Source organism: Pseudarthrobacter sp. CC4 (assembly GCF_048957775.1).
Classification (GTDB): Bacteria; Actinomycetota; Actinomycetes; order Actinomycetales; family Micrococcaceae; genus Arthrobacter.
Genome location: NZ_JARCCZ010000008.1, coordinates 1 through 98,492, shown reverse-complemented (window position 1 = coordinate 98,492; position 98,492 = coordinate 1). Strand labels below are relative to the sequence as shown.

Here is a 98,492-nt window from a genome sequence, read left to right as displayed (position 1 = left end):
GCCCTGGCCGCAGGCCTGAACATCGCCGCCGGCCACGTGGCACACCACTCCGTCTCCGAGGCACACAACCTGCCGCTCGTCGCCGACTGGCACGAACTGGTTTCGGCTTAAGTAGTCCATCGGTTGCTCCGTACGCGTCGTTTTGAACCCCCTAAACGACACTTACGGAGCAATCGATGCTTAATGCGCAAGTTTCCGTGCTTCTTCTATTAGTTTGAGGGCCTCGACGGCGTCTTCCGGCTTCACCGGAAGCGGCAGGGCTGATGCCGTGCCGCCGTCGAGGATTTTGTCCGCGAGGATCCGGTAGAACTCGGGGTAGGCGCCGCGTTCGGTGGGCAGGGGGTCGAGGTGGCCATCGCGGCCCAGCAGTCCTGCCCACTCCGGCGCCTCCTCGCCGTACTCGGCGTCCAACGGGCTGCCGCCCGCGGCAATGTACGGCTCCTGCGGGTCCACGCCTTTCTTGGTGAATCCGCCAACGGAACCCAGCACCCGGAACCTCGGTCCCTGCTGGGCGCACATCATGTTCATGGTCAGGTGGCTCAAAACACCGCATTCGTGCCGAAGTACCAGGAACACGTCGTCGTCCGCCCGCTCGTCCGACCTGCGTGCCTTCAACTCTGCGTGGACCACGGAGGCCGGGCCAAAGAGCTGGAGTGCCTGGTCGATCAGGTGGCTGCCTAGATCGAACAAGGTACCGCCGCCCTCCGCCGCCGTGGCGCGCGCCTTCCAAGCCTTCGCGATGGCCGGGGACCACCGCTCGAAGCGGGACTCGAACCGCGTGACCTTGCCCAGCGCGTCAGCGGACAGGAGTTTTTGCACCGTCAGGAAGTCGCCGTCCCACCGCCGGTTCTGGAACACCGTCAAGACCCGCCCCAGCTCCCCTGCCAGCGTGATCAACTCCTGGCCTTGTCCACTGGTCACGGCGAACGGCTTGTCCACCACAACATCCAGGCCTGCCTCCAAGGCAGCCTTGGCCAACGGGTAGTGGGTGGCAGGCGGCGTTCCCAGGACCACGAGGTCCACTTCGTCCGCGCGGGCAAGGACCGCATGGCCGTCCGGCACTGTCCTCACCCCCGGATACCGGGCGGTTGCCGCGGCGTCCCTTCCGGCGTTGGAGGTGGCAATGAGGTCCAGCGAAAAACGGGGGTCCGCCGCTATCAGGGGAGCGTGGAACACACTTCCCGAAAGCCCGAAACCCACGACGGCGGTACGGATGGTGCGCTGCGAAGCTGGGTCCCCGGTCATATTCCTACGCTACTCCCGCAGGCCTGGATGCGAGACGCCGAAATGGGGGCCTTAGGTGAGAGAGCATCCCAAGGAAACCCACGTTAAGTGAGAGAGCATCCCAAGGAAACCCACGTTAAGTGAGAGAGCGTTGAGGGTTCGGGCAGACGGCGAAGGCCGGCACCCCCTGTCCCCAGGGAGTGCCGGCCTTCGCTACAGAGCGGGTGGGGTCTACTTCTTTTCCCAGCCGATGGCGGTCCAGTCCGGAACCTGGGACAGGCTGCGGAACAGGGACGGGCCGTAGTTGGCCAGGCCGGTACGGACGAAGGAGATCTGCGGGCCGTTCATGACCACGCCCATGGAGAAGTACTTCGCCATGTGCTCCTTCTCCACCTCCATGGCCGCCTTGTTGCGCTCGGCGTTGTCCTCGATGGAAGCCAGGTCGGCAATCTTCTTGTCCAGTTCGGCGTCGCCCAACTGGTTCTCGTTGGTCTTGGAGTCGTAGTACTGCTTGACGGCTTCAGTGGCGTCCGCGCTGACGGTGTAGCCGGAAACGCTCATATCGAACTCCCGGGAACCCAGCACCTTGCCGAAATCGGCAGAAGCCCGCTGGTCGATTCCAACATCCATGCCGCCGGCCTGCAGCTGCTTCTGCAGGGTCTGGGTGAAGGCAAGGGTGGTGGGGTCGTCACCGAAGTTGCTGATCTTGAAGGCGGCAGGCTTTCCGTCCTTTTCCATGATGCCGTTTGCATTCGCGGTGTAGCCGGCGTCGGTCAGTACCTTCTTGGCGGCGTCCGGACCGGTTTCCTTCACGGGGTAGTTGTCCTGGTAGTACTCGGAGAAGGGCAGCAGCATCATGGAGCCGGAGCTGGGCTCTTCCCAGTTAAGGCCGTTGAAGCGGACCTTCCGGAGGGCTTCGCGGTCAACGGCGGCGAATATCGCCTCGCGGACAGCCACGTCGGTGATGCGCTGGGCGTTGAGGTTCATGCCACCGGCGAACAGGCGCTGGCCGCGGCGGACCTCGGAGTCCTTGGTGCCGTCAAGCTGCTTGTAGAGGGAGATGGTGTTGGCAGACATGGCGTCGATCTCGCCGTTCTTGAAGGCTGCGATCTGGGCGCTGGTTTCCAGCTGTCGGAACACGACACTCTCCAACACCGGCTTGTTGCCCCACCACTTCTCGTTGGGAACCAGGGATACCGTCTTTGCGGCGGCGTCGTACTGGTCCACCTTGAAGGGCCCTGCCATCCATTCAGGGTGCAGTTCGCCGTTGAAGCCCTCGTTGAAGATTTCAGGGCTGTTCACGGCCGGATGGATCAGTCCGGTGAAGAGGGAGTCCAGCGGGTAGACCGGCCGGCTCGTCTTGACGATGACTTCCTTGTCATTGCTGCCGGCCTCCACGGATTCAACGAACTCGTAGTTTCCTGAGCTGACAATGTCGTAACCGGCGTCCGGGCTCTTGAGGATGTTCCAGGTGTTCTGGAAGGCCTTGACGTCAATCGGCGTGCCGTCGTTGTACGCGGCCTTCTCATTGACCGTGATGGTAATGGTCTGCTTGCCGTCTTCTACCTTGTTTTCCACGGACTCGCAGAAGTCCTTGTTCGGAGTCACTTTTCCGTCGAAGGCAATGTCCCAGCATCCCCAGGTTCCCGCCTGGTCGATGGGACGGTGCAGCGCGGTGTTGTCCGCGCTGTTGCCGTTGTTGGAGAACCCATTGAAGTCCGGGCCGATGTTGCCCAGCGGAAGGGTGACCTTGCCGCCCTGTTTAAGATCGGCTGCAGGCTTCTCATTGATGCTGATGAGCTTGGACAGGTCGCTGCCTGCCTCCTGGCCCTTGGCCGTTTCCGGCCCGGTGGACCCGCCACCGCCGCCGCAGGCAGTCAGCGCCAGAGCTGCGGCAATTGCCGCCGCTCCGCCGATCCTGTTCAGATTCCTCATGGTGTTCCCTTCGTTGGTGCGAGTGGTGGTGCTGGTGATGGGCCGGTAAAACCTAGGATGCATGGCGGTCCGCCGCGTCATGGACCACCAGCATGTCCTCGTCCAGCTCCCCGTCGGGGAAGAAGCAGGCGAAGCGTTGGTCCACGGCGGGCAGCGGGTGCGCCGCCAAGGCCTGGGCCGCCGGCGACGGCGGTACGGGCTCCAGTGGTGGTTCGAGAGTCAGGCATTTTTCCTGCTTCGCCGCCGGCAGCGCTGCGAAAACGGGGCAGCGTGTGGCGAAGTTGCAGCCCTTGGGGGCGTCCAGCGGCGAGGGCAGCTCCCCCCGGAGAATGATGCGTTCCCGCGTGCGTTCCAGCTGCGGGTCCGGAACCGGGATGGCCGAGAGCAGGGCGCGGGTGTAGGGGTGGCGGGGGTTGTCGAACACGCGGTCCACCTCGCCGATCTCCACGATCTTCCCCAGGTACATCACGGCTACCCGGTTGGAGATGTGCCGGACCACGGAGAGGTCGTGGGCCACCAGAAGGTAGCTGAGGCCCAGTTCAGCGCGGAGCTTGTCGAGGAGGTTGATGACGCCGGCCTGGACGGAGACATCCAGGGCGGAGACAGGCTCGTCCAGGACAACGAGCTTCGGGTTCACGGCCAGGGCGCGGGCTATTCCGATGCGCTGGCGCTGGCCGCCGGAGAACTGGTTGGGGAAGCGGTTGACGTGGTCCGGCTGCAGGCCCACCAGCTTCATGAGCTCCATGATGCGCTTCTTGATGGCCTGCCGGTCCATGCCCGCGTTCTGGAGCGGCTCGGCGAGCACTTCATAGACCGTGAATCGCGGATCCAGTGCGCCGGTGGGGTCCTGGAACACCATCTGGAGTTCACGGCGCATGGCGCTCTTGGTCCGGGCATCGGCGGCCTGCTTGTTGCTGATGCCGCCAATCACCACTTCGCCATCCTGGTCCTTGTGGAATTCCATGATTTCCAGCAGCGTGGTGGTCTTGCCTGAGCCGGACTCCCCCACGATGGAGAAGCACTCCCCTTCGCGGATATCGAAGGTCAGTCCGTCCACTGCCTTGATGGTGCCGATCCGCTTCTTGAGCAGCGCGCCCCGGGTCAGCGGGAAGTGTTTGCGCACGTCCTTGAGCTGCAGGACTGTTGAGCGCTCCTCCCGCGGGATGGCGTCGAAACGTGAGACGGGCACGGGCGGGGCGGCGAAGACATCGTGGGCATCAACGTCACCGCCCAGGGACTCCGATTTGATGCAGGCCGCGCTGTGGTACGCGCTGCCCGGTACCGGGAGGAGCGCCGGTTCGCCATCGAGGCACGCGTCCTCCGCGAGCGGGCAGCGGGGGGCGAACGAGCAGCCGGTGGGTGTGTGGACCAGGTTGGGCGGCATTCCCTCAATGGGGACCAGCGATGCCTTTTCCGCGACATCAACGCGGGGTACGGCGCCGAGCAGGCCCATGGTGTAGGGCATCCGCGGGTTGTAGTAGAGGTCATCCACTGCACCCGTCTCCACCGGCCTGCCGGCATACATCACCATGATGTCGTCAGCCATGCCGGCCACCACGCCGAGGTCGTGCGTGATCATGACGACGGCGGCGCCGGTCTCCTCCTGCGCGGTATGCAGCACCTCCAGCACCTGGGCCTGGATGGTCACGTCCAGGGCCGTCGTCGGCTCATCCGCGATGAGGACCCGCGGGTTGTTGGCGATGGCGATGGCGATCATCACCCGCTGGCGCATGCCGCCGGAGAACTCGTGCGGGAAGGCCCTGAGCCGCTCCTTGGGGCTGGGGATGCCCACCATGGCAAGAAGTTCGACGGCGCGCGCCTCCTTCGCCTGCTTGCTCATGGTGGGGTTGTGGATGGTCAGCGCCTCGATGATCTGCGTGCCCACCGTGTAGACGGGCGTCAGGGAAGACAGCGGATCCTGGAAGACCATGGCCAGCTCATTGCCGCGGTACCCGCACATGGCTTTGTCGCTGAGCCCCAGCAGTTCCTTGCCCTTGAGCCGGACCGAGCCGGTGACCTCGGCTGTGGCGGGGAGCAGGCCCATGATGGCGAGGGACGTCACCGACTTGCCGGAGCCCGACTCACCCACGATGCCCAGCGTCCTTCCTGGCATCAGGTCGAAGTCCACTCCCCGGACGGCGTGCACCACGCCGTTCTCGGTGTTGAAGCGGACGTTCAGGTCCCGGACGGACAGGACTGCGTCCGTGGGCGCGTGCAGGCCCGCGACGTGCAGCCGCTCCACCGCTGACTGGGGCTGCCCAACCGGACCGGCGGCAGTTTCGCTGCTCATGAGGCGTTCCCCTTTACGCGGGTTTTCAGGGCGGTGCGTTTCCTGGCGCTGCCGGATGAACTTGAGCTGGGGTCGAAGGCGTCCCGCAGGCCGTCGTTCATCATGGCCAGGGACCCGGTGAGGAGGAACATGACGGTCAGCGGCACCCAGAACATCCAGGGGAAGGTCTGCACCTGGGACGTGGCGCCGCCGATCAGCACGCCGAGGCTCACATCCGGAACCTTGATGCCGATGCCGATGAAGGAGAAGGCCACTTCCGCGAGGATGGCACCGGTAACGCCGCGGGTGATGTCCAGGACCAGCAGCGATCCGATGTTGGGGACCAGGTGCCGCCACACGATCCTGCGCGCCGGGACGCCCATGTACTGGGCTGCCTTGACGAAGTCCCGCTGCATCAGTGACATGGACATGGACCGGATCAGCCGTGCCGTGCCCATCCAGCTGAAGACGAGCAGCACGATGATGAGCAGCAGCCACGACGGCAGGTTCCGCCTGAGCCCCTCACCTCCGCCGCTGGTGGCCACCGCCACTACCAGGAGGGCCGGCATCATGATGAGCGCTTCCAGGATGAAGAGCATCACCTTGTCCACCTTGCCGCCGAAGTAGGCCATGGTGCAGCCGTAGACGGCGGCGACGAGGACAGAAACGAGACCGACAATCAGGCCGATCAGGATGGAGATCCGCGTGCCTTCCACCGTCATCGCGTAGAGGTCTATGCCCGCCTGGGAGGTCCCCAGGAAGTGCTCGGCCGACGGCGGCATGCCGATGTTGAACGGGTCGATGGTTTCCTTGTCCCATTGGGTGAAGTATCCGCCCACAAAGGAAAAGAGGGTCAGGGCAAGGAAGATGCCAAGGCCCGCCACGGCCGTCTTGTTCCGCATGAAGCGGCGGAAGATGATGGTGTTCTTGCCAATGACGACGTCGGCGTTCTCCAGGTGCGCGTCCTGCGCGACGGCGGCCGGATCCACTGCATTGAGGTTGGTCACGGCTACTGCACCCGCACTCTCGGGTCAACAAGGGTGGTGGCGAAATCCGCCAGGATGGCGCCCAGGGCGAAGATGACCGAACCATACGCCAGGGTGGCGGTGGCGGCATTCACGTCCTGGAGCGAGATGGCGTCGATGCTCCACGAACCCACGCCCGGCCACGCGAAGATCTTCTCGGCGAAGAAGCCGCCGGCAAAGATGGCCGGGATGGTGAAGGCGATGCTTTGGGCCACCGGGATGAAGGAGACGCGCAGTGCATGCCGGGAGATGGCCTGGTTGCGGGTGAGCCCCTTGGCGCGGGCCGTCCGGACGAAGTCCGCGTTAACGTTGTCCAGGAGGTACTGGCGCTGGGCGATCTGGTAGGACCCCCAGCCCACCAGTGTGATGGCCACCGTGGGAACGGCGTAGTGCGCGAGCATGTCGATGAACTGGGCCCAGCCCGGCTCTATGCCGGGTGTGGAGATGCCGGTGACGAAGAAGATGCGCTCGCCCACGGTTTCGTTGATGTTAATGGCACCCAGCTGCACCAGGAAGTAGGCAATCGGGGCGGGAACGATGTAGGCAAGGTAGCTGTACGAAGTGATGGCCCGGTCCTGGAACTTGTACTGGCGTGCGGCCGAGTAGACCCCCAGGGCCACGCCGATCACCAGCGTCAGGATGATGGAGGCCAGGAAGAGCCGCGTGGAGATCCAGACACGGTCTCCGAACTCGGCGTTGATGAAGGCGCCGTTGGGGCTCCGGCCCCAGTCCCAGCGAGTCACGATCCCGGTCAGCCATTCGACGTACCGTTCCCACGGGCTGAGGTCTGGATCGAGGCCCTTCAGCCGCATGGAGTTTGCCACCTGCTCGGGGGTGGGGCGGGGAATCCGTTCCTGCTCAAGCAGCGCGGGCTTCAGGGAACTGACCGCCAGGAAATACCCGGCCGAGGTAGTCAGGAAGATCATGAAGATGTACGTGATGCCGCGCTTGGCGAGGTACCTGAGCATGGGGCGCTATTTCCGTTTCGCCGCCACGGGCCGGGGGAAGGAGCACAGCGGTATCCACTGGTGCGCCGGGTTCTTGGCCCTGTCAACAATCACGTGCTGGATCCTTCCGTCATCCCCGGTTCAGCGGGGGTTGTGCCGCGTCATCGGGTCCTCCACCAGCGGGTAGCTGGCCTCCCGCAGCCTTGGCAGGCCAGGTCCTGATGGACTATGTCGCGGGTCACATTCCAGAGGAAACTATCACAAGCCCCGAGCGAAAATGCGGGCGGACGCCCGGAAAGCTACCCGCCCGTATCAGATCGTTATGAATAAGTTTGTGAAGTTCGTGTGACTGGACGGCCGGCACAAAACTGGCGTAATCTACGCGCCGCGGACCACCCGTGTGACAAGCTCCCGCCACGAAGCCGCCAACCGTTCGGGGGTAACTCCGTGCACCCTCACCAGGGTCAGCAGCCGCTCCGGATCAAGGGTTGCGCTCAAGGATCCCGCCATCAGCCAGGGGTCGGGCTCGAATCCCTCTTCCCGGAGCAGCACCTCGATATGGCGGTGCCAGAGCGCCGCGGGAGGCGCTTCGAAGCGGCCCCGGGCTGCGTTCTCCGCCGCGAGCACAAGCTCGCCGAATTCCATCACGTAGGCGATTCTTTCGGCACCGAACGCGATGAGCCGTTCCAGCCCGGGAGCGCCCGGCCCTAGCGGCGGCGGTCCAAACATGAAGCGCGCCTGGAAGGCAGCCTCCGATTCACTCAGGAGGGTAAGCATCAGCCCGGCCCGGCTGCCAAACCGGCGGAAAACGGTGCCTTTGCCCACACCGGCGTGTTCAGCGAGCCGGTCCATGGTCAGGCCCTGGGCGCCGCACTCCTCAATAAGTTCCTGCGCAGCCTTCAGCAGTCGTTCCCGGTTCCGCGCGGCGTCGCTACGTTCGGGGGAGGGCTCCGGGGTCAGGCCGGGCCGCAGTGGGATGAAGCTCACATCAGCTATTCTAAGGCCCGGGAATAATAAACGGACTACGGTCCGTTTACTCTGGGTGAAGGCAGTAACTGCCCCAGCTTTCCAACGGCAGCGGCCCTCCCGCAGCCCTGATCCAGGAGTTCCCATGACCAAGAGCACCGTCCTCACCCTCGTCGGCAGCCTCCGCGCCGACTCCACCAACCAGAAACTTGCCGAGGCAATCCAGCTGAACGCACCGGAGCAGGTGGACGTGGTGATCCACGAGAGCCTGGGCAACATTCCGTTCTACAACGAGGACATCGACGTCGAGGGCCAGGTGCCCGAGGCGGCTGCCGCGCTGCGCGCCGCCGCCAACGGGGCGGACACGCTGCTGCTCGTCACTCCGGAGCACAACGGCACGGTGCCGGCCGCCCTGAAGAACGCCATCGACTGGCTGTCCCGCCCCTTCGGCGCCGGCGCCCTCGCCGGCAAGCCCACCGCCGTCGTCGGAACTGCCTTTGGCCAGTACGGCGGGGTCTGGGCCCAGGACGAGGCCCGCAAGGCTGCAGGCATCGCCGGCGCCCGGGTTCTCGAGGACGTCAAGCTCGCCGTGCCCGGCTCCATGGTGCGCTTCGCTGAGATCCACCCGAAGGACGACGCTGAGGTGGTGGAGCAGATCAAGGGTGTGTTCGACGCCCTCGCGGCCGCCCGGCCGGCAGCCTAGCCAGCTGGCCGTCCGCGGTGCCCGGTGCAGAGATCTGCGCCGGGCACTTCGGTTTAACGCGGCGGCCGCTCCCGCTCTGGCTGCCGCATCCGATCGTTGCTAGCGTGACGGAATGAGCCCGTCGAAGACCCCGGCCGAGACCCTTTCCATTGCCGGGACAGAAGTCCGCATCTCAAGCCCCGACAAGATGGTGTTCCCGGAACCGGGGCTGACGAAGCTGGACCTGGTGCGGTACTACCTTTCCGTCGCGGAGGGCGCACTGCGCGGTGCAGGCGGGCGGCCGATGGTCCTCAAGCGCTTCCCCAAGGGCATCGGCGCAGAGCCGTTTTTCCAGAAGCGCGTGCCGGAAAACCACCCGGACTTCATTGACACCGCAACACTGCACTACGCGTCCGGGACATCGGCCGAAGAGGCGGTCATCCGGGACGCCGCCGGCCTGGCCTGGGTGGTGAATCTCGGGTGCCTGGACCTTAACCCGCATCCCGTGCGCGCCGAGGACCTGGAGCACCCCGATGAGCTCCGCGTGGACCTTGACCCGATGCCGGGCGTGGACTGGTCGCAGATCGTCGACGTCGCCTATGTGGCGCGGGAGGTGCTCGACGACGTCGGCCTGGCGGGGTGGCCAAAAACCAGCGGCTCGCGCGGGCTCCACATCCTGGTGCGGATCGCGCCGCAGTGGTCCTACCGTGACGTCCGGCTCGCCGCAGAGACCCTCGCCCGTGAGGTTGAGAACCGCGCTCCGGGCCTGGCCACCGCGCGGTGGTGGAAGGAGGAGCGCGGTGAGAGTGTGTTTGTGGACTTCAACCAGAACGCCAAGGACCGCACCGTGGCATCGGCCTACTCGATCCGACCCCTGCCCGACGCCCGGGTCTCCACGCCGTTGACGTGGGATGAAGTCCGCTCCGCCCGGCCCGAACAGTTTACGGTCCTAACAGTGCCCGGGCGCTTCGCTGATATGGGCGACCCCCACGCGCGGATCGACGACGCCGTGGGCACCCTGGATGCACTCCTGGCCCTGGCTGCCGAGCTGGGACCCGCCGAGAAGGCGCCGCGTGCCGGGGACGGCTCCGGCCGCCGGCAATCGGTGATGCCGCTCATCGAAGTGGCCCGGACCAGGACCAAGCCCGAGGCGCTGGCCGCCCTTGGGGAGTGGAAGTCCCGGCATGCCGGCCTTGTCCAAGACCTCCATCCAGCAGACGTCATGGTGGACGGGATGCGCGGATCGAGCTCGCTCTGGTACCGGGTGCGGGTGAACCTGCAGCACGTCCCGGAGGCGGAGCGCCCGGAGCAGGAGGAACTCATTGCGGACTACGATCCATGGGAGGGCAGGGTATGGCCGGGCCAGCCGACGTCCTGACTGCGGCGCTGCCTGCCGCGCTCCCGTGACCAACTCTTATCCCAACCGGTACCTTCCCGGCATTCCCGCTCCAAAACCCCGGCCGTAACGTTAATCCACCGGACCGGACAAGGAATGCGGTGCAGGCATGCCAGCAGGGTGGAATGCAGGAGAACGCAGGGCCAGGCTGCGGGCAGCAGCAGTGGCCAGCCTCACGCTTCCATTGTGGCTCGGCGCCTGCGTAGTCCAGGCCCCCCAGGAGCCCAGGCAGGCACCTTCCGCCCCGCTGGCAGTCAACAGGGGCGCGACGGCAGAAGCCCCGCAGTCCCTTACCCCCGCACCGCAGCCCCGGGACGCCGCGCCGCCGGAGGCTCCCGCCGTGCCGCCGGACTCATCCGGCCCCGCTGCCGGACCGGACGCGCCGGCTACATCCGTTCCGGCAACCGGCAGCTCCGAAGCCGGGGCGGCGCAAGCTGGGCTCCCGGACGGCACCATCCATGGCGAATCCGAGGCCGGCACGGTCACCGCGTACTACGTGCTCGTGGACGACGGCGGCAGGAACGGAGTGCGCTTTGGCTGCAATGACAGCCTGGTGGGCATAGCCCACGCCGGCCCTGCCGCGGAGGCGCTTCCTGCTGCCATCGGCGCGCTGCTGGACCCGCCCGGGGAGGCGCTGTCCGAGCATGAACCGAAGGCCTACAACGCCCTGTCCGGGTCGCGGCTGAAGTTCCTTTCCGGCAGCTTCGACGGCACCACCGTCACGGTGTACCTCACCGGCGTCCTTAGGCCCGGAGGGACCTGCGATGTGCCCCGCATGGAAGCACAGCTCACGCAAACAGCCGTAGCGGCCGCCGGCGCCATCAGGGCAGAGATCTACGTGAACGGACGCAGCCTGGCGGAGGCGCTGGAGCTCGACTAGGGCTGCCCTGCTTCCAAGGGCCGGGCACACAACCCGGGTGACTCATTGATATACAGGTGTTGCTTTTTAGGCAACACTCCGCGGTATCCTGATGATGTGACCCACGAAACACTTGACGCCGCAGCAGGGACGCTGCCGGCCGAAGCCATTGATGCCATCGAGCGGGCGGCAACCTCCGCCCACCGCCATGAAGAACTGTTTTCAGCACGCGCCGCGAACATCCGACAGTCAGCGGTGAGGGATGTCTTTGACATTTCCATGCGTCCAGGGCTTGTCTCGCTTGCCGGCGGAAGCCCCTACCTGCAGTCCCTCCCGCTGGACCGGCTCGCCGCGACGGCCGCGAAAATCATCGCCGACGACGGGCTGACCGCACTGCAGTACGGCAGCGGGCAAGGATCCGAGGAGCTCCGCGCCCAGATCTGCGAGGTGATGGCGGCAGAAGGCATTCTCGACGCCCTTCCGCAGAACGTGGTGATCACCGCCGGTTCGCAGTCTGCGCAGGACGTGGCCACCAAGGTCTTCTGCAATCCGGGCGACGTGGTCCTCGTGGAGGAGCCCACCTACGTGGGCGCACTCAACACCTTCGAGGCGTACCAGGTGCAGGTGGAAACCATAGGGATGGACCAGTCCGGCCTGGTGCCGGAACTGCTGGAGGCGCGGATTGCCGCCCTCCAGACGGCCGGAAAGAACGTCAAGTTCCTGTACACCATCCCCAACTTCAACAACCCCTCAGGGATAACGCTGGCCAAGGAGCGCCGCCAGCAGGTGGTGGACATATGCCGCAAAGCGAATATCCTGGTGATCGAGGACAACCCCTACGGCCTGCTCCGCTTCGGCGGTGAGCCACTTAAGCCGCTCCGCGCAGAAAACCCGGACGACGTCATCTACATGGGTTCCTTCTCCAAGATTTTCGCCCCCGGCCTGCGGATCGGCTGGGCCCTGGTTCCCGAACACCTGCAGCGCCGGTATTACCTGGCAGCCGAGGCCGTGACGCTCTGCCCGCCGGCCTTCAACCAGATGCTGGTCTCGGCGTACCTCCGCGACTACGACTGGAGGGGCCAGATCCAGACCTACCGCGAGCTGTACGCCGAACGCTGCAGCGCCATGCTCGCCGCCCTGGCCGAGCACATGCCGGCCGGAACCACCTGGACCAGCCCCGAGGGCGGCTTCTTCGTATGGGTGACCCTCCCGGAGGGGGTGGACACTTATCCCCTGTTGCAGAAGGCGATCGACGCCGGAGTGGTGTTCATCCCCGGGGCCGCCTTCACGCCGTCGGACGAACCGTCCAACAAGCTGCGCCTGGCGTTCAGCGCCGTGCCCCCGGAAGCCATCACCGAAGGCGTGCGCCGCCTGGCGCCGGTGCTGCAGGAAGCCATCGCCGCGCTGTAGCCTTGGCCTGACCAAGCGCCACCGAAACCAAGCAAAGGAGCACACATGAGCGGAATCATCGTTGTAGGGGTGGACGGCAGCGGGACGGCAAAGAAAGCAGCCGAAGCGGCGCGGGACCTCGCCGCGGCCCTCGGCGCCTCCCTCCATGTGGTGTCCGCCTTCGACAGCGACAAGACCGAGGTGTTCGGCAGCGGCAGCGACCGGTGGATCGTGTCCGACGCGGATGCCGCCGAGCACGTGGCACGGACAGTCGCAGAATCGCTGGGGAGGGACATCAAGGTGACGTACTCCGCCGCCCGCGGCCGGCCGGCCGATGCACTCATCAAGGAGGCCCTGCGGATGGAAGCCCGGATCATCGTGGTGGGAAACCGCAGGATGCACGGTATTGGCCGCGTGCTTGGCAGCGTAGCCAACAGCGTTGCCCACAATGCCCCCTGCGACGTTTACATCGCAAACACGTACGACGCCGAGTAGCGGCTTTACGGACACCATGCGGGAGCCAGGCCCCTGCATGGTGTCCGTTCTCACGCCCGAAAGCGCCTTTCCGGTGCTGCCCCGACGATAAAATTGGATAAGCCCCCAACGGTGCGGACACCCACTACCACCACCATCAAGGGGCCCCAATGATTACCCTCCAGCGCCGCCATCTGGCAGGCCACGACATCCTCCTTGCCCGCCACGGCAACCACATCTGCTCCATGCGGGTTGACCGCAGCAATGACCGGGTGGTCGCCTTGCTGGACGACGGCAGCGTGGACAGCGCGCCGAACCTCATCGCCCCAGGCCTGAGGCTTCCCGAGACCGTGGGCAGCGTGTTGCGGGAGGATTGGAAGCTCCTGACGGCCTGGGCCGGCATGGCAGCGGCCATGGCTGTACTCATGACGGGTGCCGCAGTGGTCCTGGGTACCACCGCAGACCCGGCAACCCTCGAGATGCTGGCCGCGCATACCTCCTACTAGGGAGCGGACACCCGTCCTGCCGGGTGCTTGGCTAAGGAACCATCCAGCCTTCGAGGGCCCACCAGATCCCGCCCATCACCACGCCGCCAAAGAGCGCGCCGGCGATCACCTGTGCCCGTGAATGCGCGCGCAGCACCACGCGGGACCAGCCCACGGCGGGTACCAGAAGCAGCAGCGGAAGCCAGACCGGCCCAAGCATGAGCACGGCGATCACGGCTGAAGAGGACACCGCAGCCGCATGCCCGCTGATCTTCCAGAACGGGCTCACGGCCGCCAGCACCACGACCCCCGCCACCACCGCAAGGACCATTGCCACCACGCTTTGCGGCGCCCCCACCGCTTCCAGCACCAGGAGCCCGGCCAGGATGCAGGCCAACGCCATCAGCAGCACAGGCGCACGCTGCCGGCGGTCGCTGACGTGGTGGTCCGTCACCTTCCCCATCCGTACCAGCAGGAGGAGCAGGAACAGCGGTAGCACGCAGACGAACAGGGCGGCCAGCGCTCCGTAGCCGATGGTTCCGGGGAACCCCGGCTGCGTCATGGGGCTGATCAGCAACTGGATGCTCACCACCACGGGCGGCTGGAACACCTCCGTCAGCCATCGTGCGGCACGGTTTTTCAGCCGGATGGTGCTGCTGCTGTCGGCGGCCACAGTGGTGCCCTAGTCCAGGAGGAGCGCCGGCTCCTCAAGGATGGCAGCGACGTCGGCCATAAAGCGGGCGGAGAGGTCGCCGTCCACCACGCGGTGGTCGAATGATCCGCCAAGGGTGGTGATCCAGCGCGGGATCACTTCCCCGTCCAGGACCCAGGGCTTCTGCTTGATGGTTCCGAAGGCCACGATGGCAACCTCGCCCGGATTGATGATGGGCGTGCCGGTATCAATCCCGAGGGCACCGATGTTGGTGATGGTGAGCGTGCCGCCCTGCATCTCGGCGGGCTGGGTTTTGCCGGCCCTGGCGGTGACGGCCAGGTTGTTGAGCGCCAGCGCCAGTTCCTTCAGGGACAGGTCCTGGGCGTTCTTGATGTTGGGCACCATCAGCCCGCGGGGTGTGGCTGCCGCGATGCCCAGGTTCATGTAATGCTTCACGTGGATCTCGGCGCCGCCGGTTCCGTCCGCGTTGTCCACCCACGTGGCATTGACGCTGGGGTTCCGTGCGGCCGCCCAGATCACGGCCTTGGCAAGGATAAGCAGCGGCGAGACTTTGATGCCCTCAAAATCCCTGGACACCTTGAGCCGCTTGACGAATTCCATGGTGCGGCTGGCATCAACGTCGACGAAAATACTGACGTGCGGCGCCGCGAATGCGGAATCCACCATGGCCTTCGCCGTGGCTTTCCGGACGCCCTTGACGGGAATCCGTTCGATCCTCTGGTCCTGCGGCTTGCCGGCCTTCCCCCAGAACCCGTCCGCCTTGTCCAGTTCCGCGTCCCGCTGGGCCTGGTAGCTGACCAGGTCCTCCCGGGTGACCTCGCCGCGTGATCCGGTTGCCACCACGTCCGCCAGGTCAATGCCCAGGTCCCGGGCGATCTTGCGGACCGGGGGCTTCGCCAGGACCTTGTTGACCAGGCCGGTGATGGTGCCGCCCAGCGTAGGGCGGTTGTCCACGGCGTCGACGGCGGTTTCGCCTGGCACCCGGGTGGCAGTGCCTGCCGGTGTCCCCGGCCTTGCGGACACCTCGGCCGGCGTGCGGGGCTGGACCGGCTCCACCTCCGGGGCGTTGACGGACAGTGCACCCGCCGGGCCCCTGGTGGTGGAGCTGGTCGAAATCCTTGGCCGCCGCTTGACGGCGTCCGCCTTTGGCCCGGAGCCAACCAGGGGCCCTCCGGCCAACGCACTGTCGGCGGCGGGGGCACTTCCCGTTGAGTCGGCGTCGGACGCCGGAAGCTTTCCGTAGAGCGGCTGGACAGGCATCTCAGGCGCAGGGACGTCCGCGGGTGTCGGGTCCCCGGCGACGTCATCGCTGACGCTGATGATCGCGGTGCCGACGTCGATGGTCACGCCTTCGGGGACCAGCAGTTCAGTGACGGTTCCCGCGAACGGAGACGGCAGTTCCACGAGGGACTTGGCCGTTTCGATTTCGCAGAGGACGTCGTTAATGGCGACGGCGTCGCCCGGCTTGACCTTCCAGGAGACGATTTCGGCCTCGGTGAGTCCCTCGCCGACGTCGGGCAGGTTGAACTTGTTGAGAGTCATGGTGTCCTTGGTTGGAAAGCCTCAGTAGGAGAGGGCGCGGTCCAGCGCCTCCAGGATGCGGTCAATGTCCGGAAGGTAGTCTTCCTCCACCTTGGCAACCGGATAGGGCATGTGGAATCCGCCAACGCGGATCACCGGAGCCTCCAGTGAATGGAAGGCACGCTCGCTGATCCGGGCCGCGATTTCACCGCCGATACCGCCGAACGTGGGTGCCTCATGGGCAACGACCAACCGTCCGGTCTTCTGAACGGAGGCCGTGACGGTATCGAAGTCCAGCGGCGAGATGGACCGGAGGTCGATCACCTCCACGCTGTGGCCGTCCTCCTCGGCTGCGTTGGCGGCGGCCAGCGCAACCGGAACCAGCGGGCCGTAGGCAACCAGGGTCGCATCCGTGCCGCTGCGGAGGACGTGGGCCTTGAAGGGGTCCCCCGCCCGGCCCGGCGCCTGCACGTCCACCTCGCCCTTGAGCCAGTACCGGCGCTTGGGTTCGAAAATGATGACAGGATCCTGGCACTCCACGGCCTGCTGGACCATCCAGTACGCGTCATGCGCATTGGACGGCGTGATGATACGCAGGCCTGCGGTGTGCGCGAACAGCGCCTCCGGGGACTCCGAGTGGTGCTCAACCGAACCGATGCCTCCGCCGTACGGGATCCGGATGACCACCGGGACCGTGAGGTTGCCGTTGCTGCGGGCGTGCATCTTGGCCAACTGGGTGGTGATCTGGTTGAAGCCGGGGAAGACAAAACCGTCGAACTGGATTTCGCAGACCGGCCGGTAGCCGCGCAGCGCGAGGCCAATCGCGGTTCCGATGATCCCGGATTCGGCCAGTGGTGTATCCACCACGCGGTCCGGGCCGAACTCGCCGATCAGTCCGTCGGTCACCCTGTACACCCCGCCCAGGGGCCCGATGTCTTCACCCATCAGCAGTGATTTAGGGTTTTGCGTGAGCGTCGCGCGGAGGCCTTCGTTGATGGCCTTGGCGATAGTCATTGTGGTCATCAGTGGCCTGCCTTTGCTGCTGCCTGCGCCGATTCTTCGCCATGCTCACCGGCTGCGAACCCTGCACTGTACTCCTCGAACCATGCAAGCTCCTCCGCCACCAGGGGGTGGGCTTCGGCGTAGGTGTTGGCGAAAGCAGAGCGGATGTCAGGAGTCTCGAGGTCGTGGGTGGTGCGCCGGACGTAGGCGGCGAGCTCATCGCCGTCGGCCTTCACCTTCGCGAAGAAGGCGTCGTCGGCCAGGCCCTCGGAGCGGAGGTATTTCTCCACGCGGGCCAGCGGGTCCTTTGCCCGCCAGGCGTCTTCTTCTGACGACTGGCGGTACTTGGTGGGGTCATCGGCAGTGGTGTGGGCGCCCACACGGTAGGTGAAGGCCTCGATCAGGACCGGGCCCTTGCCTTGGCGCGCGTGCTCCAGAGCCCACTCGGTGACGGCATGGACGGCGATCACGTCGTTTCCGTCCACGCGGATGCCCGGGAAGCCGTACCCCTTGGCGCGGTTGGACAGCGGCACACGGGTCTGAACGTTGGTGGGCACGGAAATGGCCCAGTGGTTGTTCTGGCAGAAGAACACCACCGGGGCGTTGTAGGAGGAAGCGAAAACCATGGACTCGTGGACATCGCCCTCGGAGCTGGCGCCGTCACCGAAATAGGCGATGACGGCAGCGTCCTCCCCTGAACCGGAGGCTCCCGTAGCTGCCGCCAGCTTCTGGTCGCGCTGGATTCCCATGGCGTAGCCCACGGCGTGGAGCGTCTGGGCGGCAAGGACCAGCGTGTAGAGGTGGAAGTTGGTGTCCTTCGGGTTCCAGCCGCCGTTCGACACTCCGCGGAACTGCCGGAGGAGTTCGGCGAGGTCCACGTCGCGGGTCAGTGCCACGCCGTGTTCGCGGTAGGTGGGGAAGATGTAGTCCTGCGGCCGGCTGGCCCTGCCGGAACCGATCTGCGCGGCTTCCTGGCCGGTCAGCGGGACCCAGAGTGCAAGCTGTCCCTGGCGCTGCAGGGCCGTTGCCTCGACGTCGAACCGGCGGATGGCCGCCATGTCCGCATAAAGGCCGCGCAGGGCTTCAGGAGTGATCTTCTCCGCGTACTCGGTGAAGACGGGATCGAACCCAAGCTTTCCGTCCGGGCCCAGGAGCTGGACCATCTGCGCCGGGGGTTCCCCCATGACCGCCTCGGCATCAGCCTCGCGCTGGTCGTCTACCGCTGTTTCGTCGAACTCGGTGGAAGGCAGATGTGTGCCCATACCGTCTCCTCGCTTGCCGCATGCGGATGCAGTGCAATGTCGCTGGGATATATGCCTCATAAGGAATAGATTCCCTGCGGGGCATATATATTGCTGTACTGATCCTAACTTTATCTTCAGTAGGTAGCCGCAGAGCTACTTGTTAAGCGCTAGGAACCCCGTGGCGCCTTTGTATAGTTCGCACACAGCCGAAGGAACCGGGAGTTCGCCTCGACCTCGCCGATGCTCACCCTCACGCCTTCGCCCGGGAATGCGCGGACGGACAGCGCCTGTGCCCCGGCCGCCTCGGCGAACTCGGCACTGTGCTCGCCCAGGTCCAGCCAGACGAAGTTCCCTTGGGCGTCGGGAACAGCCCACCCCAGGCTTCGCAGGCCTGCCGTGACCCGCTCCCGCTCATCAACCAGGCTTTGTACCCTTTCTACAACCTGGGGGAAGTTCTGCAGCGACACAATCGCGGCCTTTTCGGCAATCTGCGACACGGCGAAGGGGGTTGCGGCCACCCTAAGGTGCTGCGTCAGCGCAGGGTTGGACACGCTGTAACCAACCCGCAGCCCGGCCAGTCCGTGCGCCTTGGAGAAGGTCCGGAGCACCACCACGTTGGGGTACCTGCGGTACATGTCGAGTCCATCCACCGCTTCGTCGTCCCGCACGAACTCCTGGTAGGCCTCGTCAATCACTACCACCACGTGAGGGGGGACGAGCCGGATGAATTCCTCGGTTTCCGCTGCGCGAAGGGCCGGGCCGGTGGGATTGTTGGGTGTGCAGAGGAGGACCATTTTGGTCCGGGGCGTCACGGCGGCGGCCATCGCGGGAAGGTCGTGCCGGCCCTCGGCAGTGACGGGGATGCGCACGCCTTCACCCCCGGAGAGGCCCACACTGATGGGGTACACCTCAAAGGAGCGCCACGCGTAGACCACCTCATCCGGCGTACCGTCGTCGTTCCGTCCCACGAAAGTTGCCAGGAGCTGGTTCAGGGCGCCGAGGCTGCCGGCGCCCGTGACGATGTCCTCCGCGGGGACACCCAGGAATGCGGACAGCTCACCGCGGAGCCTGCTGCTCAGCGGGTCCGGGTACCGGTTGAAGTCGGTCTGGTGCGCAATGGCATCCAGGACCGCGGGGAGCGGGGGCAGCGGGTTCTCATTGGAAGACAGCTTGTAACTGGCCAGCCCGTCAACGGCGGCGGGGGGTTTTCCGGCGGCGTAGCGGGGTAACCGGGCCACCACGGGACGGGGCTGGACGCCGCCCGTCACTGTCTCAGATGACGTCATGCAGACCAGCCTACTTCGCTGGATGCAGGAGGGAAGCGCAGGCTGCCCCCTCCCTCAAGCAGCTGACAGGGAGGTATGGAAACATAGGACCATGCGTTCATTCATCGGCCGGGTCCTCATCAACGCGCTGGCCTTGTGGATTGCCAGCTGGGTTCTTCCCGGCCTGGATATCACCACATCGGCTACAACAGACGCGGTAGCCAAGACCGGCGTGGCAGAGGGAACGGACGTGGCAGGAACTGTCCTGGCGTACTTGTTCATCGGCCTGATCTTCGGATTGGTCAATGCGTTCATCCGCCCTTTAGTGAGCTTCCTGTCCCTCCCAATCACCATCCTGACGCTGGGTCTCTTCACCATCGTCATCAGCGCCGCGATGCTGTACGTGACGTCCTGGATCAGCAGTTTCACGCCGGTCCACTTCACCATTGATTCGTTCTTCTGGACTGCAGTGCTCGGAGCCATCATCATCACCCTGATCTCGCTGGTGGCCGGCCGGCTCGTCGGCGTCCGCCGGTAAGCCTGCACTTCCCCGCCCGGCCTTGCCCGGGCCTAGCGTCCCGCAAAACCACGTGCCGGTTTGTGGGAATCCGCCGACGCCGCAGCAGGTGCCGGGGCCCTTGTCCTCGACAGGGAAAACCGCGTGGCCGTGGCGGCGCCTCCCGTCCCGAGTATGGCGCCCAGCGCCGCGGTGGACTCCACCAGCGAAGGGTCGCGGCTTTGTGACACCAGCCGGGCACCGTCCTGGTAGCTGCTGAGCTGATGGCCCGGACCTATGCCTACGTCCTCTCCCGTCTGAACGTACAAGTCATTGGTCATGGTGACCGTGACCTGGTTTCTGGCGTCCGGGTTTGGTGCACCGTCGGCCCCGGGGACCCAGTCCGTCCGGTGCTCAAGGTGGAGGCTGCTGACGTCCGGCTTTGATGCAATGTGGGCTACGGGCGATCCCGCGGTCAGGACGTACCTGAGGTCGTATTCCTCCAGGAAGGCGTCGCTTGCTGCCAGGTTCATCGCGTGGATGCCCCCTTGGCTGTAACCGACGCCCACTATAGGGTCACCCTTCCTGGCGCCGGCTGCTTCAAGGGCTTCCCGCACAGCCTTGTTGACACTTTCCGAGCTGTCTCCCACGCCTTCGACTATGCCGTCCAGGTCAAAGGGATTTGCGCCCCCCGCAGCGTCACGCAGCTGGGTCCCCGGGATCACCACCACATAGGCTCTACGTCCGCCGCCATCAACTTCGATGACCTCGATATAGCCGGCTCCGCGTTCATCAATTACCCGGACGCGTTCCAGCAGGCCGGACGGAGAAGGATCCAGGACAATCGGAATACTTTCCTCCCTGGTGACTGCCAACGGACGAGGCTTTAGTGCTGGAATTACGACCTCCGCCAGCGCCTTGAGGAAGGGGGAGACAAAGGCGGCATTGCCGATGATGTTTTCGGTGGCGCTTCGGCTGAGAAACCCTGTCCGCCAGAAGTCCGTGTGGCGTTGCAGCTCTCCTTCGACGTTTGGAACTCCAAGACCACGGGCAGCGCCTGCCAGCCGCTCCGCCATTTCGTACTCGTGCTTGCAGGCCCGGACCTTGCTGCTGATGTGCTGCAACTCGGTCCGCACCACCTGGACGCTCCGCCCAGCCTCACCCACCGCATTCAGGGCCATGGTTCCCGTCCACCGGGGCAGATCCTGGAAAGGAGTGAGGTCCTCCCAGATGCGGCGGACCTCAACCTCGATCGCGGCCAACCTGCCTGCAAGATCGTCCAGTTTTTCGGCGCCTCCCGCGAGCTCCTCCAGTTGGAAGCGGATACCGCCCACGCCGCCCCGGATCGCCAGGGGCCCATCGTCCGCCGGGCCGGAAACCCGGATGGGCCCGCCGCTGCCGGAAGGGGTGGCCTCGGCCATCAGGGCCTGCCGCTGTAGGAGCAGGCAGCCACCAAGGTCTCCTGGCTGTGCCTGGCCACAGCTGCCCTTGCCTCAATCAACGATTCAAGGGAACGGCGCAGGGCAACGGCCTGCAGTGACACAGAGTCCCGGTAGGCCCTGCCGGCCGGTGACTCCCACTGCAGCAACTGGATATCCCTGAATCCTGCCAGGACTTCCTCTGCCCGGACCAGGCAGGCCCCAATGCGATCGGCCAACTGGTCCACCTGGGCAGCACGGAGCATGTCGGCCTGCAGGTCAGGGCCCGCCAGTTCTCTGCCCATTGCCCCTCCACCACACCTTTGCCGTTGCATCCGAAACTCCCCGCCCTATCCGGGAGCTGCCTTTCCATTCCCGACGCTACGGAGCGGCCGCTCCGGACTGAAGATCCCTCGTGGTGTATGTGGACAAGTAACGTGGACAGCCGCCGCTTAAGGGGGTGCCGGACTTCATGAAAGAATCAGCACATGCCTGAAACTGCCGCCACAGCTGACACCCGTACGCCCTCAGGACGCCTGGCCCTTGCCGCGTCCCCGGAAAGAATTGCGCTCGGCCCGCTGGACGGCCGGTACCAGTCGGCTGTCGCACCCCTGGTGGACTACCTTTCGGAGGCGGCCCTCAACCGGGACCGCGTGGCGGTGGAAGTTGAATGGCTCATCCACCTGACCAGCAACAACGTCCTTCCCGGGGCCGGCCCGCTCACCCCGGAACAGCAGGAGCAGCTGCGTGCGATCGTCACTGAATTCGACGCGGCGTCCGTGGCAGAACTTGCTGACATCGAGGCCGTCACCGTCCACGACGTCAAGGCCGTGGAGTATTACATCGGCCGGCGACTGCCCGCCATCGGGATCGAAAACCTGACGGCGATGGTCCACTTCGGCTGCACGTCCGAGGACATCAACAACCTCTCCTACGCGCTGGGCATCAAGGGCGCTGTGGAGGACGTGTGGCTGCCCGCCGCGCGGGCCCTGGTGGCCCAGATCAGCAAGATGGCCCAGGAAAACCGGGCGGTTCCCATGCTGTCCCGGACCCACGGCCAGCCGGCCACCCCCACCACCCTGGGCAAGGAACTGGCCGTCATCGCGCACCGCCTCACGCGCCAGCTGGACCGGATCGCGAAAACCGAATACCTGGGCAAGATCAACGGCGCCACCGGCACGTACGCGGCGCACGTGGCGTCGGTCCCCGGCGCCGACTGGCAGCAGGTGTCCAAGTCTTTCGTGGAGGCCCTGGGGCTGACCTGGAACCCGCTGACCACGCAGATCGAGAGCCACGACTGGCAGGCAGAGCTGTACGCGGACGTTGCACGCTTCAACCGCATCCTCCACAACGTCTGCACGGACATCTGGAGCTACATCTCCATCGGCTATTTCGCGCAGATCCCGGTGGCCGGTGCCACGGGTTCCTCCACCATGCCGCACAAGGTGAACCCGATCCGCTTCGAGAACGCCGAGGCCAACCTGGAGATCTCCTCGGGCCTGCTGGACGTCCTGGGGTCCACCCTTGTGACGTCCCGCTGGCAGCGCGACCTCACCGACTCCTCGAGCCAGCGCAACATCGGTGTGGCATTCGGCCACTCCCTCCTGGCCATCTCCAACGTGGCCAAGGGCCTGGAGCGCCTGGACGTGGCCGAGGACGTCCTGGCCGGCGACCTGGACACCAACTGGGAAGTGCTGGGGGAAGCCATCCAGATGGTCATGCGCGCTGAGGCGATCGCCGGCGTCGAAGGCATGGAGAACCCCTACGAGCGGCTCAAGGACCTCACCCGGGGCCAGCGGGTGGACGCGGCCCGCATGCAGGAATTCGTGCAAAGCCTTGGCTTGACACCGGAAGCTGAGGCCCGGCTGCTCGCCCTGACCCCCGGAAAGTACACCGGCATCGCGGACCAGCTGGTGGACCACCTTAAGTAAAAGTACGACGACGGCGCCGGGCTCCCAGGGCCCGGCGCCTTTCTTCCGGGTCATCCCGGCTTGCCGGGAGTGCGAAACTGGAAGCATGAAGCTGCTGCTCATCCGCCACGGACAGACTCCCGGTAACGTGCTTGGCCAACTCGATACGGCGCATCCCGGCCCCGGGCTGACGGAACTTGGCGAACGGCAGGCCGAGGCCATGGCCCGCTCGCTGGCGAACGAGCCCATCGGCGCCCTGTACGCGTCCACGCTGATCAGGACCCAGATCACCGCCGCGCCGCTGGGCCGGCTGCACGGCCTGGATATCGAGGTGCTGGACGGCCTGCACGAAATCGAAGCCGGTTCCCTCGAGAAACTGACGGACCATGAAGCCCACAAGCGCTACATGGGGACCGTCTTCTCCTGGGCCGCCGGGGACCTGGACCGGCGGATGCCGGCGGGTCCGGACGGGCACACGTTCTTTGACCGCTTCGACGCTGCCATCCGCCGGGTCGTGGACCGGGCACTCGACCAGCAGCATGAGGCCGCTGCGGTGGTCAGCCACGGTGCGGCGATCCGCACCTGGGCTGGACGCCGGGCGGAAGACGCGGACCACGAATTCGCCGCGCGCCATGTGCTGGCAAATACCGGAATCGTGGCGCTGGAAGGGGATCCGGACCGCGGGTGGAAGCTCATCCACTGGGACGGAAGCCCCGTGGGCGGACTTGCCCTCGCCGACCCAACCGCGGAGGACCCCACCGGCCGGGACCTGGCCTAGGCGAGCTGGCGGATCCGCCGGGCAGGGAAAACCGCCCTCCCGCGGCAGGGGCTGACCATTTCGCCGGCGGGTACGGGGACGAGCCGCGCGGCCATGCCCGCTGCCTCCCCCGCCGTCGGACGTTCTGCGCTGTCCATGGCCGTCAGGGACCGGAGGAAGGAACGCCAGCCGGAACCCAGGGAGTCCGGCACTTGCGGACTGCGAAGGGTCCTGGCCACGAGGGACTCGATGGCAGTGCCGGGGAACGCCTTGGCTCCGGTAAGCAGCTCCAGCAGGACCAGCCCCGTGGCGTAGACATCCCAGGAGGCGCGCGCCGGTCCTCCCGATGCCTGCTCAGGGCTCATGTAGTGCACGGTTCCGGATGACATGCCGGGTTCCGGGGCCGAGCCGGCGGGCGCCACGATGCCGAAATCGATGATGCGGACAGGGCTACGCCGCAGGCCGCTCAGCATCAGGTTGGCGGGCTTGATGTCGCGGTGCACCATCCCCTGCCCGTGGAGGTGGGCCAGGGCCTCGAAGAGTCCCCGGGCCCAGCCGGCAACGACGTCGGGGTGGTACTGGCTGGTGCGGCCAGCCTCCGCGAGGCTGGGGCCCAATGCAAGTTCCTCCACAAGGAAAGGGCGGCCAGCGAGTGCAGAGTTCCCGGATACGACGCCCTGGCCGATGAATTTGACGATCGATGGGTGCTGCAGGCCCGACAGGACGGCGGCTTCGTTGCTGATCCGCTCAAAGTGTTTGGCCGAAACGTCCACGGCCACCTTCACTGCCACATCGGCCCCGCCTTCCAGGTCCGCCGCGCGGAAGACCTGCGCGAGCGCGCCGCGGCCCAGAAGGTCCTTGAGCAGGTAGCGCCCCGCCACTGTAGGTGCGGCGGCTTTGAGGGCCGCGGTTGATCGAAGGTGCGCGGGCGCGGTCATGCGGAGAGCGCCACAGGATCCGGAACCGGTACAACTGCCCCGCGCTGGGACACGCGGCCATAAGGGGACTGGATCCAGGCGTCCAGCTGGAAACCGCACCCGCACCGCCACACGGGCGGCAGGTGCACGGGACCGCCGTCCTCCGGTTCGAAGGTATAGCCGACGGCGGCAGGCCCCACGGCGGGGGTGACGAGTTCCATGGCGGAGCCGCAGTGGACGGCGGGACTGACGGCAGCCCCGCCCTGCTGGGGCGAAGCGTTGAAGGGCGCGCTGCACGCAAGGGATTCCAAGGGCAAAAGCTCAGTAAAGGTAACCAAGACGCTCACGACTCCGGCTGTAAGGATTACGGGAATAATCGTAAGCATACATATTGCTAGCCAATCTAGCTAGCTAGGCTAGTTACTTCTCGTCGTGTTGCGCCTGCTGCAGTGCCTCGGTCATCCGCTCCAGGAACTTGACTACCACCCGGGCCTCCTCTGCGGTCAGCCCTTCGGCCACCGACATCATCTGCCGGTGCATGGCGCCGAGCGTTACGCGGACTTCCTTGTCCGATTCGACGGTGGGAACCACAACCACGGAGCGCCTGTCCGTGGGATGGGCCTCGCGGCGCACATGCCCGCTCGCCACAAGCCTGTCAATGAGGGAGGTGGTCGAGGCGCTGGTGATGCCCAGGAACTGGCTGATGTCCTTGGGTACCACCGTTTTGCCGGATGCCTGGACGCGCAGCAGGTAGCGCAGGGCAAGAATGTCCGTTTCACCCATTCCCATGGAGTCGCGGGTGGACCGGCGTACCGCCGTTTCAGCGGTCCGGTAGTCCCGCAACGACTTCAGCACCGCCGCGCCGTAGTCCAGTTGACCGTCCGGCCCGTACCAATACCCGGAGCCTTCATTACCCGTAGAACGCATGGAATCATACTAGACCAGCTGATAACTAGACAGCCAAGTGAGTTGGCCACGGCATGAACGGCACGTTATCCCGGAGCTAACCGGAAAGAAACACCGGCGTAACGGCCGCCTCCTACTCTGGGTTTGCATAACCCTTCGGCGAATCGAGGCACAATGCAGACCAATCCGCGCCTTAACATCAGGCAGGTCCCCTGGTCCAACCCCGTGGGCGCCGCTCTGCGCCACGCCCAGCAGGCCGAACTGGACGCCCGCTTTGGCACCCCGGACCACGAACCCGGGCCGCCGCCGTCGGGCGCCGACTGCGCAGTCTTCCTTGTTGCCTATGACAAGGGCTCGGGGCAGCCCGTGGGCTGCGGCGGCCTGCGCATGCTCGATGCGGAAACGGCGGAGATCAAACGGCTGTACGTCGTTCCGTACACCCGGGGTTCCGGTGTGGCCAGTTCCATCCTCGCAGCCCTCGAGGCGGAAGCCTTCAAGCAGGGAATCACGCGGATCAAGGCGGAAGCAGGATCGGCTCAGCCGGACGGGCGGAACTTCTACGAAAACTCGGGTTTTGAAGCCGTTCCCAACTTTGGACCCTACATAGGTGTTGCGCACTCCTACTGCTACGCGAAGAGCATCAACGCCCGCAGCGCGGCCCATACCGCCATGGCCTAGGCCCGCCGGCGCCCGGCAGTCCGCCCCCGCCAGGGGCGCGGAGGCGTCACATGGGTGCGCCGGCGCCGCTCTCAGCTAACCTCGCCCTATGGAAACAGCAGACATCACTTTCCGCACCCGCAAGTGGGTCCGGCCCGAGGACCTCAACGCGAACGGGACGCTGTTCGGCGGCAGCCTGCTGAAGTGGATCGATGAGGAAGCTGCCATCTATGCCATCCTCCAGCTCGGCAACGGCCGTGCCGTCACCAAGTACATTTCGGAAATCAACTTCGTCAGCTCGGCGGTGCAGGGCGACCTCATCGAGATGGGGCTGACCGCCACGCGCTTCGGCAGGACTTCGCTGACCATGCGCGCCGAGGTCCGCAACATGATCACCCGCCAAAGCATCCTCACCATCGAGGAAATCGTCTTCGTGAACCTCAACCCATCCGGCAAGCCGGAGCCGCACGGCTATACCGAGATCACGTACGACCGGGACAGGATCCCCACGCACCACCTCACGGAGACGTTGAGCGGAGACGCACAGTAAGGACTGACGACGGCGGCGCGTCCGTTCCGCCGCCGGGCCGCCGTTGCAGGTGCCCGCTGCGGCCCCCTGGGCAGCTTTTGCCGCCCGTTCACCCGCCCGCCTCCGACCGTTCTCCTGCCTGGACCAGAGTGGACAGCCGGGCTGTTTATCGAATCGATAGCCATAACAGCCGTGAATTCCGCATGCCCGGCGTTAGGCTTGCCGGACATGCTTCGATTCCAGTCCAGAAATGAGTCCAGATCGTGCGTAAATTGAAGACCCTGGTTGCCGCCGCCGTCACCGTCACCCTTCTTGCCGGATGCGGCGGTGGGGCCGCCACCCCCGCCGCGTCAGGGGAGTCCTCCCCAGCTCCGGCAGGCGGCTCGGGAGAAACCCTGGTTGTCTACACCAACTCCAACGGCGAGGGCCGCGGGGACTGGCTGACCGCCAAGGCCGCTGAAGCGGGCTTCAAAATCGAGATCGTCGGTGCCGGCGGCGCAGATGCCACCAACAAACTGATTGCCGAGAAGAACAACCCGATTGCCGACGTCGCGTTCGGGCTGAACAACATGTACTTCTCGCAGATCAAGGCCGCAGACGCCCTGGAGCCCTACGAGCCGGCCTGGGCCGGCGAAGTGGACAAGGGACTGGGTGACGGCGAGGCCTACTGGCCCTTGGTAAAGCAGGCAATCCTCCTTGGCTACAACTCGGACAAGATCTCGAAGGACAAGGCCCCGCAGGACTGGACCGACCTGTGGGCCAAGGACGAGTTCAAGGACCGCTACGAGCGCGTGACAGGCCTGGGCACCGCCACCGCCCAGCTCGTTTTCGCGGGAATCCTCAGCCGCTACCGTGACGATTCGGGCGACCTTGGCATCTCCGACGAGGGCTGGAAGCAGGTGGAGCAGTACTTCCAGAACGGCAGCCCGGCGGTAGCAAAGACCGACCTCTTTGCCCGTATCGCGTCCGGCGAAGTGGACATGGGCCAGATGCCGTCCTCGATCATCGCCGAGCGCGAGAAATCCTTCAAGGTGAATGTCGAGACAGTGGTCCCCTCCGTGGGTGTCCCGCTCGCCGTGGAACAGATCGCCCTGGTGAAGGGCACCAAGAAGGAGGAGCAGGCCAGGAAATTCATCGACTGGTTCGGCAGCTCCGAGGTCCAGGGCGAGTTCGCAAAGCAGTTCAATTCCATGCCGGTCAACAAGGAAGCCGAAGCCCAGGCCAACCCCGAGGTGGTGGACTTCTTCGCTGACCTCAAGCAGCAGGACATCGACTGGGAGTTCGTGCAGGAGAACATGGGCGCCTGGGTGGAGAAGATCGAGCTCGAGTACATGACGTAACCGGTCCGCTGCCGGCCCCGTCAACCCGAACTTCGCTTCATCAGACAGGTTTGCCATGATCCGCTTGGACAACATCGAAGTTTCCTTTGGTGAATTCACCGCCATCCCCAACCTTGAACTGCACGTGCGTCCGGGGGAGTTTTTCACCCTCCTGGGGCCGTCCGGCTGCGGGAAAACGACGGCCCTGCGGACGTTGGCGGGCTTCATCCAGCCTTCCACCGGCACGGTGCACGTTGACGGCAAGGACGTTACCCGGCTTCCCAGCGACAAGAGGCAGGTGGGGATGGTGTTCCAAAACTACGCCCTCTTCCCAAGCATGAGCGTGTGGGAAAACATCGCCTTCGGCCTCCGGGTCCGGAAGGAGAAACCGGCGGACAGTGACCGCCTGGTCCGGGACATCGCGCGGCGGGTGGAGCTCAGCGATGAACAGTTGTCCAAGAATGTGGCGGAACTGTCCGGCGGCCAGCAGCAGAGGGTTGCCGTGGCACGGGCGCTCGTGCTGCGGCCCAAAATCCTCCTGCTGGACGAACCGCTGTCCAACCTGGATGCCAAACTGCGCCACCAGCTCCGGCAGCAGCTCAAGGACCTGCAGAGCGAGTTCGGCATCACCACTGTGTACGTCACCCACGACCAGGACGAGGCCCTGGCCATGAGCGACCGCGTGGCGGTGTTCAACAAGGGCGTGGTGGAACAGGTGGGGACGCCGCAGGAGATCTACGACCACTCTGCGTCCGAGTTTGTCTGCAACTTCATCGGCGACAGCTCCGCACTGACCCCGGAGTTCGTGGCGGAACTGAACCGGCTTGCGGGGGCAGCGCTCAGCACGGACGCCAAATCCTACCTTCGGGTGGAAAAGGCGTCCCTGGCCCGCGGGGCTGAAGGAGGCGGCGCCGTCGGACTTTCCGGCACGGTGGTGTCCCGCACCTACCACGGCCTGCACAGCCGCTATGTGGTGCGCAGCCACGGAGCGGACATCCGGTTGCTCGTGAAGGAGGACGGCGGCGCCCACCCGGAACGGGGCACGGAAACCACGGTCTACCTCCAGCCCGGGCACGTCCTGCAGTACCACCCCGTGACGGGGGCTGCCCTTCGGCAGCAGGACCCGGCAGCAGTCCTGCCATGAGCAGCACTGCGGTCCGCGGCATGGCCCGCTCCCCCTTCGTGCTGGTGGTTGGCGTGGTCCTGACCTGGTTCATTGCGGCGTTCCTGGTGTGGCCCAACATCAACGTCCTGATCGCCACGTTCTTCCCGGACGGCAGCTTCTCCGGGAGGGCGGCCGAAAAGCTCTTCACGTCGCAGCGGGCCATGAAGGCGCTCGGCAACAGTTTCCTGCTGGCGGTGGCCCTGTCCATCACGGTGAACCTGGTAGGCGTGTTCATTGTCCTGGTGACGCACTACTTCCGGATCCGCGGCTCCAGGATCCTGTTCCTCGGCTATGCATCCACCTTCATCTACGGCGGCATTGTCCTGGCCGCCGGGTACAAGTTCATTTACGGGGACAAGGGAATCGTCACCTCGCTGCTGGTGAAGGTGTTCCCCGGCATGGACCCCGGCTGGTTCTCGGGCTTCTTCGCGGTCCTGGTGGTGATGACGTTCGCCACCACCACCAACCACATGCTGTTCGTGGCCAACGCGCTGAAGGGCATTGACTACCAGACCATTGAAGCGGCCCGGAACCTGGGGGCATCAACCTGGACCATCCTGCGGCGGATCGTGCTGCCCATGCTCAAGCCCACCCTGTTCGCCGTCACCATCCTGTCCTTCCTCACCGGGCTGGGCGCCCTGAGCGCTCCTCAGGTGCTGGGCGGGCGTGACTTCCAAACCATCACCCCCATGATCCTGACCTTCACCAACAGCCCCACCTCCAGGGACCTGGCGGCGCTGCTGGCGGTGATCCTTGGGCTGGCCACGATCCTGATGCTCGCCGTGATGTCGCGGCTGGAAAAAGGCGGCACCTACTTCTCGGTGTCCAAGGTGTCCTCGGCCCTGCAGAAGCAGGACATCACCCATCCGGTGGCCAATGCGGCTGTCCATGCTGTTGCCTACCTGCTGTTTGCCGTCTACACGCTGCCGGTGGTGCTGATTGTCCTGTACTCGTTCGCCGACGGCGCTGCCATCCAGACCGGCCAGCTTTCGCTCGGCAGCCTGACGCTCGAGAACTACCAGCGGGTCCTCACCCAGCCGTCGGGGCTGCGGCCGTTCATCGTCAGCGTGCTGTACAGCGCCCTGGCCGCCGTGATTGCCGTGGGCGGGCTGCTGTTTGTGGCCAGGCTGCTGCAGAAGTACAAAAACTGGGTGGCGTCGGTCTTCGAATACCTGCTCCACATCCCCTGGATCCTGCCGTCCGCACTGCTGGCCCTTGGCCTCATCATCAGCTACGACCACCCCAATCCCCTGGTGGGCGGGGCAGTGCTCACCGGCACCACCGTGATCCTGCTGATCGCTTTCGTGACGGTCAAAATCCCGTTCACGCTGCGCATGCTCAAAGCGTCCTTTGCTTCCGTGAATTCCTCCCTGGAGGAAGCGGCGGCCATCATGGGCGCAAAGACCCTGTATGTCTTCCGGCGGATCCTCCTGCCGCTGGTGCTCCCGGCTGCCGCCGCCATTACGGCGTTGAACTTCAACAGCCTGCTCGACGACTACGACACCGCGATCTTCCTGGCCCACCCCCTGGTCCAGCCGCTGGGCCTGGTCATCAAGGCGAACACGGATGGCGCGGAGGGTGTGGACGGCGTCGCCAACACCTTTGTGTATACCGTGCTCCTGATGATCATCACCGGGGTGACCATGTACCTGGTGTACGGCCGCTCCAGCCGGGGCGGGTCGCGGAAAAAGCGGCTGCCGGCCCTTCCGCCCGCATCTGCCGCCCCTGGCCCCGGGGTCCCCGGGGCCGCCGGGTTCGGGGCGGACGCGCCGCAGCCGGCCGCTACCGTCCGGTGATCACCCGGCAGAACCGCTGACGACGGCGGTGCGTCCGTTCCGCCGTCGGGCAAGCCTGAGGAGGCCGTCACGCAGCGGCTGGGCACCGTCCGCAAAGGCGACGCGTCCCAGCGCGGCGGATGCCAGGCTCAGAGCCCGCGTGCGAAGCCACCGCTGGCGGTTGTAGGCATGCAGTGCCTGGCCTTCTGGCAGCGTGTTGAGGAGGCCAGCCAGTGTTACGGCATCCACCAACGACTCGCAGGCGCCACGCCCCAAGGTGGGCATCATGGCGTGTGCGGCATCGCCGATGAGCACGGCACGTCCACGGACGTAGGAGCCAAGATGCGGAACTGTCCAGAGCCGCTGGACCAGGCATGCTTCGGGCGTGGCTGCGGCCAGCGTGCGGCGGATGGCGGGCGCGTGCCTGGAATAGCGCTCCCGGGCGTATTCCAGGGCTGATGCTGCGTCAATTCCGTACGGGCCCATCGCGGACCGGTAGCTGGCCCACCAGAAGGACCCTCCCCGGGCGGCAGCCATGCCGAACAGGTCGCCGCGGCCCCAGTATTCGCCCACCTCGTCGTGGCTGACCGGAGCAGGCAGGGTCCCGCGGAGGGCAAGGTACGGGGTGAGGCGGGCCTCCTTTCCGGCGCCCCAGACCTCCCGCCGGACTGCGCTGTGCACGCCGTCGGCCCCGACCACCAGGCTGCCGTCGTCGGGAAGTGACCTGACGGTGCTGGTGATCCGGCGGACGGTTCCCGGGACGGCACCGTCCAGCAACCGCAGCAGGTCAGCCCGGGAAATGCCGAACATCTCCCCCGCGTTGACGGTGATCCAGGGCTCTCCCTGGGCGTCACGGACCGATCCGCTGCCGAGCACCGGGCTGACCGCCCGCGCCTCTTCAAGGATTCCCAGACGCGCAAGGGCACGTTGGGCGTTGGGCCACATCCCCAGCGTGTTGCCCACGGCCGGCAGCCCGGGCCGTTTCTCGTACACCGTCACCTGGAACCGGCTGTGGTCCAGGCCCGCGGCCAGCGCCAGGCCGGCAATGCCGCCGCCAACAATCGCAATTGTCTCCATGCTGGCGACTTTACTACTTTTGTAGTATTTGCGAAACGGTCAATTAGACTGGGCGCATGCCTGACCGCCGCACGGAACTGATGGACGCCGCCCTCCGGGTGGTGGCGGACAAAGGCATGAAGGGCCTCACGCACCGGGCCGTTGACGCGGCGGCGCAGCTCGCGGAAGGCACAACGTCCAACTACTACCGGACCCGCGCGGCGCTCGTGGAGGCCGCGCTGGGCCGCATGGAGCAGCTCGACGGCCAGCTGCTCCAGGACCTCGCCCCGTCGGGCCCGCCGGGAACCGTTGCGGAACTGGCAGACCAGCTGGCCGGGCTGGTGCTGTCACTCACCGGGAAGCATGCGGCCCTCACCCGCGCCCGCCTTGCCCTGTCCCTGGACCAGCCGGACGCGGTTAAGGCAGGGCACTTCCGGCTGGTGGGCGGCATGGAAAATACCCTCGCGGCGCTTGGGGTAACCGATGCGGCCGCCCGGGCCCGGGACGTGGCCGACTACGGCGACGGCGTGATACTCCACCTGCTCACGGTCCGGCGGGACGGGCAGCCTGATGCTGCAGCCATCGCCGCAGCAGTTCGGCGGCTGCTTGCGCCCTGAGGCCCTTCCGCTGCCGTGCACGACGCCGGCCTGCCGCCTGAGGCGGCGCCAGCCCCGCCGTCGTACCTCCACACGGGTACCTCCGCGCGCGTACTTCTAAGGCGTGCCCGGCCAGCCCGTGTAGGCCTCGGCGAGGTAGGCCATGCCGTGCCTGGACGACACCACTGAATTGAGTTCCCCTAGCTGGCGGGCGCGGGAGAAGTCATCCGCATCGGCAGGGGTGTGCAGCATGGTGGTCATCCAGTAGGAGAACTGCTGGGCCTTCCACACCCGCTCCAGGGCACGGTCGCTGTACGTCTCCAGCAGGTGCTCCGAGCCGGAGTTGTAGTGGCTGTCCAGCCCTTCGAAGAGCATCTTGACGTCGTGGATGGCCAGGTTCAGGCCCTTGGCGCCGGTGGGCGGGACCGTGTGGGCGGCATCTCCCGCGAGGAACAGGTTCCCGTAGCGCATGGGCGTGTGGACGAAGCTCCTGAAGGGCAGGACCATCTTGTCGATGACGGGGCCTTCCTTGAGCACGAAGCCGTTGCCGTTGACCCGGCTGCGGAACTCGGCCCAAATCCGTTCGTCATCCCACTCGGCCACGTTCTCCTTGGGGTCGCACTGGAAGTACATCCGCTGGACTGTCTCGGTGCGCTGGCTGATCAGGGCGAAGCCGTTGGCGGAGTTGGCATAGATGAGCTCGTCGGCGCTGCGGGGGGCTTCGGCCAGGATGCCGAACCAGGCGAAGGGGTACTCATGGAAGTACCACTTGCGGTGCGCCTCCGGGATCTGGAACCGGCAGTGGCTGCGGGACCCGTCCGCCCCCACCAGGAAGTCGGCCCGGACTTCGTACTCCACGCCCTCGGAGTCCGTGAACCAGACTTTCGGCGTGCCCTCAAGGTCATGCACCGTGGTGTCCGTGACGCTGTAGCGGACGTCGCCGCCGTCGGCTTTCCTGCGGGCGGCGAGGTCCAGGAAAACGTCAGTCTGCGGGTACAGCCACACTGATTCCCCCACCAGATCCTTGAAGTCCACCCGGTGGCTTTCGCCGTTGAAGCGCAGTTCAATGCCGTCGTGCCGGTCGCCGTCGCGCAGGACCCGGTCCGAGACGCCGCTTTCCACCAGCAGGTTGACGGTGCCGTGCTCCAGGATGCCGGCGCGGACGGTCTCGGAGATCTCCTTGTGGCTGCGGACTTCAATTACGGTGGAGTCGATCCCGGCCTTGGCCAGCAGGTGGGACAGCATCAGGCCGGCCGGGCCTGCGCCCATGATGGCCACCTGGGTGGTGATGATTGTTCGTGCCATGGCATTCTCGCTTCGTTGCGGGGCCGGCTGCCGGCCGATGGGTGCTTCTGCCTCCAGTGTGCGCGCCGGCCGGTGCACCCTGATATTCCAATTCCGTTGAACGGAAGGCAGATCTTTCCGGTTACGGTTCCGCAAGCCTCCGCGCAATACCCCGTGCGGCTGTCTGCAGGGCGGGCACCAGGGCCTGCAGGCGCATCTCCTGCAAGGGAACCACGACGCCGAGCGAGGCCACCGCGCGCTGGCGCAGGTCCAGCACGGGGACGGCGATGCCCCAGGTGTCCGGATCCACAACGCCCTTCAGCTGCGCATAGCCCTGGTGGAACGTTTCGCTGAGCAGCACCCGGACAGCGTCCGTGCCGATCTTCCCGTCGGGGTCCTCAAACTGCTCGAGGTACCGGCTTTGGAGCAGCTTGTCCTGGTGCGCCATCAGCGCCAGGCCCGCGGACGAGGTATGCACGGGCATCCGGCCGGCCACCCGGGCCCGGTTGGCCACCGAGCCGCGGCGGGACAGCCGCTCGACGAAGAGGGCTTCCCAGCCGTCCAGCACCGCCAGGTTCACGTTTTGGTTGAGGACCTGCTGGATGTCTTCCATGAACGGCATGGCCGCCTGGCGCAGGGCAAGGGTTGGGGCGGTGCGGTTGACGAGTTCCCAGAGCCTGAGCCCGGGGCGCACCATGCCTCCAGGAGCGGCCTCCAGCAGGCCGTGGCCGGCGAGCTGCCGGACCAGCCGGTGGGTGGTGGTGAGCGGCAAACCCGCGCGTTCAGCGAGTTCCGCCAGCTGCAGGGCGCTGACGTCCTCCGGAAAGGCAGAGATCAGCCGGACGATCCGGTCAACCACCGAGTCACCCGAGGCAGAATTGGCCATCGCACACCCGCGCTTCCGTTGAATGGATGGGTCAAGCCTACCCATGCGGAATCTCAGGCGGGCGGCGCACCCTTGGCAGGCGCCGTCGTCGTCCGTTCCCGGAAGCGGCGCCCGGCTCCGGGGGCAAGCACCACGGCAATGCCGACGACGGCTCCGATCACCGTCTCGATAATGCGGTCGCGGAGGAGGATCCCGGGCGAGGACGGGACCACCAGCAGGGTGGACACCAATGCCAGCGGCGTGACGAATACCTGGGCCAGCAGGTACTGGCGGATGATGAACATTTCGGCGCCGAACTGGCACAGCGCCATGACCAGCACGGTCTGCCACGGCTGAAGCCCCAGCACCAGGATCCCCGCCATCACCACCAGCCCGAGCACGGTGCCGATGATCCTCTGCACGCCGCGGCGGACACGGTGCCGCGTGGTGTGGCCCACCAGCGGAACGACGGCCGCCACCATGGCCCAGTAGTTGTGGCCGAACCCGAGGCTGTTGCCGGCCCAGGTGGCCAGCGCACCGGCCAGCCCGGCAGCCACCAGGTAACCGAGGCCCTCAAGCCAGGCGGCGCGCTTTTCTTCCGGGGTGCGGCGGATGGGCCGCGGCCGGACCCATGCCGTGCGGTGGCTGGGCAGCACCCGTGAGGAGAAGCCCACCAGCAGGGAAAAGGCCGTGGTGGCGGCGGCAACCAGCATGCCCTCCCACAGCGGCGGCTGGTTGGGGATCGAGGCGATGGCAGCGAAGGCGAAGATGTGGAAGAGGGACCCCGCAGGCCGCAGCCGAAACCAGGAAATGGCCACCGAACAGCCGCCTGCCACAAGCGTGGTGGCCAGGACCAGGAGCCAGGTGGCACCGGCGTCATCCAGTCCCCAGGCCGCACCCGCGCGGGCGGCGAGCGCTGCGAGGAGGATAACCAGCAGCATGAGCGACCCCGCCCGCAGCTGCAGGGCAAAACGGGTGCCGTGGGGTTCGCCGCGGCCGTAAATCCCGGTGAAGGCACCGAAGGACGCGAAGATGGCCAAATCCAGCCGGCCCAGCAGCACCAGGGAGAAGAGCGGAACGAAGACGCCCACCGCGCACCTCAGGGCCGGGTGGTGGTCCTTGTTGCCGGGAGCGATGCTGAACATTTCAGCGAGCAGCTTCACGTGGAATAGCGCCTTTCCTGCGGGACAGGGTGCCTGGGAGGCCCGGTTTCCGGTTTGACGGGGCGGCTGCGCTGACGTTCCTCCAGAATCCTACGCCCGGCGCGCGTCGCGAGATCGGAACAGCCGGGCAACACCCGCGAAACAGCGCCGCGCAATCCTTGGACCATGAAGCCCAGCGCAAGGACCACTCCCGAGGCTGAACTGAGCTGCGAGGTCTGCGGCCTAATGCCGGAACCCACCCGGACGCGCCTGACCTTGGCCAACGTGGCCGTGATGCTTCCGATCGAACTCCTGGTCCACGCCCTGGTGGTGGGCACCGAGCTCCCCTACCTGGCCAAGGTCCTCGTGTTGACCGTCACCGCCACCGTCCTGGTCATCTGGGTGGCGGAACCCTCCGCGGCGCGGGTGCTCCGCGGCTGGCTGCATGCTCCGGCCCTGCGGCAGCGGCGGCGGCTGGCTGTGGCGCCGGCGTTGTGGCGGGCCCGCACCGTCCTGCGGGACGAGCCGGGATCGCTGCAGAAGGTGACCAAGGCCCTGGCCCGCCTGGACACGAACATCCTGAGCATCCACGTGCACCCCGTGGCCGGCGGCGTGCTGGACGAGTTCGTACTGTCGACGCCCGGTGATGTGGACGAACACCAGCTGCTCGAGGCGCTGCAGCAGGCCGGCGGCACCCGGTCCCGCGCCTGGCCCACCACAGCCCTGGCCATGGCGGACGGCCAGACGAAGGCGCTCAGCCTCGCGGCGCGGATCGCCGACGCGCCGGATGAACTGCCGCTTGCCGTGGCCGAACTGCTGCGGGCACGGATTCTTTCCCCGGCCGAGGCGCGCCTGGAAAGGCACGACGCCGGAACGCGGCTCAAGATTCCCACGGCCTGGCACGGCCCCATCACCTTTGTGCGTCCCGGGGAGCCGTTCACCCCGGCGGAATCGGCCCGTGCCCACCGGCTTGCCGAGCTGGCCGAAATCCTGGCCCACCGTCCGGCCCCGGGCCTCCCCAACTAGGTAGCGCTAAGTGTCGTTATGACCCTCCAAAACGACACTTAGCGCTACTCAGTTGGGGTTCGGGCAGTCACAAAGCGGTTTTTCGAGCTGCAACGGTCCCGCACGGAAAAAAGCCTTGACAGTGGTCCCGGTCACTTCTACCTTTGATTTTGGGATCCCAAATTGGGATCCCAAAAATGGCAAAGAGCAGGTATGCGCTCCGGATCCCCCACCCTCTCGTTTGTCCTCCACCCGCAGGCCGGGCCCCTCGAATGCCGGCCGCGCCCGCCCGTTCGTTCCTCCCCTATCCGCAAACTTCCCCGTGAAGGAGAAGCCGTGTCTTTCCCGAATACTGAAACAGCCGCCGCTGACGGCAGCCTGGATTCCGCCACCGCAGGTGAACCACAGAAGGACGGGGTGCAACGACGCACCGCTGTCCGCTGGAAGCTCTTCCTGCTGCTGCTGGTCCTGGTCGCAGTCAACTACATCGACCGCGGTTCCATTTCCGTTGCGCTCCCGATCATCCAGAAAGAATTCAACCTTGCCCCGGAGCTCGTGGGCCTCCTGCTTTCCGCCTTCTTCTGGACATACGCCCTGATGCAGATTCCCGTTGGCTGGCTCATCGACAAATTCGGACCCCGCAAGGTCATGACGGCGTCCTGCGTCGGCTGGGGTGCGGCCACTGCTGCCTCCGGCATGGCCGGCGGTTTCCTCAGCATGTTCATTGCCCGCATGGGCATCGGGGTCACCGAGGCCGGGGTCATGCCTGCCGGCGGCAAACTGAACGCCATCTGGATGCACAAATCCGAGCGTGGCCGCGGCGCAACCATCCTCGACGCGGGCGCACCCCTGGGCGCCGGCCTCGGCGGCATCATCATCGCGGGGCTGATCGCGTCAACGGGCAGCTGGCGCCTGGCCTTCGTCATCGCCGGTGCTGCAACTGTCCTCATGGGCCTCGCCGTCTGGTGGTACGTCCGCGACAACCCCCGTGACCACCGCGGCGTCAACGAGGCAGAAGCGGCGTACATCGAGGCTTCCCACGCAGCAGAGGACGCCGAGGCAAAGCTGGACGGCAGCCAGGGCAAGCGCGCCCTGCTCCCCTACCTGCGGTTCCGTTCCTTCTGGGCCATGTGCTTCGGCTGGCTGGGCTTCAACGGCGTGTTCTACGGCCTGCTGACCTGGGGACCGCTCTACCTCGCCCAGGCCAAGGGGTTTGACCTCAAGACCATCGGCTGGTCCACTTTCGTGATCTTCGGAGCAGGGTTCGTGGGCGAAATCATTGGCGGCACCATCGCCGACAAGTGGCGTGCCTCCGGCGCCTCAGCCAACCGTGTGATGCGCACCCTGCTGGGCATCTCCAGCGCCGTGGTTATCGGCGGCCTCATCGGTGTCACGGTGGTCCCGGATTCCACAACCGCTGTAGTGCTGCTGTCGATGGTGATGTTCTTCCTCCGGTGGGTGGGCCTCTTCTGGAGCATCCCCTCCATCCTGGGCGGGCGTACCAATGCCGGCGTGCTGGGCGGTGCCATGAACTTCAGCGGCAACATCTCCGGCTTCGTCACTCCCATCGCCGTAGGCCTGATCGTCGGGGCCACCGGTTCCTACACCTGGGCACTGCTCTACTTCGTAGGCTCCGCGATCGTGATGGGCGCCTCCGTCCTGACCCTGAACTACAACAAGCGGCTTCCTGTCTAAGCTAGCCATCCAAGGCAACATTCCATCCACGCCCCCGCTGCCGGGAGCAAACGCCACACGAAGAATCCGAATGGAGCACCATGCTTACCGCAGAAGATACCCAGGACAAGGAACGCCCGCTGCGCGAGGCCGTCCGGGATACCCTCCGCACCCGGATTTTCGAAGGACACTACGCTCCCGGCACGCGGCTGGTGGAACGGGACCTGGCGGCGGAATTCGCCGTCTCCAGGCTGCCCGTGCGGGAAGCACTCCGCATGCTCCGCCAGGAGGGCCTCATCAGCGACCGCGGTGCACGGGGCGCAGAAGTCAGCACCCTGAGCCCCAAGGACGTAGAGGACCTCTTTGACGTCCGGCAGTCCCTTGAAGTGCTGGCATGCCGGCTTGCCGCCGTGCGGGCAACCCAGGAGGACCTGGCATATTTGAAGGGCCTGCTCGACGACGCCGAGGGTTTCCTCGCGAAGGGCGCCGTCCGCGAAGCCCACCGTGCCAACAGCGAATTCCACGACGCCATCACCCGCATTGCGGACAACAACTTCCTCAAGTCCGCGCTTGAACCGCTCCAGGGGCGCATGCACTGGCTGTTCCGGCACGTCAGCGACCTGCCCGAACTCATCCAGGAACACCGCGCCCTGTATGCCGCGATCGCCAGCGGAGACCCGGACACGGCCGCGGCCCAGTCCGCCTCACACATCGGCAAGTACCGCGAGCAGTTCCCGGAGGACTTCCAGAAAACAGAACCCCAACTTCACCGGAAGAAAAAATGAGACTCCTCGTCATCAACCCCAACATCAGCGACGATGTCACTGCCCTGATCGAATCCGAAGCCCTGCGGTCTGCTGCACCGGGCACCGAACTGGTGGTCCGCACCGCCAGCCATGGCGTGGAATACATCGAGACCCGCTTCGAATCCCTCATCGCCGCCGGCGCCGTCGCCGAAATCATCGCCGAACATACCCGGCCCGGCGCCGATCCCGTGGACGGAGTGGTGGTGGCTGCGTTCGGCGATCCCGGCATGCCTGCCCTCAAGGAACTGGCCGGCGTGCCGGTGATCGGCATCACCGAAGCCGCGCTCTGCGCCGCCGCCCTGCAGGGGCACCGGTTTTCCATCATTGCCATCTCGGACCGGATCAAGCCCTGGTACCGCGACTGCGTGGAACGGTTCGGCCTCCTCGGAAGGCTCGCTTCCATCCGATCCATCAACGAAACACTCAACAGCATCGGCTCAGTCCAACAGGACTTCAAGGAGACCCTCCTGGCACTGAGCCGGCAGGCCGTCGCGGAGGACGGAGCCGACGTCGTTATCCTGGCCGGGGCTCCCCTCGCAGGACTGGCCCGGGAACTCGAGGGGGAGATTCCCGTGCCTGTTGTTGACGGCATTTCCGCCGGAATCCGGATGGCGGAGGCCGTGGTGGGGCTCCAGTCCGGTCCGCACCGCGCAGGCGCCTTCGCCCCGCCACCGCCAAAGGACCGCAGGGGGCTCAGTGAAAACCTCGACGCCGCCCTCTCCGCAGCCCGGAACAGCGCCGCTCCGGCGGTACCAGCCACTTAGACCGCTTTCATCAGAAGAAGGACACCGATGTCCCCCCAGCCAGACCTTGTCATTGCCAACGCCACCGTCGTCAACAGTTTCGGACGCCGGATCGCCCATATCGTTGTCCGGGACGGTGTGATCACGCAACTCCTCGACGCCACTGAACCCGCGCCCGGGGCCGTGCGGACCATCGACGCCACCGGGATGCTGGTCATCCCCGGGGGCGTGGACGGACACTGCCACGTGGCCCAGGTGACCGGGCGCTTCCGCACCCTGGACGACTACCGCACCACGTCCACCGCGGCCCTCTGGGGCGGCACCACCACCATCATCGACTTCGGCATTCCCCGGGACGCCCAGGAAACGCCGCTCGCAGCCGTGCTTCACAAGAAGGAGCTGGCCACCGAGTCCCGGTGCGACGTCGCCCTCCACGGCGCTGTCATCACCTGGGATGAAACCGTGCCGTGGCAGCTCGAACAGCTCGCCGCGGAGGGTGTGCGCTCCGTGAAGATGTACACCACGAACCGCGGCACCACCATGGCGGACGGGGACACTATCCTCAAGGTCATGCGTGAGATGGTCCGGTTGGACGGACTCACGTATATCCATGCCGAACATGATCCGATCATCAGCGACTGCACGGAACAACACGCACAGGACGGCAGGATCGGCATAGGGCACCTGCACCGGACCCGGCCCGGACTTGCCGAGGAAGTGTCTGTCAAGGAAACGCTCGCCATGGCGGAATACACCTCCGCTCCCGTGTACTTTGTCCACCAGTCAACGCCGGGGGCGGTGGACCTGGTAACCGAAGCACGCGCACGCGGACTGGCGGCCTTCTCCGAGACCTGCCCCCACTACGTCACCCTCGATGACTCCGTATACGCCTCAAGGTTTCCGGAGTGGTACGCGTGTTGCCCGCCCATGCGCGATGCCGAAACAGTGGCCGCGCTGAAGGAGCGGCTGACCTCAGGGGCGATCCACGCCATGTCCTCGGACCACTCCTGCTACGACCTGTCCCAGAAACGCGAGCGCACCGACGACGTCCGGGCCATGCCGCACGGCCTGCCGGGCGTGGAGACGCGCATGCCTGTCACCTTCACCGCCATGACCTCCGCCGGCGCCAGCGTGGAGGACTTCGTGGAGGTATTTTCCGCCGGTCCTGCCCGGATTAACGCCGTTCCCGGCAAGGGCCGCATCGAGGAAGGGTTTGACGCCGACCTGGTGGTTTTCGACCCGGCCGAGGAGCGTTCCGTCGACGGCGGCGCCCTGCACATGGGGACGGACTTCTCCCCCTTCCACGGGATGGCACTGACCGGCTGGCCCGCCGTCGTTGTGTCCCACGGCCGCGTGGTGCTGGATTCCGATGGATTCCATGATCCCGGCGCTGCCGGACGCTTCGTCGCCCGCAACGGCTTCCGCCACCACCATCCCGCCATCCCCGCCGGCGTTGCCGCCGCAGCCCTCTAGGAGCCCCCCATGCCTTCAACCACGCGCCCGCACAGGATCGGCATGATCGTGCCGTCCTCCAACACCTGCCTGGAACCGCAGACCTACCGTATCCTCGGTGACCGGACTGACGTCACCGTCCATTTCACGCGCATCCCCGTCACCAGGATCGCACTGGACGACTCCTCGGACCGGCAGTTTGATCCCGCCGTGATGCGGGAGGCTGCCAGGCTGCTTGCGACGGCGGACGTGGACGTTATCGCCTGGAACGGCACCTCCGGCTCCTGGCTGGGCTCGGCCCACGACCAGGAACTCGTGCACGAAATCACCGACGCCACCGGCATCCCTGCCACCACGTCCACCCTGGCCTACCTCGAGGCCTTCCGGAGCTTCGGTACGGAACGGATAGCGCTGTTCACGCCCTATACGGAGGACGTGAACCACCAGGTGATCGCCTCCTACGAGCGGGAAGGCATCAAGACGGTGGACCACCGCACCCTGGGCCTGAGCGACAATGAGTCCTTCGCCCGGGTAACCGATGACGAAATGCGGCCCGGTTCCCTGGAACTCGCTTCGACCGCGCCGGACGCCCTTGTCTACCTGTGCACCAACCTCTACGGTGCCAACATCACGGCCGGGATCGAGGAAGGCACCGGCGTGCCCGTGCTGGATTCCGTGGCAGTGACCCTCTGGCACGCCCTCAGGCTCGCCGGCGCACCGCTGCTTGACCCGCGGTGGGGGAAACTCCTGGCCTAGCGACGGCTACATCCGGACGGTCAAAGCCGACGGGTCCATGGTCATCAGGACGTGCTTGCCCTGGCCTTCGTGGTCGCCGTCCAGCTGGTAGTCGTCGTTGTGCTCCAGGGTGATCTCAACGGTCTTGCCCTGGTAGTACTCCACCGCGGTGTCCTTGCCCCGGCCCTTGCCGATCATCCCCGCAACCACGGACAGCCAGCCCAGCTTTCCGTGGTGCGGGGCCAGCACGGCAACGTCCAGCAGGCCATCGTCCATCTTGGCTTCCGGGAAGATCTCCAGGCCGCCCTGGACCTTGCCGCAGTTGCCCACCATGACGCTGCGGACCCCGCGGTGCACGGCAGTCTTGCCGTCAATCACGATGGTGGCCTTCACCGGTTTGCCCGGGAGGTTGCGGATGCCGGCGTCCACGTAGGCCAGCCAGCCCACCTTGTCCTTCAGGTCCTCGTTGGTGTCGGCCATGATGGTGGCGTCGTATCCCACCCCGGCCATGACCAGGAACAGCTGCTCCTTGTCCGGATCGCTCCGGCGGGCGCGGACGACGTCGATCTTCCGCTCGGTTCCGATCAGGGCACCGGCCATGGCGCCGTCGTAGTCCGTGACATCCATTCCCAGGTTGCGGGCCAGGAGGTTCCCCGTGCCGAGCGGGAGCAGGCCCATCGGGACGTCGCCCCCGGAGAGGACCTCGGCGACGCACCGCACGGTTCCGTCGCCGCCTGCCGCGATGACAATGTCCGCGCCCTGGGCAAGTGCGTCCTTGGCCTGCCCGACGCCGGGATCCTCCTTGGTGGTTTCGAACCACAGCGGCTCGCCCCAGCCGTTTTCCACACAGTGCTTGGCCACCAGGCCGCGCACGTCGATGTCCACGGGCTTGGCTGGATTGACGATGATTGCAGCGCGCTGGAGTGAAGTGGAGCTGTTGGCAGTCATGGCGTCCTTTGGTGGCGAATGGAAAGGCTACTTCTGAAAGAAGACTAGCCTGCCCCGCGAGGGGTTCGAAGCGGGCAGGCAGCAGGCAGGAAGCTACAGCGCCTTGACCGCCCCGAGCACCTGCGCCAGTGAATCCTTTGCGTCGCCGAACAGCAGGGAGGTCTGGGGCTCGTAGAGGAGGTCATTCTCGATCCCGGCGAAACCCGGCCGCATGGACCGCTTGAGGAAGATCACCTGCCGGGCGTCGGCCACTTCCAGGATGGGCATGCCGTAGATGGGCGAGCCCTGGGACGTCTTGGCCGCGGGGTTCACGACGTCGTTCGCTCCCACCACCAGGGCAACATCCGCGGTTTTGAACTGCGGGTTGATCTCGCCCATTTCCTTCAGCGACTCGTACGGCACGTTCGCCTCTGCCAGGAGCACGTTCATGTGACCGGGCATCCGGCCTGCCACGGGATGGATGGCGAAGTCCACCTCGATGCCCCGCCCTTCAAGGGCCAGCGCCAGTTCGGCGGCCGTGTGCTGGCCCTGCGCCACCGCCAGGCCATAGCCCGGAACAATGATCACCCGCTGCGCGTAGCCCAGGAGCACCGCCACGTCCTCCGCGCTGGAGGACCGCACCGGACGCTCGCTCACGGCGGTGGATCCCGCCGTCGAACCTCCCCGGAAGGCACCGAACAGGATGCCGGCCACGCTCCGTCCCATGGCAGCCGCCATGGCCCGGGTAAGGATGGTGCCCGAGGCGCCCACCAGCGTGCCGGCCACCACCAGGAGCACGTTCCCCAGCACCACGCCGGACGCCGCCACGGCCAGGCCCGTAAAGGCGTTCAGCAGCGAGATGACGATCGGGACGTCGGCCCCGCCCACGGGCAGCACCAGCAGGATGCCCGCCGCCAGGCCGAGGACCAGCAGCAGCGCCGCGAGCGGGAGGGAACCGCTGAAAACGACGGCGGCCGCGGCCGCGACGGCGGCGAGCAGCACCGCGGCCATCACCACGGGGAGGCCCGGGAACAGCACCGGCCGCGTTGTCATGAGTTCCTGCAGCTTCGCGAACGTGACCCCCGAGCCCGCGAAGGACACGGCGCCCACCATGAGGGTGAAGACAATCGCCAGCCGCATCCAGGGGTCGCCGGCATGGCTGAGTTCCAGGAGCGCCACCAGCGCCGCCGCCCCGCCGCCCACGCCGTTGAAAAGCGCCACGAGCTGCGGCATCTGCGTCATTTTGACCCGGCGCGCCACAGGGGCCGCCACCGCTGAGCCCACGGCTATGGCCGCCAGGATCCAGGGGATGTTCTCCAGCCTGGCGGACAGGAACACCGTGACGACGGCGATCAGGGCGCCGGCAGCACCGACCAGGTTGCCGCGGCGGGCCGTCCGCGGGGAGCTGAGCCCGCGCAGCGCCAGGATGAAGAACACAGCGGCAATGAGGTACAGGAGCGAGGTCCACACGGGATCGAGGATGCTCATCTGCCGTCCACCTTCCCCGCCGCCCCTTTTGTGCCCGCCGGTTTCTTTGCATGGAACATGTGCAGCATCCGGTCGGTCACCACGAAACCGCCCACCAGGTTGGCGGTGGCAAGGACGACGGCGAGGAGGGCCACCGCGAGCACCCACGGGTCCGCTGCCTGGCCGGCCACAATGATGGCGCCCACCAGGATGATCCCGTGGATGGCGTTGGCGCCGGACATCAGGGGCGTGTGCAGGGTGCTGGAGACCTTCGAAACCACCTCGAAGCCGACGAACACCGCCAGCACCGTGATGGTCAGCAGGCTGATCCCGTCCATCAGAGCACCCCTTCCCGCCGGCTGCCGGCCCGCTCCGCCAGGAGTTGCGCCGTCGGCTGGTGCTGCACTTCCCCGTCATGGGTCAGGCAGGCGCCCGCCAGCACTTCGTCCTTGAAGTCGTGGACCAGGGCGCCGTCCCGGACCATGAGCGCAATCAGGTTGGCAACGTTCTTCGCGTAGAGGCGGGAAGCATCCGAAGCCATGGCCGAGGGGGCATCCTTCAGGCCCACCAGCGTGACGAAGCCGGAGCCGTCCGCCGTGGGCACCGGGATGTCCTGGCCGGGTACCACGCCTTCGACGTTGCCGCCGGACTCTGCGGCGAGGTCGACGACGACGGATCCGGCCCGCATGCCCTGCACCATTTCGGTGGTGACCAGGAGCGGGGCACGCCTGCCCGGGACGGCCGCCGTCGTAATCAGCACGTCCGCCTGGGCCACATGCGGGGCGAGCAGCTGGCGCTGCCGGGTGCCGGCGTCGGAACTGAGCTGGCGGGCGTAACCCCCCGCCGCCTCGCCTGCTTCCAGGTCCAGCCGGACGAAGGTGCCGCCCATGGATGCCACCTCGTCCGCGGAGGCCGGGCGGATGTCGTTGGCGAAGACGCGCGCACCCAGGCGTTTTGCGGTGCCGATGGCCTGGAGGCCCGCCACGCCGGCGCCGAGCACCAGGACACGGGCGGGCGGAACGGTCCCGGCGGCGGTCATGTATAGCGGAAAAAACCTGGGCAGCCGGATGGCCGCTTCCAGGACGCACCGGTAGCCGGCCACCAGGGCCTGGGAGCTGAGGGCGTCCATGGACTGGGCCCGGGAGATGCGGGGCACCAGTTCCAGGGCAAAGGCGGTCACCCCGGCCTCGGCGAGCGCTTCAACCGTTGGGAGTTCGGACGACGGCGATGCGAGCCCCACCGTAACGGCTCCCCTTTTCAGGGAGCGGGCGGTTTCCGGGTCCAGGGGCCGGACGTGGGCCAGGACATCCAGTTGGGCCAGGTCGAGTTCACGGACGAGGTGCACACCGGCCTGGGTGTATGCCAGGTCCGGATACCCTGCCGCCGCACCGGCATCTTCCTCCAGGAGTACCTCGACGCCGAGCGCCGCCAGTTGCTTCACCGTTTCCGGTGTGGCCGCCACACGCCGTTCACCCTCCCGGCGTTCCCGCGGTATGCCCAGTTTCACCCGCCAACTCCCCTCGCTGCAGTAGCTCGCGGCAGGGCCTCACGGGTGGCGCCCTGCCGGCTGACCGGCGGGAACGTCGCGGAGCGGCTCTGCTGCACGTAGTTGGCTAGAGTCTATGGCTCAAGCCGCGGCGGCGGGAGTGGCCTGCCGGGCGTTGCGGTAACGATTCGCCTGTCAGGCCGCCCAGGGCCTGGGTGCGGGGACTCGTGCGCCGTGCCGGGCCCGCCAAAGTCGAGGGCAATCCGCCGAGCCGTCTCCATGAGTCGGGGGACGACGGTCTTTTCGACTTCGGCGGCGGAGGCCCGGTGGGTCTGCAGCGACACGTTGGCTGCGGCAACAATGTCGTTGCCGCGCCAGACAGGTACGGCCACGCCCCGCAGGCCCTCCTCCAGCTCCTCGGACACCATGGACCATCCCCTGTCCCGGGCTGCCTCAACTTCGGCACGGAGGTGCTCCACGGTGGCGACCGAACGGTGGGTATAGCGGTGCAGCTGGACCGCTTCGAGGTACCGATGGAACTCAGGCTCCGGCAGTCCGCCAAGGAGGACCCTGCCCATGGAGGTTGCCCAGGCCGGGAACCGGGTGCCCACGGTGATGGTGACGCTCAGCAGCCGAGGCGACGGCACGCAGGCAACGTAGACGACGTCGGCACCCTCCAGGATGCACAAAGCCGTTGTTTCGTTCAGGTCGGCGGCCAGATTCTTGAGGTGGGGCTCAGCCACACCGGGGAGCGTCAGGCCGGCCAGGTAGGACCTGCCAACATCCAGCGAGCGGGCGGTCAGCTCATAGGCGGGACCGTCGGCGCGGAGGTAACCGAGGTCAGCCAGGGTCATGAGGAAGCGCCGCGCGGAGGCCCGTGTCATGTCGGTGCGGGCTGCAACCTGGGAGACGGTGAGCCGCGGATGGTCCGGCGTGAAGGCGAGCAGGACGTCAAAGGCCTTCTCAACCGACTTCACAAAGTAGGCTGCCTGCTCTTCCATGACCTGCGCGTTCCTTCCTCGCCGCCCTGGCTCGCCCCTGTGGCCCTGTGGCCCGGGCCAAGCCTGTTAGATCATATCCTTCAGTGGGCGTCCCTCAGCTGCTCCAGCGTTTCCGCAAGCAGGGGATTGGCCCGCCCGCCCAGGCCCAGGAGGGGAACCATCGCGACGGCCTGCTCACGCAGGTGGTCCCAGCCGTCCACCACCCGTGCGCCGAGTTCACGGGCGCGGGCAATAGTTCCCGTGACGTGGCCGGCGTAGACGAAGTCGTAGACCAGGGCATCGGCAGCGAGCGGTCCCTCGCCCCATACGGGCCGGTCGGACCTGCCTTTACCGATGGGCGTGGCGTTGACAATGAGGGAGGCTTCCGCGGCCAGGCCCGGCGCCTGCTCCCAGCCGACGCTGCGGGCATCCATCCCGAACTCCCCGGCAAGGCTGGACAGTTCCTCCGTGGCACGGGGATCCCGGTCGGTAATGGTCACCGTGCCGGCCTGCCCCCGGAGTGCGATCAAAGCCGCCCTGGCCGCTCCTCCGGCCCCCAACAGGAGGGCATGCCGCTGGGGCCCGCTGCCCAGAAGAGCCCGCACCGCCGTGACGTCGGTGTTGTGGCCGAACAGCGCAGTCCCCTTCCGCAGCAGCATGTTGCAGGCACCGCTTAGTCGGACTTCTTCCGTGGCCTCGTCGGCGGCTTCAGCTGCCCAGTGCTTGTGGGGCATGGTCACGTTCGCGGCGATGATGTCCGGTTCCCGCAGACGGTTCCGCACTCGGTCCATGCCGCCCTGCGGTGGCACGTCCCAGGCTTCGTACGCCCAGGGGATGCCGAGCCGGCGGAGCACGGGATTCCATACCCGGGGCGACATTGCCTCTGAGGCAGCGGAGCCGATCAGGAACAACCGGGCCGGTGGCGTGGGGTCTTCCATGTGATGCCTTTCGTGTCCGTGTCATCGCGCTGCCGGGAGGGGCTGCGGGCGGAGCCGTTGTGATCGGCCTCACCACCTAGTATGCTCTTATAAAACGCATTGCGCACATATGTTCGATATGCGTACAAATCCACGATAAACCCAACGCCTTCAGCGTGGAAGGATCACCGGAATGACGAACATCGCAGCAGGCACCGAGGCCCAGACACCTGCCGAGGCCGAACGGCAGCTCAAGCGCGCCAGGAAAGCGGCCCTGGCCGCGTTCCTTGGCGGGGCACTCGAGTATTACGACTTCTTTATCTACGCGACCGCAGCGTCGCTGATCTTCTCCAAGATCTTCTTTCCCACTGGAGACCCCACGGTGGCGCTCATCGCGTCGTTTGCCACCTTCGGCGTCGCCTATGTCGCCCGGCCCTTCGGTGCTGTCGTCTTCGGCCATCTGGGCGACAAAATCGGCCGCAAGAACACACTGGTCCTGACCCTCGTGCTCATGGGCGCTGCCACCTTCCTCATTGGGATCCTGCCGGACTTCAATAGCGCCGGCTACTGGGCACCCGCGCTGCTGGTTCTGCTCCGGCTGATGCAAGGACTCTCAGCAGGAGCGGAAACCGCCGGCGCATCTGCCCTCTCCACCGAGGAAGCTCCCGAAGGCCGTCGCGGATTCTTCGCCAGCTTCGCCATGAGCGGCATCTCCGCCGGCATCGTCCTGGCATCCCTGGCCTTCCTTCCCGTGGCCGCCATGAGCGAGGCCGACCGCCTCGCCTGGGGCTGGCGAATCCCCTTCTGGGGATCCATCATCGTGCTGATCGTCGCGTACCTGGTCCGCCGCTCGCTGGAGGAACCTGAAGTCTTTGAGGAAAAGCACGAACACGGCGAACTGGTGAAGCTCCCTTTCGCCAAGATGTTCAAGACCCACCCGGCCCAGTTCTTCCAAGTGGCCCTGATGTCCTTCGAAACCGTCACGAACACGTTCATGCAGTCCTTCGGCCTCGCCTACGCCGTCACCGTGGGCGTCCCGGCATCCACCATGCTCTGGGTCAGCATCCTCGGAAACGTCCTGGCCATCGGCACGCAGCCGCTCATGGCCCATTTCTCGGACCGGTTCGGCCGGCGTCCGGTGTTCATCGCCGGCGTCCTGGGCTCCGGAGCCATGATCTTCGTCTACTTCTCGGTGATTTCCACCGGAAACATCCCGATGATCTTCCTGACCAGCACGCTGATCACGGCCGGCACGTACGCCATGTCCAACGCGATCTACCCTGCTTGGTTCTCCGAGCTCTTCAATGTCAAGGTCCGGTATTCCGGCATGGCCATCGGGCTGCAGATCGGTATTCTGTGCGCCGGCTTCACCCCGCTGCTGGGCACGGCCCTGGTGGGCGCGGACAAGGCCAACTGGGGTCCCGCCGCGTGGATCGTGGCAGGCTCCTCCGTCCTCGCGGTAGCCGGTGCCCTGTGGGCCCGCGAGACGAGCAAAACCCCGCTGCGGCAGCTGGGCAACCACGTACGGTAAGTGCCGGGCAACAAAAAGGAAGAGGCCGACGGCGGGAAGCACCCGCCGTCGGCCTCTTCCAGTTTGAGGACGGAAGGGGCGTGGTCAGCCCCGGGCCGTGAGGTCGGCCGAGATCAGCTTTGCGGTGGCGACGATTTCCTCGGCAACCGATGAAAGGTAGGCGTCAGGGTCCGGCTTGGCAGCCACGGACTGGGCCTGCAGGGACACGTTCACTGCCGCCACCACCTTGGATCCGTCGTAGACCGGCGCGGCCACGGACATCAGGCCAAGTTCGAGTTCCTGGTCCAGCAGGCACCAGCCCTGGGACCGGACCGTGTCCAGGACAGCCAGGAGCTCTTTGACGCTCCCCAACGCGCGTGGGGTCAGCGGCTTGATGTCGGCGGCGGAAAGGTACGCCTTGAGGTCGGCAGGGGACAGCGCGGCCAGCAGCACCCTCCCCATGGAGGTGGCATAGGCGGGGAAACGGGTGCCCACGGTGATGCCTATGGTCATGATGCGACGCGTCGTCACGCGGGCGACGTACGCGATGTCGGTGCCGTCCAGCACGGCGGCGGAGGTGGACTCACCAAGCTTCAGCGACAATTCCTCAAGGTGCGGCTGGGCCAGCTGCGGCAGTGACAATCCGGACAGGTACGCGTACCCCAGCTGGAGCACCTTGGCCGTGAGCGCGAACGTCTTGCCGTCGGTCCTGACATAGCCCAGCTCCACCAGGGTGTGCAGGAACCGCCGCGCAGTGGCGCGGGTGAGGCCGGTCCGGGCAGCCACCGCGGTGAGGGTCATGACCGGATGCTCCGTATCAAACGCGCGGATCACCGCGAGCCCGCGGGCCAGGGACTGGACATACTGGTCACTGGCCTGCGGGGCCCCCGCTGCTGCGTCGGTCATGGTAACCAATCCTAGGGGCCTTTTACGCTGCCGCGGCGGCCCTCAGCGGGACGGGGACCAGCTCCTGCAGCTCCTCGAGGGTGCAGCCGAAGGTTTCCCGGACGGTGACCCCGTCGGGGCCGGTGAGGAAGACGGCTTTATCTGTGTAGACGCGGGTGACGCAGCCGACGCCGGTGAGCGGGTAGGTGCAGGATTCCACGATCTTGGAGGCACCTTCGCGGGTCAGCAGGGTCATCATCACGAACACGTCTTTGGCGCCGGTGGCGAGGTCCATGGCGCCGCCGACGGCGGGGATCGCACCGGGCGCCCCGGTGTGCCAGTTGGCGAGGTCACCGGTGGCGGAGACCTGGAACGCGCCCAGGACACAGATGTCCAGGTGTCCGCCGCGCATGATCGCGAACGAGTCCGCGTGGTGGAAGTACGAGGCGCCCGGGAGTTCGGTGACCGGGATCTTGCCGGCGTTGATGAGGTCCTCGTCGATCTCGTCGCCCTTGGCAACGGGGCCCATGCCGAGCATCCCGTTCTCCGTGTGGAGCGTGATGTTCTGTTCCTCGGTGAGGTAGTTGGATACCAGGGTGGGCTGGCCGATGCCCAGGTTCACGAACGATCCCGGGGCGATGTCCCTGGCCACGAGCCGGGCGAGGTCGTCCCGGCCCAGGGGTGTGGCGGAGGTCTGGAGGGTTGTTGCGGTGCTCATCTCAAGCGACCTTTCCTGCAGGGGAGGCGGTACTGACCGCGGGCACGCGGACCACAGTATTGACGTAAATGCCGGGGGTCACCACGTTTTCCGGGTCCAGTCCCCCGACGGGGACGATCTCGGAGACCTGGACGATGGTCTGCCTGGCCGCGGCGGCCATGATCGGACCGAAGTTCCGGGCCGTCTTGCGGTACACAAGGTTGCCCTTGCCGTCGGCCTTCAGTGCCTTGATCAGGGCGACGTCGGCGTGGATAGGTGTTTCGAACACCTGGCCGCGGCCGTCGATGATCCGGGTTTCCTTGCCCTCGGCCAGCATCGTGCCGTACCCGGTGGGGGTGAAGAACCCGCCGATCCCGGCCCCGGCGGCCCGGATCCGCTCGGCCAGGTTGCCCTGCGGCACGAGTTCGAGTTCGATCTCGCCGGCCTTGTACTTGGCGTCAAAGTGCCAGGAATCGGACTGCCGCGGGAAGGAACAGATCATCTTCTTCACCCGGCCCTCCTTGATCAGCAGCGCCAAGCCCTGATCGCCCTGGCCGGCGTTGTTGTTGACCACGGTCAGGTCCGTGGCGCCGCAGTCCAGCAACGCGTCAATAAGTTCGAACGGCTGGCCGGCGTTGCCGAACCCGCCGATCATTACGGTGGAACCGTCCTTGATGCCGGACACGGCCTCGCGGACAGAATCTACAAAAGTCAGCATGCGCTTATGCCTTTCCTGTGCTGGTGCCTGCGGAGGCGGTGACGTTTTCGAGGACCACGGCCAGGCCCTGGCCCACGCCGATGCAGATCGCGGCCACGCCCCAGCGTTCCCCGGAGGCCTGCAGGCTCCGGGCGAGGGTGCCCAGGATCCGGGTTCCGGACGCACCCAGCGGGTGGCCCATCGCGATCGCGCCGCCGTGCCGGTTCACGATTTCGTGGTCGATCCCCCAGGCGTTGATGCACGCCAAGGACTGCGCGGCGAACGCTTCGTTAAGTTCGACGGCGCCCACCTGGTCCCAGCCGATCCCCGCCTTCGCGAGGGCCTTGTTCGCCGCCTCCACCGGGGCGTACCCGAAGTACTGCGGATCGTTCGCGTGCGCGCCGCGGCCCGCGATCCGGGCCAAAGGGTCCAGCCCCAGCAGCCCGGCCGCGGCCTCGCTCCCCACCCAGGCCGCGGAGGCGCCGTCGGACAACGGCGAAGCATTCCCCGCGGTGACCGTGCCGTCCTCGGTCCGGAACACCGTCTTCAACCCGGCCAGCTTCTCCGCCGACGAGCCGGGGCGGATGCCCTCATCCCGCACCAGGTCCGTGCCCGGAACCGGGGCCACCAGGTTGTCGTAGAACCCCTCGTCCCAGGCAGCGGCGGAGAGGTTGTGCGAGTTCGCGGCGAACTCGTCCTGCGCTTCGCGGGTCACCCCGTACTTCTCGCGCAGCCGTTCCGTGGCCTCGCCCAGGGAGATGGTCCACTCCCTGGGCATGGCCTTGTTCACCAGCCGCCAGCCCAGGGTGGTGGAGGCCAGGGTCATGTCCCCGGCCGGGTAGGGCTTCTCCGTCTTGGGCAGCACCCACGGCGCCCGGGACATCGATTCGGCGCCGCCCACCAGCATCAGGTCGGCATCACCGGCGTTGACCTGGCGGGAGGCGATAATGGCGGCATCCAGCGAGGACCCGCAGAGCCGGTTGACCGTGGTGCCCGGGATGGACACCGGCAGCCCCGCGAGCAGGGTGCCCATCCGGGCGATGTTCCGGTTCTCCTCGCCGGCGCCGTTCGCGTTGCCGAACACCACCTCATCAATCCGCTCCGGATCAAGCCCCGGGGCCCGCTTCACGGATTCCTTAATGACGTGCGCGGCAAGGTCATCCGGGCGGACGGCGGCAAGGCCGGACCCGAATTTTCCGAACGGGGTGCGCACGGCGTCGTACACAAAAGCCTGGTTCATAACTCGTTCCTCTGGTTTGCGTCTGGGTTCCCCAACTGGGTAGCGCTAAGTGTCGTTTTCGGGGGTCAAAACGACACTTCGCGCTACCTAGTTGGGTTGGGGTTCGTCGGTGTGTGTGTTGTCCATTGCGGCGTTGTCCAGTGCAGTGCTGTCCAGTGCAGTGCTGTCCATTGCATGGAAGACCTCTTGGGCTGTCTTGAAGGCCGTGTTCGCCGAGGGGACGCCACAGTAAATGGCCGTCTGGAGCAGGATTTCCTTGATTTCGTCCCTGCTGAGGCCGTTCCGGACGGCGGCCCGAATGTGCATGGCCAGCTCTTCCCAGTGCCCGTGCGCCACCATCGCGGTGATGGTGACGGCGGAGCGCATCTGGCGGGAAAGGCCGGGCCGGGTCCAGATGCCGCCCCACGCGATCCGCGTGATCATGTCCTGGAAGTCCTCGGTGAACTCGTCCTTGTTGGCGTTGGCCCGGTCCACGTGCGCATCGCCCAGGACCTCGCGGCGGACAACCATGCCGCCGTCGTAAATGTCCCGGCTGGTGGCGTCCGGCTGGACCACGCCGTGACGCTCCGCGCCCGCCTGTTCGAAGCCGCTCATGCGCCTGCTCCCCGCGATTCTGCCCAGGAGATGAGGCTGCGCATCAGGTCTGCCACGTGGGCAGGCGCCTCGGCGGGGGCCAGGTGCGCCACGCCCTCCAGCGTGACAGCCGTGGCAGTGCCGCCGCCGGCGGTGATGCCTGCGGCCACGTCCTCCGCGAATGACGGCGGGGCCACCCCGTCCAGCGCGCCGGCTATGACCTGGGTTGGCACCCGGATGCTGCCCAGTTCGTCACGCACGTCAAAAGCCGCGAGCGCCTCGCAGCAGAACGCATAGCTGAAGCGGTCGGCGTCGCGCAGGGCGTGCAGGAGCCGGCTGCTGAGCTCGGGATCGCGCTCCATGAAGCCCGGCGCGAACCAGCGCTCGGCCGAGCCCTGGATCATCACCGGCGTGCCCTGGCTGCGCACGGTTTCGGCGCGCTCGAGCCACCCCTCCGGGGTGCCCAGCTTCGCGCCGCTGCACTGCACGGACAGGCTCTTGAGCCGTTCCCCGTGCTTGATGCCCAGCTGCAGGCCGGTGGCGCCGCCCAGCGAGACGCCGGCGTAGTGAAAGGATGCGCCGGGGGCGATGGAATCAACGAGGTCCACCACGGCGTCAGCCAGCGCGCCGACGTCGAACGTTTCGGTGGCGGCGGGCGAGACGCCGTGGCCGGGCAGGTCCCAGGCCACCACGTCATAGTCGTTCCCCAGCAAGGAAGCGGTGCGGTTCCAAAGAATGGTGGACGTGCCCAGTGACGGACCGGCCACCACCAACGGATGGTCTCCGAGGGGTCGCTGGGGGGACAGCAGCGCTGCCTTCAGGGCTGGCTTAGCCACGGGAAGCTCCATTCGGTTCGGTGTCTGCAGGTGGATTGGCGGCAAAGTCCGGATACGCGGCCAGGATCCGCCGCGCGATTTCCGGGGCCTCGCCGAGATAGCTGGCAGGGTTGAGGATTTCCTCCAGCCGAAGGTCGCTCAGGACCCCGGCGGGGACCGCCTCGCGGAGCAGCTTGCGGTACGTGGCGGCCTGCTCCGCGGGCGGGGCCTGGAGCGTCTGGTCCACCACGGCCTGGAGCTGCTGCTTTCCGCTGAGCCCGCCCTTGTCCGGAAGCAGCGGGGCAACAGCCGCACCCACGCCTTCAGCCAAAAGCAGCGGCCCGGCGAGATCCAGGTTCCGGCGCATGGCGTCCGGGAACACCTGGAGGCCCTCGGCCAGCTCGCGGACGTGGCCGGCCGCCCCGAGGGACAGGGCCAGGAGCTGCCGAAGCGCAGGCCACTCGGTGTGCCACGCGGCGTCCGGGCGTTCGTCGTTGAAGTTGGCGGCGGCCAGGTGCAGCTGGGCGGCCAGGGCCGGGGCCTGCAGCGCGGCGCTGCGGACCAGCACGGACAACACGGGGTTCTGTTTCTGCGGCATGGCGGAAGAGACCCCCCGGCCGGCGGCCCGCGGCTCAGCCAGCTCGCCGACCTCGGGACGGCTCAGGAACAGGACATCCGCCGCGATCTTGCCGAAGGCGTCCAGCACTGCGGCCAGGGCGTTGCCCAGCGACGTCACGGCCATCCGGTTGGTGTGCCACGGTGCAGGGGCCGCGGCCAGGCCGAGCTGGGAGGCCAGGGCATCGGCGAGCCCGAAGGGGGTGGCAGCTGAACCGCGGGTCAGTACAGTGGCAGCCGCGAGGGTGCCCGCCGCGCCGCCGAACTGGACCGGGAAGTCCAGGCCCGCCAGCTGCCGGCCTGCGGCAGCCGTGCCCTGGAACCACTGTGCGGCCCGCAGTCCGAACGTGAAGGGCAGGGAATGCTGCGTCAGGCTCCTGCCCACGCACAACGTATCCGCATGCCGTTCCGCCACGGCCGCGAGCGCCGCCGTCGTGCGTTTCAGGTCACCCAGCAGCGCCTCCACGGTGTTGCGGGCCACCAGCATCAGCGCCGTGTCCAGGACGTCCTGGCTGGTCAGCGATGTATGCACCGCTTTCCCCGCCCCAAGATTGGCGGCATCCAGCGCGGCAACCTGCTTCCGCAAGTCGGCAAGCAGCGGGATGACCGGGTTGCCGCCGCCCTGGGCACGCCGGGCGATGGCGGCCACGCTGTACCGGCCGGGTTCCGCGGCAGCGGACACGACGGCGGCGGCACCGGCAGGTGCCAGGCCCTCCTTCTCCAGCACGGCGGCCCAGCCGGACTCGACGGCGAGGATCGCTGCCAGGACTGCGCGGTCCCCGGTCAGCGCCGCCACCAGGGGCGACGCCGAGACGGGGCTCAGCAGTCCGGCGTCGCCCTCTCCTCCGAAGGCGGCCGTATCTCCCAGGCCGGCGGCTCCGGTCACTGGAAGTCCAGGAAGACGGTCTCGCCCTCACCCTGCAGGCGGATGTCCCAGGTGAGGCCGCCGTCAGGGTCGCGGCGGGCGATGAGTGTCTTGCGGCGCTCCGGATCCAGGGAGCTGAGCAGGGGGTCGTTGGCCAGCGCCCCGGTGTCTTCCGGCAGGTAGATGCGGGTGAACAGCCGGTTGGTCAGGCCGCGGGCGAAGAGCGCCACGGAGATGAACGGTGCCGCGCCCGGCTTGGTGGGGCCGGGGTTGACCGTGGTGAAGGTGAAGACGCCGGAGTTGCCCACGGCGCCGCGGCCCCACCCGGTGAAGGTGTAGCCGTCGCGGACCAGGGAGCCGGTCTTCTGGACCACGTTGCCCTGGGCGTCGGGCTGCCAGATTTCCAGGATGGCGTCGGGGATGGTGTGTCCGGCGCCGTCGTACACCGTGCCCTGGAGCCGGATGGAGCCGGGTGAACCCGGGGCCAGCAGCTCGTTGTCCTTCTCGAAGGGCAGGGCGTAGCCGTAGAAGGGACCGACGGTCTGGCCGGGGGTCGGGACAAGTTTGGTCTGGTTGCTCATATGCCTATTCCCCTGCCTCTTCGTTGCTGTCGCCTGCGGTACCGAACGCCTCGTTTTCGGTCCAGGTGCGCTTGGGCCCGGTCAGGACGATGTCCCAGTTGTAGCCCAGGGCCCACTCGGGCTCGGTGAGGCTGTGGTCGTATGTGGCCACCAGCCGGTCGCGGGCATCCTGGTCCACGATGGTCTGGTAGATCGGGTCCAGCGGGAAGAGCTGGTCACCGGGGAAGTACATCTGGGTGATGATGCGCTGGGTGAACTCCGTGCCGAACAGGGAGAAGTGGATGTGCGCCGGGCGCCAGGCGTTCAGGTGGTTCTTCCACGGGTAGGCGCCGGGCTTGATGGTGATGAACCGGTAGGAGCCGTCCGGGCCGGTGATGCAGCGGCCGATGCCGGTGAAGTTGGGATCGATCGGCGCGGGGTGCTGGTCACGCTTGTGGATGTAGCGGCCGGAGGAGTTGGCCTGCCAGATCTCCACCAGCTGGCCGGCCACCGGGCGGCCGTCGCCGTCCAGGACCCGGCCGGACACGATGATGCGCTCACCCTGCGGCTCGCCGTTGTGCTGGATGGTCAGGTCCGATTCCAGTGCATGGACGTCCTGGTGCCCGAAGGCCGGGGAGTACAGTTCGATGGTCTCCGGGTCCGCATGCTGCAGGCTCTTGGTGGGATGCCGCAGGATGCTGGAGCGGTAGGGCGGGTAGTCCAGCCGGGGCTGGGTCTCGGCGGGCGCACCGTCTTTGAGGGCCCGGGCATAGGCCTCGCCCAGGGCACTGATCTCCGCACTGAGGTCAGCCTGGGTTTCGATGGCGAGGTCCAGGGGCAGGTGGGCTGCCTTGGGCTCGGCGGGCGGCACAGACTCGTCCGTTTCAAGCTCGGCGTTGATGTCTTCCGGCACGGCTGGCTCCTTTCTGGTTTTCGGTTTGGGCGGTTGTCAGGTGTACAGGCAGTGCTGCTCAGGTGCGGTGCAGCGAGTCGTACTGCACTGCGTGGCGGACCGGGGCGTTGGGTGCCCCGTAGCCGTCATAGTTGCCGCGGCGTTCCACCATTTCGAAGAACACGCTGCCAACGGTGGCCGTGTAGAAGTGGAGGAATTCGCCGTCGGCATCGCGGTCGTACAGGAGGTTGAGGTCCTTGAGGGTGGCCAGGAATCCGGGTTCGAGGTCGAAGCGGGCGTCCAGGTCCTCGTAGTAGTTCGCGGGGATCTGCAGGAATTCCAGCCCCCGGTCACGGGCGGCTCTGGCGGCGGCCACGAGGTCGTCCACGGCGAAGGCGATGTGCTCCTGGTAAGTCTTGGGCACGCTCTGGGTACCTTGCCCGGCGGCCTGCTGCACCGGCGCCAGGTTCAGCACCAGCCGCACCGCGCCGTCGGACGTCTGCATGACCTGGGAGCGCACCAGCCCGCTGGGGCTGGGGACTTCGGCGAACGGCTGCGGTTCCAGTGCCAGGGCGCTGGTGTAGAAGAGGACGGCTTCGTCGAAGTGCTGCCACGGCTGGGCGAGGTTCACATGGTCAATGACCGCGTTCCGTGCCACCCGCGGGTGCTCCAGCCCCTCGCCGAACTCATGCGTCCATGCGGCCGTGCCGTCCGGGCTGCCCTGGCAGAGGAAGATCTCAGTGGAGTCCGGGGCGGAAATGCCCTGGAATACTTCCTCGTCCGCCTGGACCTTGCGGGCCACCACGGGCGCCTTCAGCTGCTGCGCGCGGGCCGAGGCAATCACGGGGGAATCGACGTCGAAACCCAGCGCGGCGATGGACGGCTCGGCGTGTGATGCCGCCTGCTCGTTGATGATGACGCGGGCCTGGCCCATGGTCCACAGCTGGACGTCCTTGGTGCGGTGCCGGCCCTCGAATTCGAAGCCGAGCTGCCCCAGGAGCTTCTCAAGCTGCACGGTGTCGTCCGCCTTGACCTCGGCGAAGTTGAAGCCGGCGGGTTCGTTCACCTTGGGCAGGGTGGCCAGTTCCATGGGATAACGACGGCGGGAGGCAGCACTGCTGCCGCCTGCGGCTTCCGCGGTGCCTGACAGCCATTTGGCACTCTGTTCCTCCAGCCAGATCAGCGACCGCATGGCGTCCACGGCCGTGCGGTCGACGTCGGACTGGCGGAAGACGTCGTTGAAGACTTCCAGCGAGACCGGGCCGGCGTAGCCGGCTCGGACCACGTGGCCCATGAACTTGGCGAGCTCGAACTGGCCTTCGCCCGGGAACACGCGGTAGTGGCGGCTCCAGGACAGGACATCCATGGAGAGCTTGGGGGCGTCCGCCAGCTGGACAAAAAAGATCTTCTCCGCGTTGATCTTCTCGATGGGCGCGGTGTCCCAGTCGCGGGAGAGGATGTGGAAGGAGTCAAGGCACGTGCCGAAGTTGGGGTGGTCCACCATCTCCACCAGGCGGTAGGCGTGCTCGTAGTCATTGACGTACTTGCCCCAGGCCAGGGCCTCGTAGGCGACCCTGATGCCGTGCTCCCCTGCCAGCTCCGCGAGTTCGGAGAGCTGGGAGGCGCGGAGGTCGTCGTCGTCAATGGTGGCCGTGGCAACGTTGGAGCAGACCAGGATGGTGTCCATGCCCAGCCGGCCCATCAGCCTGAACTTCGCTTCAGCACGCCGAAGGTTGGCCTTCAGCAGGTCCGGCGTGACGCCGTCGAAATCCCGGAACGGCTGGTAGAGGTCCAGTCCCAGGCCGAGGTCTGCGGCCATCTTCCGCACGTCCTCGGGGCTCAGCGGCGAAGTGACCAGGTCCTGTTCGAAGATCTCGATGCCGTCGAAGCCCGCGATGGCGCAGGCCTGCATCTTTTCCTTCAGCGTGCCGGAGAGGCAGACGGTGGCAATTCCGGTGCGCATCAGGCAGCCACCTCCTCTGCGGCCACAAGTTCCAGGAAGTGGCTGCGCATGCGGTCCGGGTCCGCTTCGAGGCCGGTAAAGATGCGGAAGGCGTCGGCGGCCTGGCCCACGGCCATGCGGCCGCCGTCCAGCACGTCGCAGCCCTTGGCGCGGGCGCCGCGGACAAGTTCGGTCTCGATGGGCCGGTAGACGATGTCCGCCACCCAGTGCCGGGGCTCCAGCAGGTCCAGGTCGAGGGGAACGCCGGGGTGGGCGGCCATGCCCACGGGGGTGCAGTGCACCAGGCCGTCGGCCAAGGGCACCAGCCGCGGCAGCTCCGTCGTCGTCCGTGCCGTCACGGTGCTGTCCGGAAAGAAGCCGGCCAGTTCAGCGGCCCGGGCGGCGCCGCGGGCGGCGTCCATGTCCACGAGGTCCAGGTGGCGGACACCGGCGGAGAGCAGGGCGTAGGCGACGGCGGAACCGGCACCGCCGGCACCCAGCTGCACCACGCGGTCCAGCTTTGCGGCAGGGAGGCCGGAAGCCAGTGCGGCGGCAAAGCCGGAAAAGTCGGTGTTGTGGCCGACGAACCGGCCGTCCTCGATCACCACGGTGTTGACGGCGCCCAGCCGGCGGGCGTCCGGAGAAACCTCATCCAGGTGCTGCAGGACCAGCTGCTTGCAGGGGTGGGTGATGTTCAGGCCATTGAAGCCGAGGTTCCGGGCGCTCCTGAGGAGCTCCCCCACGGATTCCCCGGAAAGGCCCAGTTCCAGGAGGTCGATAGGCCGGTAAAGGTAGCGCAGTCCCTGCACATCACCTTCGCGTTCGTGCATGGGCGGGGTGAGTGACGGCATCACGCCGTCGCCGACCAGTCCCACGAGGTAGGACTCAGTTCGATTACTCATCCGTGCAGCTCCTTTGATACGGCACCGGGCGGCCGGCGTTGCCCTCGGGCACACGCCGCCAGCAGGTGACTGGAATAACGATATAACAAATGTTCACTTCTCGCACTCTTGTTCTACATACGAACAGATGGGCCTGAATCTGCGGTATTCGTGCGATGGGGCACGCCCTGGCTCACCGCTGCGGAAGGCGCGCGGCCAGTTCCGCCGCGGCCTCCTGCAGCAGGGGAACGTGCGCCTCCAGGCCTTCAAGGCTCAGGCGGAAGACAGGAACGGCAGTGGCCAGCGAGGCGAACGCGTGGCCCTGGGAGTTGAGGAGCGGGACCGCGACGGCGCGCATGCCGGCCTCGTTCTCCTCATCCATCACCGCGTACCCCTGGGCCCGGACCTTCTCAATTTCGGCGCGGAAGGCGTCGCGGTCCGTAATGGACTTTTCCGTCAACCGCTCCAGCGGAAGCTCCGCCAACAGCTTTTCCCGCTCGGCATCCTCCGCGAAGGCCACCAGGGCCTTGCCGACGGCGGTAGTGGAGAGGGAGCCCAGGTGTCCGGGGTCGCTGGTCACCCTGAACATCTGCGGGCCGTCCACCTTGTTCACCGTCAGGTGGTGGTGGCCGTCCCGGACACTCAGGATGGTTGCCTCACCCGTCTGCTCGGTCACCCGGCGCAAAACCGGCATGGCCGTTCCTGCGAAGCCGTGGTGGTTCGAGACCCGCTGGCCCAGCTGGAAGATCCTCAGGCCCAGGTGGTACCGGCGCCCGTCCGGTTCATAATCAACGAACCCGTCCCGCGTCAGCGATCCCAGCAGGCGGTAAGTGGTGCTGAAGGGCAGGTCCGCACGGCGGGAGATTTCCGCGGCACTCGCGCCGCGGGGCTCGTCTCCCAGGAGGACCAGGAGGCCCAGGGCCTTGCCCACCATGTCCGTACGGTCCGCCTTGGCCGCCTTGGCGTCCGCTTTGATGTCGACAGCTGCATCGTCGTCAGCTGTGGTTTGATTCACACTCATACCTCGATGTTGCCACATAGTGAGAGCTATTTCTAGATGATGATTATTTTCTTGACAGGTGACTCCACTCACAGCCATCATTGCTGTATCGCACAAGTAGCTCCCACCATGTGGCTACTGTTCGGGTTTTCCCAACCGTCCAGCCGTGCCGGGCCAAGCCCCTACCCCAGGCCGCGCCGGCTGCGAGCCCCCTGATCCATCCGCGACAAAGTCGTCACATCTAAGGAACTCCATGAGCCAGTTACTTCCGTCCACTGAGCCAGGCATCGCCGCCCCGGCCGGGACGCCGAAGAAGGCAGCCCTCGCCAGCTTCCTGGGCAGCGCCGTCGAATACTACGACTTCTTCATCTTCGGTTCCGCCGCAGCCCTGATCTTCCCCACGGTCTTCTTCCCCAATGCTGACGCGAACGCGGCCATCATGTCCTTCGCCACCTTCGGCTTCGCCTACGTGGCGCGGCCGGTTGGCGCCGTCATCCTGGGCCACTTCGGCGACAGGGTGGGCCGCCGGAAGGTCCTGATGTTCACCCTCCTGCTGATGGGTGCCTCCACCTTCCTGATCGGCTGCCTTCCGGACTTCAACACCGTTGGCTGGTGGGCTCCGGCCCTGCTGGTCCTGGCCCGGCTTTGCCAGGGCCTCTCCGCCGCCGGCGAGCAGGCAGGCGCCTCCTCCATGACGCTGGAGCACGCCCCGGACAACCGCCGCTCCTTCTTCACCTCCTGGACCCTCACCGGTACCCAGGGCGGCCAGATCCTCGCTGCCCTCGTCTTCATCCCCGTGCTCGCCCTTCCGGACGAGATCAAGTACGGCATCGGCTGGCGCATCCCGTTCTGGCTGAGTGCCGTGGTGGTTGTTGTTGCCTTCTTCATCCGCCGCACGCTGCACGAGCCGCCGGCCTTCGAGGAAGCACAGAAGTCCGCGCAGATCTCCAAGCTCCCTGTCGCCGACCTCCTCAAGGGCCACTGGCGCGACGTCCTCCGCGTCATCTGCTGCGCCTTCATCGCCGCCGTCTCCACCGTGTTCGGCACCCTCGCCATCAGCTACGCCAAGACGGTTGCCGGCGTGGACGGCACCACCACGCTGTGGCTCGTCGTCGGCGCCAACCTGGTGGCACTGGGCACCCAGCCGCTCTTCGGCATGCTCGCTGACAAGATCGGCCGCAAGCCGGTGTTCATCTACGGTGCCGTGGCCAGTGCCGCGCTGACCCCCGTGTTCCTGCTCAGCTTGGAATCCGGCAGCGTGCCGCTGATGTTCCTGGCAGCCATCGGCTTCTTCTCCTGCGGCTACGCAGCCTCCAACGCCGTCTGGCCGTCCTTCTACGCCGAGATGTTCAGCACCAAGGTGCGCTTCTCCGGCCTGGCCATCGGCACCCAGCTGGGCTTTCTGATGGCAGGCTTCGCCCCGGCGATCGTCGCGGCCATGGGCGGCATCAAGCCCGGCGGGTGGGTCCAGATCAGCATCTTTACCGGCGTCATCTGCTCCGTCGCGGTCATCTCCGCCCTCACGGCCAAGGAATCCTTCAGGACCCCCACCAAGCAGCTCGGCCTGAAGTAACGCACCAGCCCGGTTTCGGGACCGGAAGGCCCGCCATTCCCCGGAATGGCGGGCCTTTACTGGTTATAAGTGGGCTGTTTCGGCAGCAACCTCGCAGCAACTACGGCCGGCCGGTCTCCAGCACCGACGCCAGGTCAAAGCTGACCGGCTCCTCCAGCTGCGCGTAGGTGCAGGATTCCGGGTCCCGGTCCGGCCGCCAGCGGTTGAACTGGGCCGTGTGGCGGAACCTTTCGCCCTCCATGTGGTCGTAGCGGACCTCCACCACCAGTTCCGGGCGCAGCGGGACGAAGGACAGGTCCTTGCCCGCGCTCCACCGGCTGCCTTCGGCGTTCCGCGGGGTCCGTTCGCCTTCCTCCTGCTTCGCCCAAGCCCACGGATGGTCGTCGAAGTCGGTGACCAGCGGCTGGAGCTGTTCAAACAGTTCCTGCCGCCGCTTCATGGGGAAGGCGCCGATCACGCCCACGCTGGCCAGGCCGCCGTCGTCCTTGTACAAGCCCAGCAGCAGGGATCCGATGGCGTCCGGCCCGCTCTTGTGCAGCCGGTAACCGGCCACCACGCAGTCGGCCGTGCGCTCGTGCTTGGTCTTGAACATCACACGCTTGTCCGGCTCATACCGGCCGTCCAGGCGTTTGGCCACCACGCCGTCCAGCCCGGCACCCTCGAACTGCCGGAACCACTGCTCCGCCGTGTCCTTGTCCGTGGTGGCGGCGGTGAGGTGGACCGGGGCCTTGCTGCCGGCGAGCGCCTTCTCAAGCGCCGCCCGCCGTTCCGTGAAGGGCCGGCCCGTGTAGTCGTCGTCGCCCAGGGCCAGCAGGTCGAACGCCACGAAGGAGGCCGGCGTCTGCGCCGCGAGCAGCTTCACCCGGCTGGCGGCGGGGTGGATGCGCTGCTGGAGGGTGTCGAAATCCAGCCGGTCGCCGGAGGAACCGATCAGGATGATCTCGCCGTCCACCACGCAGCGTGGCGGCAGGTTCTCCTTCAGCGCCTCGACAAGTTCCGGGAAGTAGCGGGTCATTGGTTTTTCGTTGCGGCTGCCGATCTCCAGCTCATCGCCGTCGCGGAAGATGATGGACCGGAACCCGTCCCACTTGGGTTCATAACTGAGCTCCCCGCTTCCTGCAACACCATAAATGCCGCTGACGGCCTTTGCGAGCATGGGCGGGACCGGCGGCATCACGGGAAGTTCCATGTGCCCCATCTTGCCGGGCGGCAGCCGCTTCCGGAAGACCGGCGCTCACCCGGCCAGCAGCCACACAATGAGGATCAGCGCCGGGGCCGCGGCCGCCGTCGACAGCAGGATGGTTTCCCGGGCCACCGCAACGCCCCGCCCGTACTTCGCGGCGAACAGGAACACGTTCTGGGCCGAAGGCAGCGCCGCCATCAGCACCACGCCCAGGAGCATGTGCTGGTCCAGGTTGAAGAGAAAGCGGCCGACGACGAAGGCCACCACGGGCATCACCGCGGACTTCAGCGCGGTGGCAGTGAGGATTTCCGCAGTGTGGCCGCCGCTTTGGAGCATCCGGGTCCCGTGCAGGGACATGCCGAAGGCCAGCAGCACCACGGGGACGGCGGCTCCGCCCAGGAGGTCCAGCGGTGCCATCACGGGTTCCGGAAGTTCCACACGGAACGCTGCGAGGACCACCCCCAGCAGGGATGCGATGATCATGGGGTTCCGGAAGGGCTGGGTGAGCAGCAGGCGCGGCGAGACCCGGCCGGCCGCGGAAAGGTCCAGCAGGGTGAGGACCAGCGGGGCGAACAGGAGCAGCTGGACCAGCAGCACCGGCGCCACGGGGGTCGCGTCGCCCAGGGCATACAGCGTGATGGGGATGCCGATGTTGTTCGCGTTGACATAGGAACTGGCCATTGCGCCCACGGCGGTTTCCGCCAGCGGCCGCCGGAACCACAGCCGGCTGGCCAGCACGTACAGCAGTGCGGTGGCGGCTGCCGTGATCAGCGCCAGCGGCACATAGGCCGAGAACACCACGGTGAGGTCCGATTCCAGCACCACGGTAAACAGCAGGACGGGGTTGGTGATGAAGAAGGCAGTGCGGGTCAGTGCGGAGACAGTGTGCTCACCGCCCAGGCCGCACCGTGCGGCGATGTACCCCACCGCAATGACGACGCCGATCACCGCCAGGCCGATCAGCACACCGCCCACAGGGGTACTTCCTTCCGTTTCCGCGGCCTGCGCGCGAGTCCGGGGCAGCGCAGTACTACAAGTCCAAAGTTATCTGACAAGTGACCGGCCGCCGGACAGGCGCCGCGCCCCCTCGACACAACACCTCCGCGGACGGTAGAGGTTAACGATGGTTACTGTCGGCTTCCACGCCTCGCACGAACAGATCAGTCCCGGGCAACTGCTTAAAGACGTCCAGCACGCGGAACGGGCAGGATTCGATGCCGCCATGTGCTCGGACCATATCGAGCCGTGGTCTGCCCGGCAGGGGCATTCCGGGTTTGCCTGGTCCTGGCTGGGGGCCGCGCTGGCCACCACCGGCCTCCGGTTTGGAGTGGTGACGGCGCCTGGCCAGCGCTACCACCCGGCCATCATCGCCCACGCTTCCGCCACGCTGGCCAGCATGTTCCCGGGCCGGTTCTGGATGGCACCCGGCAGCGGCGAGAACATGAATGAGCACATCACCGGCGACGCGTGGCCGCCCAAGGAAACGCGGCAGCGCCGGCTGGAGGAATGCGTTGAGGTGATCCGGCGGCTCCACCGCGGCGAGGACGTAACGCACCACGGCCTGGTCACCGTGGAGCAGGCCCGGATCTGGGATGTGCCGGACTCCCCGCCACCCCTGATCGCCCCTGCCATCAGCGTGGACACCGCCCGCCGCGCCGCCGCCTGGGCGGACGGCCTGGTCACCGTCAACCAGCCGGCAGCCAAGCTCAAGGACATGCTGGCCGCCTACCGGGACAACGGCGGCCTCGGCAAGGCCGTGCTGCAGGTCCACCTGTCCTGGGCGCCCCGTGAACAGGATGCGGCAGCGATCGCCCTGGACCAGTGGCGGACCAACACCTTCGCCCCGCCTGTCCCGTGGGACCTCCCCACAGCCGGGCATTTCGACGGCGTCAGCGGGCAGGTGGGCGAGGAACAGGTCCGCAAGGCCGTCAACGTTTCGGCGAGCCTGGGCCAGCACGCCGAGTGGCTGGCCGGCTACTCCGACCTGGGCTTCGACGAGCTCTACCTGCACTTCGTGGGGCAGGAGCAGGCGCCGTTCATTGATGCGTTCGGCGCGGAGGTCCTTCCACAGGTGCACGGCTCGCGGCTCCAGGCGCAGGCACAGGCTCCGGCATGAGGATCGCCGAAACCTCGGACCTCTGGTGGAAGAACGCAGTGGTGTACTGCCTGGACGTCGAGACGTTCTTTGATGACGACGGCGACGGCACCGGGGACTTCGCCGGCCTCACCCAGCGCGTGGACTACCTGGCCGCCCTGGGCGTGACCTGCATCTGGCTGATGCCCTTCTACCCCTCGCCGGACCGGGACGATGGCTACGATGTCACGGATTTCTTCACCGTGGACCCCCGGCTGGGCACCATGGGGGACCTGGTGGAGTTCATCAGGGCCGCCAAGGACCGCGGCATGCGGGTCATCGCGGACTTTGTGGTGAACCACACCTCGAACCAGCACCCCTGGTTTGTCGAGGCCCGGCAATCCACGGACAACCGGTACCGGGACTACTACGTGTGGCGGAGCGACACTCCCCCGGATACGTCCTCCGAGGTAGTGTTCCCGGGCGAAGAGAACTCACTCTGGACCCAGGACGACGCTACCGGCGAGTGGTACCTGCACATGTTCGCCAAACACCAGCCGGACCTGAACGTGACCAACGAATCGGTGCGGAATGAAATCGCCAAGGCCATGGGCCTGTGGCTTGAGCTGGGCCTGGACGGGTTCCGCCTGGACGCGGTGCCTTTCTTCCTGGAAACCCGGGGCCAGCCCAGGGACGAGGCCGCCAACCTGGATCCGCACGCATACCTGGCAGCATTGCGGAGTTTCGTCAGCCGCCGGAACGGGAGCGCGGTCCTGCTGGGCGAGGTGAACCTGCCCTACAAGGAACAGGTGGAGTACTTCGGCGGCCCCGAGGGCAACGAGCTGAACATGCAGTTCGACTTCATGTCCATGCAGCACATCTACCTGTCGCTGGCCCGCCAGGACGCCCGTCCCCTGGCCGAAACCCTGAAGAGCCGGCCACCGCTCCACCCCGACAACCAGTGGGCCATGTTCGTCCGCAACCATGACGAACTCACCCTGGACAAGCTCACCGACGGCGAGCGCGAAGAGGTCTTCGCGGCGTTCGGGCCCGAGAAGAACATGCAGATCTACGGGCGCGGGCTGCGCCGGCGACTGCCCCCGATGCTCGGCGGCGACCAGGAACGCATCAGGATGGTGTACTCGCTGATGTTCTCCCTGCCCGGCACACCGGTGCTGTTCTACGGCGAGGAGATCGGGATGGGCGAGGACCTGCGGCAGAAGAGCCGCGCCGCCGTGCGCACCCCGATGCAATGGAATGACGAAAAGAATGGCGGGTTCTCCACCGCCAACGTGTCCCGACTCGTGGCGCCCGTTGTCCGGGGCGAGTATGGCCCGGACAACCTGAATGCCGCCAAAGCCAAGCGGGACCCCGGTTCGCTGTTCAACTTCATGGTCACGCTGATCCGCCGCTACCGCGAATCGGCGGAGCTGGGCTGGGGCAAGTTCGCCCTCATCGACCAGCCGGAGCCGGCCGTCTTCGCCCACACGCTCAGCTCGGACGGCGGCACCCTGGTGCTGCTGCACAACTTCGGGGAGGAGCCCGTGAAGGTCAGGGGCACGGTGGGCGCGGAGGACGGGCCGCGGAATGCGTTCAGGGACGCTGTCCTGCTGGACCTGTTCGACGGCGACAACACAGCGCTGGATCCCGACGGCGGCTTCACGGTTGGGCTGGGACGCTACGGTTACCGCTGGTTCCGCCTGCACCGCAAGGGCGATCGGCCGGCACCCTAGCCGTGCGCCGGCGTCGTCCGTTTGTGAAAAAATCAACCATGCGCCCCATGCAACACTCCAGCAAGCTCCAGAACGTGCGGTACGAACTCCGCGGGCCCATCCTGCGGGCCGCCAAAGCCATGGAGGCGGAGGGCCACCGGATCCTCAAGATGAACCTGGGGGACACCGCACCGTTCGGGCTGGAGGCGCCGGAGTCCGTGGTGGTGGACATGATCCACCACCTGCGCGGTGCCCAGGGCTACAGCGACTCGAAGGGCATCTTCACGGCGCGCACGGCGATCTCGCAGTACTACCAGACCCGCGGCCTGATGCAGATTGGCGTGGAGGACGTCTTCATCGGCAACGGCGTCAGCGAGCTCATTTCAATGTGCCTGCAGGCGTTCATGGAGAACGGCGACGAGATCCTGGTGCCGGCACCGGACTACCCTCTCTGGACGGCCGCCGTCACCCTGACCGGCGGCAAGCCGGTGCACTACCTCTGCGACGAGGCGGAGAACTGGTGGCCGGACATGGCCGACGTGGAAGCCAAGATCACCAGCCGCACCAAGGGGATTGTGATCATCAACCCCAACAACCCCACCGGCGCCGTCTACCCGCGCCACATCCTGGCGCAGTTCGCGGAGCTGGCCCGCAAGCACCACCTGGTCCTGTTCTCCGACGAGATCTACGAGAAGGTGCTGTACGAGGACGCCAAACACATCCACACTGCCGCTGTGGCGGAGGACGTCTGCTGCCTGACGTTCAGCGGCCTGTCCAAGGCCTACCGGATGCCGGGCTACCGGGCCGGCTGGGTGGCAGTCACCGGACCGCTCGCCGCAACCGCCGCCTACCGGGAGGGACTGGAACTGCTTGCCTCCCTGCGCCTGTGCGCCAATGTCCCGGCCCAGCACGCCATCCAGACCTGCCTGGGCGGCTACCAGAGCATCGAGGCGCTGGTGCGGCCCGGCGGCAGGCTCCGCGAACAGCGGGACCTTGCCCACCAACTGCTGACGGCCATCCCCGGCGTGACATGCGTGCCTGCGGCTGGAGCCATGTACCTGTTTCCCCGGCTGGATCCGGAGCTCTACCCCATCAGCAGCGACGAGCAATTTGTCCTGGACCTGCTGCAGGACCAGAAAATCCTTGTCTCGCACGGTTCGGCCTTCAACTGGCCGGCGTCGGACCACTTCCGGTTCGTGATCCTTCCGTCCGTGCTGGATATCCGGGAGGCCGTGCGGCGGATCTCCACGTTCCTGGCGGCCTACCGCACCAGCCTGGAACTGCCGTAGGGGAAACAGCTCCGGCGCAAAAAGCTAACCCGCGCCTAACCGAGGGGAAACGCGGGCGCAACATTGCTTGGGCACACTTGATTCTGCAGGCAAGAGCCGGCACCAGCCCCAGCCAGGAGGCCACGCCATGAAGCAGAAAGCGACACCACATGTGACCAGAGTCCGCGCCCTGGACCAGCTCCACCGCGGCGACGAGATCGAAGCCCGCCTTTCCGTCGGGCCCTCCTACGACGACGTGGTGATCCGCCGCGGCCGCGTCCAGGAAACGGCACCGGGCATCGGCGTCGTCTGGATCCTGGACCGGCTCACCGGCCTGCGCAAAGCCATCAATACGGACGAATGCAGTGTTTGGCGGGTGGCCTGACCCCAGCCGGATGCCGTTGCCGCGGGCGTAGCCAGTAAGGGCTGCCCGCCGCAACGGACGCCCCCTGCCCGCCCGCTCAGCCTCCGGCCACGGACTGGATGACCAGCACCTCCTGGCCCGGAGCCACCTCGGTGTCCAGGCCCTGCAGCCGCCGCACCTCGTCTCCGCCCACGTAGACATTCACGAAACGCCGCAGCGCGCCCGTCTCGTCGCGGAGCCGCCGGGCGAGCACCGCGAAGTCCGAGGTCACCGCATCCAGCAGCTTTCCCACCGTGACCGGCCCGTCGGCGGGCGCAGTCAGGACCGACTGCCCGCCGGCCAGCGGATGCAGGACACTCGGGAGCACCACACTGATGTGCCGTGCGTTATTGTCAGCCACCGGCAACCACGGCTGCCCGGACACACAGCACATCGGGAAGGTGGGAGGCCACCTCCTGGAACACCTCACCCTCGTCAGCGCTGGCGTAGACGCTTCCGCCGCGGGTCCCGAAGTAGACCCCTGCCGGCTCCGCGGTGTCCACGGACGCAGCATCACGCAGCACACTGTTGTACTCCCGTGTAGGCAGGCCATTACTGAGCCTCTTCCAGGTACTGCCGGAATCGTCCGTGCGGTGGACTGCCAGTTCGCCGCCCGGCGGGATGCGTTCGCCGTCAGCCTTCAGGGGAACAACCCATGCGGTGCCCTCGCGGCGGGGATGGGTCAGCATCACAAAGCCGAAATCGGCGGGCAGCCCCGCCGCAATGGAGTTCCAGTTCTCCCCGTTGTCATCCGTGCGGTAGACGCCGTGGTGGTTCTGGGCGTACAGGCGCCCGTCGACGGCGGCATCCGCGGCGATCTTGTGCACGCACTGGCCGAACTCCGGGTTGGGGTCGGGCATGAAGTAGGCGGAAATGCCGCGGTTGCGCGGCTCCCAGGAGGTGCCCCCGTCGAGCGACCTGTAGACACCTCCGGTACTCATGGCCACATGGACCGTCTCCCCCGCGGGATGGACCACGATGGAGTGCGCGGCGGCGCCGCCGTACCCGGCACCCCACTCGCTGCGGTGGGGATGGTCCCAGAGACCCCGGTTCAGTTCGAAGTGTTCACCGCCATCCGTTGACTTCCACACGGAAATGGGCTCCGCCCCCGCCCAGACGACGCCGGGGCGGGACTCCGCGTCCGGGTAAATCTGCCAGATGCGCTCCAGCGCTGCGCCGGTGTCCTCCGGAAACCTGACGGCGCCCTGCTCCGGCTCCGACCAGCTGGCTCCGAGGTCATCCGAGTGGGCTACGGTGGGCCCCCAGTGTTCGCTGCGGACGCCCACCATGATCCGGGTCCGGCCTTCCCTGGTGTCTATCCCGATGCTGGGGATCTCACTCATCAGGAAATGCGGGCCGGTGAAGGACCATTGGCGCCGGTCCCCGCTCGTGGCAAGCCACAAGCCCTTCTTGGTTCCGATTGCAAGGACAAAACTCTCGGTGGTTGCCATGCCCACCATGCAACCACCGCCCAAGGCAGCCCGCAACGGTTTTCTTGCTGCCGGGCCGGCACACGGGACTGCTAGTCCACGAACTCCGACTGCGTCTCAATGAAATCCCAGTCAGCCTCGGTGAGGACTGCCGCAGGATTCTCCGGATGCGGACCGCCTGCTTCCGCAATCCCCTGGAGCACCGAAAGGGGCAATTCCTCGGCACGAAGGTTTTCCCGCAGCCATTCCTTGCTTGCCAGGTCCAGGTCCAGCCACCACATGAAGATTTCCATGACTCCACGCACCTTTCGTCTGCTTCAACGTTAGGCCCGGCGGCACCCGCGGACAAGATCCACCCCTGGAAGGCAGGTAGCCGGTGCGGGTCGTCCCTGCGTGATGCGCGTACCCGCAAGTAACCGGACCCGCCGAGGGCGGGAAAAGACGAGTACCCCCTACTCAGGACTGCCCCGGGGGCGCCCGCCTAGCCTGAAAACTCAAGCAAGCTGACCGTGTTGCTGGGGCATTCGGCACAAGCACTGTTCCTCCTCAGCATGGTCCGTTTCAGGCAAAGAACTGGGGAGAATCATCATGAAACGCACCATAGCCACGCTGGGGGTGCTGGGGCTGGGACTGATCAGCGTCACGGCGCCTGCATTGGCCGCAGATGGCATCACCGTTTGCCACAAGAACGGCAACGGCTACACACTGATACACATTCCGAACGACGGGCTAAGCGGTCACGACGCCGACCGAAATGACATCATTCCGCCTAACCCATACCTGACGGGCGGCCTGAACTGGGAAACCGGCGCGGCCACGCATGGTAATGGGTGCGTGGCACCAGCCGTTATGCAGCCGGGCGACGGAGTCGGCAACGGTGGTGGCGGCGGCGGCAACGGTGGCGGCGGCGGCAACGGCAACGGCGGCGGCGGCGACAACGGCAACGGCGGCGGCGGCAACGGCGGCGGCGGCGGCGGCGGCGACAACGGCAACGGCGGAGGCAACGGCGGAGGCAACGGCGGCGGCAACGGCGGCGGCAACGGCAACGGCGGCGGCAACGGCGGCGGCAACGGCGGCGGCAACGGCGGCGGCAACGGCGGCGGCAACGGCGGCGGCAACGGCAACGGCGGCGGCGGCGGCAACGGCGGCGGCAACGGCGGCGGCAACGGCGGCGGCGGCGGCAACGGCGGCGGCAACGGCGGCGGCGATGGCGGCACCGGCGGCGGAGACACGAACACTGGCGGCGGGAATACCAACACCGGCGGCGGCGGGAATACCAACACCGGCGGCGGAGACACGAACACCGGCGGCTCAAACACAGCTCCAACTGCTACGCAAAATCCGGCAGTCGTTCCCGCACAGACGGCAGCCCGCACCGGTGTTCCAGCAACCGCCACGACCAGCCTGGGAACCAACCAGGGCTACAACGCCCAGACCGCCGTCGGCGGCGCTGAGGGCACTCCGTCCTGGCTGGCAGGACTGGGCGCCCTGATGGCTGCAGGAGCGGCCGTCGCGGTCCGCCGCAGGTCGCGCACGCTGCCCTTCGGCGGCTGACGCCGGCCAAGCCGCAATTGCGGCCACCTGACAAGGAAGGCGTTCCGCCAGTGCCCGGCGGGGCGCCTTCCTTCCGGTCCCGTCTCGAGCATCGGGGAGCATTATGGAAAAGGCCCACAGCCGGCACGTCGCTGAGACAAAACCCCGGCGGCGAGGCTGGGACCGGGGAGATCTGGCCATTCTCCTGTGCGGCGTCCTGGCTTTCCTGTCCTTTACCTTTGGCGCGCCCTTGTTCAGCCCACCGCACCCTGCATCCGGATTCGCCGGCCGTGCCGTCGAATCCGCCACTGCCGGGATTCCGGCCCCCAAGCCGGCGCCGCCCGCCGCAACCGCTGCCGCACCAGGAACTGCGCCACCTGCGGAATCCCCCGCCGCTGCCGCTCCGGAACCTCTGCTGCCCGACGCATCACAGCCCCGCCGCATCCGGTACCCGTCCGCGGGCTTCGACGTGCCCGTGCACCCCCTCGATCCGGACAGCGCCGCCGAGTCGAGCCAGACCATCGAGCCGCCCGCCACGAAAGACGGCTACTGGCTGACTCCCTTCGGTACCCCCGGCAAAGGCTCGTCCAACACCACCTACGTGATCGGCCACAGCTGGGACGGCGCGGAGGCGCCTTTTAATCACTTGAGTTCAGCCGCCGCGGTGGGCGACCGGTTCGAGGTTGACACGGCCTCAGGCACCATCACCTACCAGGTGGACAGCATCACCACCTACGTGAAGTCCAGCTTGAAGGACAGCCCCATCTGGGAGATCGTGCCCAACCGCCTGGTCCTCATCAGCTGCTACACGGAAGATCCCTGGGGGAAAAACGTCGTTGTCACCGCCTCACCTGCGGTTTCTTAGCGGCGGGAAGCCCGCCTCCCTGTGCAGGGGCCTTTCACTAGGCGGACAATGAGCTATGACGTCTGATCGATTCAACGGCACGGCCCCGCTCCTGGTGGGTGTCATGCCCAAGCAGCATCCCGAAGTCCTGCAGACTGCTGCAACCCTCGCTGCGCAGCTGGGCGTCCCGCTGGTCTGCGCCTACGTGGACGAGGCCAGCTATCTCGTGGAGTGGGACCCGGCGCGCTCCGCCCACCGGCTGTCCCTCCATCCGGAGGCGGATGACCAGGAGATCCGGTCCCTGACCTTGGAACTCACAGCAGTCATCGAAGCCGCGGTGGCAAACGTGCCGGGAGGGGCAGACAGCGTGAAGTGGACACTGCGGACACTGGCCGGAGATCCCGCACGCGGCCTCTCGCAGCTTGCTGCGGAAACCAATGCGCCGATGATTATCGTGGGCACCTCGGAGCGGGGGTTCTCGCACCGCCTCGCGGAGGCCCTGAATGGATCGGTGGGCGCGTGGCTCAGCCATCATCAAAGCAGGCCTGTCCTGGTGGTTCCCTACCGGATGCCCGCCCATGAAGACCGGCCGTGATCGGCGCCATCCCGGCCCCGATCAGGCCTCCGTGGTGACTCGGATAATAAAGCGAAAGTAGTTATTCGGGGCGCTGGCGGTCCGCGCTACCAGCCAGTAAGCTGATTCAAGCAGACCGGCACCAACCGCAATTGGCGCCGGATTTGCCCAAAAGCCGCTCCGGAGTGCGTATCCCCCAATAACGCACTCCGGAGCTTTTTTGTGCCTTCTTTGGCCGTGGACACCTTCGCAAAGATACCCCCTGGGGGTACTTGATCGAATACCCCTGAGGGGTATAGCCTGATGCCATGGACAGCATCGAAGAAGCGGTTGCGCCCGGGCCCGGGACGGCGCACCTGCCGACGCACGGCTACACCGGCAATAAGGACGCATACCTTCGCAGGCTCAGGCGCATTGAGGGCCAGGTCCGCGGGATTGCGCGCATGGTGGATGAGGACAAATACTGCATCGACATCCTCACCCAGGTATCCGCCGTCACCAAGGCCTTGCATGCGGTGAGCCTGGGGCTGATGGAGGAACACATCGGCCACTGCGTGGTGGGAGCCGCCTCCGAACCGGACCCGGCAGCACGCGCGGAAGCAATAGACGCCAAGGTCAAGGAAGCGGCAGACGCCATCGGCCGGTTGCTTCGCTGACCCGCCCATTACCCGATTACGTGCCGGCCACCGCCGGCCACCCCCAAAGGAGCAAGCCATGAGCACCACCTCCCCCGCCACCACCATCGTCAGCGTGTCCGGAATGACCTGCGGCCACTGCGTCTCCGCAGTCAGCGAAGAACTCGAAGCCTTGGCGGGCGTCGAAGAAGTGGACGTCGAACTGAACGCCGGGGGCATTTCCACGGTGACCATCACCTCGAGCAAGGAACTCTCCCCTTCCGAGATCGGCGAGGCAGTGGCGGAGGCCGGCTACCTGGTCGTCGCCAATGAAGCCTGAAGACCACCACTGACACGGGGATCCGCATGAGCAACCAGGACCTTCTCCACCAGCCCGGCACCCGGGTGGTGGAGCTCGATATTGAGGGCATGACCTGCGCCTCCTGCGTCAACCGGGTGGAGAAGAAACTCGGCAAGCTCGACGGCGTGCAGGCCACGGTGAACCTCCCCCTCGAATCAGCCCACGTGACCGTTCCGGCCGGGGTCACCGACCAACAGCTCGTAGACACGGTCAATGCGGCAGGTTACAAGGCCACGCTTCGCAAGGCTCCGGCAGCGCAAGCACCTTACCCTGCCGGCGGAGGAACCGAGGTGCTGCCCGCAACCGGGGCCGCCGTCGGCGACCACGCGGCCCATGGCGGCGCCGCGCAGCTCCGCCCCCGGCTGATCCTGGCAGCAGTCCTGACCGTCCCGGTCTTCGTTATTTCCATGGTTCCCGCGGCCCAGTTCCCTCACTGGGGGTGGGTGGCCGCGCTCCTGGCGCTGCCGGTGGTGACCTGGGCGGCCTGGCCGTTCCACCGCGCGGCGGCCATCAATGCGCGGCACCTGGCGTCCACCATGGATACCCTGGTTTCCATCGGCGTGACGGCCGCGTACCTGTTCTCGGCCGGGCAGTTGCTGGTGGATCCGCGCATGACGGAACACCCGGGGATGGAAGGGATGGAGGCCGGCGGCCTCTACTTCGAGGTGGCGGCCGTTGTCACAACCTTCCTGCTCCTGGGCCGCTACCTGGAAGCCAACGCGAAGCAGAAAGCCGGCGACGCCCTGCAGGCCCTGCTGAACCTGGGCGCAAAGGATGCCAACATCCTGCGTGGCGGCACCGAACAGCGGATCCCGGCCGACCGGCTCCAGGTGGATGACATCCTGGTGGTCCGGCCCGGTGAAAAGATTGCCACCGACGGCGTGGTGGCAGACGGGATTTCGGCCGTGGACGCTTCCCTGGTGACCGGCGAGTCGGTACCGGTGGAGGTAGGCCCCGGCAGCCGCGTCACGGGCGCCACCATCAACACGTCCGGCCACCTGCTGGTGCGCGCCACGCGTGTCGGCTCTGAAACAACCCTCGCCCAAATAGCCCGCCTCGTGTCCCAGGCCCAGACCGGCAAAGCGCCCATAGCCCGCCTTGCGGACCGCATCAGCGCCGTGTTCGTTCCCGTGGTCCTGGGAATCGCCGCGCTGACGTTCGCGTTGTGGCTCCTCTTTACGGGACCCGACGTAAGCAGTGCTGACCTGCGCTCGGCCTTTACCGCCGCCGTCGCCGTCCTGGTGATCGCCTGCCCGTGCGCCCTGGGGCTTGCCACCCCGGTTGGCCTGCTGACCGGAACCGGGCGCGGGGCCCAGCTGGGCATCCTCATCAAGGGGCCGCAGGTCCTGGAGGACACCCGGACGGTGGACACCATCCTGCTGGACAAAACGGGGACCGTCACCACCGGCGTCCTTGCCGTGGACGCGGTGCTGGCCTTCGAGGGCTTCGCGGAGGGTGGCGTCTTGCGGCTGGCCGGCGCCGTGGAGGCGGCGTCCGAGCATCCGGTGGCCAGGGCTATCGCGGCCGCCGCCCATGGGGGCACCAAGGGGATCCACACAGCGGACGACGGCGGCGCCCTCCCGGCCGTGCAGGGCTTCCGTTCCGCCCCCGGCGGGGGCGTTTCGGGAACCGTCGAGGGCAGGCTGGTTGCTGCCGGCCGCGCGGGGTGGCTGCAGGAGAACGGCGTCACCATTGCGCAGGAACAGCAAGCCGCATTGTCGGCGGCGGAAGCCACGGGCGCCACCGCCATTTGGGTTGCCGTGGACGGCACTCCCGCCGGCATCATCAGCCTGCGCGACACCGTCAAGGAAGGCTCCGCGGCCGCCGTCGCGCGCTTGAAGGCGCTGGGCCTGCGCCCCATCCTGCTCACGGGTGACAATGCGGCCGTCGCCGCCCAGGTGGCCGCCGCCGTCGGCATTGACAAGGAAGACGTTTTTTCAGGGGTGCTGCCGGAGGGGAAAGTCGAGGCGGTGCGCAGGCTGCAGGCCGGCGGCGCCACCGTGGCCATGGCCGGAGACGGCGTCAATGATGCAGCGGCACTCGCCCAGGCGGACCTCGGGATCGCCATGGGCTCCGGCACGGACGTGGCCATTGAGGCGGCAGACCTGACCGTGATGGGCAACGACCTTGCCCAGGTGGCACAGGCGATCGAGCTCTCGCGGAAGACCCTGGCCACCATCAAGACCAACCTGTTCTGGGCGTTCTTCTATAACGCCGTCGGCATTCCGGTGGCTGCGCTCGGCCTCCTCAACCCGATGATCGCAGGTGCCGCGATGGCCGCCAGTTCGGTGCTGGTGGTGGCCAACTCGCTGCGGCTGCGGAGCTTCGGCAGGCAGCCCGCAGGCAGGTAGTCCGGGAGGTCAGGCCGCGCCGTACCGGACGGCGGCGCGGGCCTTGGCCTTGGCCGCCTCGGTTTCGCGGTCCTTGGGAGGCGCCTGCGACACCAGCGAGTCAAGGAGATGCTGCGTGATGTGGGCGATCTCGTGGACCGCCTCCTCAAAGGCTTCCTGGTTGGCCCTGGAGGGCTTGGTGCTGCCGCTGATCTTCCGCACATACTGCAGTGCAGCCGCATGGACCTCCTCGGACGTGGCGTGCGGCTCGAAGTTGTGAAGGGTTCGGATATTCCGGCACATACAGCCATGCTAGGCTCTGGAACGCCTGCGATCGACCCCTTCCGCGGGCCCGCAGGGGCTGCCGTCCATGGGGAGTCCGGCATGGGCAGGGCTGCCCATCGACACTGTTTTGCGGACCGGGGTAGGTTTTAGGCAATGGATCTTCCGGATGAGCCGGGGGGCCGCGGGGGATGCCGACCTGGTTCGGATCCACGATCTAACAAGGAGAAACCAATGGCCATGTGGGGTGCAGACGTTCAGCAGCTTCGTCAGCTGGGCAGCAAGCTTCAGGAGGGCGCGTCACAGATCGAGACGCAGAAGTCCAATCTCACCAGCTTGCTGAACAGCACCGACTGGAAGGGGCCGGACGCGGACAAGTTCCGCGAGGAGTGGTCCGGAACCCACACCACCCAGCTGACCAAGGTGGCCGAGGCTTTGAAGGAAGCCAGCACCCGCGCCAAGCGGAACGCCGATCAGCAGGATCAGGCTTCCAACTAGCAACGCGGCTGCGAAAGCTAACGCACAGAGGGCCCGGACACCAGTCCGGGCCCTCTGCTTTTAAGGGACGGGCTCGACGTCGTTCGCGTGTTCCAGCGGGGACGCCGCCCTGGGCGGCTCCTTGCCGCCCGCTCCCGCCGACGCCGGCGCAGGGCCCCGGAGTTCGTCCAGCCGGACCAGGATGACACCGCCGACGATCAGCGCTCCGCCGACGAGCTGGATGGCGCCCGGAAGCTCACCAAGCAGCAGCCAGGCCCAGATGACGGCGAAGAGTACCTCTGTCAGCGACACGAAAGAGGCCACCTTCGATCCGAGCGCCCGGGCGGCCATGATCCCGGACACGTACGCCAGGACCGTCGCCAGGACCACGAGGCCCGCCAGCGGGACCCACCACGGGGTGGTCCAGGGGCCGAGCCTGGTATCGGCTGCGCTGAAGGCCATCGGCAGCAGGCCGGTGGCGGCGGAGAGCCACATAGCGGCCGCACCCACCAGCAGCCCGCCGGAGGCCAGGACGATGGGCGGCAGGGAGTCGTTCTCCTTGGCCGTAATGAAGAAGTACATGGCAAGGCAGACGGCGGCCGCAATTCCCCAGAGGACACCAATGACGTCGATCTTCACGGCGCCTGTGAGGTCCAGCACGAGAACCAGGCCGGCAAGGGAAAGCAGGGTACCGCCGAACGTCAGGGCACGCGGCCGCCTGCGGCTGGCAGCCCACAGCCACAGCACGATGATGACCGGAGCCAGGTATTCAAGCAGGAGCGCCACGCCCACGGAGAGCCTGGCCACAGCGTTGAAGTAGAAGAGCTGGCAGGCCGCCACGCCGATCAGCCCGAAGAGGAGGATGGTCACCCAGTTGTTCCGCAGCTGGTGCCAGCGTCCCCGCAGGGCTGGAACCGCGGGCACGGCGAGAATCACGGCGGCACCCGTGAGCCGGGCAGTGACGGCGGCTCCCGGGGACCAACCGGTCTCCAGGAGCGCCTTGGCGAAGGACCCGGAGAGGCCGAAGACGGCGGAGGAGAACAGGGCTATGCCCAGGCCGGAGGCGAGGAAGTTCAGCTTGCCTGCGGACAGGCGGCCGGGCGCGCGGTTGCTCGCAACGGACATTGAGCACCTCCTGTCAGGAGTAAAGTGGGATTATGGTCATGACAGTACGGGACGGCACTGTAAGGAGTCAAGATGGTCTTTGCCCCTGACACCGAGGTGGCGCTGCGGACGGTGGTGAATCTGGTCAATTCAGCGGCAAATGGGGCCGAAGGCCTTGCCACGCAGGCGGACCTGGACCGTTTCCTGGCGGCTGAGGGTTTCACCGGCTCCCGCACCAGGGATCAGCAGGAACTGGAAAGCGTCCGGCAGTTGCGCCGGCAGCTCGCAGAGCTTTGGACAGCGGATGAAGATGCGGCTGTCCGCACGGTGAACCGCCTCCTGCGCGAGGCGCGCGCGCTCCCCCAGCTGGTCAAGCACGACGACTGGGACTGGCACCTGCATGCCACCACACCGGACGCCCCGCTGGTGGACCGGATGAGCACGGAGGCCGCGATGGCGCTGGCGGATGTCATCCGCGGCAAGGAGATGGACCGAATGCGCACCTGCGACGCAGAGGATTGCGATGCGGCGGTGCTGGACCTGAGCCGGAACCGGTCGAAGCGCTACTGCGACACCGGCAATTGCGCCAACCGCGCACATGTCGCCGCCTACCGTGCCCGGCAGGCGGCCTCGGGCTAGTGGCCGCCCGGCGTGTCCGGGTGATCAGGGCTGTCGGCGGAGGCGGGTGGCTCCTGGGGGCCCGGGGCGCCAAAGCCGTGGGAGGGTTTCCGGGCCGAGCTGAGGTTCACGCCGGACCCTTTACCCAGATGCTCGGCATTTTCCTTGTAGCTCATGGAGAGCATTGCGGCGACCACCAGGGTGACAATGAAGGCGATGCCGGCCGCGGTGAAGGCCAGGTCGAAGCGGGGAGTCCGCGCACTGCCGCCCGAAGCAAAAACGACAACGGCAAGGAAGGCGACCACAGCCCAGAACGCGGAGAACATCAGGGGCCCCTTCACCGAGGTCCGCAGCCTGCGCGGTTTTCCTGGATGCTGGTCTGCCACGGTGATTCCTCCCTGCAGGCGGCACGCCGGCCGGCCTGGATCAAGTATTGCGGTGGTTTGCCCGGCCAATTTTCTACAAGGAGTAGAACCGCGCTTTCCTAGTTTACGGCTTTCCGGCGGCGTGGCCGGCATCGTGCCGAAGCGTCAGGCCCGAAAGTACCCACAGCACGCCGGAAATAATTGCTCCTCCGCCAGCCACCCCCAGCAAAGCGTGGGCACCCAGGCCGATGAAGAACGGCAGCAGGGCTGCGGTTCCAAGGCCTATGGCTCCGGAGGTGATCCAGTCCCGGGAGAGCACGTGGCGGCCGCGCAACATCAACCCGCAGAGCAGTTCAAGCGCTCCCGCCACACCAAGGCCCGTTGCGGCCACCACGCCAAACAGCAGGTCCCCGTGCAGCAGGACCAGGGAAAGTCCCGCGCCGGCCAGCACTGCGCCTGCCGCCGAGAGCATCTTGCCCGGAGCGCCATCCCGCTGGAAGCCTGCAGCCTGGATACCCCGGAGGAGGAGCGCGCCGGTGGCCAGGAGATACAGCCCGCCGGCCCAGCCCATGACCTCCACGGAGGGCGCGGCCCAGAAGATGGTGACTGCGCCGAACACCAGCGCTGCCGCCGAGCGCAGCAGGACCGGCTGCCAGAGGTCTGGCCGGGGGGCGGTTCCGGGGGCGGTGCCTGCGGGTGTCCTTGGTTGCGTCACCGGTCCAGTTTAGTGGCGGCGGTGCGCTGGCAGAACTTCGGCGCCTGTTCCCGCTGCCCCTACCCCGAACCGAGCACCATCCAACGGTCGGACCGGGCACGCAGGCCCAGGGTCAGGGCGCGCGCAGCCATGTAGCCGAGGGCAAAGGCGGCCCACAGCCAGCCAAGGCCTGCGGCACCCGATAGGCCGGGCAGCGCCACGGCAATCAACAGCGGCACATAGACGGCAAGATTCAGGACCCCGGCCAAGGCAAGGTACTTTGCGTCCCCGGCGCCGATCAGCACGCCGTCCAGCACAAACACATAGCCGGCTATGGGCTGGCCCGCCGCGACGACCCAGAGGGCAGTGGCCAGAACCGACTGCACCTCGGGATCGGACGTGAAAAGGGCACCCGCCCAGGGGGCCGCCAGTGCCAGGAGCACGCCCGTCGCCACGCCAAAGCCCAGGCCCCAGCGGATCATGGTGCGGGTCAGGAGGCGCGCCTTGGCGGCATTCGATGCGCCCAGCTCCTTGCCGATCAGGGCCTGGGCGGCGATCGCCAGGGCATCCAGGGCGAAGGCCAGGAAGGAAAAAATCGTCATTGCCAGCTGGTGGGCTGCCAGGTTGACCGCCCCTTGCGCGGTGACCACCAGCACTGTGGCCAGGATCGCGATCCGGAGGCTCAGTGTGCGCAGCATGAGCCAGGACCCCACCCGCGTCATACTGCGGATCCCCCGCCAGCTTGGCAGCAGGCTCACCCCGCTGCTCACTGCGTTCCCCCTGACGATGACCAGGTAAACGCCCGCCATCGCCCACTGGGCCACGCTGGTTCCCACCGCGGAGCCGGTCACCGACCAGCCCAGCCCGTAGACCAGCCACAGGTTCAGGACGATGTTGAGGCCAAAGCCCGCCGTGGCCACCACCAGCGGGGTCCGGGTGTCCTGAAGGCCGCGTAGGAGGCCTGTGCCGGCGAAAATCAGGAGCATGGCCACCAGCCCGGGCATGGACCAGCGGAGGTAATCGACGGCGAATCCCCGCACCTCGCCTTCCGCCCCCAGAAGGCCGATCAGCGGGTCCGCGGCCAGGAACCCGGCCACGGCCAGGACGAGGCCCAGCAGCAGTGCCAGCCAGACGCCGTCGCGGCCGGCTGCCAAGGCCTTGCCCGGCTGGCCGTCGCCGATGGCGCGGGCCACGGCAGGGGTAGTGGAGTAGGCCAGGAAGACCATCAGGCCGACGGCGGTGTGCAGCACCGCCGAGGCGAGTCCGACGCCGGCCAGCTGGGCCACGCCCAAGTGGCCCACAATCGCCGAGTCGGCGAGCAGGAACAGCGGCTCGGCCACAAGCGCACCAAAAGCGGGGACGGCAAGCCGGAGGATCTCCCGGCGCTGCCCCCTGGATGGCGCAGCAGTGGTGGGGGCAGGTAAGCGGGGCACGATGCCAGCCTAATCCGCCGGCCGCGATCGGGCCTGTGCGCATGACAAGGAACACATTGTGACGATTTAGTTGACACTTCAACCATCGGGCCGGAAGACTGGAATGCATGAACCAGTCACGACTTACCACCACCGCCGTTACTGCCCTCCGCATCATCCTGGGCTTCCTCTTCGCCGCCCACGGCTGGCAGAAGTTCAACGAATGGACCATCGCCGGCACCCAGGCGTCGTTCGCCAAGATGGGCGTTCCGGCAGCGGAAATCGCAGCCCCCGCAATCGCCGTCCTGGAGTTCGCCGGCGGCATCGCCCTGATCCTGGGCATCCTCACCCGCGTGGTTGCAGCCCTCCTGGTCCTGGACATGCTGGGGGCCCTGGTCCTGGTCCACGCCTCCGCCGGAGTTTTTGCCGCCAACGGCGGGTACGAGCTGGTGCTGCTCCTCGCGGCCGCAGCCTTCGCCCTGGCCCTCACCGGCGCCGGACGCCTCTCAGTGGACCGGGCCCTCTTTGGCCGCAGCAACTCCAAGTTGTCTGTCCTCGCCTAAGCCGAACCTCCGGCCATGGCCGGGAACCGCTCGACGGCGGGTGCCCACTCCGGTGCGCACCCGCCGTCGGCCTTTTCATCACCCGAAACAGGCCTGACTGCTGGTTAACCCAATGGCGTCAGTATGATCGCACCATGACCGACACCCCTGCCTCCAACTCCGTGACCCTCCGCTTCCTCGCCGCCCCGATGGACGTGGGACACAGCGGCTCGGTGGATGCCGGGACGGTCCTGGAGTGGGTGGACAAGGCCGCGTATGCCGCGGCGGTGGGGTGGGCGAAGTCCTACTGCGTGACTGCCTATGTGGGAAACATCCATTTCGCCGATCCGGTCAACAGCGGGGACATGGTGGAGGTGGAAGCCACCATCGTCTACACCGGGCGGTCCTCGATGCACATCCGCACCGTGGTTTCCTCCGGGGATCCCAAGGGCGGTCCGGCCACTATGCGAAGCCAGTGCATGGTGATTTTCGTGGCCGTCGGGGAAGACGGGAAACCCATCCCGGTGCAGCAGTACGAACCCGTCACCCCGGCGGAAATCGAGCAGCGGGACCACGCCCTGGCCCGGATCAAGGTGCGGGAACAGATTGTCGAAGCCATGAACCGCCAGGAATATACTGATGCGGGCACGGCCGAACGGGTGACGCTCCGCTTCATGGCTGCGCCCACGGACGTGAACTGGGGCGGAAAAGTGCACGGCGGGATCGTCATGAAGTGGATCGACGAAGCAGCCTACGTCTGCGCCTCCCGGTACTGCGGCATGAACACAGTGGCCGTATTCTCCGGCGGCGTCCGGTTCTACCGCCCGTTGCTGATTGGCCACGTTGTGGAGGTGGAAGCCCGCCTGGTGTACACGGGGACGAAGGGCATGCACATCGCAGTCCACGTCCGCTCCGGCGATCCCAGGAGCCGCGACATGAACCTCACCACCTATTGCCTGACGGTGATGGTGGCGCGCGACGCCGAAGGCAACTCGGTGCCTATCCCTGCCTGGGTGCCGGTCAGCGAGGAGGACAAGCGGCTGCACGCCCACGCCCGGGAGCTACTCGAGATCCGGGGCACCGCCCCGGGCAACCGCCTGCCGAACCACCTGCTGGCGCAGGGCTAAGCGCCCCCACCCGCCGGCGCGTGGCTCCTAGAAGCCCCCGCCGCCGGCGTCGGCCGCCATGTTGGCAAACCGGGAGTAATGGCCCTGGAAGGCCACCACGATGTCCTTCGTGGGACCGTTACGGTGCTTCGCAACCAGGATGTCGGCTTCGCCGGCGCGCGGCGACTCCTTGTCATAGACATCCTCGCGGTGGAGCAGGATCACCATGTCCGCGTCCTGCTCGATGGATCCGGATTCACGGAGGTCCGAAACCATGGGCCGCTTGTCCTGGCGCTGCTCAGAGCCACGGTTCAGCTGGGACAGTGCGATGACCGGGACCTGCAGTTCCTTGGCCAGGAGCTTCAGCGCGCGCGAAAACTCGGATACTTCCTGCTGGCGGGACTCCACCTTCTTGCCGGAGCTCATGAGCTGCAGGTAGTCGAGGATCACCAGCTTGAGGTCATGCTGCTGCTTCAGGCGCCGGCATTTTGCCCGGATCTCCATCAGGGACATGTTGGGGCTGTCGTCAATGAACAGCGGGGCGTCGTTCATCCGGCCCATGGTGGTGGCGATCTTGGACCATTGCTCGTCCTTGATGGTTCCCTTGCGGAGATCCTGCAGTCCGATGGTTGCCTCCGCGGAGAGGAGGCGCATGGCGATTTCGTTCCGGCCCATTTCGAGGGAGAACATCACCGTGGAGAGGTTGTTCTTGATGGCAGCGGAGCGGGCAAAATCCAGTGCGAAAGTGGACTTACCCACAGCCGGGCGGGCGGCGATGACGATCATCTGGCCCGGGTGCAGTCCGTGGGTGAGCTCATCCAGCTCGTAGAACCCCGTGGGGACGCCGGTCATTCCCTCGCCGCGGTGCCCGGAGGCCTCGATCTCGTCCACTGTGGACTCCATGACGTCCTTGAGGACAACGTAATCCTCGGCAGTGCGCCGCTCGGCCACGGCGTAAACCTCGGCCTGGGCCTGGTTGACCAGGTCCTCCACCTCACCGTCCGAGCCGTAGCCCAGCTGGACGATCTTGGTTCCGGCATTGACCAGGCGCCGGAGGACGGCGCGCTCAGCAACGATTTCGGCGTAGTAGCCGGCGTTGGCCGCCGTGGGGACGGTCTGGATCAACTCATGCAGGTAGGCGGGGCCGCCGATCCGGTTGATCTCGGCACGCTTGGTCAGTTCGTCCGAGACGGTAACAGCGTCCGCCGGTTCGCCGCGGCCGTAGAGGTCGATAATGGCTTCGTAGATGGTTTCGTGGGCGGGGCGGTAAAAGTCCTGTCCCCGGAGAATTTCCACCACGTCGGCAATGGCATCCTTGGACAGCATCATGCCGCCCAGGACGGATTGCTCGGCAGGGATGTCCTGCGGTGGCTTTCGGCTCGCGTCTGATCCGCGGGTTGTTTCGACCGGGTCAAGATGCGCGATTGACAAAATTGCCGTCCTCCATGTGAGCCGGGACCTGAGGTCCCGGCGGTGATCCATCCTGGTGTGGCGTTGCCCGAAGACCGCGCACCGCTACCTGTTCAGGTCTACCAGCAGGGTGTGACAACGCGGGGCCACGCCCTCCGGAGACGGCATGGCGCGAGTTATCCCCACTATCCACAGGTTTTCCACAGCGGGCGATTTCTTCCGGATCCGGCGGCTCCACAGGCTGCCTTCAGCAGCAAAGCGGAACCAGCAGGACCCTGAAGAACAGGTACCCCGCTACGCTAGCCCCCTCCGCTCCAGCTGCAAAGCCAGCGGTGCCCGAGCCCTGTGGACAACCTGTGCACTAAGGGGCATAGCTTGTGCACAGCCTGTGGGAAAGGTTGTGGACAGCAAAAAACTTTACCGGGTGATATGCGCTTGACCTGCGGAAACATTAGCACCAGCATGTGGAGTAAATATTTCTTCCCGGGAATTTCATCCACAGCCCATATGGCCGCCAGTGGCCATAGGTCGCCGCGCGGCGGGCAGTGACCCAGTTCATCTGCGAACCCGTGGCCTTCGTCATATGCCGCTGCGGATGTCTGGCGTCGGGCAGGCCGCCCCATATGCACAACAGTGAATATTGCTGTGGATAAACAGGAACTGGCATAAGCTCTATGTATGGGCGAACTACTGCTGGTTCTGCTGCCGGCGATCGTCTTGGCGGCGCTTATTTGGGGGCTTGCCACGGCCCTCAGCCCACGCGATTCAGGCGTCTCCGACGCCGAGAAGTACCAGCGGGACCTCGCCGAACGTTCAGCCCGGCACTATGCCGCGCAGGTCCAGGCGGCCACCGCCGCGCGGGCCCGCCTCGAGGCCATTACGCGGCCAAGCCAGAACGCCCAGGCGATGCACTCAGATCTGGCTGCCACCAGGAAGTACACAGAACGGCAATGAAAATGGAATCGCTCGTGATCCCTGTCCTTATCCTCCTGGCCGTGGCTGCCGGAGTCTCCCTGGCTGCCCGCGCCATCAGCAGGCGAAAGGCTTCCGCCGGTGCGGCATCCACGTCGCCGCCCGTCAGTTCCGCCGAGCTCGCCCGCCAGGCGGCCACGAAACTCTCCGAGGACCAACACCGGCGGCTATATGCCCTGATTGCCCAAGGCCAGGCCATGGCCGCCATCAAGCTCTACTACGAGGTCACCGGGGATGGGCTGCGCGCGTCACGCGATGCCGTCGGTGCGCTGGCCGCCCACCCCCAGCCCTACCGGGGCCCCGAGGCAGTGCCGCCGGCCACTGAGGACGACGAGGACGATGAGCCGCAGCGGTTCCCTTACCGCTACCGGGCCATTGCGAGTAAAGGCGACGTAACCCGCGAGGTCAGCAGCAATATGCTCAACGACGAGATCTACGGCCGCATCCGCACCCTGGCCCGCAATGGGGACACCGAGGCGGCTGCCACCGCCCTTACCCGCCATTCCGATATCTCCATGAAGCAGGCCAGGGAGTTCATCGAACTGCTGGACGACTAAGCCCGGCTGGACTCGTGAAAGGGCCTACTGGAAGTTGGCTTCGCTCGCGGCGGGGAACTTCAGGCGTTTCCGGAGATGCCCGCCAGCAGCTGCTCGAATGGCAGTGACTCCATGGGAACATGCTTCCGGCCCGGCTGGGACCCCTCCATCAGGCGGGTAAATTCGCCGGCAGCGCGGTCGATGCGGGCGGCAAGGGAGGACCCGTCGTCGTCCGCGGTTCCCCAGTCCTGCGGGCCGGCGAAGACGCCCGTGGGCGCAATTCTGGCGCGCAGGTAGCTGAAGAGCGGGCGGAGCGCGTAGTCCAGGACCATCTGGTGGCGCTCGGTGCCGCCGGTGGCGCCGAGCAGGACGGCCTTGCCGTCCAAGGACTTGGGGTCGAGGACGTCGATGAAGGATTTGAACAGGCCACTGTAGGACGCGCTGAACACAGGCGTCACGGCGATGATCCCGTCGGCGGCTTCCACCCCTGCGATGACCTCTGCGAGGCGCGGAGCAGCGTAGCCGGTGACGAAGTTGTTGGCGATGTCCACGGCAAGGTCCCGGAGTTCGACGACGTCCACGGTCACGTCATAGCCGGCCGCGCCCAACTGACGTTCAGCCGACGCTGCCAGCTGGTCGGCAAGCAGGCGGCTCGACGACGGCACGCCCAAGCCGGCGGAAAGGACTGTGATACGGCGGGTTTCCATGACGGTCTCCTGTTGCTCGGTAGTTCGTATACAAGTTACATGCATTTGCATGTTTACATCCATACAGGCAAACCGGGGAACGTGCCAGGTTATTCCCTTGTCCCGCCGGGGAGTAGAATCGCGGCAGGCTGGGTCGTCGTCGCAGCCGGTGCCTGGCGGTCCGATGCGACACCTTCTGTATGCTTGCGCAGGGTCTGCCCGATCGAAAGTCACCACCATGCTCAGTAAACTCAGCCCATTCGTCACCGCGCTCCTCCTCGGCGGCCTCGCCGTCACCGGAGCTGCCCCCGCCAACGCGGAGCTCGTGGAACGCTACAGCCTCGATTTTTCGACCAGCGGACTAAACGACGACTTCTGCGGTTCGGGGCTGCAGGTCGCATTCACCTATGACCGGACCGGTTCGGGCTCAACCATGACCCGCGGCGAGGATAGCCTGCTGTGGGTTCAGGAGAAGCTCAGGATCGTCCAGACATTCACGTACAACGGGATGACCGTGACCGACATCCAGCCGAACACGCTGGCCAAAGACCTCAAGATCGTCGACAACGGGGACGGGACGCTCAGCATCACCGTGCTGCTCACCGGAGAGAATCGGCTGATTGGAAGTGACGGCAAGATCCTCGCCAAGGGCGACGGCCAGGTCCGCAGGCTCCTCACCATCGACCAGGCGTCGGGCAACGTGATCAGCGACGAGCTGATCTTCGGTTCTACGGGTACGAACGACGACTTCTGCGAAGCAATCCTGGCTCACTGGGGCGTCTGACCCGGTTGGCCCGTCCACGGTCCAAAGACAAGAGACCCCCGCTGCCGGGATCCGGCGACGGGGGTCTTTGTACAGTCAGGACTGTTGAGTCGTTATGACTACTTGCCTGCCACTACATCGAGTTCGATGACAGCGGCAACATCCTCGTGCAGACGGACGTTGGCCTGGTACGAACCAACCGACTTGATGTGGACCGGCAGTTCAACCTTGCGCTTGTCGATGCGGCCAAGGCCAGCGGCCTCAACAGCGTCAGCGACGTCGCCCTGCTTGACGGTGCCGAACAGGCGTCCGGTTTCGCCAGCCTTGACGACGAGCTTGACCGGCTTGGACTGCAGTGCAGCAGCCTGCTTCTGAGCGTCTTCCAGGGAAGCGTGCTCGCGGGCAGCGCGGGCAGCCTTGATGGACTCAACCTGCTTTTCGCCGCCCTTCGACCAGGTCAGGGCGAAGTTGCGGGGCAGCAGGTAGTTACGGGCGTAACCGTCCTTGACCTCGACAACGTCGCCAGCAGCACCGAGTCCGGTTACTTCGTGGGTCAGAATGAGCTTTGCCATGTTAGTTAATCCCTTCCTTAGCCGCGGCCAGCGCCGGAGTAAGGCAGCAGAGCAACTTCGCGGGCGTTCTTGATTGCCTGGGCGATCTTGCGCTGTTCCTGCACCGTAACGCCAGTGACGCGACGGGCGCGGATCTTTCCGCGGTCGGAGATGAACTTGCGCAGCAATGCTACGTCCTTGTAGTCGATGACAGTGATGTCAGCGGCCTTCAAGGGGTTGGACTTTGGTTTGGGCTTACGGAGTTCAGCCTTAGCCATCGTGGAGCTCCTATTCTAGGGAGCCCGTGGATGTTGATCCACGGGATGGTGGTGGTCCGACGGCGGCAGCCGCCTTGGTGCGCTTTGGCACTGTGGCGGGCCCGGCGTCGGACCTTAATGGGGTGTGTTAGAAGGGAGGTTCGGAATCGGGGCCGTTGCCCCAGCCACCTGCACTGGACACGCCGGGCGTAGCCCAGGGATCGTCCTGCGCAGCCTGCTGGTTGCCGCCGCCCCAGCCTCCACCGGAGTTGCCGCCCTGGTTTCCACCAGAGTTGCCGCCTCCGAAGCCACCGCCGCTGTTGCCGCCGCCGAAGCCGCCCTGGCCACCCGCGCCGGAGCGCTGGGTGCGGTTGACCTTGGCATTGGCATAGCGCAGGCTGGGGCCGATTTCATCGACCTCAAGCTCGATAACGGTGCGCTTTTCGCCTTCTTTGGTTTCGTAGGAACGGCTCTTCAGGCGGCCGGTAACGATCACGCGCATGCCCTTGGTAAGGGACTCGGCGACGTTCTCGGCTGCTTCACGCCAGACAGCCGCGCGGAGGAACAGGGTTTCCCCGTCCTTCCACTCGTTGGACTGGCGGTCAAAGGTACGCGGGGTGGAAGCGATGGTGAAGTTCGCTACTGCCGAACCTGACGGTGTGAACCGCAATTCCGGGTCATTGGTGAGATTACCGATGACCGTAATGGTGGTTTCGCCTGCCATCTACTGCCTCCTTGTTCGATCCTGTGAAGAGTGCGTTCCTGCGGGTGAAGAATGAAGATCAGTGCTGAAATTACTCAGCAACAACCTTCTGCTCTTCGGGGCGGGTGATCTTGGTGCGCATGATGGTCTCGTTAAGAGACAACTGGCGGTCAAGTTCCTTGGCGGTTTCCGGCTTGGCGGTGAAGTTCACCACGGCGTAGATTCCTTCGGACTTTTTCTTGATTTCGTAAGCCAGGCGGCGTCGGCCCCAAATGTCAACCTTCTCGATGGTTCCACCATCGTTGGTGATGACGTTCAGGAACTTCTGAAGCGACGGCTCAACGGTACGCTCTTCGACCTCGGGGTCGATGATTACCATCAATTCGTAAGGACGCATATGTGAACCCACCTCCTTTGGGCTAAGCGGTTACGGCATTTCCGTAACAGGAGGTTCATTTGCGATTCCGTGCGATGCCCCGCCAGAAGGGAGGCAGGGCGCAGCACAGACTTCACCATCTTAGTGCATGTGGCCCGGATAGGCGATTTGCTCCTGACCCAAGGCTAGGCGGCCGGCAACGGCCCGGAAAGCGCTGGTGCGGCGATGTGGAAAACTCCCACGGCGGGGAAGCCCCTATCATCTGACGTATGGGTAAACATTTGGTCGCCCTTGGCGCAGCGGCAATCTTCCTGGGCGGCTGCTCGGCCCCTCCACCTCCACCTCCGCCCCCGACAGCAACGGTGACTGTGCCAGCGGACGACGCAGCAACCACCCCGGCCACAACCGACGGCGGAGGGACCACCCGGCAAGCGTCCACTGACGCTTTCGATTTCGCCGCAGCAGGGGACATCAACCCGGAAGGGAACACGTCCGCGGCGTCGCCCAGTGGCAGGAACGCCGCGTCCATTGTCGCCGGCCTGAACGACGGCACGCTGGACAACTTCATCGCTTTGGGTGACTTTCAGTACGACAAGTCAGTGTGCTCCGCGCTCGGCGCTTATGACCAGCTGTGGGGACCGGCCAAGTCCAAAACATACTGGGCGGCTGGACCGAACCACGACGTCAAGCCCGGCACGAACGATGAGCTGGACAAGTATATGAACGGTGAGTGCGTGTCCGCCACGAAAAGCGCAACCAACAGCCACCTTGGCCGATTCGTGGACGCCCTCGAATGGTACTCATTCGATAAGGGCAACTGGCATTTCCTGGTAGCCCCTACCGCCACCTGGCGGTATGACGCGACGCGCGCGCGGGCCATGACGCGTGAAATGGATGCCGACCTCAAGGCAGCCAGGGCGGCCGGCAAGCATCTGGCCGTCGTTTACCATGACCCCTACTTCACTTCTGACACATCCAGCCATGACCGCTTCGCTGAGGCCAAACCGTGGATTGATGTGTTCTGGACAAACCGGGTCCGGATACTGCTTTCGGGCAGCCAACACAATTATGAGCGAACGTGCCCCCTGAACAACGCGGACCAGTGCGTTGCGGACGGGATGCAGCAATTCCAGGTGTCCACTGGTGGAATCGGCCTCCGGGAATTCACCGGCAGCCCCTCTTATGTGCAGAAGAGGTTTAGCGACACATGGGGTCACCTAAGAATGAGCCTCAAGGCTGACGGCTCTTATACATGGGAATTCCGGGCTGTTTCCGGCGGAATGCAGACTGACAGCGGGTCACGAAGCGGGGGCTGATTCAACGCCAGTGTAGGTGGGCCGGGACCTCGCCACGTGGGTGTGCACCCCGCCCGGTCAGTACTCTGACACCGGTACGGCTGAACCGCCGTCCGGACGCCAATACCGCAAGCCGCCGTTCGTGGAGCCGTCGCGGGCGACGTCTATCACTGCGTAGGGGAACGCCTGACGATCCCGCCGGTCAGGTCCGCGACCGCGGACGTCCGAACACCACGTGCCTGTGTTGACGTACCGGGTTGTGCACGCCTCCAGCTCCGCTTCGAGGGCACGGTGGGTGTGGCCCGATACGTACCAGGCCACCCCGGAACCATGCTCTTCGAGGGTGCGCGCGACCCGACCCGCTGCTGCAGGAGGCTCCTCGCCTGCGGTCCTGCGCCCGGCTGCCGCGAGCACCATGCGAGTAGCGGCGCGCGGGAGCGCCGACACCGTCCGGAACCGGGACAGGCGTGCCAGGTCCCGAACGGCCGCCTCGTCGAGCGCAAGGCGGAATGACTCGGACTGCAACATTTCGTCGTACGCGGGCTCCCGGATGCGACGTTCCGCCAGTTCGGACGCCAGGCAGGACCGGGCAACGGCCCCGGCCCGGCTCAGGCGCGAGTTCGACGGGTGGGCGTTCCAGGCGGCGAGCGGTGGCAGGTTCAACTCGTCGGTCCCGTTGACCGCCGAGCGGAGCACCTCAGGAATCCGGTGCAGCGCGTGGTGCTGGTGCCCGTGCTCGGCCACGAGCACGTGGGGCACGTGCAAGAACCACGGGTGCACCCGGACCCGTGTGGGCTCGCCGGGTGACAGTAGCGCTGACAGGCGGGCGGCGACCGACGGCCGGGCCAGCTCGACGTCGTGGTTGCCGCATACGAAGTGCAGCTGCACGCCGCGGGCCGCACACGCTTCCAGCGCCCGGAACGTGTCAAGGTGCCGGGCGAGGATCGACTCGAGCCGGGCAAGGCTCTCGTCTTCGGCCAAGCCGACCAGCTCAAACGTGTCACCCACGAATGCGACGTGCCGCTGCGTACCGGCTACCGCAAGGACCTCGCGGCGCAGGAAACCGGGAAGCACTGCGCTTGGGCGGCGGGGGTCGTCATCCGATACGCCCAGGTGGAGGTCGCTGAGGAGCCACCACCGCGCCGCACCGTTCACGTGAGCAGTCCCACCACGCGCGGAAGGAAGAGGACGAGATACATCGCCCACATGACACCGACCACCCTGCGGCTCATCGTCAGGCCGACGAGCCTCGTGGGCCGTTCGGCGTCCGGTCCCGCGCGTCGGATCTCAAGCGCGACAAGGGTAACGAGCAGGGCGATGGTGATGAGCAGGGCGGCAATCGCGAGCAGTCCCGCCAGATCGATCATGACACAACCTCCTGTCGTGCGCGTGCCATGCACGCGCCAATGGTGATGACGCCCATCGTGACGACACACGCCTGCCACGACCACACAGCGAGGTAGAACATCGCGGTGGACACCGCGGTTAGCGTGGCGAGGCCGAGAGCCAGAACAAGCAGCCCGCGAAGGGCAGGGTCGGTAACCGACGTGAGTCGGACCAGTGCCTGCCCTGGCAGCAGGATAAGGACGGCTGTCGCGGCGACCACCTGCAGCGGCGTCGGCAGCCCTACGAGCGTCACCAGTGACAAGGCGAGGGCCGCGAGACCGAGGACCAAGGTCGGCCGGCTGATGGGGCGGCTGATGGGGCGGCTCATGGCGTCACCCGGTAGGCGCGGGCGTCTGCATTGCTGAACACTAGTTCCACTCCATCCTGCGCGCTTAGCCACGCCTCCAGCTCGGCGAAGCCGCCGGCGCTGCTGGCGCCCCGAAGCACAAGACTCGCTTCCGACGAGCGGGTGAGCAACAAGACGGCACCGGCAGGGTTTTTCCGGGCATTGTCGTAAACGACTGGGCCGCACGCCGCCGTAGACAAGTCGGACCGGCACATGTAGTCCATGGTCCGATACGGGTGCTCGAGGTAGGCCTCGCTGCGCCACGGCGTCGGGGGGGAAGCCGAGATGATCGTTGAGCCGGGCGGCGCGAGGCGCTGTACGGCGGCGACGGCAGCGATCTCGTTGTCGGTGAAGACGTCAAACTGGGCGTTCCCGAACCGGCCTGTCACTGTCAGCAGGCCCAACAGGCAGAACGTCAGCGCGAGGCCCCCCGCGGCACGGAGTGAGGGCTGTGTCCTGCCTTCAGTGGGAAGCAGGATCGAGCATGCCTGCAAAGCGATGAAGGGCAGAGCGAAAAGCGAGACGCGGATGAGCATTTCCCCGCCGTACAGCTGCACGGGGAAGAGCAGCAGGGGGGTGACGGCAAGGAGGACTACACGGATGTCGAACCGCCCCCTGCGCCAGTCGCGCACCGCGCCCGCCGCGGCAAGCGCCCACAGCAGGAGGGTGAGAACGACCCTGGCCTGCACCACGAGCACGTGCCCGGCGGTCCCGCTCACGCGGTCGACGACGTTGGCATTGATTGCGGCCAGCACACCTCCTTCCGCCAGGGGCGGGTTCCCGGCGAGGTATGCACTGGCGGGGTAGGCGAGCCAGAGTGCCAGCAGGACCGCGGTGATCAGGGGCAGCCGGCCGGGCCAGACATGTCCGCTCAGGGTGAGAGCGGTGAGGGAAATGAGCAATAGGAAAGGCGTCAGTTGATGGCTCGCGCAGATGACCGCGATGAGCACGAGAGCCACCGCGAGGGCGCTCACCCGGTACCCTGGCCGGGGCTCAGCCGGGGACCGCCCTTGCCACCACGCCGCCACGTCGACATCTCGGAAGCCGCGGAACTTGGGGGGCCGCGCGGCCAGCGGGCCGACGACAAGTGCGATCACGACGAGGTACAGGAAGAAGCCGAAGGCTTGGGGAGACAGGTAGTCCTGGTCCTGCCAGTTGCCGAGGCAGAAGAGCCAGAGCACGAGCCAGCGCCGTCGCGGATCCTGCGTAAGGTAGCGCATCAGCACGCCCAGGGCAGCGAGCCACAGACCCACGTTGAGCACCGGCGCCCACAGGGCAAGGGCTACCGGGTCGAGGCCGGTTGCCTTCAGTACTGTCGCCAGGAGGGCGAAGAAACCCGGCCAGTTAAAGTAGGCGTCAATGTCGGGGTCGATCCCCTGGCTGCGCGAGAGGGCGTCGGCAATGCCGAGATGACGGAACGCGACCTCACCACGCGGTACGTCCGTGACGAAGGCTGCCGTCCCGAAGAGCACGAGCACCAACACCAGCACCAGCCACATCAAGACCGCCCGGCCTGCCGGACCTGAGGCATCCCCTCGCAGGGCCACAACGAAGGCAACGTTCAGAATCAGGACCCCTGCCCAGAACGGGTAGGGGAGCACGGCAACGAGCCCCAGGTCGCTGTTCACGGGAACGGCGACCGTGGAAGCGGCCCACACGGCAAGCGCCAGCGACACGACCCCCGCCAGTGCGCACCACGCGTCACGGGCCTTCCAGCGTCCTCGGATGCGGCTGGGCGCATCAATCGTGGTTGTCATCGTGACTCCTTCGTGACACGCCGGAGAACGGCGATTAACCGGAGGCCGGCAGCAACAGCTCCAATGGAGAGCACCACCAGCCACGCAAGGGCCATGGCGCCGGGGCCCGCTTCGGCCTCCAACAGCGCTGACGCGCAGAGGGCCACCCCGAGCGTCACGCCGACCACGATCGGCTCTGTGTAACGGCCGAGAGCCCGGCACACGGCGTTGTAGGCCTGCAGCACCGCGTACGGCACCAGTCCGGCCGCCAACCACCGCAGAGCGTCAGCGGATGCGTCAGCGTACCGCTCCCCCAGCAGACTGAGCAGCGGGTGAGCGAGGAGGACGAGGACGACTGCCGCCAGACCTCCTATGGCGAGCGACCAACGGAGACTCGCCCAGGTTGTAGCCACCAGGCGGTGAGGGTCGCGGACACCTTCGGAAAACTGGACGATGCCCATCAGCATCGGAGCGGAGTAGGCAGCCCAGGCCATCATCCATGCGGGATACCAGTAGGCAGCGATCTCAGGCGCCACCGTGTGGGCCAGCAGGAGCGGCAGCACCAGCCCGGGGGCGCGCTCGGTGAGGGTGAGGAGCTGGTACGGAATACCCACCGCCAGCAGTGGACGGCCGCGCGTCGAACGCAAGGATGGTCGCGGCCGATAGCCAATCAGTTTTCGCAGCTGGATCACACCGACGACGCACGCCACTGTATTCCCGAGGGTCCAGCAGGCCATTACCACGTCGGCGGAGGCGCCATGCGCCTGCCAGGCCACGAGCGCTGCAGCGCCGAGGGAAACCCCGCCGCCCAACGCATACCTCAAGGTCGCGCTGGCCCCGCGTCCCAGCGCCACCAGCGCTTGGTCCAGCACAATCACCAGGGTGCCGGTGACGGCAGCCGCAAGGAACGTTAACCAGAAGAGAACCGATGCCGACGCCGTGTCCGGCGCCACAGCCGACTGCAGCACGAGATAGCCGAGGGCCAGCACGGTGCCGGCTGCCCCCACGATGGCGAACGCCGCGTCCAGCACCCGCGCGGGCGGCTCCCCTCGTCCCACCGCAACGATGACAGCGGACCCGGCACCCAGAACCGCGAGCTGCGTGCAGATCATCACTGCCGCGACCGCGGCCATGGCGAGCCCGACCTCACGGTCTGACGTCGCGCGTGCGGCCACGACCCAGAAGGCAAAACCCCAGCCAATCTGGGCGGCCTTGCCCACAATGAGGCCGATCGAACTGCGCAGGGCGGAGTGCCGGACAGTTGAGGGGTCCGTGACCGCGGTCCCTAGTTCAGCGGTCATGACGCCAGACCTTTCGCCAGGCCCGCATAGTTGTACCAGCAGAAAGCGATGTAGTAGCGCAGCCACCTGGGCTGGCCGGAGGCGAGGCTCAAGACGCTGCCCCGGATAGCCGCGGCGGCAGGAAGCAACGCCAACCTCGCACCGCGCCAGCCGTGCTTGCGGATCATCCGTCCCAGTCCCGTTCCGTCCATCAGGAACTGGTCCAGGGCGAAGTCAAAGTCGTCGGCGGCAAAACGATGTTCGACGACTACCCGCTGTGACACCGCCGTCCGCAGCCCTGACTGCCGCATCCGCCAACGGAGCTCGATGTCCTCGCCCGACTTGAACGAGTCGTCGAAACCCACACCCAGCATCAGGTCTCGGTCGACCATCGTCGCTACGAGCCCGAACCAGTTGCGGCTGCGGCCGGTGCGATGGTGATGTGCCAGCGCCTGCCCCCAGTAGCCCGGTCCAGCGACACTTTCCAAACCGGCCTGGAGCGCGTCGTAATCGCCCTCGACGAGCTCAGAGAGCAGGTCGGCGACTCCGTGTGGCCCGAACACGACGTCAGAGTCGACGAGCAGGACCCAAGGGGTCCTGCTGCTCTGCACACCGAGCGTTCGCGCCCACGGCAAACCGCGGCCTTCATCACTCAGGACCCGGGCACCTGCCGCGAGGGCGAGGTCGACCGTACGATCGGTGGAGCATCCGTCCACCACGATGATCTCCGCTACGCCGGACTGACGCAGGGCCTCCAGGCAGCGTGGGAGCATGTGCTCCGCGTTGCGGGCCGGAACGACCGCGGTGACCTCGGAAGGGCTGTGACCCACTGTGCCCACCCCCTCAGATCTGCTCGTCCAGGACCGACGGCAGCAGCTCCTCGAGATACCGGACGATATCGTCAGACGCTTCGTCTGCCGTGTACGCGGAGGGCACCTGCAGCAGGTGGCAGGGCCGTCCGTCGAGCGCTTTGTTCAGGACGACGCCTTTTGCGGCGAAGTGCTCGCGCCAGGGGACGACGGATGTAGCGGCCAGGCCTGTCACGACATGCTGCGAGAAGCTTGCCATCTCGATGTGGAAGTTGCCGATCATGCGGTCGACCATCCACTCGGTTGTCCGCTCGACAATCCTGGACCGGGAGCCCTCATAGCGCTCGATGTAGATGGCCGCCGCAAGCGGAGCCGTCGTCGTCACTTCCCGGCCGGGAAACGCGGTCCCGGCATCAACCATGCGGTGCTCCGGCGACCAACGCCGGGAGAAGTCCGCGAGGCGCGGGTAACGGATGACGTACGGATGCACCACCGTGGTGAGGCGGCCGACACTCTTCGAGAGCTGAGGCGGGACGAGCGGCTTCCGGACCCCTTCAAACAGGTGCGGGTAGATTTTCCGGTGGTGCGGCTTAATGAACATCGGCTTCGCGTAGCCGAGCAGCGTGGCGTCCTCGGCGAGAAAGGCCCAGTCATCGCCCATGAACGACCAACCCTCGCGCCGCATCAGCTTGGCCGCGGTGCTCGTCTTTCCGGTCCCTCCGGCGGCCGGAAGCGCGATCGCGTGACCCCGGTACGCCATGGTTGCGGCGTGGATCATGCCAGCTCCGCGGCCGACCATTGCGGCATCGAGAACAGGGACCACGGAGGTCAACAGCTCGCCCGGTCCGTGAATGCGCCACTGCTCCCCATCCCTCACGATCTGGAGTCGTTCGGCCTGGAAACGCACACTGTTTTCCGTGTACGCAAGCTCATGCTCAAGTAGGCCAGCATCCGGCATCGGCTCCGGCCGGTCATCGACCACAATGTTGGCCGGCAGTTCGGTGTCTGTGGCGAAACACGCCAACATGCTCTTGAGCTGCGGCGCTGCCGGTGATTCTGCGTCGACGCGGATCGCGACGCGGCCGTGAATGTCGAAGTGCAAGGCCTTGGTCTTGGGCTTGGTCTGCCTGTACATGGTGTCCCCTGTCTAGTGGTGTCCGATCGGTGATGTTGCTGAGGTGGACGGCGCCGGCCATGTCGGCCGGCGTCCGCCTACTTCGTCAGCGTGAGGATGAGCGTGGGTGCGTTCGTGCTGCCGGCCTCCTTGGAGTTCAGGTCCAGGCCGTCACTGCTGCTGGTGTCCATGCCCAGTGAGAGTTGTTGGCCCAGCTCACCGGTGAGGCCGCTGACGGTCAACGGAACGTTATACGTGGTG

General features: G+C 66.5%; 102 protein-coding genes. 41 read left to right on the top strand and 61 right to left on the bottom strand.

Going from position 1 to position 98,492, the window contains the following annotated elements; translation table 11 throughout:
* Window positions 1-180 precede the first annotated feature (180 nt).
* From PV768_RS07265 to PV768_RS07240, 6 genes are all read right to left on the bottom strand, one after another.
* Complete coding sequence (locus PV768_RS07265; RefSeq protein WP_421092653.1) at window positions 181-1,245, bottom strand: Gfo/Idh/MocA family protein; 1,065 nt, start codon at window positions 1,243-1,245, stop codon at window positions 181-183.
* Window positions 1,246-1,455: 210 nt separating this feature from the next.
* Window positions 1,456-3,159, bottom strand: a complete 1,704-nt coding sequence (locus PV768_RS07260; protein WP_321214749.1) for an ABC transporter family substrate-binding protein — start codon at window positions 3,157-3,159, stop codon at window positions 1,456-1,458.
* Window positions 3,160-3,211: 52 nt separating this feature from the next.
* On the bottom strand, window positions 3,212-5,449 hold the full coding sequence (locus PV768_RS07255; protein WP_421092652.1) for a dipeptide ABC transporter ATP-binding protein: 2,238 nt from the start codon (window positions 5,447-5,449) through the stop codon (window positions 3,212-3,214).
* Window positions 5,446-6,435: an ABC transporter permease gene (locus PV768_RS07250; protein ID WP_321214751.1), complete on the bottom strand. Its 990-nt coding sequence runs from the start codon at window positions 6,433-6,435 to the stop codon at window positions 5,446-5,448. Before PV768_RS07250 ends, PV768_RS07255 begins: the two co-directional genes overlap by 4 nt.
* A 2-nt stretch (window positions 6,436-6,437) precedes the next feature.
* Window positions 6,438-7,421, bottom strand: a complete 984-nt coding sequence (locus PV768_RS07245; RefSeq protein WP_157240320.1) for an ABC transporter permease — start codon at window positions 7,419-7,421, stop codon at window positions 6,438-6,440.
* Window positions 7,422-7,778: 357 nt separating this feature from the next.
* Window positions 7,779-8,387, bottom strand: coding sequence for a TetR/AcrR family transcriptional regulator (locus PV768_RS07240; protein ID WP_421092651.1), 609 nt, complete (start codon window positions 8,385-8,387; stop codon window positions 7,779-7,781).
* A 124-nt stretch (window positions 8,388-8,511) separates the two neighbouring features.
* On the opposite strand from PV768_RS07240, the gene PV768_RS07235 reads away from it, so the two are divergent.
* From PV768_RS07235 to PV768_RS07210, 6 genes are all read left to right on the top strand, one after another.
* Window positions 8,512-9,069 carry an NAD(P)H-dependent oxidoreductase gene (locus PV768_RS07235; protein ID WP_157240317.1) on the top strand — a complete coding sequence of 186 codons (558 nt, stop codon included), beginning with the start codon at window positions 8,512-8,514 and terminating at the stop codon, window positions 9,067-9,069.
* A gap of 112 nt (window positions 9,070-9,181) precedes the next feature.
* On the top strand, window positions 9,182-10,426 hold the full coding sequence (ligD, locus tag PV768_RS07230; RefSeq protein WP_421092650.1) for a non-homologous end-joining DNA ligase: 1,245 nt from the start codon (window positions 9,182-9,184) through the stop codon (window positions 10,424-10,426).
* Between the two features lie 127 nt (window positions 10,427-10,553).
* Complete coding sequence (locus PV768_RS07225; protein ID WP_421092649.1) at window positions 10,554-11,324, top strand: hypothetical protein; 771 nt, start codon at window positions 10,554-10,556, stop codon at window positions 11,322-11,324.
* Window positions 11,325-11,420: 96 nt separating this feature from the next.
* Complete coding sequence (locus PV768_RS07220; RefSeq protein ID WP_321214755.1) at window positions 11,421-12,713, top strand: PLP-dependent aminotransferase family protein; 1,293 nt, start codon at window positions 11,421-11,423, stop codon at window positions 12,711-12,713.
* Between the two features lie 45 nt (window positions 12,714-12,758).
* Complete coding sequence (locus tag PV768_RS07215; RefSeq protein ID WP_157240312.1) at window positions 12,759-13,187, top strand: universal stress protein; 429 nt, start codon at window positions 12,759-12,761, stop codon at window positions 13,185-13,187.
* Between the two features lie 149 nt (window positions 13,188-13,336).
* Window positions 13,337-13,672 carry a hypothetical protein gene (locus PV768_RS07210; RefSeq protein WP_157240310.1) on the top strand — a complete coding sequence of 112 codons (336 nt, stop codon included), beginning with the start codon at window positions 13,337-13,339 and terminating at the stop codon, window positions 13,670-13,672.
* Between the two features lie 31 nt (window positions 13,673-13,703).
* On the opposite strand, the gene PV768_RS07205 is transcribed toward PV768_RS07210, so the two are convergent.
* From PV768_RS07205 to PV768_RS07185, 5 genes are all read right to left on the bottom strand, one after another.
* Window positions 13,704-14,324: a phosphatase PAP2 family protein gene (locus PV768_RS07205; RefSeq protein WP_421092648.1), complete on the bottom strand. Its 621-nt coding sequence runs from the start codon at window positions 14,322-14,324 to the stop codon at window positions 13,704-13,706.
* 9 nt (window positions 14,325-14,333) lie between these two features.
* The gene (locus PV768_RS07200; protein ID WP_421092647.1) at window positions 14,334-15,866 is read right to left on the bottom strand and encodes a dihydrolipoamide acetyltransferase family protein; all 1,533 of its coding nucleotides are present in this window, start codon (window positions 15,864-15,866) and stop codon (window positions 14,334-14,336) included.
* Between the two features lie 21 nt (window positions 15,867-15,887).
* Window positions 15,888-16,868, bottom strand: a complete 981-nt coding sequence (locus PV768_RS07195) for an alpha-ketoacid dehydrogenase subunit beta (RefSeq protein WP_157240306.1) — start codon at window positions 16,866-16,868, stop codon at window positions 15,888-15,890.
* On the bottom strand, window positions 16,868-18,109 hold the full coding sequence (pdhA, locus tag PV768_RS07190) for a pyruvate dehydrogenase (acetyl-transferring) E1 component subunit alpha (protein ID WP_321214759.1): 1,242 nt from the start codon (window positions 18,107-18,109) through the stop codon (window positions 16,868-16,870). The genes PV768_RS07195 and pdhA overlap by 1 nt, the downstream gene beginning before the upstream one ends.
* A gap of 149 nt (window positions 18,110-18,258) precedes the next feature.
* A complete protein-coding gene (locus PV768_RS07185) occupies window positions 18,259-19,377 on the bottom strand; it encodes a histidinol-phosphate transaminase (protein WP_421092646.1) in 1,119 nt (372 codons plus the stop codon).
* A gap of 91 nt (window positions 19,378-19,468) precedes the next feature.
* On the opposite strand from PV768_RS07185, the gene PV768_RS07180 reads away from it, so the two are divergent.
* Window positions 19,469-19,894, top strand: a complete 426-nt coding sequence (locus PV768_RS07180) for a phage holin family protein (protein ID WP_321214761.1) — start codon at window positions 19,469-19,471, stop codon at window positions 19,892-19,894.
* A 32-nt stretch (window positions 19,895-19,926) separates the two neighbouring features.
* Here the strand turns inward: PV768_RS07180 and PV768_RS07175 are convergent, their stop codons facing one another.
* Complete coding sequence (locus tag PV768_RS07175; RefSeq protein WP_421092645.1) at window positions 19,927-21,273, bottom strand: hypothetical protein; 1,347 nt, start codon at window positions 21,271-21,273, stop codon at window positions 19,927-19,929.
* A complete protein-coding gene (locus tag PV768_RS07170; RefSeq protein WP_421092644.1) occupies window positions 21,273-21,575 on the bottom strand; it encodes a hypothetical protein in 303 nt (100 codons plus the stop codon). The genes PV768_RS07175 and PV768_RS07170 overlap by 1 nt, the downstream gene beginning before the upstream one ends.
* Before the next feature lie 183 nt (window positions 21,576-21,758).
* On the opposite strand from PV768_RS07170, the gene purB reads away from it, so the two are divergent.
* Together purB and PV768_RS07160 are read left to right on the top strand one after the other, a co-directional pair.
* Complete coding sequence (gene purB / locus PV768_RS07165; RefSeq protein ID WP_421092643.1) at window positions 21,759-23,201, top strand: adenylosuccinate lyase; 1,443 nt, start codon at window positions 21,759-21,761, stop codon at window positions 23,199-23,201.
* Between the two features lie 85 nt (window positions 23,202-23,286).
* Window positions 23,287-23,958: a histidine phosphatase family protein gene (locus PV768_RS07160; RefSeq protein ID WP_323058012.1), complete on the top strand. Its 672-nt coding sequence runs from the start codon at window positions 23,287-23,289 to the stop codon at window positions 23,956-23,958.
* Here the strand turns inward: PV768_RS07160 and PV768_RS07155 are convergent.
* From PV768_RS07155 to PV768_RS07145, 3 genes are all read right to left on the bottom strand, one after another.
* Window positions 23,955-24,875 (bottom strand): serine/threonine-protein kinase, encoded by a 921-nt coding sequence (locus tag PV768_RS07155; RefSeq protein ID WP_421092642.1) that lies wholly within the window; start codon window positions 24,873-24,875, stop codon window positions 23,955-23,957. The genes PV768_RS07160 and PV768_RS07155 overlap by 4 nt on opposite strands.
* A complete protein-coding gene (locus PV768_RS07150; RefSeq protein ID WP_421092641.1) occupies window positions 24,872-25,201 on the bottom strand; it encodes a hypothetical protein in 330 nt (109 codons plus the stop codon). The genes PV768_RS07155 and PV768_RS07150 overlap by 4 nt, the downstream gene beginning before the upstream one ends.
* Before the next feature lie 73 nt (window positions 25,202-25,274).
* Window positions 25,275-25,781, bottom strand: coding sequence for a MarR family winged helix-turn-helix transcriptional regulator (locus PV768_RS07145; RefSeq protein ID WP_321214766.1), 507 nt, complete (start codon window positions 25,779-25,781; stop codon window positions 25,275-25,277).
* Window positions 25,782-25,934: 153 nt separating this feature from the next.
* Between PV768_RS07145 and PV768_RS07140 the strand changes: the two genes are divergently transcribed.
* From PV768_RS07140 to PV768_RS07120, 5 genes are all read left to right on the top strand, one after another.
* Window positions 25,935-26,438, top strand: coding sequence for a GNAT family N-acetyltransferase (locus PV768_RS07140; RefSeq protein ID WP_321214767.1), 504 nt, complete (start codon window positions 25,935-25,937; stop codon window positions 26,436-26,438).
* A gap of 88 nt (window positions 26,439-26,526) precedes the next feature.
* Window positions 26,527-26,967: an acyl-CoA thioesterase gene (locus tag PV768_RS07135; RefSeq protein WP_104999457.1), complete on the top strand. Its 441-nt coding sequence runs from the start codon at window positions 26,527-26,529 to the stop codon at window positions 26,965-26,967.
* Window positions 26,968-27,209: 242 nt separating this feature from the next.
* Window positions 27,210-28,286, top strand: a complete 1,077-nt coding sequence (locus PV768_RS07130; RefSeq protein ID WP_421092640.1) for an extracellular solute-binding protein — start codon at window positions 27,210-27,212, stop codon at window positions 28,284-28,286.
* Window positions 28,287-28,341: 55 nt separating this feature from the next.
* Window positions 28,342-29,409: an ABC transporter ATP-binding protein gene (locus PV768_RS07125; RefSeq protein WP_421092639.1), complete on the top strand. Its 1,068-nt coding sequence runs from the start codon at window positions 28,342-28,344 to the stop codon at window positions 29,407-29,409.
* Window positions 29,406-31,226 carry an ABC transporter permease gene (locus PV768_RS07120; protein ID WP_421092638.1) on the top strand — a complete coding sequence of 607 codons (1,821 nt, stop codon included), beginning with the start codon at window positions 29,406-29,408 and terminating at the stop codon, window positions 31,224-31,226. Before PV768_RS07125 ends, PV768_RS07120 begins: the two co-directional genes overlap by 4 nt.
* Here PV768_RS07120 and PV768_RS07115 read toward each other — a convergent pair whose 3' ends face one another.
* Window positions 31,227-32,282: an FAD-dependent monooxygenase gene (locus PV768_RS07115; protein ID WP_421092637.1), complete on the bottom strand. Its 1,056-nt coding sequence runs from the start codon at window positions 32,280-32,282 to the stop codon at window positions 31,227-31,229.
* Between the two features lie 56 nt (window positions 32,283-32,338).
* On the opposite strand from PV768_RS07115, the gene PV768_RS07110 reads away from it, so the two are divergent.
* The gene (locus PV768_RS07110; RefSeq protein ID WP_421092636.1) at window positions 32,339-32,878 is read left to right on the top strand and encodes a TetR/AcrR family transcriptional regulator; all 540 of its coding nucleotides are present in this window, start codon (window positions 32,339-32,341) and stop codon (window positions 32,876-32,878) included.
* A gap of 96 nt (window positions 32,879-32,974) precedes the next feature.
* On the opposite strand, the gene PV768_RS07105 is transcribed toward PV768_RS07110, so the two are convergent.
* The 3 genes from PV768_RS07105 to PV768_RS07095 all read right to left on the bottom strand — a co-directional run bounded on the left by PV768_RS07105 (window position 32,975) and on the right by PV768_RS07095 (window position 36,169).
* Window positions 32,975-34,162: a 4-hydroxybenzoate 3-monooxygenase gene (locus PV768_RS07105; protein ID WP_421092635.1), complete on the bottom strand. Its 1,188-nt coding sequence runs from the start codon at window positions 34,160-34,162 to the stop codon at window positions 32,975-32,977.
* A gap of 121 nt (window positions 34,163-34,283) precedes the next feature.
* Window positions 34,284-35,027, bottom strand: a complete 744-nt coding sequence (locus tag PV768_RS07100) for an IclR family transcriptional regulator (RefSeq protein WP_323058005.1) — start codon at window positions 35,025-35,027, stop codon at window positions 34,284-34,286.
* A gap of 53 nt (window positions 35,028-35,080) precedes the next feature.
* Complete coding sequence (locus tag PV768_RS07095) at window positions 35,081-36,169, bottom strand: FUSC family protein (protein ID WP_421092634.1); 1,089 nt, start codon at window positions 36,167-36,169, stop codon at window positions 35,081-35,083.
* 165 nt (window positions 36,170-36,334) lie between these two features.
* Here PV768_RS07095 and PV768_RS07090 point away from each other — a divergent pair, with 165 nt between their 5' ends.
* From PV768_RS07090 to PV768_RS07065, 6 genes are all read left to right on the top strand, one after another.
* Window positions 36,335-37,174, top strand: a complete 840-nt coding sequence (locus PV768_RS07090; protein WP_157240282.1) for an ACT domain-containing protein — start codon at window positions 36,335-36,337, stop codon at window positions 37,172-37,174.
* Window positions 37,175-37,489: 315 nt separating this feature from the next.
* Entirely contained in the window at window positions 37,490-38,848 is a 1,359-nt protein-coding gene (locus tag PV768_RS07085; RefSeq protein WP_421092633.1) for an MFS transporter, read from the top strand.
* Between the two features lie 80 nt (window positions 38,849-38,928).
* Window positions 38,929-39,612, top strand: a complete 684-nt coding sequence (locus tag PV768_RS07080) for a GntR family transcriptional regulator (RefSeq protein ID WP_157240280.1) — start codon at window positions 38,929-38,931, stop codon at window positions 39,610-39,612.
* Window positions 39,609-40,397, top strand: coding sequence for an aspartate/glutamate racemase family protein (locus PV768_RS07075; protein WP_421092632.1), 789 nt, complete (start codon window positions 39,609-39,611; stop codon window positions 40,395-40,397). The genes PV768_RS07080 and PV768_RS07075 overlap by 4 nt, the downstream gene beginning before the upstream one ends.
* Window positions 40,398-40,424: 27 nt before the next feature.
* The gene (locus PV768_RS07070; protein ID WP_421092631.1) at window positions 40,425-41,849 is read left to right on the top strand and encodes an amidohydrolase family protein; all 1,425 of its coding nucleotides are present in this window, start codon (window positions 40,425-40,427) and stop codon (window positions 41,847-41,849) included.
* Window positions 41,850-41,858: 9 nt separating this feature from the next.
* Window positions 41,859-42,584, top strand: a complete 726-nt coding sequence (locus tag PV768_RS07065) for a maleate cis-trans isomerase family protein (protein ID WP_421092630.1) — start codon at window positions 41,859-41,861, stop codon at window positions 42,582-42,584.
* Window positions 42,585-42,590: 6 nt separating this feature from the next.
* Here PV768_RS07065 and PV768_RS07060 read toward each other — a convergent pair whose 3' ends face one another.
* The 6 genes from PV768_RS07060 to PV768_RS07035 all read right to left on the bottom strand — a co-directional run bounded on the left by PV768_RS07060 (window position 42,591) and on the right by PV768_RS07035 (window position 48,361).
* Window positions 42,591-43,511, bottom strand: coding sequence for a diacylglycerol/lipid kinase family protein (locus PV768_RS07060; protein ID WP_157240275.1), 921 nt, complete (start codon window positions 43,509-43,511; stop codon window positions 42,591-42,593).
* Window positions 43,512-43,604: 93 nt separating this feature from the next.
* Window positions 43,605-44,978 carry an NAD(P)(+) transhydrogenase (Re/Si-specific) subunit beta gene (locus PV768_RS07055; RefSeq protein ID WP_421092629.1) on the bottom strand — a complete coding sequence of 458 codons (1,374 nt, stop codon included), beginning with the start codon at window positions 44,976-44,978 and terminating at the stop codon, window positions 43,605-43,607.
* Window positions 44,975-45,295 carry an NAD(P) transhydrogenase subunit alpha gene (locus PV768_RS07050; RefSeq protein ID WP_157240271.1) on the bottom strand — a complete coding sequence of 107 codons (321 nt, stop codon included), beginning with the start codon at window positions 45,293-45,295 and terminating at the stop codon, window positions 44,975-44,977. Before PV768_RS07050 ends, PV768_RS07055 begins: the two co-directional genes overlap by 4 nt.
* Window positions 45,295-46,464, bottom strand: a complete 1,170-nt coding sequence (locus PV768_RS07045) for a Re/Si-specific NAD(P)(+) transhydrogenase subunit alpha (protein WP_321214781.1) — start codon at window positions 46,462-46,464, stop codon at window positions 45,295-45,297. The genes PV768_RS07050 and PV768_RS07045 overlap by 1 nt, the downstream gene beginning before the upstream one ends.
* Before the next feature lie 113 nt (window positions 46,465-46,577).
* On the bottom strand, window positions 46,578-47,444 hold the full coding sequence (locus PV768_RS07040; RefSeq protein WP_421092628.1) for an IclR family transcriptional regulator domain-containing protein: 867 nt from the start codon (window positions 47,442-47,444) through the stop codon (window positions 46,578-46,580).
* Window positions 47,445-47,524: 80 nt separating this feature from the next.
* Window positions 47,525-48,361 carry a shikimate dehydrogenase family protein gene (locus tag PV768_RS07035; protein WP_421092627.1) on the bottom strand — a complete coding sequence of 279 codons (837 nt, stop codon included), beginning with the start codon at window positions 48,359-48,361 and terminating at the stop codon, window positions 47,525-47,527.
* A 172-nt stretch (window positions 48,362-48,533) separates the two neighbouring features.
* Between PV768_RS07035 and PV768_RS07030 the strand changes: the two genes are divergently transcribed.
* Window positions 48,534-49,871 (top strand): MFS transporter, encoded by a 1,338-nt coding sequence (locus PV768_RS07030; RefSeq protein WP_421092626.1) that lies wholly within the window; start codon window positions 48,534-48,536, stop codon window positions 49,869-49,871.
* 84 nt (window positions 49,872-49,955) lie between these two features.
* Here the strand turns inward: PV768_RS07030 and PV768_RS07025 are convergent, their stop codons facing one another.
* The 12 genes from PV768_RS07025 to PV768_RS06970 all read right to left on the bottom strand — a co-directional run bounded on the left by PV768_RS07025 (window position 49,956) and on the right by PV768_RS06970 (window position 61,533).
* On the bottom strand, window positions 49,956-50,756 hold the full coding sequence (locus PV768_RS07025) for an IclR family transcriptional regulator domain-containing protein (RefSeq protein ID WP_323057995.1): 801 nt from the start codon (window positions 50,754-50,756) through the stop codon (window positions 49,956-49,958).
* 22 nt (window positions 50,757-50,778) lie between these two features.
* On the bottom strand, window positions 50,779-51,453 hold the full coding sequence (locus PV768_RS07020; RefSeq protein WP_421092625.1) for a 3-oxoacid CoA-transferase subunit B: 675 nt from the start codon (window positions 51,451-51,453) through the stop codon (window positions 50,779-50,781).
* Window position 51,454: 1 nt separating this feature from the next.
* Complete coding sequence (locus PV768_RS07015) at window positions 51,455-52,150, bottom strand: 3-oxoacid CoA-transferase subunit A (RefSeq protein WP_421092624.1); 696 nt, start codon at window positions 52,148-52,150, stop codon at window positions 51,455-51,457.
* A gap of 4 nt (window positions 52,151-52,154) precedes the next feature.
* Window positions 52,155-53,369 (bottom strand): thiolase family protein, encoded by a 1,215-nt coding sequence (locus PV768_RS07010; protein WP_421092623.1) that lies wholly within the window; start codon window positions 53,367-53,369, stop codon window positions 52,155-52,157.
* 87 nt (window positions 53,370-53,456) lie between these two features.
* Window positions 53,457-53,963: a 4-carboxymuconolactone decarboxylase gene (gene pcaC, locus PV768_RS07005; protein WP_421092622.1), complete on the bottom strand. Its 507-nt coding sequence runs from the start codon at window positions 53,961-53,963 to the stop codon at window positions 53,457-53,459.
* A complete protein-coding gene (locus PV768_RS07000) occupies window positions 53,960-54,778 on the bottom strand; it encodes an alpha/beta fold hydrolase (protein WP_421092621.1) in 819 nt (272 codons plus the stop codon). The genes pcaC and PV768_RS07000 overlap by 4 nt, the downstream gene beginning before the upstream one ends.
* Window positions 54,771-56,258: a lyase family protein gene (locus PV768_RS06995; protein WP_421092620.1), complete on the bottom strand. Its 1,488-nt coding sequence runs from the start codon at window positions 56,256-56,258 to the stop codon at window positions 54,771-54,773. Before PV768_RS06995 ends, PV768_RS07000 begins: the two co-directional genes overlap by 8 nt.
* Window positions 56,255-56,818, bottom strand: a complete 564-nt coding sequence (gene pcaG / locus PV768_RS06990; protein WP_323057989.1) for a protocatechuate 3,4-dioxygenase subunit alpha — start codon at window positions 56,816-56,818, stop codon at window positions 56,255-56,257. The genes PV768_RS06995 and pcaG overlap by 4 nt, the downstream gene beginning before the upstream one ends.
* Before the next feature lie 4 nt (window positions 56,819-56,822).
* Window positions 56,823-57,710, bottom strand: coding sequence for a protocatechuate 3,4-dioxygenase subunit beta (gene pcaH / locus PV768_RS06985; protein WP_323057988.1), 888 nt, complete (start codon window positions 57,708-57,710; stop codon window positions 56,823-56,825).
* Window positions 57,711-57,768: 58 nt separating this feature from the next.
* Window positions 57,769-59,652: a bifunctional sugar phosphate isomerase/epimerase/4-hydroxyphenylpyruvate dioxygenase family protein gene (locus tag PV768_RS06980; protein WP_323057987.1), complete on the bottom strand. Its 1,884-nt coding sequence runs from the start codon at window positions 59,650-59,652 to the stop codon at window positions 57,769-57,771.
* Complete coding sequence (locus PV768_RS06975; protein WP_323057986.1) at window positions 59,652-60,533, bottom strand: shikimate dehydrogenase; 882 nt, start codon at window positions 60,531-60,533, stop codon at window positions 59,652-59,654. The genes PV768_RS06980 and PV768_RS06975 overlap by 1 nt, the downstream gene beginning before the upstream one ends.
* 172 nt (window positions 60,534-60,705) lie before the next feature.
* Window positions 60,706-61,533: an IclR family transcriptional regulator gene (locus PV768_RS06970; RefSeq protein WP_323057985.1), complete on the bottom strand. Its 828-nt coding sequence runs from the start codon at window positions 61,531-61,533 to the stop codon at window positions 60,706-60,708.
* A 232-nt stretch (window positions 61,534-61,765) separates the two neighbouring features.
* Here PV768_RS06970 and PV768_RS06965 point away from each other — a divergent pair, with 232 nt between their 5' ends.
* The gene (locus PV768_RS06965; protein ID WP_421092619.1) at window positions 61,766-63,085 is read left to right on the top strand and encodes an MFS transporter; all 1,320 of its coding nucleotides are present in this window, start codon (window positions 61,766-61,768) and stop codon (window positions 63,083-63,085) included.
* A 100-nt stretch (window positions 63,086-63,185) separates the two neighbouring features.
* Here the strand turns inward: PV768_RS06965 and PV768_RS06960 are convergent, their stop codons facing one another.
* Together PV768_RS06960 and PV768_RS06955 are read right to left on the bottom strand one after the other, a co-directional pair.
* A complete protein-coding gene (locus PV768_RS06960) occupies window positions 63,186-64,274 on the bottom strand; it encodes an ATP-dependent DNA ligase (RefSeq protein ID WP_421092618.1) in 1,089 nt (362 codons plus the stop codon).
* Between the two features lie 45 nt (window positions 64,275-64,319).
* A complete protein-coding gene (locus tag PV768_RS06955; RefSeq protein WP_421092617.1) occupies window positions 64,320-65,243 on the bottom strand; it encodes an AEC family transporter in 924 nt (307 codons plus the stop codon).
* A gap of 148 nt (window positions 65,244-65,391) precedes the next feature.
* Here PV768_RS06955 and PV768_RS06950 point away from each other — a divergent pair, with 148 nt between their 5' ends.
* The 4 genes from PV768_RS06950 (at window position 65,392) to PV768_RS06935 (ending at window position 69,707) form a co-directional block, all read left to right on the top strand.
* On the top strand, window positions 65,392-66,384 hold the full coding sequence (locus tag PV768_RS06950) for a TIGR03885 family FMN-dependent LLM class oxidoreductase (RefSeq protein ID WP_321214797.1): 993 nt from the start codon (window positions 65,392-65,394) through the stop codon (window positions 66,382-66,384).
* Window positions 66,381-68,075 (top strand): alpha-amylase family protein, encoded by a 1,695-nt coding sequence (locus PV768_RS06945; RefSeq protein ID WP_157240240.1) that lies wholly within the window; start codon window positions 66,381-66,383, stop codon window positions 68,073-68,075. Before PV768_RS06950 ends, PV768_RS06945 begins: the two co-directional genes overlap by 4 nt.
* A gap of 38 nt (window positions 68,076-68,113) precedes the next feature.
* A complete protein-coding gene (locus PV768_RS06940; protein WP_157240238.1) occupies window positions 68,114-69,343 on the top strand; it encodes a pyridoxal phosphate-dependent aminotransferase in 1,230 nt (409 codons plus the stop codon).
* A gap of 127 nt (window positions 69,344-69,470) precedes the next feature.
* On the top strand, window positions 69,471-69,707 hold the full coding sequence (locus PV768_RS06935; protein WP_139030984.1) for a hypothetical protein: 237 nt from the start codon (window positions 69,471-69,473) through the stop codon (window positions 69,705-69,707).
* A gap of 76 nt (window positions 69,708-69,783) precedes the next feature.
* Here PV768_RS06935 and PV768_RS06930 read toward each other — a convergent pair whose 3' ends face one another.
* From PV768_RS06930 to PV768_RS06920, 3 genes are all read right to left on the bottom strand, one after another.
* Window positions 69,784-70,119: a MoaD/ThiS family protein gene (locus PV768_RS06930; RefSeq protein WP_421092616.1), complete on the bottom strand. Its 336-nt coding sequence runs from the start codon at window positions 70,117-70,119 to the stop codon at window positions 69,784-69,786.
* The gene (locus PV768_RS06925) at window positions 70,079-71,185 is read right to left on the bottom strand and encodes a WD40/YVTN/BNR-like repeat-containing protein (RefSeq protein ID WP_421092615.1); all 1,107 of its coding nucleotides are present in this window, start codon (window positions 71,183-71,185) and stop codon (window positions 70,079-70,081) included. Before PV768_RS06925 ends, PV768_RS06930 begins: the two co-directional genes overlap by 41 nt.
* A 62-nt stretch (window positions 71,186-71,247) precedes the next feature.
* Window positions 71,248-71,448, bottom strand: coding sequence for a hypothetical protein (locus tag PV768_RS06920; RefSeq protein WP_157240233.1), 201 nt, complete (start codon window positions 71,446-71,448; stop codon window positions 71,248-71,250).
* Window positions 71,449-71,743: 295 nt separating this feature from the next.
* On the opposite strand from PV768_RS06920, the gene PV768_RS06915 reads away from it, so the two are divergent.
* From PV768_RS06915 to PV768_RS06890, 6 genes are all read left to right on the top strand, one after another.
* Window positions 71,744-72,709 (top strand): hypothetical protein, encoded by a 966-nt coding sequence (locus PV768_RS06915; protein ID WP_421092614.1) that lies wholly within the window; start codon window positions 71,744-71,746, stop codon window positions 72,707-72,709.
* A 103-nt stretch (window positions 72,710-72,812) separates the two neighbouring features.
* Window positions 72,813-73,553, top strand: a complete 741-nt coding sequence (locus tag PV768_RS06910; RefSeq protein WP_421092613.1) for a class F sortase — start codon at window positions 72,813-72,815, stop codon at window positions 73,551-73,553.
* 55 nt (window positions 73,554-73,608) lie between these two features.
* Window positions 73,609-74,127 (top strand): universal stress protein, encoded by a 519-nt coding sequence (locus PV768_RS06905; RefSeq protein ID WP_321214801.1) that lies wholly within the window; start codon window positions 73,609-73,611, stop codon window positions 74,125-74,127.
* A 287-nt stretch (window positions 74,128-74,414) separates the two neighbouring features.
* A complete protein-coding gene (locus PV768_RS06900; protein WP_157240226.1) occupies window positions 74,415-74,762 on the top strand; it encodes a metal-sensitive transcriptional regulator in 348 nt (115 codons plus the stop codon).
* Window positions 74,763-74,820: 58 nt separating this feature from the next.
* A complete protein-coding gene (locus PV768_RS06895; RefSeq protein WP_157240224.1) occupies window positions 74,821-75,060 on the top strand; it encodes a heavy-metal-associated domain-containing protein in 240 nt (79 codons plus the stop codon).
* Window positions 75,061-75,086: 26 nt separating this feature from the next.
* Complete coding sequence (locus PV768_RS06890; protein WP_421092612.1) at window positions 75,087-77,432, top strand: heavy metal translocating P-type ATPase; 2,346 nt, start codon at window positions 75,087-75,089, stop codon at window positions 77,430-77,432.
* A gap of 9 nt (window positions 77,433-77,441) precedes the next feature.
* Here the strand turns inward: PV768_RS06890 and PV768_RS06885 are convergent, their stop codons facing one another.
* Entirely contained in the window at window positions 77,442-77,714 is a 273-nt protein-coding gene (locus PV768_RS06885; RefSeq protein ID WP_157240222.1) for a DUF2277 domain-containing protein, read from the bottom strand.
* 213 nt (window positions 77,715-77,927) lie between these two features.
* Between PV768_RS06885 and PV768_RS06880 the strand changes: the two genes are divergently transcribed.
* Window positions 77,928-78,191 carry a WXG100 family type VII secretion target gene (locus tag PV768_RS06880; RefSeq protein ID WP_157240220.1) on the top strand — a complete coding sequence of 88 codons (264 nt, stop codon included), beginning with the start codon at window positions 77,928-77,930 and terminating at the stop codon, window positions 78,189-78,191.
* Window positions 78,192-78,251: 60 nt separating this feature from the next.
* Here PV768_RS06880 and PV768_RS06875 read toward each other — a convergent pair whose 3' ends face one another.
* Entirely contained in the window at window positions 78,252-79,295 is a 1,044-nt protein-coding gene (locus tag PV768_RS06875; protein ID WP_421092611.1) for an EamA family transporter, read from the bottom strand.
* A 72-nt stretch (window positions 79,296-79,367) separates the two neighbouring features.
* Between PV768_RS06875 and PV768_RS06870 the strand changes: the two genes are divergently transcribed.
* Complete coding sequence (locus tag PV768_RS06870; protein WP_157240216.1) at window positions 79,368-79,913, top strand: CGNR zinc finger domain-containing protein; 546 nt, start codon at window positions 79,368-79,370, stop codon at window positions 79,911-79,913.
* On the opposite strand, the gene PV768_RS06865 is transcribed toward PV768_RS06870, so the two are convergent.
* The 3 genes from PV768_RS06865 to PV768_RS06855 form a co-directional block, all read right to left on the bottom strand.
* Window positions 79,910-80,278: a hypothetical protein gene (locus tag PV768_RS06865; RefSeq protein ID WP_321214805.1), complete on the bottom strand. Its 369-nt coding sequence runs from the start codon at window positions 80,276-80,278 to the stop codon at window positions 79,910-79,912. The genes PV768_RS06870 and PV768_RS06865 overlap by 4 nt on opposite strands.
* A 103-nt stretch (window positions 80,279-80,381) precedes the next feature.
* Window positions 80,382-80,972, bottom strand: a complete 591-nt coding sequence (locus tag PV768_RS06860; protein ID WP_321214806.1) for a hypothetical protein — start codon at window positions 80,970-80,972, stop codon at window positions 80,382-80,384.
* A 59-nt stretch (window positions 80,973-81,031) separates the two neighbouring features.
* The gene (locus PV768_RS06855; protein WP_321214807.1) at window positions 81,032-82,384 is read right to left on the bottom strand and encodes an MATE family efflux transporter; all 1,353 of its coding nucleotides are present in this window, start codon (window positions 82,382-82,384) and stop codon (window positions 81,032-81,034) included.
* Window positions 82,385-82,491: 107 nt separating this feature from the next.
* Between PV768_RS06855 and PV768_RS06850 the strand changes: the two genes are divergently transcribed.
* Together PV768_RS06850 and PV768_RS06845 are read left to right on the top strand one after the other, a co-directional pair.
* Window positions 82,492-82,926 (top strand): DoxX family protein, encoded by a 435-nt coding sequence (locus PV768_RS06850; RefSeq protein ID WP_321214808.1) that lies wholly within the window; start codon window positions 82,492-82,494, stop codon window positions 82,924-82,926.
* 134 nt (window positions 82,927-83,060) lie between these two features.
* Window positions 83,061-84,032 carry an acyl-CoA thioesterase gene (locus tag PV768_RS06845; protein ID WP_421092610.1) on the top strand — a complete coding sequence of 324 codons (972 nt, stop codon included), beginning with the start codon at window positions 83,061-83,063 and terminating at the stop codon, window positions 84,030-84,032.
* Between the two features lie 27 nt (window positions 84,033-84,059).
* Here the strand turns inward: PV768_RS06845 and dnaB are convergent, their stop codons facing one another.
* Window positions 84,060-85,442, bottom strand: coding sequence for a replicative DNA helicase (dnaB, locus tag PV768_RS06840; RefSeq protein WP_321214810.1), 1,383 nt, complete (start codon window positions 85,440-85,442; stop codon window positions 84,060-84,062).
* A gap of 657 nt (window positions 85,443-86,099) precedes the next feature.
* Here dnaB and PV768_RS06835 point away from each other — a divergent pair.
* Together PV768_RS06835 and PV768_RS06830 are read left to right on the top strand one after the other, a co-directional pair.
* The gene (locus PV768_RS06835) at window positions 86,100-86,375 is read left to right on the top strand and encodes a hypothetical protein (protein ID WP_157240209.1); all 276 of its coding nucleotides are present in this window, start codon (window positions 86,100-86,102) and stop codon (window positions 86,373-86,375) included.
* 2 nt (window positions 86,376-86,377) lie between these two features.
* Complete coding sequence (locus PV768_RS06830) at window positions 86,378-86,950, top strand: hypothetical protein (RefSeq protein WP_157242838.1); 573 nt, start codon at window positions 86,378-86,380, stop codon at window positions 86,948-86,950.
* Window positions 86,951-87,009: 59 nt separating this feature from the next.
* Here the strand turns inward: PV768_RS06830 and PV768_RS06825 are convergent, their stop codons facing one another.
* Window positions 87,010-87,636: an FMN reductase gene (locus PV768_RS06825; protein WP_421092609.1), complete on the bottom strand. Its 627-nt coding sequence runs from the start codon at window positions 87,634-87,636 to the stop codon at window positions 87,010-87,012.
* A gap of 217 nt (window positions 87,637-87,853) precedes the next feature.
* Here PV768_RS06825 and PV768_RS06820 point away from each other — a divergent pair, with 217 nt between their 5' ends.
* Complete coding sequence (locus PV768_RS06820; RefSeq protein WP_157240205.1) at window positions 87,854-88,399, top strand: hypothetical protein; 546 nt, start codon at window positions 87,854-87,856, stop codon at window positions 88,397-88,399.
* Window positions 88,400-88,497: 98 nt separating this feature from the next.
* On the opposite strand, the gene rplI is transcribed toward PV768_RS06820, so the two are convergent.
* The 4 genes from rplI to rpsF all read right to left on the bottom strand — a co-directional run bounded on the left by rplI (window position 88,498) and on the right by rpsF (window position 90,286).
* The gene (rplI, locus tag PV768_RS06815) at window positions 88,498-88,950 is read right to left on the bottom strand and encodes a 50S ribosomal protein L9 (protein WP_013602898.1); all 453 of its coding nucleotides are present in this window, start codon (window positions 88,948-88,950) and stop codon (window positions 88,498-88,500) included.
* A 17-nt stretch (window positions 88,951-88,967) separates the two neighbouring features.
* Window positions 88,968-89,207 carry a 30S ribosomal protein S18 gene (rpsR, locus tag PV768_RS06810; RefSeq protein WP_003800144.1) on the bottom strand — a complete coding sequence of 80 codons (240 nt, stop codon included), beginning with the start codon at window positions 89,205-89,207 and terminating at the stop codon, window positions 88,968-88,970.
* A 127-nt stretch (window positions 89,208-89,334) separates the two neighbouring features.
* Window positions 89,335-89,910: a single-stranded DNA-binding protein gene (locus tag PV768_RS06805; RefSeq protein WP_157240203.1), complete on the bottom strand. Its 576-nt coding sequence runs from the start codon at window positions 89,908-89,910 to the stop codon at window positions 89,335-89,337.
* Window positions 89,911-89,980: 70 nt separating this feature from the next.
* Entirely contained in the window at window positions 89,981-90,286 is a 306-nt protein-coding gene (gene rpsF, locus PV768_RS06800) for a 30S ribosomal protein S6 (RefSeq protein ID WP_013602900.1), read from the bottom strand.
* Window positions 90,287-90,627: 341 nt separating this feature from the next.
* Between rpsF and PV768_RS06795 the strand changes: the two genes are divergently transcribed.
* On the top strand, window positions 90,628-91,581 hold the full coding sequence (locus PV768_RS06795) for a metallophosphoesterase family protein (RefSeq protein ID WP_421092608.1): 954 nt from the start codon (window positions 90,628-90,630) through the stop codon (window positions 91,579-91,581).
* A gap of 57 nt (window positions 91,582-91,638) precedes the next feature.
* On the opposite strand, the gene PV768_RS06790 is transcribed toward PV768_RS06795, so the two are convergent.
* The 7 genes from PV768_RS06790 to PV768_RS06760 are packed head-to-tail and all read right to left on the bottom strand — an operon-like array spanning window position 91,639 to window position 98,252.
* Window positions 91,639-92,715: a hypothetical protein gene (locus tag PV768_RS06790; RefSeq protein ID WP_421092607.1), complete on the bottom strand. Its 1,077-nt coding sequence runs from the start codon at window positions 92,713-92,715 to the stop codon at window positions 91,639-91,641.
* Window positions 92,712-92,927 (bottom strand): hypothetical protein, encoded by a 216-nt coding sequence (locus tag PV768_RS06785; RefSeq protein ID WP_421092606.1) that lies wholly within the window; start codon window positions 92,925-92,927, stop codon window positions 92,712-92,714. The genes PV768_RS06790 and PV768_RS06785 overlap by 4 nt, the downstream gene beginning before the upstream one ends.
* Window positions 92,924-93,274: a hypothetical protein gene (locus PV768_RS06780; protein ID WP_421092605.1), complete on the bottom strand. Its 351-nt coding sequence runs from the start codon at window positions 93,272-93,274 to the stop codon at window positions 92,924-92,926. Before PV768_RS06780 ends, PV768_RS06785 begins: the two co-directional genes overlap by 4 nt.
* Window positions 93,271-95,049, bottom strand: a complete 1,779-nt coding sequence (locus PV768_RS06775) for a glycosyltransferase (protein ID WP_157240196.1) — start codon at window positions 95,047-95,049, stop codon at window positions 93,271-93,273. The genes PV768_RS06780 and PV768_RS06775 overlap by 4 nt, the downstream gene beginning before the upstream one ends.
* Window positions 95,046-96,329: an MATE family efflux transporter gene (locus tag PV768_RS06770; RefSeq protein ID WP_157240194.1), complete on the bottom strand. Its 1,284-nt coding sequence runs from the start codon at window positions 96,327-96,329 to the stop codon at window positions 95,046-95,048. The genes PV768_RS06775 and PV768_RS06770 overlap by 4 nt, the downstream gene beginning before the upstream one ends.
* Window positions 96,326-97,138 (bottom strand): glycosyltransferase family 2 protein, encoded by an 813-nt coding sequence (locus PV768_RS06765; protein ID WP_323057975.1) that lies wholly within the window; start codon window positions 97,136-97,138, stop codon window positions 96,326-96,328. Before PV768_RS06765 ends, PV768_RS06770 begins: the two co-directional genes overlap by 4 nt.
* A 13-nt stretch (window positions 97,139-97,151) precedes the next feature.
* Window positions 97,152-98,252: a hypothetical protein gene (locus tag PV768_RS06760; RefSeq protein ID WP_321214815.1), complete on the bottom strand. Its 1,101-nt coding sequence runs from the start codon at window positions 98,250-98,252 to the stop codon at window positions 97,152-97,154.
* Window positions 98,253-98,492: the final 240 nt, after the last annotated feature.

Coding starts and splice junctions, on each gene's coding strand:
- ligD (WP_421092650.1), top strand. CDS start 9,182: ATGAGCCCGTCGAAGACCCCGGCCGAGACCCTTTCCATTGCCGGGACA.
- PV768_RS06835 (WP_157240209.1), top strand. CDS start 86,100: ATGGGCGAACTACTGCTGGTTCTGCTGCCGGCGATCGTCTTGGCGGCG.
- PV768_RS06940 (WP_157240238.1), top strand. CDS start 68,114: ATGCGCCCCATGCAACACTCCAGCAAGCTCCAGAACGTGCGGTACGAA.
- PV768_RS06960 (WP_421092618.1), bottom strand. CDS start 64,274: ATGGAACTTCCCGTGATGCCGCCGGTCCCGCCCATGCTCGCAAAGGCC.
- PV768_RS07125 (WP_421092639.1), top strand. CDS start 28,342: ATGATCCGCTTGGACAACATCGAAGTTTCCTTTGGTGAATTCACCGCC.
- PV768_RS06820 (WP_157240205.1), top strand. CDS start 87,854: ATGCTCAGTAAACTCAGCCCATTCGTCACCGCGCTCCTCCTCGGCGGC.
- PV768_RS06780 (WP_421092605.1), bottom strand. CDS start 93,274: ATGAGCCGCCCCATCAGCCGCCCCATCAGCCGGCCGACCTTGGTCCTC.
- PV768_RS07140 (WP_321214767.1), top strand. CDS start 25,935: ATGCAGACCAATCCGCGCCTTAACATCAGGCAGGTCCCCTGGTCCAAC.
- PV768_RS07160 (WP_323058012.1), top strand. CDS start 23,287: ATGAAGCTGCTGCTCATCCGCCACGGACAGACTCCCGGTAACGTGCTT.
- pdhA (WP_321214759.1), bottom strand. CDS start 18,109: ATGGGCACACATCTGCCTTCCACCGAGTTCGACGAAACAGCGGTAGAC.
- PV768_RS07090 (WP_157240282.1), top strand. CDS start 36,335: ATGAAGCCCAGCGCAAGGACCACTCCCGAGGCTGAACTGAGCTGCGAG.
- PV768_RS06885 (WP_157240222.1), bottom strand. CDS start 77,714: ATGTGCCGGAATATCCGAACCCTTCACAACTTCGAGCCGCACGCCACG.
- PV768_RS06970 (WP_323057985.1), bottom strand. CDS start 61,533: ATGAGTGTGAATCAAACCACAGCTGACGACGATGCAGCTGTCGACATC.
- PV768_RS06890 (WP_421092612.1), top strand. CDS start 75,087: ATGAGCAACCAGGACCTTCTCCACCAGCCCGGCACCCGGGTGGTGGAG.
- PV768_RS06805 (WP_157240203.1), bottom strand. CDS start 89,910: ATGGCAGGCGAAACCACCATTACGGTCATCGGTAATCTCACCAATGAC.
- PV768_RS06870 (WP_157240216.1), top strand. CDS start 79,368: ATGGTCTTTGCCCCTGACACCGAGGTGGCGCTGCGGACGGTGGTGAAT.
- PV768_RS07015 (WP_421092624.1), bottom strand. CDS start 52,150: ATGCTGACTTTTGTAGATTCTGTCCGCGAGGCCGTGTCCGGCATCAAG.
- PV768_RS06945 (WP_157240240.1), top strand. CDS start 66,381: ATGAGGATCGCCGAAACCTCGGACCTCTGGTGGAAGAACGCAGTGGTG.
- PV768_RS06785 (WP_421092606.1), bottom strand. CDS start 92,927: ATGATCGATCTGGCGGGACTGCTCGCGATTGCCGCCCTGCTCATCACC.
- PV768_RS07260 (WP_321214749.1), bottom strand. CDS start 3,159: ATGAGGAATCTGAACAGGATCGGCGGAGCGGCGGCAATTGCCGCAGCT.
- PV768_RS07200 (WP_421092647.1), bottom strand. CDS start 15,866: ATGACTCTCAACAAGTTCAACCTGCCCGACGTCGGCGAGGGACTCACC.
- PV768_RS06760 (WP_321214815.1), bottom strand. CDS start 98,252: ATGTACAGGCAGACCAAGCCCAAGACCAAGGCCTTGCACTTCGACATT.
- PV768_RS07110 (WP_421092636.1), top strand. CDS start 32,339: ATGCCTGACCGCCGCACGGAACTGATGGACGCCGCCCTCCGGGTGGTG.
- PV768_RS07070 (WP_421092631.1), top strand. CDS start 40,425: ATGTCCCCCCAGCCAGACCTTGTCATTGCCAACGCCACCGTCGTCAAC.
- rpsF (WP_013602900.1), bottom strand. CDS start 90,286: ATGCGTCCTTACGAATTGATGGTAATCATCGACCCCGAGGTCGAAGAG.
- rpsR (WP_003800144.1), bottom strand. CDS start 89,207: ATGGCTAAGGCTGAACTCCGTAAGCCCAAACCAAAGTCCAACCCCTTG.
- PV768_RS07055 (WP_421092629.1), bottom strand. CDS start 44,978: ATGAGCATCCTCGATCCCGTGTGGACCTCGCTCCTGTACCTCATTGCC.
- PV768_RS07235 (WP_157240317.1), top strand. CDS start 8,512: ATGACCAAGAGCACCGTCCTCACCCTCGTCGGCAGCCTCCGCGCCGAC.
- PV768_RS06975 (WP_323057986.1), bottom strand. CDS start 60,533: ATGAGTAATCGAACTGAGTCCTACCTCGTGGGACTGGTCGGCGACGGC.
- PV768_RS07020 (WP_421092625.1), bottom strand. CDS start 51,453: ATGAGCACCGCAACAACCCTCCAGACCTCCGCCACACCCCTGGGCCGG.
- PV768_RS07255 (WP_421092652.1), bottom strand. CDS start 5,449: ATGAGCAGCGAAACTGCCGCCGGTCCGGTTGGGCAGCCCCAGTCAGCG.
- PV768_RS06910 (WP_421092613.1), top strand. CDS start 72,813: ATGGAAAAGGCCCACAGCCGGCACGTCGCTGAGACAAAACCCCGGCGG.
- PV768_RS06830 (WP_157242838.1), top strand. CDS start 86,378: ATGGAATCGCTCGTGATCCCTGTCCTTATCCTCCTGGCCGTGGCTGCC.
- PV768_RS06905 (WP_321214801.1), top strand. CDS start 73,609: ATGACGTCTGATCGATTCAACGGCACGGCCCCGCTCCTGGTGGGTGTC.
- PV768_RS06915 (WP_421092614.1), top strand. CDS start 71,744: ATGAAACGCACCATAGCCACGCTGGGGGTGCTGGGGCTGGGACTGATC.
- PV768_RS07175 (WP_421092645.1), bottom strand. CDS start 21,273: ATGGCCGAGGCCACCCCTTCCGGCAGCGGCGGGCCCATCCGGGTTTCC.
- PV768_RS07215 (WP_157240312.1), top strand. CDS start 12,759: ATGAGCGGAATCATCGTTGTAGGGGTGGACGGCAGCGGGACGGCAAAG.
- PV768_RS07245 (WP_157240320.1), bottom strand. CDS start 7,421: ATGCTCAGGTACCTCGCCAAGCGCGGCATCACGTACATCTTCATGATC.
- PV768_RS07040 (WP_421092628.1), bottom strand. CDS start 47,444: ATGGAAGAGCAGGCAGCCTACTTTGTGAAGTCGGTTGAGAAGGCCTTT.
- PV768_RS06845 (WP_421092610.1), top strand. CDS start 83,061: ATGACCGACACCCCTGCCTCCAACTCCGTGACCCTCCGCTTCCTCGCC.
- PV768_RS07080 (WP_157240280.1), top strand. CDS start 38,929: ATGCTTACCGCAGAAGATACCCAGGACAAGGAACGCCCGCTGCGCGAG.
- PV768_RS07120 (WP_421092638.1), top strand. CDS start 29,406: ATGAGCAGCACTGCGGTCCGCGGCATGGCCCGCTCCCCCTTCGTGCTG.
- PV768_RS06980 (WP_323057987.1), bottom strand. CDS start 59,652: ATGCGCACCGGAATTGCCACCGTCTGCCTCTCCGGCACGCTGAAGGAA.
- pcaC (WP_421092622.1), bottom strand. CDS start 53,963: ATGAGCGGCTTCGAACAGGCGGGCGCGGAGCGTCACGGCGTGGTCCAG.
- PV768_RS07065 (WP_421092630.1), top strand. CDS start 41,859: ATGCCTTCAACCACGCGCCCGCACAGGATCGGCATGATCGTGCCGTCC.
- PV768_RS06770 (WP_157240194.1), bottom strand. CDS start 96,329: ATGACCGCTGAACTAGGGACCGCGGTCACGGACCCCTCAACTGTCCGG.
- PV768_RS07010 (WP_421092623.1), bottom strand. CDS start 53,369: ATGAACCAGGCTTTTGTGTACGACGCCGTGCGCACCCCGTTCGGAAAA.
- PV768_RS06920 (WP_157240233.1), bottom strand. CDS start 71,448: ATGGAAATCTTCATGTGGTGGCTGGACCTGGACCTGGCAAGCAAGGAA.
- PV768_RS07035 (WP_421092627.1), bottom strand. CDS start 48,361: ATGGAAGACCCCACGCCACCGGCCCGGTTGTTCCTGATCGGCTCCGCT.
- PV768_RS07225 (WP_421092649.1), top strand. CDS start 10,554: ATGCCAGCAGGGTGGAATGCAGGAGAACGCAGGGCCAGGCTGCGGGCA.
- PV768_RS07210 (WP_157240310.1), top strand. CDS start 13,337: ATGATTACCCTCCAGCGCCGCCATCTGGCAGGCCACGACATCCTCCTT.
- PV768_RS07105 (WP_421092635.1), bottom strand. CDS start 34,162: ATGGCACGAACAATCATCACCACCCAGGTGGCCATCATGGGCGCAGGC.
- PV768_RS07185 (WP_421092646.1), bottom strand. CDS start 19,377: ATGACGTCATCTGAGACAGTGACGGGCGGCGTCCAGCCCCGTCCCGTG.
- PV768_RS07265 (WP_421092653.1), bottom strand. CDS start 1,245: ATGACCGGGGACCCAGCTTCGCAGCGCACCATCCGTACCGCCGTCGTG.
- PV768_RS07030 (WP_421092626.1), top strand. CDS start 48,534: ATGACGAACATCGCAGCAGGCACCGAGGCCCAGACACCTGCCGAGGCC.
- rplI (WP_013602898.1), bottom strand. CDS start 88,950: ATGGCAAAGCTCATTCTGACCCACGAAGTAACCGGACTCGGTGCTGCT.
- PV768_RS07025 (WP_323057995.1), bottom strand. CDS start 50,756: ATGACCGACGCAGCAGCGGGGGCCCCGCAGGCCAGTGACCAGTATGTC.
- PV768_RS06935 (WP_139030984.1), top strand. CDS start 69,471: ATGAAGCAGAAAGCGACACCACATGTGACCAGAGTCCGCGCCCTGGAC.
- PV768_RS06965 (WP_421092619.1), top strand. CDS start 61,766: ATGAGCCAGTTACTTCCGTCCACTGAGCCAGGCATCGCCGCCCCGGCC.
- PV768_RS06925 (WP_421092615.1), bottom strand. CDS start 71,185: ATGGTGGGCATGGCAACCACCGAGAGTTTTGTCCTTGCAATCGGAACC.
- PV768_RS07135 (WP_104999457.1), top strand. CDS start 26,527: ATGGAAACAGCAGACATCACTTTCCGCACCCGCAAGTGGGTCCGGCCC.
- PV768_RS07170 (WP_421092644.1), bottom strand. CDS start 21,575: ATGGGCAGAGAACTGGCGGGCCCTGACCTGCAGGCCGACATGCTCCGT.
- PV768_RS07180 (WP_321214761.1), top strand. CDS start 19,469: ATGCGTTCATTCATCGGCCGGGTCCTCATCAACGCGCTGGCCTTGTGG.
- PV768_RS07195 (WP_157240306.1), bottom strand. CDS start 16,868: ATGACCACAATGACTATCGCCAAGGCCATCAACGAAGGCCTCCGCGCG.
- PV768_RS07155 (WP_421092642.1), bottom strand. CDS start 24,875: ATGACCGCGCCCGCGCACCTTCGATCAACCGCGGCCCTCAAAGCCGCC.
- PV768_RS06875 (WP_421092611.1), bottom strand. CDS start 79,295: ATGTCCGTTGCGAGCAACCGCGCGCCCGGCCGCCTGTCCGCAGGCAAG.
- PV768_RS06775 (WP_157240196.1), bottom strand. CDS start 95,049: ATGACAACCACGATTGATGCGCCCAGCCGCATCCGAGGACGCTGGAAG.
- PV768_RS07100 (WP_323058005.1), bottom strand. CDS start 35,027: ATGGCCAATTCTGCCTCGGGTGACTCGGTGGTTGACCGGATCGTCCGG.
- PV768_RS07050 (WP_157240271.1), bottom strand. CDS start 45,295: ATGGACGGGATCAGCCTGCTGACCATCACGGTGCTGGCGGTGTTCGTC.
- PV768_RS06900 (WP_157240226.1), top strand. CDS start 74,415: ATGGACAGCATCGAAGAAGCGGTTGCGCCCGGGCCCGGGACGGCGCAC.
- purB (WP_421092643.1), top strand. CDS start 21,759: ATGCCTGAAACTGCCGCCACAGCTGACACCCGTACGCCCTCAGGACGC.
- PV768_RS07075 (WP_421092632.1), top strand. CDS start 39,609: ATGAGACTCCTCGTCATCAACCCCAACATCAGCGACGATGTCACTGCC.
- PV768_RS07060 (WP_157240275.1), bottom strand. CDS start 43,511: ATGACTGCCAACAGCTCCACTTCACTCCAGCGCGCTGCAATCATCGTC.
- PV768_RS06895 (WP_157240224.1), top strand. CDS start 74,821: ATGAGCACCACCTCCCCCGCCACCACCATCGTCAGCGTGTCCGGAATG.
- PV768_RS06825 (WP_421092609.1), bottom strand. CDS start 87,636: ATGGAAACCCGCCGTATCACAGTCCTTTCCGCCGGCTTGGGCGTGCCG.
- PV768_RS06930 (WP_421092616.1), bottom strand. CDS start 70,119: ATGTGCTGTGTGTCCGGGCAGCCGTGGTTGCCGGTGGCTGACAATAAC.
- pcaG (WP_323057989.1), bottom strand. CDS start 56,818: ATGAGCAACCAGACCAAACTTGTCCCGACCCCCGGCCAGACCGTCGGT.
- PV768_RS07145 (WP_321214766.1), bottom strand. CDS start 25,781: ATGCGTTCTACGGGTAATGAAGGCTCCGGGTATTGGTACGGGCCGGAC.
- PV768_RS06850 (WP_321214808.1), top strand. CDS start 82,492: ATGAACCAGTCACGACTTACCACCACCGCCGTTACTGCCCTCCGCATC.
- PV768_RS07115 (WP_421092637.1), bottom strand. CDS start 32,282: ATGGAGACAATTGCGATTGTTGGCGGCGGCATTGCCGGCCTGGCGCTG.
- PV768_RS06880 (WP_157240220.1), top strand. CDS start 77,928: ATGGCCATGTGGGGTGCAGACGTTCAGCAGCTTCGTCAGCTGGGCAGC.
- PV768_RS06950 (WP_321214797.1), top strand. CDS start 65,392: ATGGTTACTGTCGGCTTCCACGCCTCGCACGAACAGATCAGTCCCGGG.